The 111,236-nt window shown below is 66.5% G+C and carries 108 protein-coding genes, 1 tRNA gene, 1 pseudogene and 1 riboswitch (2 of these 111 only partly in view); of the genes and pseudogenes, 63 read left to right on the forward strand and 47 right to left on the reverse strand.

All coding sequences use genetic code 11. The features are described 5' to 3' along the window. Positions 1–171, forward strand: partial view of a universal stress protein gene (locus B9Y97_RS05650; protein WP_085525829.1) — the end only. 669 nt of this gene lie to the left of the window's left edge; 171 of the gene's 840 nt are visible here — the last part of the coding sequence; its start codon lies beyond the left edge, outside the window; it ends in the stop codon at positions 169–171. Positions 172–345: 174 nt separating this feature from the next. On the opposite strand, the gene B9Y97_RS05655 is transcribed toward B9Y97_RS05650, so the two are convergent. After that, entirely contained in the window at positions 346–2,103 is a 1,758-nt protein-coding gene (locus B9Y97_RS05655; protein ID WP_085525830.1) for a bifunctional molybdopterin-guanine dinucleotide biosynthesis adaptor protein MobB/molybdopterin molybdotransferase MoeA, read from the reverse strand. Then, positions 2,100–2,714, reverse strand: a complete 615-nt coding sequence (mobA, locus tag B9Y97_RS05660; protein ID WP_085525831.1) for a molybdenum cofactor guanylyltransferase MobA — start codon at positions 2,712–2,714, stop codon at positions 2,100–2,102. The genes B9Y97_RS05655 and mobA overlap by 4 nt, the downstream gene beginning before the upstream one ends. Before the next feature lie 48 nt (positions 2,715–2,762). Between mobA and B9Y97_RS05665 the strand changes: the two genes are divergently transcribed. Beyond that, positions 2,763–3,473, forward strand: coding sequence for an AzlC family ABC transporter permease (locus tag B9Y97_RS05665; protein WP_085525832.1), 711 nt, complete (start codon positions 2,763–2,765; stop codon positions 3,471–3,473). After that, positions 3,470–3,799: an AzlD domain-containing protein gene (locus tag B9Y97_RS05670; RefSeq protein ID WP_085525833.1), complete on the forward strand. Its 330-nt coding sequence runs from the start codon at positions 3,470–3,472 to the stop codon at positions 3,797–3,799. The genes B9Y97_RS05665 and B9Y97_RS05670 overlap by 4 nt, the downstream gene beginning before the upstream one ends. A gap of 2 nt (positions 3,800–3,801) precedes the next feature. On the opposite strand, the gene B9Y97_RS05675 is transcribed toward B9Y97_RS05670, so the two are convergent. From B9Y97_RS05675 to B9Y97_RS05690, 4 genes are all read right to left on the reverse strand, one after another. Continuing rightward, a complete protein-coding gene (locus tag B9Y97_RS05675; protein ID WP_085525834.1) occupies positions 3,802–5,052 on the reverse strand; it encodes a M24 family metallopeptidase in 1,251 nt (416 codons plus the stop codon). Between the two features lie 26 nt (positions 5,053–5,078). Then, positions 5,079–6,041: an acetyl-CoA carboxylase carboxyltransferase subunit alpha gene (locus B9Y97_RS05680; protein ID WP_085525835.1), complete on the reverse strand. Its 963-nt coding sequence runs from the start codon at positions 6,039–6,041 to the stop codon at positions 5,079–5,081. A 111-nt stretch (positions 6,042–6,152) separates the two neighbouring features. After that, the gene (locus B9Y97_RS05685) at positions 6,153–7,454 is read right to left on the reverse strand and encodes a glycosyltransferase (protein ID WP_085525836.1); all 1,302 of its coding nucleotides are present in this window, start codon (positions 7,452–7,454) and stop codon (positions 6,153–6,155) included. Positions 7,455–7,496: 42 nt separating this feature from the next. Next, a complete protein-coding gene (locus B9Y97_RS05690; RefSeq protein WP_085525837.1) occupies positions 7,497–8,456 on the reverse strand; it encodes an HpcH/HpaI aldolase/citrate lyase family protein in 960 nt (319 codons plus the stop codon). Between the two features lie 248 nt (positions 8,457–8,704). Between B9Y97_RS05690 and dgcN the strand changes: the two genes are divergently transcribed. The 6 genes from dgcN (at position 8,705) to B9Y97_RS05720 (ending at position 14,511) form a co-directional block, all read left to right on the forward strand. Beyond that, positions 8,705–9,709 (forward strand): N-acetyltransferase DgcN, encoded by a 1,005-nt coding sequence (gene dgcN / locus B9Y97_RS05695; protein WP_085528122.1) that lies wholly within the window; start codon positions 8,705–8,707, stop codon positions 9,707–9,709. 71 nt (positions 9,710–9,780) lie between these two features. Then, entirely contained in the window at positions 9,781–10,746 is a 966-nt protein-coding gene (gene dgcA / locus B9Y97_RS05700; RefSeq protein ID WP_085525838.1) for an N-acetyl-D-Glu racemase DgcA, read from the forward strand. 2 nt (positions 10,747–10,748) lie between these two features. Beyond that, positions 10,749–11,387: a glutathione S-transferase family protein gene (locus B9Y97_RS05705; RefSeq protein ID WP_085525839.1), complete on the forward strand. Its 639-nt coding sequence runs from the start codon at positions 10,749–10,751 to the stop codon at positions 11,385–11,387. 22 nt (positions 11,388–11,409) lie between these two features. After that, a complete protein-coding gene (locus B9Y97_RS05710; protein WP_085525840.1) occupies positions 11,410–12,273 on the forward strand; it encodes a D-amino-acid transaminase in 864 nt (287 codons plus the stop codon). A gap of 132 nt (positions 12,274–12,405) precedes the next feature. Further along, positions 12,406–13,845, forward strand: coding sequence for an OmpA family protein (locus tag B9Y97_RS05715; protein WP_085525841.1), 1,440 nt, complete (start codon positions 12,406–12,408; stop codon positions 13,843–13,845). A 27-nt stretch (positions 13,846–13,872) separates the two neighbouring features. After that, positions 13,873–14,511 carry a hypothetical protein gene (locus B9Y97_RS05720; protein WP_085525842.1) on the forward strand — a complete coding sequence of 213 codons (639 nt, stop codon included), beginning with the start codon at positions 13,873–13,875 and terminating at the stop codon, positions 14,509–14,511. Between the two features lie 30 nt (positions 14,512–14,541). Here the strand turns inward: B9Y97_RS05720 and B9Y97_RS05725 are convergent, their stop codons facing one another. The 3 genes from B9Y97_RS05725 to B9Y97_RS05735 all read right to left on the reverse strand — a co-directional run bounded on the left by B9Y97_RS05725 (position 14,542) and on the right by B9Y97_RS05735 (position 16,654). Continuing rightward, positions 14,542–15,336 carry a DODA-type extradiol aromatic ring-opening family dioxygenase gene (locus tag B9Y97_RS05725; protein ID WP_085525843.1) on the reverse strand — a complete coding sequence of 265 codons (795 nt, stop codon included), beginning with the start codon at positions 15,334–15,336 and terminating at the stop codon, positions 14,542–14,544. Positions 15,337–15,572: 236 nt separating this feature from the next. Next, the gene (locus tag B9Y97_RS05730; protein WP_085525844.1) at positions 15,573–15,896 is read right to left on the reverse strand and encodes a DUF1244 domain-containing protein; all 324 of its coding nucleotides are present in this window, start codon (positions 15,894–15,896) and stop codon (positions 15,573–15,575) included. 17 nt (positions 15,897–15,913) lie between these two features. After that, entirely contained in the window at positions 15,914–16,654 is a 741-nt protein-coding gene (locus B9Y97_RS05735; RefSeq protein ID WP_085525845.1) for an N-formylglutamate amidohydrolase, read from the reverse strand. Between the two features lie 185 nt (positions 16,655–16,839). Here B9Y97_RS05735 and pyk point away from each other — a divergent pair, with 185 nt between their 5' ends. Together pyk and B9Y97_RS05745 are read left to right on the forward strand one after the other, a co-directional pair. Next, a complete protein-coding gene (gene pyk, locus B9Y97_RS05740; RefSeq protein ID WP_085525846.1) occupies positions 16,840–18,288 on the forward strand; it encodes a pyruvate kinase in 1,449 nt (482 codons plus the stop codon). A gap of 28 nt (positions 18,289–18,316) precedes the next feature. Next, positions 18,317–18,541, forward strand: coding sequence for a hypothetical protein (locus tag B9Y97_RS05745; RefSeq protein ID WP_085525847.1), 225 nt, complete (start codon positions 18,317–18,319; stop codon positions 18,539–18,541). An 18-nt stretch (positions 18,542–18,559) separates the two neighbouring features. Here B9Y97_RS05745 and B9Y97_RS05750 read toward each other — a convergent pair whose 3' ends face one another. Together B9Y97_RS05750 and greA are read right to left on the reverse strand one after the other, a co-directional pair. Beyond that, a complete protein-coding gene (locus B9Y97_RS05750; RefSeq protein ID WP_139828237.1) occupies positions 18,560–19,594 on the reverse strand; it encodes a hypothetical protein in 1,035 nt (344 codons plus the stop codon). A gap of 22 nt (positions 19,595–19,616) precedes the next feature. Next, complete coding sequence (gene greA / locus B9Y97_RS05755; RefSeq protein ID WP_085525848.1) at positions 19,617–20,087, reverse strand: transcription elongation factor GreA; 471 nt, start codon at positions 20,085–20,087, stop codon at positions 19,617–19,619. A gap of 340 nt (positions 20,088–20,427) precedes the next feature. Here greA and B9Y97_RS05760 point away from each other — a divergent pair, with 340 nt between their 5' ends. The 3 genes from B9Y97_RS05760 (at position 20,428) to B9Y97_RS05770 (ending at position 24,726) form a co-directional block, all read left to right on the forward strand. Continuing rightward, complete coding sequence (locus B9Y97_RS05760; protein WP_085525849.1) at positions 20,428–22,080, forward strand: electron transfer flavoprotein-ubiquinone oxidoreductase; 1,653 nt, start codon at positions 20,428–20,430, stop codon at positions 22,078–22,080. 115 nt (positions 22,081–22,195) lie between these two features. After that, on the forward strand, positions 22,196–23,902 hold the full coding sequence (locus tag B9Y97_RS05765; protein ID WP_254900859.1) for a tetratricopeptide repeat protein: 1,707 nt from the start codon (positions 22,196–22,198) through the stop codon (positions 23,900–23,902). Continuing rightward, the gene (locus tag B9Y97_RS05770) at positions 23,899–24,726 is read left to right on the forward strand and encodes a 4-(cytidine 5'-diphospho)-2-C-methyl-D-erythritol kinase (RefSeq protein ID WP_085525850.1); all 828 of its coding nucleotides are present in this window, start codon (positions 23,899–23,901) and stop codon (positions 24,724–24,726) included. Before B9Y97_RS05765 ends, B9Y97_RS05770 begins: the two co-directional genes overlap by 4 nt. Before the next feature lie 442 nt (positions 24,727–25,168). Here B9Y97_RS05770 and B9Y97_RS05775 read toward each other — a convergent pair whose 3' ends face one another. From B9Y97_RS05775 to B9Y97_RS05785, 3 genes are read right to left on the reverse strand one after another with little or no spacing between them, the layout of a single operon-like run. Further along, a complete protein-coding gene (locus B9Y97_RS05775; protein WP_254900860.1) occupies positions 25,169–26,443 on the reverse strand; it encodes a bifunctional folylpolyglutamate synthase/dihydrofolate synthase in 1,275 nt (424 codons plus the stop codon). Next, positions 26,440–27,378: an acetyl-CoA carboxylase, carboxyltransferase subunit beta gene (gene accD, locus B9Y97_RS05780; RefSeq protein WP_085525851.1), complete on the reverse strand. Its 939-nt coding sequence runs from the start codon at positions 27,376–27,378 to the stop codon at positions 26,440–26,442. The genes B9Y97_RS05775 and accD overlap by 4 nt, the downstream gene beginning before the upstream one ends. Before the next feature lie 28 nt (positions 27,379–27,406). After that, positions 27,407–28,249: a CPBP family intramembrane glutamic endopeptidase gene (locus tag B9Y97_RS05785; protein WP_139828238.1), complete on the reverse strand. Its 843-nt coding sequence runs from the start codon at positions 28,247–28,249 to the stop codon at positions 27,407–27,409. Between B9Y97_RS05785 and B9Y97_RS05790 the strand changes: the two genes are divergently transcribed. The 5 genes from B9Y97_RS05790 (at position 28,218) to B9Y97_RS05810 (ending at position 33,478) form a co-directional block, all read left to right on the forward strand. Continuing rightward, positions 28,218–29,141: a hypothetical protein gene (locus B9Y97_RS05790; RefSeq protein ID WP_139828239.1), complete on the forward strand. Its 924-nt coding sequence runs from the start codon at positions 28,218–28,220 to the stop codon at positions 29,139–29,141. The genes B9Y97_RS05785 and B9Y97_RS05790 overlap by 32 nt on opposite strands. Before the next feature lie 57 nt (positions 29,142–29,198). After that, on the forward strand, positions 29,199–29,972 hold the full coding sequence (locus B9Y97_RS05795; RefSeq protein WP_085525854.1) for a DUF6478 family protein: 774 nt from the start codon (positions 29,199–29,201) through the stop codon (positions 29,970–29,972). A 9-nt stretch (positions 29,973–29,981) separates the two neighbouring features. Next, positions 29,982–30,365: a hypothetical protein gene (locus B9Y97_RS05800; protein WP_085525855.1), complete on the forward strand. Its 384-nt coding sequence runs from the start codon at positions 29,982–29,984 to the stop codon at positions 30,363–30,365. A gap of 62 nt (positions 30,366–30,427) precedes the next feature. Further along, the gene (locus B9Y97_RS05805; RefSeq protein WP_085525856.1) at positions 30,428–32,437 is read left to right on the forward strand and encodes an NADPH-dependent 2,4-dienoyl-CoA reductase; all 2,010 of its coding nucleotides are present in this window, start codon (positions 30,428–30,430) and stop codon (positions 32,435–32,437) included. Positions 32,438–32,572: 135 nt separating this feature from the next. After that, complete coding sequence (locus tag B9Y97_RS05810) at positions 32,573–33,478, forward strand: LysR family transcriptional regulator (protein WP_085525857.1); 906 nt, start codon at positions 32,573–32,575, stop codon at positions 33,476–33,478. A gap of 100 nt (positions 33,479–33,578) precedes the next feature. On the opposite strand, the gene B9Y97_RS05815 is transcribed toward B9Y97_RS05810, so the two are convergent. The 7 genes from B9Y97_RS05815 to B9Y97_RS05845 form a co-directional block, all read right to left on the reverse strand. Then, complete coding sequence (locus tag B9Y97_RS05815; RefSeq protein WP_176224311.1) at positions 33,579–35,105, reverse strand: bifunctional aminoglycoside phosphotransferase/ATP-binding protein; 1,527 nt, start codon at positions 35,103–35,105, stop codon at positions 33,579–33,581. A gap of 16 nt (positions 35,106–35,121) precedes the next feature. Next, on the reverse strand, positions 35,122–36,069 hold the full coding sequence (locus B9Y97_RS05820; protein WP_085525858.1) for an OmpA family protein: 948 nt from the start codon (positions 36,067–36,069) through the stop codon (positions 35,122–35,124). Between the two features lie 194 nt (positions 36,070–36,263). Continuing rightward, complete coding sequence (locus tag B9Y97_RS05825; RefSeq protein WP_085525859.1) at positions 36,264–37,007, reverse strand: GNAT family N-acetyltransferase; 744 nt, start codon at positions 37,005–37,007, stop codon at positions 36,264–36,266. After that, positions 37,004–37,735, reverse strand: a complete 732-nt coding sequence (locus tag B9Y97_RS05830; RefSeq protein WP_085525860.1) for a competence/damage-inducible protein A — start codon at positions 37,733–37,735, stop codon at positions 37,004–37,006. The genes B9Y97_RS05825 and B9Y97_RS05830 overlap by 4 nt, the downstream gene beginning before the upstream one ends. A gap of 81 nt (positions 37,736–37,816) precedes the next feature. Further along, a complete protein-coding gene (locus B9Y97_RS05835) occupies positions 37,817–39,133 on the reverse strand; it encodes an HlyD family type I secretion periplasmic adaptor subunit (RefSeq protein WP_085525861.1) in 1,317 nt (438 codons plus the stop codon). Then, positions 39,130–40,878 (reverse strand): type I secretion system permease/ATPase, encoded by a 1,749-nt coding sequence (locus B9Y97_RS05840; RefSeq protein WP_085525862.1) that lies wholly within the window; start codon positions 40,876–40,878, stop codon positions 39,130–39,132. Before B9Y97_RS05840 ends, B9Y97_RS05835 begins: the two co-directional genes overlap by 4 nt. Positions 40,879–40,959: 81 nt before the next feature. After that, positions 40,960–43,128, reverse strand: a complete 2,169-nt coding sequence (locus B9Y97_RS05845; RefSeq protein ID WP_176224312.1) for a transglycosylase domain-containing protein — start codon at positions 43,126–43,128, stop codon at positions 40,960–40,962. A 267-nt stretch (positions 43,129–43,395) separates the two neighbouring features. On the opposite strand from B9Y97_RS05845, the gene B9Y97_RS05850 reads away from it, so the two are divergent. Together B9Y97_RS05850 and B9Y97_RS05855 are read left to right on the forward strand one after the other, a co-directional pair. Next, positions 43,396–43,734: a P-II family nitrogen regulator gene (locus B9Y97_RS05850; RefSeq protein WP_085528127.1), complete on the forward strand. Its 339-nt coding sequence runs from the start codon at positions 43,396–43,398 to the stop codon at positions 43,732–43,734. A gap of 34 nt (positions 43,735–43,768) precedes the next feature. Further along, on the forward strand, positions 43,769–45,115 hold the full coding sequence (locus B9Y97_RS05855) for an ammonium transporter (protein WP_085525863.1): 1,347 nt from the start codon (positions 43,769–43,771) through the stop codon (positions 45,113–45,115). Between the two features lie 203 nt (positions 45,116–45,318). Here the strand turns inward: B9Y97_RS05855 and B9Y97_RS05860 are convergent, their stop codons facing one another. The 6 genes from B9Y97_RS05860 to B9Y97_RS05880 all read right to left on the reverse strand — a co-directional run bounded on the left by B9Y97_RS05860 (position 45,319) and on the right by B9Y97_RS05880 (position 50,347). After that, on the reverse strand, positions 45,319–46,503 hold the full coding sequence (locus B9Y97_RS05860) for an amino acid aminotransferase (RefSeq protein ID WP_085525864.1): 1,185 nt from the start codon (positions 46,501–46,503) through the stop codon (positions 45,319–45,321). 32 nt (positions 46,504–46,535) lie between these two features. After that, on the reverse strand, positions 46,536–47,390 hold the full coding sequence (sseA, locus tag B9Y97_RS05865) for a 3-mercaptopyruvate sulfurtransferase (protein ID WP_085525865.1): 855 nt from the start codon (positions 47,388–47,390) through the stop codon (positions 46,536–46,538). 61 nt (positions 47,391–47,451) lie between these two features. Next, entirely contained in the window at positions 47,452–48,672 is a 1,221-nt protein-coding gene (locus tag B9Y97_RS05870; RefSeq protein WP_085525866.1) for an MFS transporter, read from the reverse strand. Between the two features lie 72 nt (positions 48,673–48,744). Further along, positions 48,745–48,867 carry a hypothetical protein gene (locus B9Y97_RS18325; RefSeq protein ID WP_254900861.1) on the reverse strand — a complete coding sequence of 41 codons (123 nt, stop codon included), beginning with the start codon at positions 48,865–48,867 and terminating at the stop codon, positions 48,745–48,747. Between the two features lie 101 nt (positions 48,868–48,968). Further along, the gene (locus tag B9Y97_RS05875; RefSeq protein WP_085525867.1) at positions 48,969–49,424 is read right to left on the reverse strand and encodes a YaiI/YqxD family protein; all 456 of its coding nucleotides are present in this window, start codon (positions 49,422–49,424) and stop codon (positions 48,969–48,971) included. Then, positions 49,421–50,347 carry an AEC family transporter gene (locus B9Y97_RS05880; protein ID WP_085525868.1) on the reverse strand — a complete coding sequence of 309 codons (927 nt, stop codon included), beginning with the start codon at positions 50,345–50,347 and terminating at the stop codon, positions 49,421–49,423. Before B9Y97_RS05880 ends, B9Y97_RS05875 begins: the two co-directional genes overlap by 4 nt. 181 nt (positions 50,348–50,528) lie before the next feature. Here B9Y97_RS05880 and lysA point away from each other — a divergent pair, with 181 nt between their 5' ends. After that, positions 50,529–51,800 carry a diaminopimelate decarboxylase gene (lysA, locus tag B9Y97_RS05885; protein WP_085525869.1) on the forward strand — a complete coding sequence of 424 codons (1,272 nt, stop codon included), beginning with the start codon at positions 50,529–50,531 and terminating at the stop codon, positions 51,798–51,800. 103 nt (positions 51,801–51,903) lie between these two features. Further along, a complete protein-coding gene (locus B9Y97_RS05890; protein ID WP_085528129.1) occupies positions 51,904–54,438 on the forward strand; it encodes a TIGR02302 family protein in 2,535 nt (844 codons plus the stop codon). Between the two features lie 24 nt (positions 54,439–54,462). Here B9Y97_RS05890 and B9Y97_RS05895 read toward each other — a convergent pair whose 3' ends face one another. Beyond that, complete coding sequence (locus tag B9Y97_RS05895) at positions 54,463–55,395, reverse strand: zinc-ribbon domain-containing protein (RefSeq protein ID WP_085525870.1); 933 nt, start codon at positions 55,393–55,395, stop codon at positions 54,463–54,465. 163 nt (positions 55,396–55,558) lie between these two features. Here B9Y97_RS05895 and B9Y97_RS05900 point away from each other — a divergent pair, with 163 nt between their 5' ends. Genes B9Y97_RS05900 through B9Y97_RS05915 form a run of 4 tightly spaced genes read left to right on the forward strand, consistent with a single transcriptional unit; the run spans position 55,559 to position 58,473 of the window. After that, positions 55,559–56,230: a cell division ATP-binding protein FtsE gene (locus tag B9Y97_RS05900; protein ID WP_085525871.1), complete on the forward strand. Its 672-nt coding sequence runs from the start codon at positions 55,559–55,561 to the stop codon at positions 56,228–56,230. After that, positions 56,227–57,132, forward strand: a complete 906-nt coding sequence (locus tag B9Y97_RS05905) for a cell division protein FtsX (RefSeq protein WP_085525872.1) — start codon at positions 56,227–56,229, stop codon at positions 57,130–57,132. Before B9Y97_RS05900 ends, B9Y97_RS05905 begins: the two co-directional genes overlap by 4 nt. Next, entirely contained in the window at positions 57,132–57,881 is a 750-nt protein-coding gene (locus B9Y97_RS05910) for a lysophospholipid acyltransferase family protein (RefSeq protein WP_085525873.1), read from the forward strand. The genes B9Y97_RS05905 and B9Y97_RS05910 overlap by 1 nt, the downstream gene beginning before the upstream one ends. Then, on the forward strand, positions 57,868–58,473 hold the full coding sequence (locus B9Y97_RS05915) for a pyridoxamine 5'-phosphate oxidase family protein (protein WP_085525874.1): 606 nt from the start codon (positions 57,868–57,870) through the stop codon (positions 58,471–58,473). Before B9Y97_RS05910 ends, B9Y97_RS05915 begins: the two co-directional genes overlap by 14 nt. Positions 58,474–58,480: 7 nt before the next feature. Here the strand turns inward: B9Y97_RS05915 and B9Y97_RS05920 are convergent, their stop codons facing one another. Further along, positions 58,481–59,080, reverse strand: coding sequence for a hypothetical protein (locus B9Y97_RS05920; RefSeq protein WP_085528130.1), 600 nt, complete (start codon positions 59,078–59,080; stop codon positions 58,481–58,483). 72 nt (positions 59,081–59,152) lie between these two features. Then, the gene (locus tag B9Y97_RS05925) at positions 59,153–59,287 is read right to left on the reverse strand and encodes an aa3-type cytochrome c oxidase subunit IV (protein ID WP_085525875.1); all 135 of its coding nucleotides are present in this window, start codon (positions 59,285–59,287) and stop codon (positions 59,153–59,155) included. A 221-nt stretch (positions 59,288–59,508) separates the two neighbouring features. Here B9Y97_RS05925 and rpmI point away from each other — a divergent pair, with 221 nt between their 5' ends. The 10 genes from rpmI to B9Y97_RS05975 all read left to right on the forward strand — a co-directional run bounded on the left by rpmI (position 59,509) and on the right by B9Y97_RS05975 (position 67,048). Beyond that, positions 59,509–59,709: a 50S ribosomal protein L35 gene (rpmI, locus tag B9Y97_RS05930; protein WP_085525876.1), complete on the forward strand. Its 201-nt coding sequence runs from the start codon at positions 59,509–59,511 to the stop codon at positions 59,707–59,709. A 13-nt stretch (positions 59,710–59,722) separates the two neighbouring features. Continuing rightward, positions 59,723–60,085, forward strand: coding sequence for a 50S ribosomal protein L20 (rplT, locus tag B9Y97_RS05935; RefSeq protein ID WP_085525877.1), 363 nt, complete (start codon positions 59,723–59,725; stop codon positions 60,083–60,085). Between the two features lie 115 nt (positions 60,086–60,200). Continuing rightward, on the forward strand, positions 60,201–61,274 hold the full coding sequence (pheS, locus tag B9Y97_RS05940; protein ID WP_085525878.1) for a phenylalanine--tRNA ligase subunit alpha: 1,074 nt from the start codon (positions 60,201–60,203) through the stop codon (positions 61,272–61,274). An 11-nt stretch (positions 61,275–61,285) separates the two neighbouring features. Further along, positions 61,286–61,759, forward strand: coding sequence for a hypothetical protein (locus B9Y97_RS17900; protein WP_139828240.1), 474 nt, complete (start codon positions 61,286–61,288; stop codon positions 61,757–61,759). A 123-nt stretch (positions 61,760–61,882) separates the two neighbouring features. Continuing rightward, positions 61,883–62,305 carry an ASCH domain-containing protein gene (locus tag B9Y97_RS05950; protein ID WP_085525880.1) on the forward strand — a complete coding sequence of 141 codons (423 nt, stop codon included), beginning with the start codon at positions 61,883–61,885 and terminating at the stop codon, positions 62,303–62,305. Positions 62,306–62,328: 23 nt separating this feature from the next. After that, entirely contained in the window at positions 62,329–64,740 is a 2,412-nt protein-coding gene (pheT, locus tag B9Y97_RS05955; RefSeq protein WP_085525881.1) for a phenylalanine--tRNA ligase subunit beta, read from the forward strand. A 64-nt stretch (positions 64,741–64,804) separates the two neighbouring features. Next, positions 64,805–65,437 (forward strand): phosphoribosyltransferase, encoded by a 633-nt coding sequence (locus tag B9Y97_RS05960; RefSeq protein ID WP_085525882.1) that lies wholly within the window; start codon positions 64,805–64,807, stop codon positions 65,435–65,437. Between the two features lie 117 nt (positions 65,438–65,554). Continuing rightward, positions 65,555–65,986 (forward strand): large conductance mechanosensitive channel protein MscL, encoded by a 432-nt coding sequence (gene mscL / locus B9Y97_RS05965; protein ID WP_085525883.1) that lies wholly within the window; start codon positions 65,555–65,557, stop codon positions 65,984–65,986. 67 nt (positions 65,987–66,053) lie between these two features. Further along, on the forward strand, positions 66,054–66,881 hold the full coding sequence (locus tag B9Y97_RS05970; protein ID WP_085525884.1) for a mechanosensitive ion channel family protein: 828 nt from the start codon (positions 66,054–66,056) through the stop codon (positions 66,879–66,881). Between the two features lie 90 nt (positions 66,882–66,971). Next, positions 66,972–67,048 (forward strand) — tRNA-Met (locus B9Y97_RS05975). Positions 67,049–67,156: 108 nt separating this feature from the next. On the opposite strand, the gene ald is transcribed toward B9Y97_RS05975, so the two are convergent. After that, the gene (gene ald, locus B9Y97_RS05980) at positions 67,157–68,275 is read right to left on the reverse strand and encodes an alanine dehydrogenase (protein WP_085525885.1); all 1,119 of its coding nucleotides are present in this window, start codon (positions 68,273–68,275) and stop codon (positions 67,157–67,159) included. 136 nt (positions 68,276–68,411) lie between these two features. On the opposite strand from ald, the gene B9Y97_RS05985 reads away from it, so the two are divergent. Next, positions 68,412–68,870 (forward strand): Lrp/AsnC family transcriptional regulator, encoded by a 459-nt coding sequence (locus tag B9Y97_RS05985; RefSeq protein WP_085525886.1) that lies wholly within the window; start codon positions 68,412–68,414, stop codon positions 68,868–68,870. On the opposite strand, the gene B9Y97_RS05990 is transcribed toward B9Y97_RS05985, so the two are convergent. Beyond that, positions 68,867–70,111 carry an MFS transporter gene (locus B9Y97_RS05990; RefSeq protein WP_085525887.1) on the reverse strand — a complete coding sequence of 415 codons (1,245 nt, stop codon included), beginning with the start codon at positions 70,109–70,111 and terminating at the stop codon, positions 68,867–68,869. The two genes, B9Y97_RS05985 and B9Y97_RS05990, sit on opposite strands and share 4 nt — an antisense overlap. An 86-nt stretch (positions 70,112–70,197) precedes the next feature. On the opposite strand from B9Y97_RS05990, the gene zapE reads away from it, so the two are divergent. Then, positions 70,198–71,280, forward strand: a complete 1,083-nt coding sequence (zapE, locus tag B9Y97_RS05995) for a cell division protein ZapE (RefSeq protein WP_085525888.1) — start codon at positions 70,198–70,200, stop codon at positions 71,278–71,280. Positions 71,281–71,289: 9 nt separating this feature from the next. Here the strand turns inward: zapE and B9Y97_RS06000 are convergent, their stop codons facing one another. Next, a complete protein-coding gene (locus B9Y97_RS06000; protein ID WP_085525889.1) occupies positions 71,290–72,297 on the reverse strand; it encodes a glutathione S-transferase family protein in 1,008 nt (335 codons plus the stop codon). A 366-nt stretch (positions 72,298–72,663) separates the two neighbouring features. On the opposite strand from B9Y97_RS06000, the gene B9Y97_RS06005 reads away from it, so the two are divergent. From B9Y97_RS06005 to B9Y97_RS06035, 7 genes are all read left to right on the forward strand, one after another. Continuing rightward, positions 72,664–73,869, forward strand: coding sequence for a sirohydrochlorin chelatase (locus B9Y97_RS06005; RefSeq protein WP_085525890.1), 1,206 nt, complete (start codon positions 72,664–72,666; stop codon positions 73,867–73,869). After that, positions 73,866–74,528 (forward strand): precorrin-8X methylmutase, encoded by a 663-nt coding sequence (locus tag B9Y97_RS06010; RefSeq protein WP_085525891.1) that lies wholly within the window; start codon positions 73,866–73,868, stop codon positions 74,526–74,528. The genes B9Y97_RS06005 and B9Y97_RS06010 overlap by 4 nt, the downstream gene beginning before the upstream one ends. Continuing rightward, positions 74,525–75,721, forward strand: a complete 1,197-nt coding sequence (gene cbiE, locus B9Y97_RS06015; protein WP_254900862.1) for a precorrin-6y C5,15-methyltransferase (decarboxylating) subunit CbiE — start codon at positions 74,525–74,527, stop codon at positions 75,719–75,721. Before B9Y97_RS06010 ends, cbiE begins: the two co-directional genes overlap by 4 nt. Next, positions 75,718–76,434 carry a precorrin-2 C(20)-methyltransferase gene (cobI, locus tag B9Y97_RS06020; protein ID WP_085525892.1) on the forward strand — a complete coding sequence of 239 codons (717 nt, stop codon included), beginning with the start codon at positions 75,718–75,720 and terminating at the stop codon, positions 76,432–76,434. The genes cbiE and cobI overlap by 4 nt, the downstream gene beginning before the upstream one ends. Beyond that, the gene (gene cobJ, locus B9Y97_RS06025) at positions 76,413–78,212 is read left to right on the forward strand and encodes a precorrin-3B C(17)-methyltransferase (RefSeq protein ID WP_085525893.1); all 1,800 of its coding nucleotides are present in this window, start codon (positions 76,413–76,415) and stop codon (positions 78,210–78,212) included. The genes cobI and cobJ overlap by 22 nt, the downstream gene beginning before the upstream one ends. Continuing rightward, positions 78,209–79,000 (forward strand): precorrin-4 C(11)-methyltransferase, encoded by a 792-nt coding sequence (cobM, locus tag B9Y97_RS06030; protein WP_085525894.1) that lies wholly within the window; start codon positions 78,209–78,211, stop codon positions 78,998–79,000. The genes cobJ and cobM overlap by 4 nt, the downstream gene beginning before the upstream one ends. 82 nt (positions 79,001–79,082) lie before the next feature. After that, on the forward strand, positions 79,083–79,430 hold the full coding sequence (locus B9Y97_RS06035; protein ID WP_085525895.1) for a hypothetical protein: 348 nt from the start codon (positions 79,083–79,085) through the stop codon (positions 79,428–79,430). Positions 79,431–79,475: 45 nt separating this feature from the next. Here B9Y97_RS06035 and B9Y97_RS06040 read toward each other — a convergent pair whose 3' ends face one another. Next, on the reverse strand, positions 79,476–80,648 hold the full coding sequence (locus B9Y97_RS06040) for a MalY/PatB family protein (protein WP_085525896.1): 1,173 nt from the start codon (positions 80,646–80,648) through the stop codon (positions 79,476–79,478). A 224-nt stretch (positions 80,649–80,872) separates the two neighbouring features. On the opposite strand from B9Y97_RS06040, the gene def (B9Y97_RS06045) reads away from it, so the two are divergent. Both def (B9Y97_RS06045) and def (B9Y97_RS06050) read left to right on the forward strand, forming a co-directional pair. Continuing rightward, entirely contained in the window at positions 80,873–81,394 is a 522-nt protein-coding gene (def, locus tag B9Y97_RS06045; RefSeq protein WP_085525897.1) for a peptide deformylase, read from the forward strand. Continuing rightward, entirely contained in the window at positions 81,394–81,912 is a 519-nt protein-coding gene (gene def, locus B9Y97_RS06050; protein ID WP_085525898.1) for a peptide deformylase, read from the forward strand. Before def (B9Y97_RS06045) ends, def (B9Y97_RS06050) begins: the two co-directional genes overlap by 1 nt. Here def (B9Y97_RS06050) and B9Y97_RS06055 read toward each other — a convergent pair. After that, the gene (locus B9Y97_RS06055; protein ID WP_085525899.1) at positions 81,909–82,370 is read right to left on the reverse strand and encodes a DUF6428 family protein; all 462 of its coding nucleotides are present in this window, start codon (positions 82,368–82,370) and stop codon (positions 81,909–81,911) included. The two genes, def (B9Y97_RS06050) and B9Y97_RS06055, sit on opposite strands and share 4 nt — an antisense overlap. Positions 82,371–82,416: 46 nt before the next feature. Between B9Y97_RS06055 and B9Y97_RS06060 the strand changes: the two genes are divergently transcribed. Together B9Y97_RS06060 and fmt are read left to right on the forward strand one after the other, a co-directional pair. Then, entirely contained in the window at positions 82,417–82,773 is a 357-nt protein-coding gene (locus B9Y97_RS06060; RefSeq protein WP_085525900.1) for an ArsR/SmtB family transcription factor, read from the forward strand. Between the two features lies 1 nt (position 82,774). Beyond that, positions 82,775–83,674: a methionyl-tRNA formyltransferase gene (gene fmt, locus B9Y97_RS06065; protein ID WP_085525901.1), complete on the forward strand. Its 900-nt coding sequence runs from the start codon at positions 82,775–82,777 to the stop codon at positions 83,672–83,674. A gap of 319 nt (positions 83,675–83,993) precedes the next feature. On the opposite strand, the gene smpB is transcribed toward fmt, so the two are convergent. From smpB to dapA, 3 genes are read right to left on the reverse strand one after another with little or no spacing between them, the layout of a single operon-like run. Further along, positions 83,994–84,470, reverse strand: a complete 477-nt coding sequence (gene smpB, locus B9Y97_RS06070; RefSeq protein WP_085525902.1) for an SsrA-binding protein SmpB — start codon at positions 84,468–84,470, stop codon at positions 83,994–83,996. A gap of 15 nt (positions 84,471–84,485) precedes the next feature. Then, a complete protein-coding gene (gene tsaA, locus B9Y97_RS06075; protein WP_085525903.1) occupies positions 84,486–84,971 on the reverse strand; it encodes a tRNA (N6-threonylcarbamoyladenosine(37)-N6)-methyltransferase TrmO in 486 nt (161 codons plus the stop codon). A gap of 2 nt (positions 84,972–84,973) precedes the next feature. Next, positions 84,974–85,846: a 4-hydroxy-tetrahydrodipicolinate synthase gene (gene dapA / locus B9Y97_RS06080; protein WP_085525904.1), complete on the reverse strand. Its 873-nt coding sequence runs from the start codon at positions 85,844–85,846 to the stop codon at positions 84,974–84,976. Between the two features lie 126 nt (positions 85,847–85,972). On the opposite strand from dapA, the gene B9Y97_RS06085 reads away from it, so the two are divergent. Beyond that, positions 85,973–87,943, forward strand: a complete 1,971-nt coding sequence (locus B9Y97_RS06085; RefSeq protein ID WP_254900863.1) for a lytic transglycosylase domain-containing protein — start codon at positions 85,973–85,975, stop codon at positions 87,941–87,943. Here the strand turns inward: B9Y97_RS06085 and B9Y97_RS06090 are convergent. Both B9Y97_RS06090 and mnmD read right to left on the reverse strand, forming a co-directional pair. After that, the gene (locus B9Y97_RS06090; protein ID WP_085525905.1) at positions 87,922–88,803 is read right to left on the reverse strand and encodes a DMT family transporter; all 882 of its coding nucleotides are present in this window, start codon (positions 88,801–88,803) and stop codon (positions 87,922–87,924) included. The two genes, B9Y97_RS06085 and B9Y97_RS06090, sit on opposite strands and share 22 nt — an antisense overlap. Next, a pseudogene (gene mnmD, locus B9Y97_RS06095) lies at positions 88,800–89,485 on the reverse strand (tRNA (5-methylaminomethyl-2-thiouridine)(34)-methyltransferase MnmD). The gene B9Y97_RS06090 and the pseudogene mnmD overlap by 4 nt, the downstream one beginning before the upstream one ends. 166 nt (positions 89,486–89,651) lie before the next feature. Between mnmD and B9Y97_RS06100 the strand changes: the two are divergent. Next, complete coding sequence (locus tag B9Y97_RS06100; protein ID WP_085525906.1) at positions 89,652–90,680, forward strand: NAD(P)/FAD-dependent oxidoreductase; 1,029 nt, start codon at positions 89,652–89,654, stop codon at positions 90,678–90,680. Between the two features lie 3 nt (positions 90,681–90,683). Here B9Y97_RS06100 and B9Y97_RS06105 read toward each other — a convergent pair whose 3' ends face one another. Together B9Y97_RS06105 and B9Y97_RS06110 are read right to left on the reverse strand one after the other, a co-directional pair. Further along, positions 90,684–91,646: an alpha/beta fold hydrolase gene (locus tag B9Y97_RS06105; protein ID WP_085525907.1), complete on the reverse strand. Its 963-nt coding sequence runs from the start codon at positions 91,644–91,646 to the stop codon at positions 90,684–90,686. An 87-nt stretch (positions 91,647–91,733) separates the two neighbouring features. After that, complete coding sequence (locus B9Y97_RS06110; RefSeq protein WP_254900864.1) at positions 91,734–92,648, reverse strand: ornithine cyclodeaminase family protein; 915 nt, start codon at positions 92,646–92,648, stop codon at positions 91,734–91,736. Positions 92,649–92,854: 206 nt separating this feature from the next. On the opposite strand from B9Y97_RS06110, the gene B9Y97_RS06115 reads away from it, so the two are divergent. The 5 genes from B9Y97_RS06115 (at position 92,855) to B9Y97_RS06135 (ending at position 97,338) form a co-directional block, all read left to right on the forward strand. Next, entirely contained in the window at positions 92,855–93,232 is a 378-nt protein-coding gene (locus B9Y97_RS06115) for a DUF1636 family protein (RefSeq protein WP_085525909.1), read from the forward strand. Then, complete coding sequence (locus B9Y97_RS06120) at positions 93,229–94,200, forward strand: threonine-phosphate decarboxylase (RefSeq protein ID WP_085525910.1); 972 nt, start codon at positions 93,229–93,231, stop codon at positions 94,198–94,200. Before B9Y97_RS06115 ends, B9Y97_RS06120 begins: the two co-directional genes overlap by 4 nt. Next, entirely contained in the window at positions 94,197–95,108 is a 912-nt protein-coding gene (cbiB, locus tag B9Y97_RS06125) for an adenosylcobinamide-phosphate synthase CbiB (protein WP_085525911.1), read from the forward strand. The genes B9Y97_RS06120 and cbiB overlap by 4 nt, the downstream gene beginning before the upstream one ends. Positions 95,109–95,153: 45 nt before the next feature. Further along, positions 95,154–96,356, forward strand: a complete 1,203-nt coding sequence (locus B9Y97_RS06130; RefSeq protein WP_085525912.1) for a lytic murein transglycosylase — start codon at positions 95,154–95,156, stop codon at positions 96,354–96,356. A gap of 160 nt (positions 96,357–96,516) precedes the next feature. Next, positions 96,517–97,338 carry a hypothetical protein gene (locus B9Y97_RS06135; RefSeq protein WP_139828241.1) on the forward strand — a complete coding sequence of 274 codons (822 nt, stop codon included), beginning with the start codon at positions 96,517–96,519 and terminating at the stop codon, positions 97,336–97,338. On the opposite strand, the gene B9Y97_RS06140 is transcribed toward B9Y97_RS06135, so the two are convergent. Both B9Y97_RS06140 and smc read right to left on the reverse strand, forming a co-directional pair. Beyond that, a complete protein-coding gene (locus tag B9Y97_RS06140) occupies positions 97,339–97,812 on the reverse strand; it encodes a YbjN domain-containing protein (protein ID WP_085525914.1) in 474 nt (157 codons plus the stop codon). A 65-nt stretch (positions 97,813–97,877) separates the two neighbouring features. Then, the gene (smc, locus tag B9Y97_RS06145; protein WP_085525915.1) at positions 97,878–101,333 is read right to left on the reverse strand and encodes a chromosome segregation protein SMC; all 3,456 of its coding nucleotides are present in this window, start codon (positions 101,331–101,333) and stop codon (positions 97,878–97,880) included. Between the two features lie 191 nt (positions 101,334–101,524). Beyond that, positions 101,525–101,745, forward strand: a riboswitch (cobalamin riboswitch). A 33-nt stretch (positions 101,746–101,778) separates the two neighbouring features. On the opposite strand from smc, the gene B9Y97_RS06150 reads away from it, so the two are divergent. From B9Y97_RS06150 to B9Y97_RS06160, 3 genes are all read left to right on the forward strand, one after another. Beyond that, positions 101,779–102,450: an energy-coupling factor ABC transporter permease gene (locus B9Y97_RS06150; RefSeq protein ID WP_085525916.1), complete on the forward strand. Its 672-nt coding sequence runs from the start codon at positions 101,779–101,781 to the stop codon at positions 102,448–102,450. A 76-nt stretch (positions 102,451–102,526) separates the two neighbouring features. Then, positions 102,527–103,588 carry a cobalamin biosynthesis protein CobW gene (cobW, locus tag B9Y97_RS06155; protein ID WP_085525917.1) on the forward strand — a complete coding sequence of 354 codons (1,062 nt, stop codon included), beginning with the start codon at positions 102,527–102,529 and terminating at the stop codon, positions 103,586–103,588. Further along, complete coding sequence (locus B9Y97_RS06160; RefSeq protein ID WP_085525918.1) at positions 103,585–104,040, forward strand: GNAT family N-acetyltransferase; 456 nt, start codon at positions 103,585–103,587, stop codon at positions 104,038–104,040. The genes cobW and B9Y97_RS06160 overlap by 4 nt, the downstream gene beginning before the upstream one ends. Positions 104,041–104,111: 71 nt before the next feature. Here the strand turns inward: B9Y97_RS06160 and B9Y97_RS18330 are convergent, their stop codons facing one another. Continuing rightward, positions 104,112–104,246: a hypothetical protein gene (locus B9Y97_RS18330; RefSeq protein ID WP_254900986.1), complete on the reverse strand. Its 135-nt coding sequence runs from the start codon at positions 104,244–104,246 to the stop codon at positions 104,112–104,114. Between the two features lie 155 nt (positions 104,247–104,401). On the opposite strand from B9Y97_RS18330, the gene cobN reads away from it, so the two are divergent. Next, the gene (gene cobN / locus B9Y97_RS06165; RefSeq protein ID WP_085525919.1) at positions 104,402–108,094 is read left to right on the forward strand and encodes a cobaltochelatase subunit CobN; all 3,693 of its coding nucleotides are present in this window, start codon (positions 104,402–104,404) and stop codon (positions 108,092–108,094) included. Here cobN and B9Y97_RS06170 read toward each other — a convergent pair. Then, entirely contained in the window at positions 108,091–108,399 is a 309-nt protein-coding gene (locus B9Y97_RS06170; RefSeq protein ID WP_085525920.1) for a hypothetical protein, read from the reverse strand. The genes cobN and B9Y97_RS06170 overlap by 4 nt on opposite strands. A gap of 129 nt (positions 108,400–108,528) precedes the next feature. Here B9Y97_RS06170 and B9Y97_RS06175 point away from each other — a divergent pair, with 129 nt between their 5' ends. Further along, complete coding sequence (locus tag B9Y97_RS06175) at positions 108,529–109,737, forward strand: TsoY family (seleno)protein (RefSeq protein ID WP_085525921.1); 1,209 nt, start codon at positions 108,529–108,531, stop codon at positions 109,735–109,737. 109 nt (positions 109,738–109,846) lie between these two features. Beyond that, complete coding sequence (gene cobO, locus B9Y97_RS06180; protein ID WP_085525922.1) at positions 109,847–110,467, forward strand: cob(I)yrinic acid a,c-diamide adenosyltransferase; 621 nt, start codon at positions 109,847–109,849, stop codon at positions 110,465–110,467. Positions 110,468–110,744: 277 nt separating this feature from the next. Here the strand turns inward: cobO and B9Y97_RS06185 are convergent, their stop codons facing one another. Then, positions 110,745–111,236, reverse strand: the end of a protein-coding gene (locus tag B9Y97_RS06185) for a thiamine pyrophosphate-binding protein (protein ID WP_085528133.1). 1,146 nt of this gene lie beyond the right edge of the window; only the last 492 of its 1,638 coding nucleotides appear in the window; its start codon lies beyond the right edge, outside the window; the stop codon is at positions 110,745–110,747.

A 111,236-nucleotide genomic window follows, 5' to 3' on the forward strand; every position in this document is an offset into this window, starting at 1 on the left:
AAAACCATGCCGCGGGTCTGCGATGTCTTGCTACGCCACGCCAAGGACATCGACGCCGATGCCATCGTCATGGGGGCCTACGGGCATTCGCGGTTCCGCGAATCGATTCTCGGCGGCGCAACCCGCCACATGCTGGAACTGGCAGAGGTGCCGGTGCTCATGGCGCACTAGAAACCCGGGTTCCCTGACGGACTGGCCGGGGCCTCGTGCCCCGGTTTTTTTTCTGTCGACCCCGGTGCGCCGCGTTCTCGGCAGCGCGCATGAAAGCCCCACCTTGCCCGGCGGCCGCCCCTGCGGGCCGGAGGGCTCATCGGTTGCCCAACACCATTCACCCGGGGTTGGGATTTACAGGGAAAATGCCCCCAGCGGATAATACCGCACCAGGTCACCCGCCTTGATTTCCCGCGCGTCCTCGTCGATCTCCACAAGGCCTTTTGCCCAGGCCAGGCTGGAGATCATCCCCGAACTGTCGGACCGGAATAGCTCTGCCCGGCCTTCCGCCGTGAGCCGGGCGCGCAGAAACTCGCGTCGCCCTGCGCGCTTGGTCATCGCGAAAGCGGCCGGAACGCTGAACCCCTGCGCGTCGAGCCAGTCGCCGCCCGCAAGCACGGAAAGCGCCGGCCGGGCAAACAGCAGCGCGGTGACGAAGGCCGAAACCGGGTTCCCCGGCAGGCCGAACAGCGGCAGCCCGCGCCAGTCGCCCAGCAGGAGCGGCTTGCCCGGCTTCAGCGCCACGCGCCACTGCGCCACCCGCCCCTCGCTGCCCAGAAGCGCCGAAACGTGATCTTCCTCCCCCGCCGATGCCCCGCCCGAGGTTAGCAGAACGTCCACCGCCGCAGCCGCCTTGTCGAAGGTTGCACGCAGGGTATCGCGATCGTCGGGCACGTGGCCGAGATCGACGGCATCGTGGCCCCAACGCCCGACAAGCGCCAGGAGCATCGGGCGGTTGGCGTCGAAGGTTCGGGCCGGATCGAGGGTGCTGCCCGGCGCGGCGAGTTCGTCGCCGGTCGAAAGCACGCCGACGCGCAACCGCTTGCGCACCGAAACCTCGCCAATCCCGAGCGCCGCGAGCAACCCGATCTCGCCGGGGCCGAGTCGCGTGCCCGCCGCGAGTGCCACCGCGCCTTGCGCCACGTCCTCGCCCTTTGCCCTTGTATTGGCCGCAGGGGTAACGGCGCTGTCAAAGCGCAGAACCCCGCCTTCCGCCCGGGCGCGTTCCTGCATCACGACGGTATCGGCCCCGTCCGGCATCAGCGCGCCGGTGAGGATTTTCACCGCGTGTCCGGGCGGCACCTTCCCGGCATAAGGAGCCCCGGCAGCCGAGCGGCCCTCCACCAGCGCAAGCGTCGCCTCACCCGACTCCGGCAACGAGGCATGCGCAAAGGCGAACCCGTCCATTGCCGAGTTGGTCGCCGGCGGATTGGCCCGCTCGGCGACGGCATCCGCAGCGAGAATGCGCCCGGCAGCCTCGTTCAGAGCGAGGGTTTCGCGGCCCGTCACCGATGACAGCGCGCCCCGAAGCAGCGCCTGCGCCGCATCAACGCTGGCCATGCCCTTCAACGCGGGCGGCTCGAAACAGGCCGCACCGGCGCCTTCGGGGGCTCGCACCGCGAGCCCGGTTTCGGCAAGGATGAAATCGACGATGGCCTGCGTGTCGTTCAGATCGAGCAGCGGCACGGGCAGCCCTTCGAGTTCCTGATCGCAAGCCACGGCGTGCACCGTGGGATCGTCGGGCTGGATCAGGCTGCGGCCCTCGCCTTCGCGAAACACCTCCACTTTCGGATGGGAATCGCGCTTGTAGCCCTCGACCAGCACCAGATCGACCGGCGCGAGCTTGGCGAGAACCTCCGCCAGCGGCGGTTCGGCCGCGTCGCCCAACTCGTGCAGCAACGCCCAGCGCGTGTGCGAGGCAAGCAGAACCTCGCGGGCCCCCGCCGCGCGATGACGAAAGCTGTCCTTGCCCGGTTGATCGAGATCGAAACGGTGATGGGTGTGCTTGACGGTCGAGACGGTGAAGCCACGCGCCCGCACCTCGGCCACGAGCCGTTCCATCAGGCCGGTCTTGCCGGCGTTCTTCCAGCCGATCACGCCGTAGAGTCTCATGCGCCTTCTCCTGTCAGAAGCTGTTCCGCCCTCGCAAGATCGTCCGGGGTATTGATGTTGAAGAACGGATCAAAGGGCGTGTCGTCGAACTGCACCCGCCGCGCGCCCATGCTCTCGGCCCATGCCCCGACCCTGCGCACGCCCCCGGCGAGATCGCGCGCAAGTGCCCTGCGCAGCGAGACGGGCCATAGCCCGAAGGTCGGATGCATGCCCGTGGCGGTGGCGGCAAGCGCGATGGTATCATCGCCCGCCACGGCGGCACCGAGCCGGGCAACGAGGTCTTCGGGCAGGAACGGGGTATCCGCGGCTGCGGTCACGATCCGCGCGGCCCCCTGCTTCGCAGCCCATTCCAGCCCGGCAAGCACGCCCGCCAGCGGACCGGGATACTCCGGCACCGGATCGGCGATCACCGGCAAACCGAAATCCGCAAAGCGCGCCGGATCACCGTTGGCATTGAGCATGATCGCCGAAACCTGCGGCCGCAGACGCGCGATCACGCGGGCGAGCATCGGCCGCCCGCCCAGCGTCAGCAGGGCCTTGTCGCCACCGCCCATCCGGGTGGCCAGACCACCCGCGAGGATCACGCCCAATGTTGCCTTGGTCGATTGCATCCGGCGAATTATCCCCTTACCCATGCGGCCCACAACCTAGGACCAACGATGCCCCGCTCCAACCCGAAATCGCTCGTCTGGCTCGGCGCGCGCGACGGCGCGCCGTTCATGCTCGTGATCGTGCCCTTCGCGCTCCTGTTCGGCGTGGTGGCAACCGAGGCCGGGCTGAATATCGCCGAGGTCATGGGCATGTCGGTGCTGGTGATCGCGGGCGCGGCGCAGTTCGCGGCGCTGCAACAGATGGTAGGGGACGCGCCGGTGCTGATGGTGCTTGCCACTGCGCTGGCGGTCAACTTGCGGATGGCGATGTATTCCGCCTCCTTGACGCCCTACCTCGGTGCCGCGCCGCTCTGGAAACGCGCCTTCGCCTCCTACCTGATGGTTGATCAATCCTACATGCTCAGCATCGCGAAATACGAGACCGAACCGGCGATGACGCTCTCGGAGCGGCTGCGCTACTACTTTGGAACGATGATGCTGATCGGGCCGATGTGGTATGTGGCGAGCTTCGTCGGAGCGGTCGTCGGCAAGGCGATCCCGCCCGAGTTCGCGCTCGATTTCGCGGTGCCGATCACCTTCCTCGCGATGATCGCGCCGATGCTGCGCACACTGGCCCACGTCGCCGCGGCGGCCACCTCGGTGGTCGTCGCCCTCGTGCTGGCCGGGCTGCCCTACGGTGCCGGGCTTCTCGTCGCCGCCGCGCTGGCGATGGCGGTCGGTGCCGGTGTTGAGGTCGCGATGCAGAGGGCCCGGACATGAACCTGAGCACGGTTGAGATCTGGACGGTGATCGCCGGCCTCGCGATCGGCACCTTCCTGATCCGGTTCTCGTTTCTCGGCATCGTCGGCAACCGGCCGCTGCCGGCCTGGCTGTTGCGGCTGTTGCGCTACACGCCGGTGGCGGTGCTGCCCGGCCTCGTCGCACCGCTGGTGCTCTGGCCCGCGGCAACCGGCGGCGTGCCCGATGCCGCCCGCCTGCTCGCCGCCCTCGCCACTCTGGGGATCGGGCTGGCCGTGCGCAACACGCTCTTCGCCATCATCGGCGGCGCGGCCACGCTCTACACCATGCTGTGGCTGCTGGGCTGAGCTCAGGCCAGAAGGGCGGCTTCAAAGGGGAAGCGTGACAAGAGCTCCGTGCCTGTTTCGGTCACGACGAGCTGTTGTTCGAGCTTCACCCCTTCGCTGCCGTCCTGCGCGCCGATGTAGCTTTCCACGCAAAGCACCATGCCGGGCACGATCTCGCCATCATAGCCCGCGTTCGGAAAGTCGCCGTGGTGGTAGAGATAGGGGTATTCCCCGGTCATCCCGCAGCCGTGGGCAGACAGGTAATAGCGGTTGGCGTGGTATCTCTCGGGAATGTCCCAGGCCCGCTGCGCGTAGTCCCGAAACGACAGCCCGGGCCGGATGATGCCGATGTTGTGGTGCACCTGCTCGTGCGCCAGCTTGTAAAGCTCGCGTTGCGACGGCGTGGGCATCGCCGGCCCGGCGTGGAAGGTGCGCGAGAAATCCGCGTAGTAGCCATGAACCCCGACCACGTCGGTGTCGAGCGCGACCAGTTCGTTCGGACCGATCACCTTGTCACCGGCTTCCTGGAACCACGGGTTGGTCCGCTCGCCGGCACTGAGCAGGCGTGTTTCGACGTAATCGGCATTTTGCGCGATCACCGACTGGTGCAGCACCGACCAAAGCTCGGCCTCGGTAAGCCCCGGGCGGATCGCCTCGCGCAAGCGGCCCACGGCCACTTCGGTGGCGCGCAGTGAGGCCACGACGCATTTGAGTTCCTCGGTCGATTTCACCGACCGCGCCATCTCGACCGGCTCCTGCGCATCGACAAGCTGGATGCCCTCGGCGGCAAGCGCGAGCACCACGCCGGCATTGAGCCGCTCGATCCCGACCTTCGCCCCCGGCCCGCCGGTCAACTCCGCCAGCAACCCGGCCATCTCCCGCGCCCAGACCCGCTCGCGCCGGGCGATCTCCGGTCCTGCCGCGACGAAACTCGCGGTCGATGCCGGGCGCACCTCGTCGACCGTCTCGAAGCCCGCCGCGAGATGTTCGCAGCCGGTGAACTCGAACAGGATCGCGCGGTCCGCGGTCATCACGAGATAGCGCGAGGGTGTGTTGCGCGACGAGAAAACCTGCATGTTGCGGGTGCCGGTGGCGTACCGGATGTTGACCGGGTCGGACAGGATCACGGCGTCGATCCCCCGCGCGGCCATCTCGGCGCGCACCCGCCCCTGGCGCCAGGCCCGCACCGCCACATGGTCGATCCCGTCGCCCTCGGTGCTGCGATCAAACTGTGACAGGCCTGCACGCTCCGCGTGCCAGTCGAATTCGTTCATGCGTTGTCCCCGGTCGCGGTGACGCTTCAGGCGGCAAGGCCCTTCGATCCCATGTCGAGGTATTTCTTGCGCCGCTCCTTGCGCAGCGCCTCGGGCTTCTTGTCCGAAAGCGCCTTCAACTCCACCTCCAGCGCCTTGCCGACGGCGCGAATGGTATCGTCGCGGCCGCGTTGCGCGCCGCCGATCGGCTCGGCGATGATCCGGTCGATCACGCCGAGCGCCTTGAGATCCTGCGCCGTGAGCCGCAGCGCCTCCGCCGCCTCGCGCATCTTCTCGGCATCCTTCCACAGGATCGAGGCACAGCCTTCGGGGCTGATCACCGAATAGATCGAGTGTTCCAGCATCATCACCGTGTTGCCGGTGGCGAAGGCAACCGCACCACCAGAGCCACCCTCGCCGATGATCACCGAGACCAGCGGCACCCGAAGCGCGAGGCACTTCTCGGTCGAGCGCGCGATCGCTTCCGACTGGCCGCGCTCCTCGGCCCCTTTGCCCGGATAGGCACCGGGGGTGTCGACCAGCGAGATCACCGGCAGGCCGAAACGGTCGGCCATGTCCATCAGACGGATCGCCTTGCGGTATCCCTCGGGTCGCGCCATGCCGAAATTGCGCTCGATCCGGCTCTTGGTGTCGTGGCCCTTCTCGTGACCGATCACCATGACCGGGGTATCGCCCAACCGGGCGACACCGCCCATCACGGCGTGGTCATCGGCAAAGTTCCGATCACCCGCAAGCGGGGTGTACTCGGTGAACAGCGCCTCGATGTAGTCGCGGCAATGCGGCCGGTCGGGGTGGCGCGCGACCTGGCATTTACGCCAGGGTGTCAGATCCTTGTAGAGATCGCGCAGCATCGTCTCGGCCTTGCGGTCAAGCCCGGCGGCCTCCTTCTCGATGTCCATTTCCTCGTTCGCCCGCGCCATCGCGCGCAGCTCCTCGGCCTTGCCTTCGATCTCGGCCAGCGGCTTTTCGAACTCGAGGTAATTGGTCATCTTGGCCCCCTGCTGTGCTCGCTGCCGATATAAGGCTTGGGTTGGGCCGAATGCAACTCGTGATCGGGGAGGGCCCCGCACGCGGCGCAGGGTTCGGGCAGACCTACCGCCTCACCGGCCCGGATCATCCGCCCGCGCCGCCAGCGCCAGGCCGGTCAGCGCCTCTATATCCTCGATTGCCCGCGCGATGCCGTCCTCCGCCCGGATCGCGGTGCCCAGACGGTTGGCGGCGGCGGCAATCTCCTTGTCTGTGGTGGCTTGCCGCAACGCGGCGGCAAAACCCTGTGCGGTAAGCTTCTTCTGCGGGATCGGCGGCGGGCCGAGGCCGAGCCGATGCACCTTCGCGCCCCACCAGGGCTGATCGCCGAAGAAGGGCACCACCACCTGTGGCCGCCCGGCCCGGATCGCGGCGGCCGTGGTTCCGGCACCGCCGTGGTGAACCACGGCGGCCATCCTCGGAAACAGCCAGTCGTGCGGCGCGGTGTCGATCTGAATGATCGTGTCGGGCAGGTCGCCTGGTTCCAGGCCGCCCCAGCCGGTGGCAAGGATGCCCCTGACCCCGGCCTGTCCAAGCCCCTCCACCACGGTTCGCGCCAACCGCTCGGGCGAGCGCCCGGCCATCGAGCCGAAACCGACGTAGACCGGCGGCGGCCCGGCCGCGAGAAAGGCCGCCAGCTCCGGCGGCGGGGTCCTGTCTTCCTCGTCGAGAAACCAGTATCCGCTCATCCGCGCCCAGTCCGGCCAATCGGACGGCGCCGGCAGAACCCGCGGGCTGACCGCATGCAGAACCGGAATCGGCTGCCCGCTGGATGCGCGCATGAGATCGAAGCGGCGCTGGTCCGGCAATCCATGGGACGCCCGGGTGGCGCGGACGAAATTCCGCGCCGACCGCCCGAGAAGACCGCTTGCCATCCGGTAGGTCGCCCGGTTCCACCAACCGATCCGCAGATCGGGAAAGCTCATCATCGGGGCACTCGCGGTCGGCACGAGAAGCGGCAACAACAGCGCCAGAACGACGGGAACACCGCACTTCTCGGCGATGGCGGGCGCGGCGTAGGCCTTGGGATGGAACAGGATGAGATCGGGCTCGGCGCTCTCTGCGGCGGCCCAGCAATCCTCGATGATCTCGCGTTGCATGGGGCCCACTCGCCACAACATGCTGACCATCCGCACCAGCGATTGCAGGGCGTTCTCGCTGTTCTCGATCATTTTCCGGCCGCGCGGCGTATCGAGCACCGCGAGCAAGGCGTCCGACAAGGGTGCAAAACGCAGGCCATGGCCGGTGACGAACCCGGCAAAGCGGGCGGCGGTGGCGATCGTCACCACATGCCCGCGCGCTTTCAGACCGCGGCCGAGCGCCACATAGGGCTGAACATCACCGCGCGTGCCATAGCTCAGGATCAGGATATTCATCCGGTCTGAATAGCACGCGGAAAATCTCCTCGCCAGACAGTCTCAGCGCCCGGCGATCAACTCGGCCTGGCGCACGATCACCTCGGCCTGTTTCATGCTGGCGATGTCGATCAGCTTGCCTTTCCAGGTCGTCGCCCCAAGGCCGTTCTTCTTGGCTTCCTCCATCGCGGCGAGAATCTCGCGCGCCTCTGCAACGGCTTCCTCGGTGGGGGAAAAAACCTCGTTGGCGAGCTTCACCTGCTTGGGGTGGATCGCCCATTTGCCAACCATGCCGAGCGTCGCCACCCGGCGGGCATGGGCGATATAGGCGTCATCGTCAGAGAAATCGCCGAACGGCCCATCGACCGGCAGAACGCCGTGGGTGCGGCAGGCGGCGACGATGGCCGACACCGCGTAATGCCACGGATCGGGATAATCGGTCTTGCCCTCGTGAATCATGTAGTAATTGGCCTGCGTGCCGCCGATCCCGGTGGTCGCCATGCCCATCGAGGCGGCGAAATCGGCGTAGCCAAGGCTCATCGCCTGCATCCGGGGGCTGGCGGCGGCAATCTCCTCGACATGGGCAATACCCGCCGCCGTTTCGATGATCACCTCGAAGCTGATCGGCTTCATCCGCCCCTTGGCACGCTCCACCGCGGTCACCAGCGCATCGACGGCATAGATGTCCATCGCGTTGCCCACCATCGGGATCATGATCTGGTCGAGCCGGTCGGAGGCGTTTTCCAGAAGCTCCACCACGTCACGATACCAGTGCGGCGTGTCGAGCCCGTTGATCCGTACCGAGAGATACTTGTCGCCCCAGTCGATCTCGTGGGTGGCGGCGATGATGTTTGCGCGGGCCTTGTCCTTGTCATCGGGGGCCACACTGTCTTCGAGATCGAGGTTGATCACGTCGGCCGACGAAGCCGCCATTTTCTCGAACAACTCGGTGCGCGAACCGGGGCCGAACAACTGGCTGCGGTTGGGGCGGGCCGGGGGCGCGGGCTGCGGGCGGAACGACATGGGAGAAACCTCCGGGCAAGTTTGTTTCGATCTGACTGGCGCAAGGGATAGATAGTTGCGCGCATTCGGGCAAGTCGAATCTCGCAATCGCAGCGAGGATTGCGCCGCATTGCGGCGAGAACAGGGGCAAATCCCGAGAAATCGTGACTTGCTGCAATATTCTCCCTCATTGCATAATCCTTGCGCTTGATCTTGCGAAGACTTTGCCCGAACACCGCGCGATCCTGCGCCAAACGATGGAGTCTGTCATGATCGAAACACCCTATCTCCTGTTCCTCGGCGACGCGCCCGACCAGCTTGCCGCGAAGGTTGCCCAGGGCATCAAGGACTGGCGTCCGGAAAACGCCGTGGGCCAGTTCCGCATGGACGGCTGCAAGGCCGATCTCGGCCTGACCGACATGACGCTGCAGCAGGCCAAGGCCGCCGGCGCAAAAACTCTGGTAATCGGCGTCGCGAACCGCGGCGGCGTGATCAGCCAGGCGTGGAAAAAGGTTCTCGTGACGGCGTTGGAAGAGGGTTTCGATCTCGCCTCCGGCCTGCACAACCTGTTGCGCGACGAGCCCGACCTCGTGGCCGTGGCCGAGGCGACCGGGCGGGCGCTGCATGACGTGCGCGTGCCGGAAGTGAAATACCCCATCGCCAACGGGGTGAAGCGCTCGGGCAAGCGGTGCCTCGCGGTGGGCACGGATTGTTCGGTCGGCAAGATGTATACCGCGCTGGCGATGGACCGCGAGATGCAGGCGCGGGGCATGAAGGCCACCTTCCGACCCACCGGCCAGACCGGCATCCTGATCACCGGCGACGGCGTGCCGCTCGACGCGGTGGTGGCCGATTTCATGGCCGGGGCGGTGGAATGGCTCACCCCCGACAATGACCCCGACCACTGGGACCTGATCGAGGGGCAAGGCAGCCTGTTCCACGTCTCCTATTCCGGCGTGACCCTGGCGTTGATCCACGGCGGCCAGCCCGACGCGCTGATCCTCTCGCACGAGCCCACCCGCGCCCATATGCGCGGGCTGCCCGGCTACAGCCTGCCCGGGTTGGAAGACCTGCGCGACATGGCCCTTGCGCTTGCCCGGGTGGCCAACCCGGCCTGCGAGGTGGTGGCGATCTCGGTCAACACCCAGGCCATGACTGACGACGAGGCGACGACCTATCTCGCCGATCTCGAAGCCCGCATGGGCCTGCCCGCCACCGACCCTTACCGCTACGGCGCGGGCAAGCTGGTGGATGCCCTCGCGGCATTGGGCTAGCGTCACTGGCAAGGCCGGGGTGCGCGCCCCGGACCGCCGCGAGCAATTTCCAGACCGGGGAAGGACTGACCATGCGCCTGACGGTGAATCAAGAGCGGTTTGCGCTGGCGGAGGTGTTCACCATCTCGCGCGGATCGAAATCCGAGGCCGCGGTTCTGACCGTGCGCGCAGAAGATGCGGGCGCGGCGGGGTGGGGCGAATGCGTGCCCTATGCCCGTTACGACGAGACCCTTGAGAGCGTGCGCGCCGAGATCAAGGCCCTGCCCGAGCGGTTTTCACGCGCCGAGTTGCAGGGCCTGCTGCCCGCCGGAGCCGCGCGCAACGCGGTCGATTGCGCGTTGTGGGATCTCGAGGCCAAGCAGGCAGGCAAGCGCGCCTGGGAGCTTGCCGGGTTGCCCGCGCCGGGGCCGGAGATCACCGCCTTCACCCTCAGCCTCGGCACGGCGGAGGAGATGCGCGCCAAGGCAGCGGCGAACGCCCATCGCCCGCTGCTGAAAATCAAGCTCGGCACGCCCGACGACATGCCCCGGCTCGAAGCGGTGCGCGCAGGCGCGCCGAAATCCCGCATCATCGTCGATGCCAACGAGGGCTGGACGGCGGAGGCCTATGCCGATCTCGCGCCGCACCTGATCCGCCTCGGGGTGGAACTGGTGGAACAGCCCCTGCCCGCGGGGGCCGACGACATGCTCGCCGAGATCGCCCGCCCCCTGCCCGTCTGCGCCGACGAAAGCTGCCATGACCGGGCGAGCCTGCCCGCGCTCCGGGGCAAGTATGACGTGATCAACATCAAGCTCGACAAGACCGGCGGGCTGACCGAGGCGCTTGCCCTGCGCGATGCCGCCCGCGCCGAGGGCTTCCGGGTGATGGTCGGCTGCATGGTCGGCTCCTCGCTGGCGATGGCCCCCGCCGTGCTGGTGGCGCAGGGCGCGATGGTGACCGATCTTGACGGCCCGCTGCTGCTGGCCGAGGATCGCCCCCATGGCCTGCGCTACGACGCCGCCGGGGTGCACCCGCCGGAGGCCGCGCTTTGGGGGTGAGGATGAAGCTGATCATCGGCAACAAGAAGTATTCCTCATGGTCATTCCGGCCATGGATCGCCATGCGGGTGAAGGGCATCGCCTTTGACGAGGAGCTGATCCCGTTCGACGACGACGCGGGCAACCCGGCGATCAAGGCGGCAACGCCCGCGGGCAAGGTGCCGGTGCTGGTCGACGGCGAACTGGTGGTTTGGGAATCGCTCGCCATTCTCGAATACCTCGCTGACCGCTTCCCCGACGCCGGGTTCTGGCCCGAGGAGATCGCTGCCCGCGCCCGGGCACGGTCGATGGCGCACGAAATGCACGGCGGCTTCGGCGCTCTGCGCTCGGAATGCCCGATGAACATGGCCCGCGAGGTGCGCCCGATCGCGGTATCTGACGGCGTGCGCCGCGACGTGGCGCGGATCGAACAGCTCTGGAGCGAGGCGCTCGATGCCTCCGGCGGGCCGTTCCTCCTTGGCGACTTCAGCAATGCCGACGCGATGTTCGCCCCGGTGGTGAACCGGCTTGAAATCTACGCGCTCAGCACGCATGAAGCGGTGAGCCGATACAGCGCCGCGATGAAGGCGCTGCCTGCCTGGTCCGAATGGGACGCGGCGGGCCGCGCCGAGCCGTGGATCGTGGAACAGGACGAAGCCTGAGGGCCGCCAGAAGGAGCAAGCCGTGAGCCGGATTGTCTATGTGAACGGAGACTACCTGCCCGAGGAAGACGCGAAGATCTCGATCTTCGACCGTGGCTTCCTGATGGCCGACGGGGTGTACGAGGTCACCAGCGTGCTCGGTGGCAAGCTGATTGACTTCGACGGCCACGCCGCGCGCCTCGCCCGCTCGCTCGCCGAACTCGACATGGCCCAGCCGATCAGCCACGAAGACCTGCTCGCCGCGCACCGCGAACTGGTGGCGCGCAACGACATCGAGGAGGGTCTGGTCTATCTCCAGATCACCCGCGGCAATCCCGGCGACCGCGATTTTGCCTTTCCCGACCCCGAAACCACCCCCGGCACCGTGGTGATGTTCACCCAGTCCAAGCCCGGCCTCGCCGCCAGCCCGGCAGCGAAAACCGGCATCCGTGTGATCTCGATCCCCGATCAGCGCTGGGCGCGGCGCGACATCAAGACGGTGCAACTGCTCTATCCCTCGATGGGCAAGATGGCAGCACTTGCCGCCCGGGCCGACGATGCGTGGTTCATCGAAGACGGCATGGTGACCGAGGGCACATCGAACAACGCCTACATCGTGAAGGGCGGCAAGATCATCACCCGCGAACGCTCGTCCGACATTCTCCACGGCATCACCCGTGCCGCCGTGTTGCGCTACGCCGCCGAGGCGCAGATGGAGATCGAGGAGCGCAGCTTCACCCTCGCGGAGGCGCAAGCCGCCGACGAGGCCTTCGTCACCTCTGCCACCGCCTTCGTCATGCCGGTGGTCGAGATCGACGGCGCGAAGGTCGGAACCGGCACCCCCGGGCCGGTCGCCGCGCGGTTGCGCGAGATCTACCTCGAGGAAAGCCTGAAAACCGCAATCTGATCCGGGCACCGGCGCTGCGGCGCATTGCCCCGATTGCGCGGTTTGACGCGGGCGCCGGCAATTTCCCCCTTGCCTTGAAGGCTGCTCTCGGGCCTGTCTTGTCGTGCCGATGTTGCTGACAAGGGGAACAGCATGAGCAAGGGATTGGGCGCGCTCGTCTTTGTCGCCGGTGTGGCCGCACTGGGCTACTGGGGCGCGAAATCGCACGCCGTGACGATGGAACAGAAGATCGCCGACGCGGCCGGAGCCGTCATCGCGCAGGCGGTGCACCCGATGGAGGTTGCGGTCAGCGGGCGCGACATCACCCTGACCGGCACCGCCGACACCGAGGCCGAACTCGGCGCACTCGTCACCGGACTCGACGGCATTGGTGGGCGTCGGGTGGTGAACGCCGAAGGCGTCATGGTTCTGCCGTTGATCGAGCCCTACGAAACCGCGCTCGCCAAGGCCGCCGATGGCAGCATCGCGGCCACCGGCTACGCCCCCACCGCCGCCCTGCGCGACGCCCTCGCCGCCGACCTGCCCGCGATGGCAGACCTGCCGCTCGGGCATGGCGCGCCCGACGGCTGGGCCACGGCGCTCGGCGCCGGGACCGCCGCGCTGGCACCGCTCGAAGAAGGCAGCGCCGCGCTCACCGGCCCCACCTTCACCCTTGCAGGCGTTGCCGCCACCCCGTTTGAAGACAGGGATGCGCGGGCCGCACTGGATCGGCTCGACGGGTTCGACACCGTTGTCGCGATCGAGGTCCTCGACCCCGGCATCGTCGATTTCAACCTCGGCTACGACGCCGGCGAAGGGTTCCGGCTTGACGGCATCGTGCCGGGATCGCTCGGCAGCGACGGCATCGCCGCCGCGCTCGGAGGCGTCTCGCTCGAAGGTGACGTTGGCACCACATATGCCGACCTCGACGGGATCGAGCGCGTTCTGGGCGGCCTCGGCACCCGGCTTGGCCTGCTCGAAACCTTCGATCTCGCCGCCAGCAGCGACGGCATCAGCCTTTCTGCCGCAGCGATGGCCGGGCTCGACGCAGGCACCGTGAGCGCTGCCCTGGCCGAAAGTGTCGGCGAGGAAACCGCGCTGTCGGTCACAGCGGGAGACGCGCCCGCCGATGGTGCCGAGCGGGTGAACGCCGCCACCGGCCGGGCACAATTCGCACAAGGCGGCATCTGGATGAACGCGCCGGATTTCGAGCCCTCCAAGGCCGCCTGCACCCGCGCGGCCCGCGAGACCGTCGAAGCCGCGCCGATCCGCTTCGTGACCGGGTCGGCCGAGCTTGATCCGGTGTCGCTCGCCACGGTCAACGACGTCGCCGGGATCATCCACCTGTGCACCCGCGACGCGGGCATGCGGGTGGTGATCGGCGGCCATACCGATGCAGAGGGCGATGACGCAACCAATTATGCGCTCTCGCTGGCCCGGGCACGCGCGGTGCGCGACGCGCTGGCCGCGCGCGGCATCGCCGCCGGGCGGATGACAGCCATGGGCTACGGCGAAACCGAACCCGTCGCCGACAACGACACCGAGGAGGGCCGCGCGCAGAACCGCCGCACGACCTTCGAATGGCCCGGGTGATCCGGGGCCGAATCAAGGAGACATCGCATGTTCGAAGAATGGGGTTTTCTGATCGGGGAGATGGTGCTGCTCATCATCCTCGCCGCCCTTCTGGGCCTCCTCGTCGGCTGGATCATCTGGGGCCGTCGAGGCGCGGCGACCAGCGCCGAGACCGATCACTTGCGCGCCGAACTTGCCGCCTGTCGCCAGGAGGCGAGCGCCAAGGATACCCGGATCGCCGCGCTCGAGGGCGATCTGGCCGCCGCCCGTAACGAAGCGCAAGCCGCCGAGAAAGCCGCGATGGAGGCCGCCGCCGAAGCGGTTGCCGTGGCCGAGGCGGTCGAGGCCGATCACGGCGCGCACCCGGTCCATCCCGCTGGTGAAACCGAAGCGGTCGGGGTGAAACCCGCCGCCCTTGCCGCCCCCCGGGAAGGCGGGCCCGACGATCTGAAACAGATAAGGGGCGTCGGCCCGAAGCTCGAAAAGCTCTGCCACGCCCTCGGATTCTACCATTTCGACCAGATCGCGAACTGGACGGCGGAGGAAATCGCCTGGGTCGACGCCAACCTTGAGGGCTTCAAGGGCCGGGTAACCCGCGACGACTGGGTGCAGCAGGCCAAGGTTCTGGCGGAAGGCGGCTCCACCGCTTTCGCCGACAAGGTGAAAAAGGGCGACGTCTACGAATGACGCCACGCCGGCCCGGCAATCAAGCCCGGGTCAGTCGAAGCGCCAGCTCGATGCGGTGACGCCGCCGAAGATCCCCTGCTGGTGGTAGATGCGCGTGGCAACTGCGCGTTCCGCCGCTCCCAGTGCCACGAACAGCGGCACAAGGTGATCTTCGCGCGCATGACAGGCGCGGGCATGGGGCGCGGCCTCCCAATCGAGCAGCGCCTTGGTGCGGGCGTCGGACTCATCCGCAAGCGTGTCATCCAGCCAGGCGTCAAAGGCCTCGGAGGGCACCTGCGCGCCGGGTCCGAAAAGCCTCAGGTTGTGGTAGCTCAGGCCGGAACCGACAATCACCACGCCCTCGTCGCGCAAGGGCGCAAGCGCGCGGCCGAGGCGAAAGTGCTCGGCGGGGTCGTAGCTGTCCAGCAACGAAACCTGGAACATCGGCACATCCGCCTGCGGATACATCACGAAGGCCGGCACGAAGGCGCCATGGTCGAACCCGCGCGCCGCGTCGAGCGCAACCTCAACCCCCGCCGCCGCGATCAGGCCAGCCGCGCGCTCGGCGATCCGGGGGGCCCCCGGGGCGGGATAGCCGATCTCGTAGGTGTGGGCCGGAAACCCGCCGTAGTCGTAGACCATCGGCGGGTGCGCATTGTGCATGACCCGAACCTCGCTCGCCTCCCAATGACCCGACACCATCAGGATCGCCTCGGGCGATTGGGGCAATCCCGCGGGGATCGCCGCGAGCGACGCCTCCAGCGGCGCGAACTCGGCGTGCATCTCGTCGATCCACGGCCAAGGCCCACCGCCATGGGAGATGAAATAGCTCGGCATTCGTGTCATGGCAGCCTCCGTGCAAGGTGCAGCCATCCTGACATGTTCCGGCCCCGGTGTATTCCCCGCGCGCCGAACAGCCCGCGCGCGCCTGCGCACATGTTTTCACGGGTCCGAAAATACCTCCGCCGGAGGCAAAAAAATCATTCGGCGCGACCTCGCCGCCGCCGTTGTCGTCCGGGGCGCGCGCCCCGCCGCGCGCACGCGCGGCGCGGATCGGCCCGCCGCAGGCGGGGCGAAACCGTTCAGCGCTTTTCGCCGCGCACGTTTTCCCTGAACGCCACCTCGAATTCGGCCTGCTTCTCGGGGCTCGCCTCGGTCTGGTTCCGGGCTTTCCAGTCGTCGTACGGCATCCCGTAGAAGGCTTCGCGGCCCTCGTCCTTGGTCATCGCGATCCCGCGTTCGTTGGCGGCCTCCTGAAACCAACGGCTCAGGCAGTTGCGGCAGAAGCCGGCGAGATTCATCATGTCGATGTTCTGCACGTCGGGTCGGTCATCCATCAGGTGCCGGCGCAGCCTGCGAAAGGCCGCCGCCTCAAGCTCCACCCGGGTCTGGTCGTCGATATCCATGCGCTGTCCTCCCTGCTTCAAAGCTGGGCCGCGTCGAGCACTTCTTCAAGGATCGGCGCAAGCCGTTCGGCCCAGGCCCATTGTTGCGCGTCGGTTCGGATCAGGTCGTTCCTGAGTTCCACCAACACGTTCACGCGCCCCGGCCGGATCGCGTGGCGATCGACACTGTCACCGTCGAGGTGGCCGCCGTAAGGTTCGTTTTCACCGACGCAGAGATCAGGTTCGGCGTGCAGTCGGCGCAGCAAGGGCTGGGCGAAGCGGTCGTCCTTGCCGTAGAGCACGCCGATGTGCCACGGCCTCGGCTCGCGCCCGCGCAACTGCCGGGTGAAGGAATGGATCGCGACGTAAACCGTGTCGTCGCGTCGCGCCGCCATCCGCGCCACCGCGCCGTGGTAGGGCCGGTAATAGGCGTTGAGCCTGCGCTCCTTCTCGGCGTCGTCGACGTGCCGGTTGGCCGGGATGATCGTGCCGTCATAGAGCTTCATCAGCACCGTGGGATCGTCCTCGCCCCGGTTCGGGTCGATCACAAGGCGCGAGAAATCCGACATCACCACCGGTGCGCCAAGCAACTCACCCAGCCCGATGGACACGCCCGCCGCACCCGGGTCCCAGGCGATGTGGCGGGCCATGTCTTCGGCGGGCAACCCGAGGCTGCCGCCATTCACGTCGGGCGGGACGGTATTGGACGCATGGTCGCAGGTGATGAGCCAGCGGGAGTCGCGCTCCTCGCCAAGCACGTGAAAAGGCAGGTAGGTCATGAAACTTTCGTCTCTCTGGTTCAAAGCGTTCTAGAGCGCATTGCGGGCGGTGAAAACAGGTATTCCCCACAAGCCCTGGCAGCGTGGCCAAACCGAAAGCGCCAGTTGCGAGCGCCGCGGATTTCGGGCATAGAGCGCGCAACCCGCCGTTACCGCAAACACGGCGCAGAGACGAAGGAAAAGGCATGCAACGCCGACGCAAGATCAAGATCGTGGCCACCCTGGGCCCGTCGTCCAATGATTACGACACCATCCGGAAGCTGTTCGAGGCCGGTGCCGACGTGTTCCGGATCAACATGTCGCACGGCACCCATGAAGAGCATCGGGTCCGCCACGAGATGATCCGCCGGGTCGAGCGCGACCTCGGCCGGCCAATCGCGATTCTCGCCGACCTGCAAGGCCCCAAGCTGCGCTGCGGTGTCTTCGCCGCCGGAGCGGCCGAACTCGAGGAAGGCCAGACCTTCCGCTTCGATCTCGACAAGGCACCGGGCGACAGCCACCGCGTGCGCCTGCCGCACAAGGAAATCTTCGACGCGCTGGAGACGGGGTCCACCCTTCTGGTCAACGATGGCAAGATCCGCCTGCGGGTCGACGAAAACGGCGAAGACTATGCCAATTGCACCGTGATCGTCGGCGGCACGATTTCCGACCGCAAGGGCGTGAACGTGCCTGACGTGGTGCTGCCCGTGGCGGCGCTCTCGGAAAAAGACCGCGACGACCTCGAATTTGCCTGCGAACTGGGGGTCGACTGGATCGCGCTGAGTTTCGTGCAGCGCGCCGCCGACGTCGAGGAAGCCCGGCGGCTGGTCAATGGCCGCGCGGCGGTGCTCTCCAAGATCGAGAAGCCCGCAGCGGTCAAGGCCTTCGACGAGATCCTCGAGGTCTCGGACGGGATCATGATCGCGCGTGGCGATCTCGGGGTCGAACTGCCGGTGCAGAACGTGCCGCCGATCCAGAAACGCCTCACCCATGCCTGCCGCGCCGCCGCCAAGCCGGTGATCGTGGCCACCCAGATGCTCGAAAGCATGATCGAAAGCCCGGTGCCAACGCGCGCCGAGGTCTCGGACGTGGCGAACGCGATCTACGAGGGCGCCGACGCGGTGATGCTCTCGGCGGAATCGGCAGCGGGCAACTACCCGATCGAAGCGGTGATGACGATGGTCAACGTCGCCGTCGAGGTCGAGAGCGACCCGACCTATCGCCGGGTGATCGAGGCGAGCCGCACGGTCGAGCGGCGCACCGTGGCCGACGGGCTGGTGTCCGCGGCGCGCGAGATCGCCGAAGCCACCGACATCAAGGCGATCTGCTGCTTCACCCAGTCCGGCACCACCGCGCTGCTCACCGCGCGCGAGCGCCCGCGTGTGCCGATCCTTGCCCTCACGCCGCTGGAAGGCACTGCGCGCAGGCTCTGCCTGAGTTGGGGCATCTCCTGCCATATCACCTCCGACAACGTCGATCGGTTCAAGCTCGCGGTGGTTTCTGCGGCCCGCGCCGCGCGCGCATCGGGGATCGTCGGGGAGGAAGACCAGATCGTTGTGACCGCCGGCGTGCCGTTCAACGTGCCGGGCACCACCAACATCCTGCGTGTGGCCCCCTGCGCCGAAAGGTTGATTTTCGCCACCGACCCGGAATAATGGCAGGGCAGCCCGAGGGGAGCCCGCTTTGCAACATGATCTCCAGCTGGTGATCGGCCTGGTCATCCTGGGCTTCACCATCCCTGCCATCGTCGCCGCCTATTCCGAGGGTCAAACACCGCGGGTCGCCGCGCTCGTGTTTCTGATCGGCGGCGGGTTGGTCGCCTGGGCCGTGCTGCAAAAGCCTCAAGGCTATACCCTCGACGACATCCCGCAAGCCTTCGTGCGGGTCATAGGCCACTACATCTGGTAGGCAAGGGGCCGCGCAGCCTCAGTCGAACGTATGCGTGACACGGCCAAGCAGCATGAAGGCGCGCGCCGTGCGGGTGCTGCCGAAATGCGCGATTTCCTCGTCCGAAAGCCTGGGCGCGACGGTGGTCAACACTTCGTCGAATCGGCGCAGGAAATGATGGGCAGCGTCGCGAAAGATCGGATCCTGCCGCATCCGCCCGGAGGTCAGCGCGAGCGACGACCGGTCGCGCACGCCCCCCAATCCGGCCACGGCACGCCCGCGCTCGCCCTCGGCGAATCGCCGCCAGACATCGGGGCGGGCAAGATCGGGGCGCAGATCGTCCATGTAGATCCCGTCCTGGCTCAAGAGCGTGAGCACGTCCTGCGCAGCCTGGATCAGCGAAGCGATCTTGCGGTCTGCCAGCGCGCGGCGCAGCGCGGCGAAGCCTTCTTCGTCCTCGGCATTCTCGGGAAAGTTGATCGCACGGATCAGGTCGTTGGCCCCGACCGGCGGCGCGAGCGCCTCGGCGGGGGTGCCGAGCGCAAGGCTGGCCTGCCCGGTATCGGTGTCAACCTGCGGCACGGGCGCGGAGACGGCAACCGGGGCGGGCGCGAGGCGATTGTCCAACCTTGAGCGGGACGAAACGAAGGTCGCCAGCGCATCCTCGGTGCGACGCTGCTTCTCGGCGATCTCTTCGAGCTTGCGGGTGAGGTCTTGCGGGCGCGGGCCGATGATGTGGGCGTGTTGCGCCTCGACAAAACTTTGCCGCATGGCATTGAGCGCGTCCTGCAGGCGGCGGCCCTCCTCGCGCATCACCCGCGCCGAACGCGCGGCCGACGCCGCGAGCCAGATCACCACGACCGGCAAGGCGACGGCGACAAGGATCATCACGAAACGCAGGGCGTCCGGCGCATCCGGGGCGCTGCCACCAAGAACCACGAAGAACACGATACAGGCCAGAAGCCACATCACGGAAAGCGCCAGCGCGATGATTTCGGAGGCGCCAAGGCTCCGGCGCCCGGCGCGCTCGAACACACCGAGGTCGCCCCTTTCGCCCTGCCATTGCTTCGCCATCCGTCGCTCCCGCTTCCGCGCCTCAGATGTAATCGATCTCGAGAATCTCGTAACTCTTTTCACCACCGGGGGTTTTCACCTCGATGCTGTCGCCCTCGTCCTTGCCGATCAGCGCACGCGCCAGCGGCGACTTGATGTTGAGCTTGCCCTTTTCAAGATCGGCTTCGGGTTCGCCGACGATCTGGTAGATCCTTTCCTCGTCGCTGTCTTCGTCGACGAGCTTGACCGTGGCGCCAAACTTGATCGGCCCCGAAAGCCTTGCCGGATCAATCACTTCCGCCAGCGAGAGAATACCCTCCAGTTCCTTCACCCGGCCCTCGATGAAGCTCTGCTTCTCGCGCGCGGCGTGATACTCGGCGTTCTCCGACAGATCGCCATGCTCGCGCGCTTCCGCGATCGCGGCGATCACGGCCGGCCGCTCCACCGACTTGAGGTTCTTCAACTCGTCGTTCAGCGCGGTGTGTCCCGCGCGCGTCAGAAGGATCTTTTCCATGGTCGGTATCACTTGTTCGGCGCGGGCCGGGTTGGCGCGGTTCTGCTCCGCATCAGCCCTAGTGCGGTGGTAATGGTTGTGCAAGTCGCCCCGCAAGGGGGCGACACGTTTCCGCAAGGGAAAAGCAAATTCGCTTGCTTTGCAATGGTCTTGTTGCCTCGCGCGACCTCGTGACCGGGTCATTGCGCTGCCAGGCATCGCTGCCGGACCGCGTTAGCGCCGCAGGCTGCGGGGTGCAAACGGCGTGGCGTTGCCGCGCTGCGGCATTTTTCCGTTCCGTCATAATTGACCCACCCTCCCCCGACCGCTACCAAAAGCCATCAGTCCGAGGAGGAAACCGATGTCCGAGATTGAACGCGAGGCGATGGAAGTCGATGTGGTGATCGTGGGCGCGGGGCCTGCAGGTCTCTCGGCAGCGATCCGGCTCAAGCAGATCGACGAAGGTCTCAACGTCGTCGTTCTGGAAAAAGGCTCCGAGGTCGGTGCCCATATCCTCTCCGGCGCGGTGCTCGACCCGTCCGGGCTCGACCGGCTCATCCCCGACTGGAAAGACAAGGGCGCCCCGGTGCGGACCGCGGTCAGCCACGACGAGTTTCTCATGCTGTCCGAGAACGGCGGCTTTTCGATTCCCACATGGCCGATGCCGCCGCTGATGTCGAACCACGGCGCCTATATCGTCTCGATGGGCAACGTCGCGCGCTGGCTGGCCGAACAGGCCGAGGCGTTGGGGGTAGAAATCTATCCCGGCATGTCCTGCTCGGAGTTGATCTGCGATCCCGAATCCGGCGTGGTCAAGGGCGTGGTGGCGGGCGAGTTCGGCAAGAACCCCGATGGCACCCCCGGGCCGGCCTACGAGCCGGGCATGGAGCTGCTCGGCAAATACGTGTTCCTCGCCGAAGGCGTGCGCGGTTCGCTCGCAAAACAGGTGATGAGCAAGTTCGAGCTGTGCAAGGGCCGCGATTTTCCCAAGTACGGCATCGGCATGAAGGAAATCTGGGAGATCGACCCCGCCAAGCACAAGGAAGGCACCGTCACCCACACCATGGGCTGGCCGCTCGGCAAGAACGCCTCGGGCGGCGGCTTTGCCTACCATGCCGAGAACAATCAGCTTTTCCTCGGTCTCGTGGTGCACCTCAACTACGAGAACCCCCACCTCCACCCCTACATGGAATTCCAGCGGATGAAGCATCATCCGAAGATCGCCGCGCTGCTCGAAGGCGGCAAGCGCGTGGCGTATGGCGCGCGGGCGATCGCGGCGGGCGGCTACCAGTCGATGCCGAAGGCGGTCTTCCCCGGCGGCGCGCTGCTGGGCGACAACGTCGGGTTGGTGAATTATGCCCGGATCAAGGGCAACCACAACGCCATGCTCTCGGGTATCGCCGCGGCGGAGGCGGCGGCCGAAGCGATCAAGGCAGGCCGCTCGGGCGACGTGCTGGACGCCTACGAGGCCGAATTGCGTTCCGGCGACGTGGCGCGCGATCTCAAACCCGTGCGCAACGTCAAGCCGCTGATGACGCGGCTTGGCCTGCGGCTCGGGCTGATGGTGTCGGGCTTCGACATGTGGTTCCAGACGATCTTCAAATCCTCGCTGTTCGGCACCATGAAACACGGCAAGTCGGATGCCGCCGCCACCGGTCGGGCGAAGGATTTTCTCAAGATCGACTACCCCAAGCCCGACGGCACGATCAGCTTCGACAGGCTGACAAACCTGAGCTTCTCGGCCACCAATCACGAGGAAAGCCAGCCCTGCCACCTGCATCTGAAAGATCCCGATCTGCCGATCGCGCTCAACCTGCCGGAATACGACGAACCGGCCCAGCGCTACTGCCCGGCGGGGGTCTACGAGGTGGTGCAGACCGAAGCGGGGCCCAAGTTCCAGATCAATTTCCAGAACTGCGTGCACTGCAAGACCTGCGATATCAAGGACCCGCAGCAGAACATCACCTGGAAAGTGCCGCAAGGCGGCGACGGGCCGAATTATCCCAACATGTAAAGCCGCTTGCGCGCAGGGATTCACGCAAGCGTCAGGGTCGATCGGCACGCGGCGGATTGAACCGCCGCCCCGGCCCCATTAGGTTGCAGGCATTGTATACGTGACGGAGCTTCCCTTGCCGCATCCCCTCATCCTTCGCGCGCTCGGCCTGTCCGCGCTCATGCTCGGCGTCACCCTCGCACCGGCCCGGGCCGACGACGGGTTTGCCGGTGCCTATCTCGCGGCCCGCTCGGCCGATCAAAGCGCCGACTACACAGCCGTCGTGGAATACGGTGCCCGGGCATTGGCGGCCGACTCCGAAAACAGCGGCCTGATGGAAGGGCTCATCATCGCGCAGATCGGGCTTGGCCAGATCGAACAGGCGGTTCCGGTGGCCCGCAGGCTGATCGCTGAAGATGACGACAATCAGGTGGCCGGGCTGGTGCTCATGGCCGATGCCATGAAGCGTGAAGACTGGAACGCCGTGCTCGCGCAGCTGGACGAAGGCGTTTCGGTCGGCGGCTTTCTCGACCAGATGATCGAGGCGTGGTCGTTTATCGGCACCGGCCAGATGGGCCCCGCCGTTGCCCTGTTCGATGATCTGGCCGATGACTCCGGAACCCGGCAGGCGGCCCTGATCCAGAAGGCTTTGGCGCTGGCGCTGGTCGGCGATCACGAGGGGGCGGCGCGGATCTTTTCCGGCGAGGACGAGGTGCTGCAGCTGAACCGCGCCGGGATCATCGCCTATGCCCAGGTTCTCAGCCAGCTCGAGCGCAATGCCGATGCTGCCGCCATGCTGGCAACCACCTTCCCCGACACCGTCGATGCCGAGCTTGTCACCCTGCGCGAAGAATTGGAGGCCGGCAAACCGATTGCCTTCACCGCGATATCAGGCGCGCGCGAGGGGCTTTCGCGGCTGTTCTACGAAGTTGCCGACTCGCTCGCGGGCGAGACCGACCCGGGGCTGGTATTGATCTATGCACGGATAGCTGAATTTCTCGATCCTGCCACCGTCGGTGCCACACTGGTCACAGCAGCCGTTCTGGAAGAGGTCGAAAACTACGCGTTGGCAGCAGAATCCTATGCCCGGGTGCCGCAGGATCACCAGGCATTTCCACAGGCGCAGCTCGGCCGGGCACAGGCGCTGCGGCGCATGGACCGGGTCGAGGAAGCCATCGAGGTTCTGGAAACTCTCATCGCGGCCCGACCGGAGCTTGCACCGGCCCACGCCGCACTTGGTGACACCTACCGCTTCGAGCAACGCTTCGCCGAGGCAACGCCGCACTACGATGATGCCATCGCGCTGTATGACAGGGATCGCGCGGCCCAATGGTCGGTCTATTTCGCGCGCGGCATCGCGCTTGAGCGCGAAGGCCGCTGGCCCGAGGCGGAACGCGATTTCCGCAAGGCGCTGGAATTGTCGCCCGATCAGCCCTCGGTTCTGAACTACCTCGGTTATTCCTACGTCGAGAAGCGCGAAAACCTCGATGAGGCGCTCGACATGATCCAGCGCGCCGTCGAAGCGCGGCCCTTCGACGGCTACATCCGCGACAGCCTCGGATGGGTCTATTACCGGCTCGGGCGCTATGAAGATGCGGTCGGAGAAATGGAGCGCGCGGTGGAACTGATGCCGCTCGACCCGGTGTTGAACGATCACCTCGGCGATACCTATTGGGCCGTCGGACGGCTGCGCGAAGCCCGGTTCCAGTGGAGCCGCGCGCTCTCCTTCATCACCGATGAAACCAACCTCGAGGAACTCGATCCCGACCGGATTCGGCGCAAGCTGGACGTCGGGCTCGACGTGGTGCTTGAAGAAGAAGGCGGGGAGCCGATCACGCGATGATGACGAAAACCTTCGCTCCGGCCAAGATCAACCTCACCCTGCACGTCACCGGCCAGCGCGCCGACGGCTACCACCTGCTCGACAGTCTGGTGATGTTTGCCGACGTGGGCGACCGGGTCCGCCTCGTGCCCGCCGATGCGATGTCGCTCGAAGTGACCGGCCCGATGGCCGCAGGCGTGCCCGCAGACGCGAGCAACCTCGTCTGGAAGGCCGCAGCCCTGCACGATCTTCCGGTTGCGATCACCCTCGAAAAGCATCTGCCCACGGCGGGCGGCATCGGCGGCGGCTCGTCGGATGCGGCGGCGACGCTGTTCGCGATGGTCGATCTCACCGGAAACGCCACGATGCCGGAGGGCGCAACCGCCCTCGGTTCCGACGTGCGCGTCTGCCTCGCCCGGCAGGCGGCCCGGATGCGCGGGGTCGGTGACGAGGTGCAGCCGGTGCAAGGCGTGCCGGAATTGCACGTGGTGCTTGCCAACCCCGGCGTCGCGATGTCGACCCCGGAGGTGTTCGCGGCCCTCGAAAGCAAGCAAAACGAGCCGATGCCGAAGCGGATTCCGCGCTGGCGTGGCGCATGGTCCGCGATCGACTGGATCTCGAAGCAGCGCAACGATCTCGAAGCCCCGGCGCTGAAACTTGCGCCGGTCATCGGCGACGTGCTCGCGGCTCTGACGGCCCTGCCCGGCGCGCGCATGGCGCGGATGTCGGGTTCGGGTGCCACCTGTTTCGCCCTGTTCGAGGACCGGGCCGAGGCCGATGCCGCGGCGGACGATCTTGCCGATGCGCACCCCGACTGGTGGGTTACGGCGGCGAGTCTGCATTAGGCGAAAACGCCGTGAACCGCTTCGCCCGACGAAGCCGCGAGGGCTTGGCTCGCGTGATCAAGCCGTCCATTCGATGTTTCAGGTCATGGCATGAGGCGTGATCCGCACTTCTTGGCGAGTGCTTGAGAATTTGTGATCACAAAAAGGTCAGGGCACCCTGAAGCGGTTGAGCCTTCTGATCTTTCTTCATATCCCGTCCTGCTCGACAGGTTATTGCTGTATTTCGGATGAATCCCCTCATCCGACTTGTCAACATTTAGACAGAAGCACCTGAATTCGTCAATATAAAGGGTTGACGTTTTGCATTTCCGCGCCAAATGGCCAAAAAACGAGTCGCACCAATAGGTTGGCCTCATCTCGCCGGAAAAATCCGTCGCCGCGTCGTGATATTTTTTTGTGATCACAGATTGCCCTGCGCTGTTCACCGCCGACCGGAAGGCGCTCAGGCGTTATCCCGCAGCACTTGCCCGGCAAGATAGAGCGAGCCGCAAATCAGGATGCGCGCGGTGGGGTCTTCGACCACGATTGTCGAAACCGCGGCCAGAACGTCATCGGCCGTCCGAGTCTGATGTCCTGCGTTGGCGGCGAAACGGGCGGTATCCTCGGCCGAGAGGGTTGCCGCCTCGCCGGGGATCGACACCGCCGTGAGGCTCGCGGCCCGCCCGGCAAGTGGCCGCATGAACCCGGCCACGTCCTTGGTGTTGAGCATGCCGCAGACAAGATGCGTCGGGCGCGGCGGCAAGCCATCGAGCACCCGCGCGAGCATTTCGCCGGCCGCCGGGTTGTGTCCACCGTCGAGCCAAAGCTCGGCCGCCCCGGCCGTCTCGACCAGCGGCCCGGACTGCAATCGCTGCATCCGCGCCGGCCAAGAGGCATCGCGCATGGCCGCCTCGCAGGCAGGCTCGGCAAACCCAAGCGCCCGCAGCGCGGCGATCGCCACCCCGGCGTTCTGAACCTGGTGGTCACCGATCAAGGCCGGAAGCGGCAGGTCGACAAGCCCGGTTTCATCCTGGAACACCAGCCGCCCGCGTTCTTTCCAAACCTGCCAGTGCTGACCGTGGGCAATCACCGGCGCACCCATCCGCGCGGCCTGCCGTTCGATCACCGCGAGGGCTGCCTCCTCCTGCGGCCCGACCACAATCGGCACGCCCGGCTTGATGATCCCCGCCTTCTCGAAGGCGATCTTCTCGATCGTATCGCCGAGAAACTGGGTATGGTCGATCGAGACCGGGGTGATCACGGTCACAGCCGGTTTCTCGATCACGTTGGTCGCATCGAGCCTCCCGCCCAGCCCGACTTCGAGCAAGGTGTAGTCGGCTGGCGTTTCGGCGAAGGCGAGCAGCGCCGCCACGGTCGTGATTTCGAAATAGGTGATGCTTTCGCCGCCATTGGCAGCATAGCAGCGGTCGAGCACCTGCGTGAGGTGGTCTTCCGAGATCAACGCACCCGCAAGCCGGATCCGCTCATGAAAGCGGGCAAGATGCGGCGAGGTATAGGCATGCGCCGCAAGCCCCGCGCCCTCGATACCGGCGCGGATCATCGCCAGCGTCGAGCCCTTGCCGTTGGTGCCCGCGATATGCACCACAGGAGGCAGACGTCGTTCGGGGTGGCCAACGGCCGCGAGCAGCCGCCAGACCCGGTCGAGCGTCAGGTCGATCACTTTGGGATGGAGCGACATCATCCGGTCGAGGATGACATCGGAGCCGGGGTTGCTCACTCTTTGCGCGCCTCTTTGGCAGGCTGCTCTTCCACCAATTCAGGCGCCGGGGCTTCCGGCGCGGGCAGATCGCCGCGCACCGCGGGGGTTTGCCCGAGCAGAATACGCAGGATCGTGACGAGTTCATCCTTGAGGTTCTTGCGGTGCGTCACCCGGTCGAGCATGCCGTGATCGAGCAGGTATTCGGCGCGCTGGAAGCCTTCGGGCAGTTTTTCGCGGATCGTCTGCTCGATCACGCGGGGGCCAGCAAAGCAGATCAGCGCGTTCGGCTCGGCGATCTGCACGTCGCCCAGCATCGCATAGGAGGCGGTCACGCCGCCGGTGGTGGGATGGGTCAGCACCACGATATAGGGCAGGCCCGCTTCCTTCACCATGTCGACCGCGACGGTGGTGCGCGGCATCTGCATCAGGCTCAGGATGCCCTCCTGCATCCGCGCGCCCCCGGCGGCCGAAAACAGCACCAGCGGGCGCTTGAGCGCCACGGCACGTTCGGCGGCGGCAATGATCGCGTTGCCGACATACATCCCCATCGAGCCGCCCATGAACGAGAAATCCTGCGCCGCCGCGACGATCGGCGTGCGCCCGATCTCGCCTTCGGCCACCAGCATGGCCTCTTTCTCGGTGGTCGATTTCTGCGCGGCCTTGAGCCGGTCGGGGTAGCGCTTCTGGTCCTTGAAGTGCAAGGGATCGGCGACCGGCGCAGGCACATCGACATCGACGAAGATGCCGCCATCGAACAGCGCCTGGAAGCGGTCGCGCGGGCTGATCGCCATATGATGTTCGCAGGCGGTGCAGACGTGGAGGTTCTGCTCAAGCTCGCGGTGGAACAGCATCTGGCCGCACTCGGGGCACTTGATCCACAGGTTTTCAGGCACCTCGCGGCGCGAAAACAACGAGTTGATCCGGGGCCGGACGTAGTTGGAGATCCAGTTCATGTGACTTCCTCGGACTGACTGGCCCTACCTAAGACGAGGGGCCGGTATTTGCAATCGGCCGATGGCGGTTCATCCAGCGCCACCAGGCAAGAAAGATCAGCGTTGTCACCGCTGTCTGGGTCAGGATCGAGTAGGTCATGTAGCCCGAAGTCGGGGGAATCTCGGCGAGAAACAGCGAAAACCCTTCGAGCGATCCCGATATGCCGATTCCGGTCAGCGCGGCGTTGTTGCCGAAGTGCAGCCCCACAGCCGCGCCGAGGTTGCCGGTGCGCAGGGTGATGAAGGCGGCCAGCGTGCCCATGACCGTGGCGTTGAACACATAGGCCAGCGCGTTAGCCATACCATAAACACCGGGCTGGAAATGCAACAGCCCGAACACCAGCGAGGGCGCAACGCCCCAGACCAGGGCGGAGCGAAACCGAGCCCGTAATTGTTGCAGCAGGTAGCCGCGAAACAGCGCCTCTTCGGCGAAAACCTGCACGAAGATCAGCGCAAGGGCGGGGAGAAGCCCCGCGAGCCACGGCAGCATCGGAGCGGCCTGGCGCAGCCCCGGCGCGGCGTCCTGCGGCAGAACCAGGTGCTCAACCGCCATCAGCCCGTAAAGGCCGGCAGCAAGGCCAAGCATGACGGCCGCCCCAAGACCGACATGGCGCAGATTGAGGCGCCGGTCGGCCCCGAACAGGCTGCTGAAGCCACGGCGGTGCAGGGCCGGCAAGACAAGGGCGAGGCCGACATGGAATCCGATGAAGCTCGCAAAGAATACCGCCGCCGAGGCCCAGGTGTTGCCCTGCGCGACGATCGCGGTCGGCAGGCCGAGAAGCTGTGCGCCGATCAGCACCATGGCAAAGGAAACGCCAAGCCAGATCGCCATCGTCAACACGAAACCGAGCAATGTCCGCCAAAGTTGCGTCCGAGGCTTGGCCAATTCCCAGAATGCAGGTTGCGTCATCTCGAAATCTCCGGGTCTGTGCCTGCGCAGCTTGACGCCCCGGCTCGTGATCGTCCAGCAGGTTGCACCAATCGGGGGACTGACTTACTCCTTGGGCAACGCGCGACGGAGGGGGAGAGAAGGCGTGGCCAGCATGGGTTTGCGCGGTTTTCTGGTGTGCGGTTTGCTGTTGGCCGGCTGTTCGGGCGGCGGCAGTGGCTTGGTCTCAACAGCCGCCACCCGGGGAAGCCCAAGCATTCAGGTTCTATCGAAGGCATTCACCATCGAAGGGCCAAGGGGGTTCTGCGTCGATGAAGATGCCACCCGCGAAACAGACACGGGAACCTTCGTCATGCTCGGCGGATGCGCCGCGATCTCGGGCAACAGGCGCGACGCCAAACCGACCACCCCGGCGATGCTGACCGCTTCGGTCACGCCCGCCGAAGCCCCGCTCGACAACGCCGGTCTCGACCGGCTGGCGCGGTTCTTTTCAACGCCCGAAGGGCAAGACGCTCTTGCCCGCGGCGATGGCGCTTCGGATGTCGGGGTTCTCGACATATCGCGAAGCGAGGGTCTCGTGCTGGTCCATGCGCAAGACGGGACGCAACAGGGCGACACGACGGGCGACTACTGGCGCGGGGTCTTTTCGACCGCGGCCCACCTCGTCACCATCACCGTGTCCGGTTTTCGCGCAGCTCCGCTGGATGAAAAAACCGGCGCGGCGCTCGCGCGCGACTTCGTCAAGGCAATCCGCCGCGCCAACGCGACGGAACCGGCAGGTGCGCAGGGTGCAGGCAACACCGGATTGGCATCTTTTTTCAATCGTTTGCTCTGAAGAAACCTTTTGATTTAAGTATGGCAACAATCCTGATCCAGAGGCGATTCCCTTCCCATGGCAAACGGCACCTTCGGTATTCTCGGCGGCCTGCTGCACAAGCGCGCGATGCGTCGCTGGGAGCGGATCGCGGACCATGCCCCACAAATGCGGTTGAGCAATCTGCGGCTTGCGCGTCTGCGGGCGCTCCAGTTGCGCACCTTGCTGGATCGGGTGGTTCATATTGCCGATAGCCGTCTTACCTTGCCGCTGATCGGCAACAGCGCGATTCAAAAACCGCTCCACTCGGATTGGGCATGGCGGCCGCAGCTTTGGCGCGGGCCGATCTCGCCGCCGGGCGTGGCGGCGGCCGAAACCAAGACGAGTTTCGGCAAGGAGGTAACGCTGTTTCACGATTGCCGAATCTCCGAACTCACCGTGCGACAGGTGCGTAACAGCCGCGAGGCCGATCTGGCACCCTACGGCTTGAAGCTGGACGTGTTCAATTTCGACGGTTCTTTCCTTTCGCTGGTGGCCGAATTGCCCCCCGAGGCGGTGCAGGGCCTGAAACGCAAGCATCTCGTGCGCATGAATGCGGTGATCGAAACTGAAAACCGGCTGGAAATCTTCGCCCGCCTGAATGTCCGTCACGGGCCCAATACCGAACAGATCGTGCGGGAACTGCCCTTGCGAAACGAGCAGATCATGGTGGAATTCGATCTCGCCTATACCCAGCTCAACGAAAAACGCGTGGAAGCGGCCTGGGTCGATCTGATTTTCGAAGGCGCGCGGATGAACCAGATCCTGCTGCGCGACGTGACGTTCAGCCGCCGCCCGCGTGCCGAGCTCTAGGAGGCGACGATGCCCGAGATCCAACTGACCAAGACGCGCATTCAGGCCGGGGTCTGGGAAGGTGTGCTCACCGGGGCCGACAGCTTGCCGGAAATCGAGGTGACCCATCTTGCCAAACCGGTCGAGGGGGCGACATTGCGGGAAGACCCGGATGCCGCGGGCCAGTTTCTGGTCCGGGTCCCGATCCCGGCCGATCTGCTCACCGAAGGGGTGCAGACCTTCCTGATCACCGACAAGGCCACCGATGCGCGCCTGGCGTCCTTCACCATCGTTGTCGGCCAACCGCTCGACGAGGATTTCCGCGCCGAGATGGAGCTGTTGCGCGCCGAGCTCGACATGCTCAAGCGCGCCTTCCGCCGCCATTGCGTCGAGACCGCCCCGCGCCCGGGATGACGTGGCGTCGCGGGTGACGTGCGGCCGTATCGGTCGGTAACCTGCCGCAAAGGGAGACCGCCATGACCGACTATCCGCACCTGCTCGCCCCGCTCGATCTCGGGTTCACCACGCTGCCCAACCGGGTGTTGATGGGGTCGATGCACACCGGGCTGGAGGAGCGCGGCGATTGGAACCGGGTTGCGGAATACTACGCCGCACGCGCGCGGGGCGGTGCCGGGCTGATCGTCACCGGCGGCATCGCCCCGAACCCGGAAGGCGCGGTTTTTCCCGGCGCAGCAGCAATGATGACGGCGCAGGACGTGGCAAACCACCAGATCGTGACCGGGCGCGTCCATGCCGAGGGCGGCAAGATCGCCATGCAGATCCTCCACGCCGGGCGCTACGCCTATGGCAAGGATTGCGTCTCGGCCTCCGCGATCAAGTCGCCGATCTCGCCTTTCCCTCCGCGTGAACTGGACGAGGCGGGGATCGAGAAGCAGATCGCCGATTTCGCCGCCGCCGCCGCCCGGGCGCGCGAGGCGGGTTACGATGGCGTCGAGATCATGGGGAGCGAAGGCTATTTCCTCAACCAGTTCCTCGTCACCCGCACCAACCAGCGTTCGGATCGCTGGGGCGGATCATACGAAAACCGCATGCGCCTGCCCGTCGAGGTCGTGCGCCGGGTCCGCGAGACGGTGGGTGCGGATTTCATCCTGATCTACCGGCTGTCGATGATCGACCTTGTGCCCGAGGGCTCGACCTTCGACGAGGTGGAGCAACTGGCCCGCGCGGTGGAAGCCGCCGGGGCCACGGTCATCAACACCGGGATCGGTTGGCACGAGGCCCGCGTGCCGACGATCGCCACCAGCGTGCCGCGCGCGGCCTTTGCGTGGGTTACGAAAAAGCTCATGGGCAAGGTGGGCGTCCCGCTGATCACCTCGAACCGGATCAACACCCCCGAGGTCGCCGAAAGCCTGCTGGCAGGCGGCGCGGCCGACATGGTCTCGATGGCGCGCCCCTTCCTTGCCGACCCCGATTTCGTCGCCAAGGCGAAGGCCGGGCGGGCTTCGGAGATCGCCCCCTGCATCGCCTGCAACCAAGCCTGCCTCGATCACACCTTCGCGGGCAAGATCTCAAGCTGCCTCGTGAATCCGCGCGCCTGCCACGAAACCGAAATCGTGCTCACCCCGGCGGAAACAGCCAGACGCATCGCCGTGGTCGGTGCCGGGCCTGCCGGGCTTGCCGCCGCGATCACCGCCGCCGAGCGCGGCCACCATGTAACCTTGTTCGACAAGTCCGCCCGCGTGGGCGGGCAGTTGCACCTCGCCGCGACGATCCCCGGCAAGGAGGAATTCCGGGGCCTGATCGACTGGTTCGAAACCATGGTTGCGTTGCGCCAGGTCGAGACCTGTCTCGGCGTGGATGCGGGCGTCAACGATCTGACCGGGTTCGATGCGGTAATCGTCGCCACCGGCGTCACCCCGCGCGATCCGGGCATTCCGGTGGACGCGGGCGCACGGGTGCTGTCTTACGTTGACGTGCTCAAGGGCGCGCCGGTTGGCGACCGGATCGCCATTGTCGGTGCTGGCGGAATCGGCTTCGACGTGGCCGAGTTCCTGACCCATACCGGCGAAAGCCCGACCGAGAACCTCGATCACTGGAAGGCGGAATGGGGCGTCGGCGATCCGGCGCAAAGCCGCGGCGGCCTCGCCGCGCCGCACCCGGCCCCGAGCCCGCGCAAGGTTACCCTTCTGCAACGCAAGACCGGCGCGCCGGGCAAGGGCCTCGGCAAGACCACCGGCTGGATTCATCGCGCCAGCCTGCGCGCCAAGGGCGTCGAAACACTGGCAGGCGTGGCCTATGAGCGGATCGACCGCGAAGGGTTGCACGTGACCACCGCCGATGGCCCCCGCCTCGTCGAGGCCGACACCGTGGTGCTTTGCACCGGCCAGGAAAGCGCGCGCGACCTTGCCGACGCGCTCACACAGGCTGGCGTGGAGGTTCACGTCATCGGCGGGGCCGACGTGGCCGCCGAGCTTGACGCAAAGCGCGCCATCGACCAGGGCGTGAGGCTTGCGGCGACGCTCTGAAGCGCTGGCTCCCTGTTTCCGGTCACAAACCAATCCGCCGAATTACCGCGCAATCGTCGCCTTCGTTCCACAGTCTTGCCCGAATTGCCGCCGATACAATTGTTCGTAGGGGCGATGACTGTAGAAAGATTTGCGATGGACCGACTGACTGAAATGGAAGCCTTCGCCACCGTGGTAGACCAGGGCGGGTTCACCGACGCGGCGAAGAAGATGGGCATCTCCAAATCCGCCGTATCGAAACACGTGTCGTCGCTGGAGGCCCGCCTCGGGGCGCGGTTGCTCAACCGCACCACCCGCCGCGTGAGCCCCACCGAAATCGGGCTGGCCTATTACGACCGCGCCCGCCGCGTCTTGAACGATGCGGGCGAAGCCGACGCGCTGGTGACCTCGATGCAATCGGCACCCTCGGGGCTGTTGCGGATCTCGGTCGCCACCGATTTCGGCGTCAACCACCTCTCGCCGGTGCTCGGAGAATTCCTGCAGGAATTTCCCGACATCACGGTGAACATGGTGCTGAACAACCGTTACGTCGAGCTGATTTCCGAAGGCTTCGACATGGCCATTCGCGTGGGCGAACTGGAAGACAGCTCGCTGCGCGCCCGCAAGATCGCCGAAACCACGCGGCGTATGGTCGGCAGCCCGAACTACTTCCAGAAATTCGGCCGCCCGATGCGGATCGACGATCTGAACGACCACAAGCTCCTGCATTATTCGAGCCAGGCCTCGGGCAACGTATGGAAAATTCCGGCCGCCTCCGGCGAGGTCCGGCAGGTGCGCACAGCGGGCTGGCTCTCGGTCAACGACGGCCAATCGCTGCTCAACGCCGCGATGGCCGGGCTCGGCATCGCCTACCTGCCAAGCTTCCTCTATGCGGATGCGATGGAAAAGGGCCTCGTCGAAGACGCGATCCCCGATCTGCCGCTCGACACGCAGGGCATCTACGCGGTCTATCCACCGGGCCGGTTCACCCAACCCAAAGTGCGCGCCTTCATCGACTTCCTGGTGAACGCCTTCGCTGAAAAGGGCCCCGACATCTGGTGAGCGTTGCCAGACCCTTCGATTTCCCCGGCCTGACTCTCATTGGGCACATCTGGAGCGCCGGGCGGTGGCAGCCGCAACGGCGCTCCTTTTTTTTTGGTCCTCAGTCGAGCTTCAGAGCCCGCGCCGCCCTTGCGCCCACAACCTCCGGTGCCCCGTCCGCCGCGATCTCGGCCCAGTTTCCCGCCACGGGCGCGCGCGCGAGTTGCGCGTGAAGCACCGCCACGTCGGCATCCGAGGCATCGCCCTTGCGTGCCGCCACCCTTGCCTCCAGCGTTGCCGGATCGGCGCTGAGCCAGAGCCCGTCGAACCGAAGGCCACGCGCCCTGGCGAGCCCTTCAGCGGAGTCGCGCTCATCGAGGGCAAGGAAAGTGGCATCGAGGATCGCCGCGTGTCCGGATGCAAGGACTGCGTCGGCTTTGGCCAGCATCCGGGCATAAACCTCGCGGTTCACTTCCGGGCGGTATGCCTCCAAAGGTAGCGGCGTCGTCGGATCGGCCCCGAACATCGCCTTGCGTTCCAGATCGCTGCGCAGATGCACGGCGCCGGGGTTCGGGCCAAGACGCGGCGCAAGTTCTGCCGCAATCGTGGTTTTCCCGCTGCCCGAGACGCCACCGACCGCCAGCAGCCGGGCCGGGGGCGGTGCGAGAAAGGCCCTCGCCTGGTCGAGATAGGCGCGGGCATCGCCGGCCAGCCCATCGCTGGCGCGGTCCGGCATCGACTGGACCGCCACCATCGCGCGGATCGCCGCGCGCACGGCGAGAAACAGGGGCAGCGCCCCCAGGCCGCCAAAATCGCGCGTCACCGCAAGATAGCGGCCCAAGGCCGCGTTGGCCTGCCGCGGCAAGCCGCGGTGCAACAGGTCCATCACCAGGAAGGCGAGATCGTAAAACACGTCCGTGGTGCCCAGGCGCTCGTCGAATTCCAGCGCATCGAACAGGATCGGCCTGCCCCCGATCATGACGATGTTCTTGAGATGCAGGTCGCCATGGCAGCGGCGCACAAAACCGTTGCGGCTTCGGGTATCGAGCAACTCGGCCGTGGCCGCGAACCGCGCCTGCGCGATCTCGTTGAAAGCCGCGAGCCGGGCCGCGCCCAAGACCTCCGTCATCCCGTCGAAGGCGTCCGCCAGTTCGTCGAGGATTTCACCGATCAGGGCCGCGCCATCGGCATCCCGCCGCGCCGCGCTGGCATGAAGCTCGGCCACCGCCACGCCAAGGGCTTCGGCAATGCCGACCCCGAGCCCGCCGGTTTCGGCAATGCAATCAAGCTCGTCTTCCCGCGCAAACCGGTGCATCGCCAGTGCATATTCCACCGCCTCGCCGGGGCCGTCGAAGCCAAGTTGCCCCAAGCTGTCGCGCGTGATCGCCACCACCCGATCATAGATCATCGGCGCACCGGGCGCGTTCAGTTCGAGCTCGCGTTCGATGATCTTGCGCCGGGTCGCAAGCGCGGTGAAATCGAGGTAGTTGTATTTCACCGCGCGCTTGATCTTGTAGGCACGGCTGCCCGCCAGAAAGACATGGGCGGAATGGGTGGTGATCACCACGACCGCTTCGCTGAGGCCATGGCTCGCCGGGTCTTTCAGAAAGTCGATCACCGCCGCCTGTGCGTCTTCGTGTGACGTCACTTTGCCCTCGCCCTGACTATTGGGTGGAAACCAGGATTGCCTCCACCCGCCGATTGACGGTGCGTCCCTCGCCTGTCTGGTTTGATGCGATCGGCGCGAGATACCCCACACCTTCTGCCTCAAGTTGTCCGGCGTCCACACCGAAATCCTCGATCAACCGCGACATCACCGAAGCGGCGCGGCGCTTCGACAGCGAGAGGTTGCCCGCAAGCGAGCCTTCCGCGTCGGTATGACCGACAAGCGCAACCCGTTTGCCCGGGTTGGCCTCCAGGTATTCTGCAAGAATCTGCAGCGACGAAAAGCTCCCCGGCCCGAGATCGGCCGAACCGGTTTCAAACACCAGGTCGGCCAGAACGAAACGGCCGATCTCTTCCATTGCCGGACCGATTTCATCGGCGATCTGGCGGGGCAGTGCCGCGTCGGATTCGGCCTTGGTCGAGGTCATCGGCGCGGCAGGTCGGACGGCAAGCGCCCCGACATGCACGATCTGGACAAAGCCGGCCGAGGGCGAGCGACTGACGAGAAGACTCACGTGATCGGGCGTTTCGCCCGGGGCGGTTGCGGCGAGAAAGTGATAATCGCCAAGATCAACGTGCATCTCCGGCGCACCGATCACCTCGATGCCATAGCGAAAATCGAAACCGCCGCAGGACTCGGTGCTGCACTCGAACTCGACATCGTAGCCTTCGCGGACGATCTGGTCCCGCAGATCTAGCAGGATCTCATAGCTGGTCAGCCCGGTGCCGCCAATCCGCCAGGCTTGCCGGGTCACGCTTCCCGAAACGCTTTCCGTCTCCACCCCGTTCCCCTCGCGCCACGGACCGACCGGCAGAGCATAGCGCCCGGCGGGCTCCACATCTTCAACGCGCAGTGTCGCGCCCTCGGGCAACGACAGGTCCGCCGCCCCGGCCGCAACCGGCAGGGCCGCAACCAAAGCGGCAAGAAGGTGGGCTAAACGGATCATCGGGCCTGTTGGTGCAGGGCAATTTCTGGTTGCGGCAACGCAGCGGGGCCGAAAAGGCGATCCGGCACGGAACCTTCAGATATTGCGCATAACCGAATTTTCAAAACGGTAAAAGCCTGCATTGCGCCTTGGCCGCGCGCTCGGCATCGAACGGCTTGCCGACATCTTGCAGGGCGCGCGGCCTGTTGGCGCGGTCACGCACCACTGGGGTGAACCCGGTAGTGATAATGCCCCACGCGGGTCATTCCCATCGTGGCATAGAGCGGATTGGCCGCGTGGTTGCCCTTGGTCACGATCAGGCTCAGCACCTCCGCGCCCTGGCTCTCGGCCCATTTCGCGGCGGCGCGGATCAGGAGCCGACCGGCCCCCTTGCGTCTTTGGGTCGCAAGCACGTGGATCGCGTGCACCATCGCGATCCCGTCGTGCAAACCGGCATAGGCCGCACCGCCGGGGTAATCGCCGACACGGGCAAGAACCGCGGTCTTGGGGCAGGTCGCGCGCGCCATGGTCGCTTGGCGCGCGTCGCCGATCCCGCCGTCGGCCCAGATATCGCGGACCAGTTCGAGCGGCGGCCACATCGTGTAGGCGGCTGCGCGCGGGATCGGCTCCTGGGTCAGGTTGCCCACCGCCACCGCCCAGAGATTGACCGGGTCGCGCACAAGGTATCCGTGGTTTTCGAGCAGCGCGTCCAGCTTTTCCTCGCCCTCCCTGATCTGGAACAGCGGCACCTGGCCGAGCGCGCGCATCGCGGATTCGGCGGCGGGCAGATCGGCATCGGTCACCGGCCAGTCTTCGGTCGCGGCCGAAACGCGGTTGCCGCCGCCCCGTCCATCGCGAATCGTCCACGCGCCGAGGTGCTGACGGGCGGCGGCGGGCCACGTCACCTCGCAAACCTCGGAGAGCTTGGCGGCATCGGGAAGGGTGACCGGGCGGCTCATGTCGTCGCCTCGGGGAAGAGCCCGCCGAGTTCGATCATCGCCGCGCTCACCGCCGCGCCGTCATGCCCGCGCACAACGATATTCGCGCCGAAAACACCGCCCTGGCTGAACGGATAGGACCCGATTGAAAGCGTCGGATAGCGCGCCGCGAGGCCGGCCAGCGGCGTTGCGATGTCGCCCTCGGGGCGTTCAACCCGCAGGCTTTGCGACAGGAGCGGCTGGCCGTGCGAAATCGTTGCCAGAACGTTGGCCACCATCGCCTCGAAGATTTTCGGCACCCCGGCGCAGACATGGACGTTGCCCAGGGTGAAGCCCGGCGCGGCGGAGATCGGGTTGTCGATCAGGCGCGCGCCGTCGGGAATGCGGGCCATGCGCAGGCGGGCCGGCGTTGGCTCGGCCCCGCGCGCTTCCAGGAAAGCGAGGAGGATCTTCTTGGCGTCGTCGCGAATATCGATTCCCACCTCGAAGGCCTCCGCAACGGCATCGGCGGTGATGTCATCATGGGTCGGGCCGATTCCGCCGGAGGTGAAAACATGATCATGCGCCGACGACAGCGCCCGCAGCGCGGCGACAATGGCGGCAGCGTCGTCGGAAACGACGCGCGCTTCCTGCAGGTCAATGCCATGCGCGGTGAGCTGGCCAGCCAGGTAGTGCAGGTTCGAATCGCGGGTGCGGCCGGAGAGGATTTCGTCTCCGATCACGAGCATCGCGGCTGTCGGGTTTGGCATGGCGCGGTTTCTCCTGGGTCGGCCCCAGACTAGAGCGGATTGATCGGCGCGAAAACAACCGTTTTCACGATCCCCGATCAATCAGTGCTCGCGAAGCGCCTTTCGGAAATACGCGGTAACCGGACTGGTCAGGTAGGCCAGCGGGCTGCGCATACCGGTCTGAAGATAGGCATCGACCGGCATGCCGGGCCGCAGGCTTGCGTTGCCGGGCAATCTCGCAACTTCCGCTTCTGGGAGGATGATGCGCGCGCGGTAGAAATCACGCCCGGTGCGGTCATCCGTGAAGGCGTCTGGCGAGACTGCGACGACCTCGCCCGAAACCGCGCGACCATGGCGCGCGTCGAAGGCAGGAAACCGCAAGGACACCGGCTGACCGGCATGGACCTTGTCAACGTCGACAGGATCAACCCGGGCCGCTACCACGAGCAGCGCGTTCTCGGGCACGATCTGGAGCACCGGCTGCGCCGGTCGGATCACGGCACCGGGGCCGGTTATCTCAAGCGCATGCACCACACCCGCAAGCGGCGCGCGGATGTCGAGGCGGCCAAGTCGCGCGCGGATCGCCCGTCGCCGCTCCGTCAGTTCAAGTTCACGGCCCTCCTGTTCACTCACCTGCGCAAGAGCCTCCTCGCGCCGCTGCGCGCGGGCCGCGGCAATCTCATGTTCGATTTCCGCGGCCCGCTCTTCATTGTGGCCAATCGCGGCCTGGATTTCGCCCAGAACACCCTCCAGCCGCGCGGCCTCGCGTTCCATGGCGAGGACCGGGGCACGCCGGGCGAGGCCGCGGGTAGCCAGCGCCTGTTGAATCTCGATCTCCTCGGCAATCAGGGCAGCTTGCAGGACGGTCGCGCCCCGCTGCGCGCCAAGGCCCTCGATCTGGGTTCCGATCTGCGCCTTTCGCCGCCGGAGCCGCTCGATCGAAGCCAGATGGTTTTCTCGCCTTTGAGCAAAGTGGTCGAGATTGCTTGCCAGGAACTCGTCGATGCCTGGCTGGCGTATGGCCGCATCGAGCAGGTCTTCGGAAAACCTCAATTCCGCAAGGCCATCGCGTTCGGCTTCGAGTCGGGCGCGGCGGGCGCGCAATTCGAGGATCTGCAGTTCGATGATGGTCAAAGCGCTGAGAAGCTCATCCGGATCGAGGCGGGCAAGCACCTGGCCTGCTGCCACGGTGTCGCCTTCGCGAACGAGGATGTCCGCCACTGCACCACCGTCGGGGTGCTGAACAACCTGACGGCGCGCGTCAATCTCGACGGTGCCCGGGGCCACGACAGCCCCCTCGATGCGCGCGGTGACCGACCAGATCCCGAAACCTCCGATCAGGACAACGCAGGCCACGGCACCGAGGATCAGGGCGTCGCGCGCCGACCAGCGCCGCGAAGGTTCCGCCGCCGTCGTCATGCCACGCCCCCGAGGTTGCCCCCACGCAAGCCCGGTTGGATTTCGTGCAGGTTTTGCACCACCTTCCCAAGCACCTCGTCGCGCGGACCGAGCGCCCGGAGCCTGCCCCGGTCGAGCACCATGAGCATTTCGCATTCGCTGATCGCGGAAGGCCGGTGCGCCATGACGATCACCGCTCCGCCGCGCGCCTTGGTTTTCCGCATCGCGCGGTTGAGGGCGATGGTTCCCTCGTGGTCGAGGTTCGAGTTTGGCTCGTCGAGAACGAGGATCAACGGGTCGCCATACAGCGCGCGGGCAAGGGCGATGCGCTGCATCTGTCCACCGGAGAACACCGCTCCGCCGGTCGTGACACGGGTATCGTAGCCGTCCGGGAGGCCGACGATCATGTCATGCGCAGCCGCGCCACGGGCCGCCTCGATCACCGCCCCGGCGTCCGGGTCGACCGACAGCCCGGCGATGTTTTCGGCAATGGTTCCATCGAAGAGCCGCACCCGCTGCGGCAGGTACCCGATGTAGCGCGCCCGTGCCTCGGGCGTGTATTGATCGAGCGGCACCCCATCCAGCCGGATCGTCCCCCTGAGCGGGACCCAGGCGCCCGTGATGGCATGGGCAAGCGAGGATTTCCCCGACCCGGAAGGCCCGATCACCCCGAGCGCAAGACCCGGGCGCAGAACGAACGAGACCGCCTGCAGAACCGGCTCGGCCCGACCCGGGGGGGCCACGCCGAGGTTTCCCGCTGCAAGATGGGCGGCAGGTTCTGGCAGGGCAAGCCGCGGTGCCGGTTCCGGGGTAGCGGCCAGTTCATCGATCAGGGCTTGCCACCCCAGGCGGGCACGCTGGACCGCAGGCCAATGGCCGATTGCCATTTCCACCGGCGCAAGCGCCCGACCGAGCAGGATCGAGGCAGCGATCATCGCCCCCGCGCTTAGCTCGCCCCGCAGCACGAGCAACGCCCCGAGCCCGAGCATCGCCGATTGCAGGAACATGCGGAATGACTTCGAGATCGAGGCGAATTGCCCGGCCCGGTCAGACGCATGGATGATGTCGCGCAACGCGGCATCCTGCAGATGGTGCCACCGGGCGAACACGCCACCGGACATGCCGAGCGCGCGGACCATTTCGGCGTCGCCCCGCAGGTCTTGCGCGAGATGGTCTGCCCGCGCGGCACCCCGGTCGGCAGCGGCGGCGAGGCCCGAGGTGAGCCTCTGGTTGAGCATGGCGAGACCGATCAGCAGCCCGCCCCCGGCGAGGGCAAAGGCCCCAAGCCACGGGTGAAACACCGCGATCCCGGCGAGAAACACCGGGGTCCAGGGAATATCGAACAGCGCGGTGATGACGGGTGACGCGAACACTCGTTGCACCGCATCGAGATCCCGGAGCGCGTTGGCATTGTGCCCGGCGGAACCCGCACCGTGCGGCGCGCGCCGGAGCATGGCGGAGAAAACCCGGCGGTCAAGACAGGTCCGAAACCCGGCCCCAACCCGCGCGAGCACCCGCCCGCGCGCATAATCGAGAAGTCCCATCATCAGGAAAAGGAAGGTCATCAGCGCGAACAGCACGGCCAGCGTGGCCTCCGAGCGCGACCCCAGCACATGATCGTAGACCAAGAGCATGAACAGGGGGCCGGTCAGCATCAGCAGATTGACAAGCACGGAAAACAGGCCCACGGCCCAAAGCAATCCCCCTCGCGCACGCAGAACCGCCCGCAACTCCGCTTTTGCATGGCGCTTGTCCACGAATCCCATGTCGCCTTGCCCGTTCCGACGGCGCACCAAGGCGCCCGCCGGCACAGGGTGCGCGCAAATCCCCAAGATTTGGTTATGGCCTCAGCGATCGATCCCGAGAATCGAGCGCAACACGCCCATCAACGAGTCTTCGCCCGGCGGCGTTCGCGTTGTCCCGCCTTGTCCCCCCGGCTGTGGAACGCCGGTTTCCGCGGTCGGCGGCGCGTCCGGGCGGATCATCGGCAGCGGGTGTGGCGGCATATCCTGGTGCACCCGGACCATCGTTTCGCGCCAGATCTCTGCCGGTAGCCCGCCCCCGGTCACGCCGGTGAGAGGCGTATTGTCGTCGTAGCCCATCCAGACCCCGGCGACGTAGTCGGCCGTGAAGCCAAGAAACCACGCGTCTCGCGCGGCGCTGGTGGTGCCGGTCTTGCCCGCCACCTCGCGGTCATCGAGCCGCGCGCGCTGTCCCGAACCGCTCTCGACAGCCTGGTTCATCATGTAGGTGAGGGCCTGCGCCGCCTGCGGGGTGATGACCCGTTCGCCGATCCCGCCCGCCTGTTCCATCAGCGGCGCGTTGTCGCCGAGCAGGCGCAGGTCGACAAGGCCGTAAGGTGTGACCGAGGAGCCGCCGTTGAGGATGCCCGCATAGGCCCCCGACATTTCCAGCAAGGTCGATTCCGATGCCCCCAGCGCCAGCGCCGGGCCAAGGGCGAGATTGCTCTCGATGCCGAACATCGCGGCCACGGTGCGCACGTTCTCGCGGCCCACGGCTTCCGAGAGTTTCACGGCGGGAATGTTGAGCGAGTCGCGCAAGGCATCGGTGAGGGTCACCCAGCCTCGGGTCTTGCGGTCGAAGTTGGACGGACACCACTCACCCGACCCGACGATGTTCATGCAGAACGGCGCATCCTCGATCAGGCTGTCGTAGCGCCAGCCGAGATCGAGCGCGGCACCGTAGACGAAGGGCTTGAACGACGAGCCGGTTTGCCGCAGAGCCTGGGTCGCGCGGTTGAACGTGCCCGAGCTCTCGATCTTGCGCCCGCCCACCATCGCGCGCACCGCGCCGTCGGCGCTCATCACCACGATCGCCGCCTGCGCCTTGGAATCCGGGCTGACCTTGGTTTCGAAAACATGCGCCAGGGCCTCTTCCGCCGCCTTCTGGATCGCCTGATCGAACGTGGTGCGGATGATCACGTCCTCGGTCGTGTCGCGGGTAAGGAACGAGGGGCCCGAGGCCATCACCCAGTCGGCGAAGTTCCCACCCGCCCGCGCCTCGGCTGCGGCGGAAAGCTCCGCCGGGTTGGCCCGGGCATCAGCGGCCTCTTCCGCCGTGAGGTAGCCTTGCTCCTCCATCAACCGAAGCACGGTGAGCGCCCGGTCCCAACTGCGCTGCAGGTTGGCCGTGGGTGCCAGTGTGCTGGGTGCCGTCAGCAGCCCGGCCAGCACCGCCGCTTCGGAAGGATTGATCTGGCTCGCCGACTTGCCGAAATAGCGTTGGCTCGCCGCCTCGAAACCATAGGAACCGGCACCGAGGTAGGCGCGGTTGAGGTAGATCGTGAGGATTTCGTTCTTGGAGTACTTGGCCTCCAGCGCCAGTGCGAAAACCGCTTCCTTGATCTTGCGCCAGAGCGACGTTTCGCGGCAATCGGCCTCGTATTCGCGCTCGGTCATGCCCGAGGCCGGATCGTAGGGCACGCCGAGGCAGACAAGCTTGGCGCTTTGCTGGGTCAGGGTCGAGCCGCCATGGCCGGAGAGCGGCCCGCGTCCGGCCGCGAGGTTGATCCGCATTGCGCTGGCAATGCCGCGCGGGCTGATGCCGAAATGCTGGTAGAAGCGCCGGTCCTCGGTGGCGATCACGGCATTCCTGAGATGCGGCGACAGCGTCTCGGCGGTGACCAGCCCGCCATATTGATCCCCGCGCCACGCGAAAACCTCGCCATGACGGTCGAGCAGGGTCACCGAACCCTGCGCCCGCCCGTCGACGAGCTGGCCAAGCGGCGGCATCGTGGAGGCGAAATAGAACACCCCGGCCCCGATCATGATCCCGACCACAAGCGTGGCAACCACTGCCAGCCGCAATCCAAGACGGAAGATCCAGCGCAGCAACGCCAGCGGCCAAGCAATGAAGAACGGCCGCCGCCGCCGCGGCCGCCGGGGCTTGTGCGGCGGCTTCGCGGGCGGTTTTTTCGCCGACTTCTTGCCCCGCGACGCGCCGGAATAGCGCTTGTCCGCCACCAGCGGCGGTCGCCGCGAACCTTTCTGTGCCATTGATACGGTCCGACCTGCTCTGTTTTCCGACCAACATAACGACTCGCCCCGGCGAAGACGAGAGCGAAGACGACGCCGGGCGTCACTGCCCATTTTTTAGCCGCCTAAATTTTAAGCAATGCCCGGTCAAAGTGCAAAAAATCCGGCACACTGCCTGTTTTCGCGCCCTTTCCCCCTTCCGGTTTGTTGTCGCTCATCACCTTCGCGCGCTTGGCTCGGGTCGTGAATGCGCGGGGGGGACCTCGCTTCTGGCAAAAGGGGAACAACGTGAAACTGATCATAGCAGCGATCAAGCCGTTCAAGCTGGAGGAGGTGCGCGAGGCGCTCACCACCATCGGCGTGCGCGGCATGATGGTGACGGAAATCAAGGGCTTCGGCACCCAGTCGGGCCACACCGAAATCTACCGCGGCGCGGAATACGCCGTGAACTTCGTGCCCAAGGTCAAGCTCGAGATCGTCGTGGCCGACACCCTGGCCGAACAGGTCGTCGAGACCATCGCCAAGACGGCCCAGACCGGCAAGATCGGCGACGGCAAGATCTTCACCCTGGATGTCGACAGCGCGCTGCGGGTGCGCACCGGCGAAACCGACGGCGACGCGCTCTGAGACGGGCCGGACCGAGACAAAAAGGACCAATCCAATGAATATCAAGACATTCCTTCCCCTCGCGGCCGCCGCGGCACTTGTGCCGGCGCTCGGGTTTGCGCAGGAAGCCGAGGAAGCGGCGATGGCCACGGGCGAAGCCGCGGAACACACCCAGTTCATTCTCAACACGCTGCTGTTTCTTGTCGGCGGCTTCCTCGTGTTCTGGATGGCCGCGGGCTTCTCGATGCTCGAAGCGGGCCTCGTGCGCTCCAAGAACGTGACGATGCAGCTCACCAAGAACGTCGGCCTGTTTTCCATTGCCGCGATCATGTACTGGCTGATCGGCTTCAACCTGATGTATCCGGGCGATGGCTGGCTGATCCCGGGCTGGCTGGGGCCAATCTTCTCGCCCACCGTACTCGAAGCCGTGGGCGTTGGTGCCGATGGCGTCGGTGACATCACCTATGCTTCAGTCGGGTCGGATTTCTTCTTCCAGCTGATGTTCGCGGCCACCACCGCCTCGATCGTCTCCGGCACGCTGGCCGAGCGCGTCAAGCTGTGGCCCTTCCTGCTCTTCGTCGTCGTGCTGACCGGCTTGATCTACCCGATCGAAGCTTCCTGGCAGTGGGGTGGCGGCTGGCTGTCCGAGGCCGGGTTCTCCGATTTTGCCGGCTCCACGCTGGTGCACGCCGCAGGTGGCTTCGCCGCGCTCGCCGGTGCCATCGTGCTCGGCGCGCGGAAAGGTAAGTACGGCAAGGATGGCAAGGTCAACGCCATGCCCGGCTCGAACCTCGCACTGGCCACGCTCGGCACCTTCATCCTGTGGCTCGGCTGGTTCGGCTTCAACGGCGGCTCGCAACTTGCCATGGGCACGATCGGTGACGTGGCCGACGTGAGCCGGATCTTCGCCAACACCAACATGGCCGCCGCAGCCGGTGCCGTGGCCGCGCTGATCCTGACCCAGGTGATCTACAAGAAGGTCGACCTCACGATGGTGCTCAACGGCGCGCTCGCAGGCCTGGTCTCGATCACCGCCGAACCGCTCGCACCCTCGCTGTTCCAGGCGCTGATCATCGGCGGTATCGGCGGCGTGATCGTGGTCTTCGCCGTGCCGATGCTCGACAAGCTGAAGATCGACGACGTGGTCGGCGCCATCCCGGTGCACCTGATCGCGGGCTTCTGGGGCACCTTCATCGTGGCCTGGACCAACAGCGGTGCTTCCTTCGGCACGCAGATCATCGGCTTTGCCGCCATCGGTGCCTTCGTCTTCGTCACCAGCCTCGTGGTCTTCTACCTGATCAAGATGGTCATCGGCCTGCGGGTTTCCGAGGAAGCCGAGGTCATGGGGCTCGACAAGGCCGAGCTTGGCATGGAGGCCTACCCCGAGTTTACCCCCGGCTAAGCATTCCTCCCATTAGCCGCGAAAACCGGCCCGGGCGTTCGCGCCCGGGCTTCTTGTTGAAAAAATGGGCGGCTGCGCCGCGCAGTCCATTTCGATGAGGGGCGCTGCCCCTCAAACTCCCCGAGGTATTTCCGGACCCAAGAAGCCGAAACGCCGGGCCCTGAAGCCCGGCGTTGTGCGTTTTCTCGCGTCTGGCGGGTGGCTCAGACGCCCGCGTCGACGATCGCGTCTGCGAGGATGTCGATGGTACGCTCGTTCAGCCCGGCGATGTTCATCCGGCTGTCACCGACCATGTAGATCGCGTGCTTGTCGCGCATGTAGGCCACCTGCTCCGGGGTGGCCCCGAGCCGGGAGAACATGCCGCGATGCTCGGCGATGAAACCGAAACGGTCGGACCCGGTGCGCGCGCGCAGGGCCTCGGCAAGACGCTTGCGCAAGGCGAGCATGCCGGTGCGCACCGCTTCCAGTTCCGCCGCCCAGTCGGCCCGCAAGCTGGAATCGTCGAGGATCATCTGCACCAGCCTTGCGCCGTGGTCGGGCGGGAAGGAAAAGTTCTGACGGTTGAGATGGGCAAGGCTCGCCTGCGTCAGCGCCTTCGATTTCGCGGTGGGCGCGACCGCCATCAGAAGCCCGGTGCGCTCGCGGTAAAGGCCGAAGTTCTTCGAGCAGCTCGCCGCGATCATGGTTTCGGGCAGGCGCGCGGCAACAAGCCGGGTGCCCGCCGCGTCTTCCTCGAGCCCGTCGCCGAAGCCCTGGTAGGCGATGTCGATCAGGGGCACCGCGCCCTTGGCCTCAAGCAGCGTGGCGACCTCGTCCCATTGCGGCAGGGTGAGGTTGGCGCCGGTGGGGTTGTGGCAGGCACCGTGCAGGAGCACCACGTCGCCGGATTTCACCGCGCCGAGGTCTTCCATCATCCCGGCGAAATCCACCGCGCGGGACTCGTTGTCGAAGTAGCGATACTCGGTCATCTTCATGCCGAGGTGCCGGATGATCGAGGGATGGTTCGGCCAGGTCGGTGCCGAGAGCCAGACGGTGGCCTCCGGCGTGGCCATCTGGATCAGTTCGAGCGCCTGGTGGATCGCGCCGGTGCCGCCGGGCTGCGCCGCGAAGGCAAGGCGGTCGTCCTCGATCGTATCGCCCAGCACAAGTCCCGAAAGCGCACGACCGAAGGCCGGGTCGCCGGCGAGCGCGGTATAGGTCTTGGTGGTTTCCGCCTCCCAGAGCTGCTTCTCGGCGGCCTTTACCGCGCGCATCACCGGCGTGTTGCCCGAGGCGTCCTTGTAGACACCGACGCCGAGGTCGATCTTGGTGTCGCGCGGATCGTCACGATACTCGGCCATGAGCGCGATGATCTTGTCGGCGGGAAGTTCCTTGAGGTGTTCGAACATGGAGAGGGTCCTGTCTGGCATAGGCGGGGCGATCAGGCCCCGGTTGCGATCCTGAGGTCGTTGTACATGCCCCATTCGGCCCATGCGCCATCGTAGACGGCATGGCGGGGATGGCCGATGCGGGTGAGCGCGAGATCGAGGATGCAGGCATTGATCCCCGAGCCGCAGGTGGAAATCACTGGCTTGTCGAGGTCGATACCCGCCGCCGTGAACACCGCCGCGAGGTCTGCCGGGGATTTCATCGTCTGGTCGGCGTTGAGAAGTTCGCCCCAGGGCACGTTCTTGGAGCCCGGGATATGGCCCATGCGCAGGCCCGGCCGCGGTTCCGGCGCTTCGCCGCGAAACCGGTCGGCGGCGCGGGCATCGACGATCTGCCAGTCGCCCAGCTTCGAGGCGGCGGCAACCTGGGTGACATCCTTCACCATGTCGTTCTGACGCGTCACGGTCATGTGCCGGTCGCGCACCAGCGGGCGGGTATTGGTGACCGGGCGGCCCTCGGCCAGCCACTTCGGCAGGCCGCCATCGAGCACGGCGATATCGGACTTGCCCATCAGGCGGAACAGCCACCAGACGCGCGGCGCGGAGAAGATCCCGGCGCTGTCGTAGACCACCACCTGGTGCCCGTCGCCCACGCCCATCGCGCGCATCCGGCTCATGAATTTCTCCACCGGCGGCACCATGTGCGGCAACTCCGAGCGCAGATCGGCGATATCGTCGATATCGAAGAACCGCGCACCGCGGATGTGAGCCTCGGTGTAGTCCGCCTTCGGATCACGGTCGACATTCGGCAGATACCAGGAGGCATCGAGCAGCCGCAGGTCGGGGTCGTCGAGGTGTTGGGCCAGCCAGTCGGTCGAGACCAGTGTTTTCGGGTCGCTCTGAGGCATATCGGTTCCCCCGTTTTTCCAAAACCTTGCCTACAAAGCGGGGCGGAGCGAAGCAAGGGAATTAGGCGCGGTCGGCCCGCATGGCGAGAACCGCGCCGAGAAGCGCCACCGCGCCCCCCGCGACGAAGGCGTGGCCCAGTGTCGTGGCCCCGGCGATGGCCGCCCCGATGAAGGGCGCGCTGAGGATGGCGAGGGTGTTGATCGCCTCGCCGAGAGCCGCCATGCGCGCCATGTGACTCGGCGGCGTTTCGTTCTGGATCACGGTCCGGATCGGCACCAGCGCGGCCGCCGATGTGAACCCGACGAAGGCGGACCCGGCGAAAAACACCGGGTAGGGCGGCGCGACGGCAAGCGCGGCGGAAAGCCCAACGGCCGCGACGAGGGCCCCGGACGCCGCCATCGCGAAGGCAATCTGGCGAAACGGCCGGGCGCGCCCTGCGCCGCCCGAGAACAACGCGCCCGCCACGCCGCCCGCCCCGACCGCCGAGAGAATGAAGCCGAGCTGGATCTCGCTGAACCCGAAATCACGGGTCAGCGGGGCAAAGAAACTGTCGTAGAGAAAGACGCCGAAAAACCCCAGCGCCATGAGCCCGAGCGCATTCGACAGGGCCGGGCGGTCGCGGGCAATGTGCAGGCCCTCCGCCAGTTGCGCCAGCATCCCGCCCGCCGCCGCCCCGGTTTCGGCACGCGAGATCGGGGCGAGCCGCAGAAGCAGAAGCGCCGCAAGCGCCGACACCCCGGCATTCAGCAGAAAAACTTCGGCAGGTGCGAGCGCGACCAGCAGCATGCCGCCAAGGCCGGGCGCAACGATCTTTGCCGCCTGGTTCAACCCGAGGCTGAGGCCGTTCATCGCGGCGCGCTCGCCGGGTGCGGTCAATGCCTGGATCGACGCCTGCCGCGCCGGGGTGAAAAACGAGTCGAATGCCCCGCGCAGAAAGACCAGCGCAAGCAGCACCGGCCAGTCCTGTGCCAGCGCAAAGAGCGCCGTGGCACCGGCCTTGGCGACGTTGGACCAGATCATCACGCCGCGCAGCGGGAGCCGATCGGCAATCACCCCTGCCACCGGCCCGACAAGCAGGTAGGGCAGGCCCATGGCCACGGCGAGCAGCGCGAAGACCAACGGATCGACCTTCCAGCCATAGGCGAGAAGTGCTGCGAGCGCGGTGAAATCGAGCCAGTCGGCCAGATCGGCGGGTGCCTGCGCGACCAGCAGGCGCCGAAGCTGGGCGTTGCCACGGATCGCACCAAGGCCGCTTGTGTCGTTGTCCCAGGAGGCGGTCATCCGCGAAACCTAGCCAGCGCGGTGATCCTGGGCAAGTCGCAGGAAGCCCGGGTTGGCCCCGGTCCGCGCCGGTCACGTCACGATCATCGACCTGATCACGCCGACCAGCGCCGTGATGACGCCATCGCCGACGCCACCCGAGGCGACCTTGCCGCCGCCCGCGCCCGCGATGAGGCTGGGGATGAGGTATTCCATGTTTCCCTCCGGCGGGCTTGATTCCCGCATGTTGTGGGCACTCGCATCCGGCCCGCCGGCAAAGGCCAGCCGGGCGGCGACAATCGACCGAAGCGGAAGGATCAGCCTTTGTTACCCGTGGACGCGGCCCGCAGCAGGCGGTCTAGCGTGTCGCGGAAGCGGGCACGGTCGGCGCGTGAGAAGGCCCGTCCGCCGCCCTGGCGAAACGGATCGGCGGCGCGCAGATCGGTCATCAGGTCGCGGGTGGCGAGCACGGTGCCGATATTGGCCGCGGTGAAAGCCTCGCCATTGGGCTTGAGAGCGGCCGCACCGGCCTCGATCGCCCGCGCCGCGAGCGGGATGTCGCCGGTCACCACCACGTCGCCCGGCCCGGCCCGGTCGGCAATCCAGATGTCCGCGGCGTCTGGGTCGGCGGGCACGTAGACCATCTCGACGAAAGGGTTGGGCGAGGGCCGCAGCCCGCCGTTCGAGACGAAGACCGCAGGCACCTTGTGACGGGTGGCGATCTCCTCCACCTCGGCCTTGACCGGGCATGCGTCGGCATCGACGTAGATCATGAGGTCACCCAGGCGATCACCGCCGACACGGTCAGTACCGAGGCGGCGGTGGAAATCAGGATCGAGGCCGAGACCCGGTGCGGCGCAACTCCGTAATGCTGCGCGAGGATGAAGACATTGCCCGCCACCGGCAGCGCGGCGGCGGCGATCATCACCCCGGCGGCGAAGGGCTCCACCGGCAGCACGACAAGCGCCATCACCGCCACCGCGGCCGGGTGCAGCACCAGCTTGGCAAAGGAAAGCCAACCCGCCACCGCGAGTCGCTCGGCCGACTTGGTGGCCAGCGAGGCCCCGATCGCGAACAGCGCGCCCGGGGTGGCGGCGGCCCCGAGAATGTCGAGCGTGGCGGTCACCGGCCCGGGCAGCGGCCAGCCGGTGGCCGACCACGCAAGCCCCACCACGATCGACACGATCATCGGGTTGCGCAAGAGCCCGAGGCCCACCGACCCCAGCACCGCCGGGCTCACCCGCCCGTCACGCCGCGCGGTGATCACGATCACGATCAGGCTGCCAAACACGATCAGGTCGACCACGAGCACCATCATCACCGGCCCGATCGCGGCTTCGCCCAGCAGCATCACCAGCATCGGGATGCCGAGAAAGCCGACATTGCCGATCACCGCGCATTGCGCCTCGACGGCGGCCTCTTCCATACCGCGCGCCCGAAACAACGCGATCGCGGTCGCCAGCAGGTAAACCGCGAGCGTCCCGACCAGGTAGGCGAGGAGAAAATCGCGGTCGAACAGGGCGCGAAGGTCGAGCCGGGCGGAAAACTTCAAAAGCATGGCCGAGAGCGCGAAATAGAACACGAATTTCGTCAGCGCCGCGGTCGCCTCGGCACTGAAGAACCCACGCCGACCGGCCCCGTACCCGAGGCCGATCAGGGCGAAGAATGGCAAGGTCTGGATCAATACCGCGAGCATGAGTGGCACCTAGCATGGCAATTCTTGCAAGACCATGCCGCCAAAGCCTTTTCCCTCACGCTGAGACTTTGTTCCAATACCGCCCAAGGTGTGAAACTGTGGAACGCACCATGTTGCACCTGACTTGTTGCACGCGCACAGGGCTATGATATGACGCGCCGCTCCCAGTTGCGAGGCCCAGATGGACCACTTTGACTACCGCGCCGGCATTCTCCACGCCGAAGACGTCGCCATCCCGGAGATCGCGGCCGCCATCGGCACGCCGTTCTACGTCTATTCCGCCGCCACCCTGCGGCGGCATTTCCGGGTCTTCGACGAAGCCCTGGCGGGGATGGATCACCTCGTCTGCTACGCGGTCAAGGCCAATTCCAACGTCGCTGTGCTCAAGCTCCTTGGCGACATGGGCGCGGGCATGGACGTGGTGTCGGGCGGCGAATACCTGCGCGCGAAAGCGGCCGGCGTACCGGGCGAACGGATCGTGTTTTCCGGCGTCGGCAAGACCCGCGAGGAGATGCGCCTCGCGCTCGAAGGCGGCATCCGCCAGTTCAACCTCGAAAGCGAACCCGAGATGCTGGCGCTGTCCGAGGTGGCCACCAGCATCGGCGTGACAGTGCCGGTGACAATCCGCGTCAATCCCGATGTCGACGCCAAGACCCATGCGAAGATCTCCACCGGCAAGAGCGAGAACAAGTTCGGCATCCCGCTCGCCCGCGCCCGTGAGGCCTATGCCGAAACCGCCGCGCAACCCGGGCTGAAAGTGGTCGGGATCGACGTGCATATCGGCTCGCAACTCACCGACCTCGCGCCCTATCGTGCGGCCTATGAGAAGGTCGCGGAACTGACGAGGATCCTGCGCGCCGATGGCCACGAGATCACCCGGCTCGATCTCGGCGGCGGCCTCGGCATCCCCTACGAGCGCTCCAACGCCGCCCCGCCGCTGCCGGTGGATTACGGTCAGGTCGTGCGCGAAACCGTGGGCGACCTCGGCTGCGAGATCGAGATCGAACCCGGCCGCCTGATCGCCGGCAACGCCGGTCTGATGGTCACAAGGGTGATCTTCATCAAGCAGGGCGCGGGCCGGAAATTCCTGATCCTCGACGCGGCGATGAACGACCTCGTGCGCCCGTCGATGTACGAGGCGCATCACGATATCGTCCCGGTCATCGAGCCCGCGCCGGATGCCAGCCATGACAGCTACGACATCGTCGGCCCGGTCTGCGAAACCGGCGACACCTTCGCGCGTCAGCGCAGCCTGCCGGTCTTCGCGCCCGACGATCTCGTGGCCTTCCGCTCGGCGGGGGCTTACGGCGCAGTGATGGCCTCGGAATACAACACCCGGCCGATGATCCCCGAAGTGCTCGTCGACGGCGACCGCTTCGCGCTGATCCGGGCGCGGCCGAGCTACGACGAGATCCTCTCGCGCGATATCCTGCCCGACTGGCTCGCCGACTGATCACATTGCCGCCAATCGCCGGGCCCCGGCCTATGAAGCGGGGCCCGGCGCGGTTATGCTGGAGCCGGACGCCCCGACAAACCGGGGCGCAAAGGGCCCCCGGATGACGCGCACCAACCTGCCCGACGATATCGCAAGGCGGCTTGCCCGCCCGCTTCGGCGCACCCTCGCCGGGCTCTGGGCGGAGCGCACCGCGCGGGCGTTCTGGCCGCTGGCCACGGTGGTCATGGCGCTCGGGGCGCTGATGCTCTCGGGGATGCTCGCGATCTGGCCCGGCCGTCTGGGGCAGACGCTCCTCGCCCTGCTCGCGCTGCTCGGTCTTGCCGCCCTCGGGCAGGGCATCCGCACCTTCCGCGTGCCCAACCGTCGCGAGGCACTCGCCCGGCTCGATGCCACGCTGCCCGGTGCCCCGATCACCACGTTGACCGATACCCAGGCCATCGGTGCCAAAGATCCCGCCAGCGCAGCCGTCTGGGCCGCGCACCGCGCCCGCGAAGCGGCCCGCCTCGACGGGCTGCGCGCTCCCGCGCCCAATCCCGGCCTGCCCCGGCGCGATCCTTTCGCATTGCGCCTTATCGCAGCCACCGCGCTGGCCGTGGCGCTGGTCTTCGGCGCAGGCACCGAACGCGGCGATCTGGCCGCTCTCATGCCCGGCAGCGCCGAGGCCGCGCTGTCGCAGTCGAGTTGGGAAGGCTGGATCGAGCCGCCGTCCTACACCGGCAAGCCCACGCTCTATCTTGCCGACCAACCGCCCGGGCAACTCGAAGTGCCGAGCGGTGCCCGGGTCACGTTGAGGCTCTACGGCAAACTCGGCGAGATCGACATTGCCGAGACCTATTCGGACGATCGCACCGAAGAAGCCGCGGCCTCCCACCTGTTCAAGATCGACGGCGACGGCCAACTCAGGATCGGCAAGGATACCTGGGATATCGTGGCGATCCCCGATGCGCCGCCGCGGATCCAGACTTCCGGCGATCTCACCCGCACGCTCGACGGCGAAATGCGCCTGCCGTTCGCCGCCAGCGACGATTACGGCGTGTCTGCCGGGCGGGCCCGGATCGCGCTCGACCTGCCCCGGGTCGAGCGCCGCCACGGCCTTGCCCCCTCGCCCGAACCGCGCACCCCGATCACCGTCGATCTGCCGATGCCCTACCGCGGCGACCGCAGCGAGATCGAGGAAATGCTGATCGACAACCTCGCCGAGCACCCTTGGGCGGAGCTTGCCGTGACGGTCACGCTCAGTGCCACCGATGCCGCCGGGCAAACCGGCGAGAGCGCCCCGGTGGAGATCGTGCTGCCCGGGCGGCGCTTCCTGAACCCGCTGGCCCGCGCCATCGTTGAGCAACGCCGCGATATCCTGTGGACGATCGAGAACGCACCGCGGGTCGCGCGGGTGCTCCGGGCAATCTCGAACCGTCCCGAAGAGCTTTTTGCCGACGACAACCAGTATCTCCAGTTGCGCACCGCGGTCCGCGAACTGGAATCCGACGACCTGACCGCCGAAACCCGGGACGAGACCGCCGACGCATTGTGGCAGATCGCCGTCGAGATCGAGGACGGCAGCCTCACCGACGCACTGGAACGGTTGCGGCAGGCCCGCGAACGGCTTTCCGAGGCGATGCGGCAGGGCGCGACGCCCGAGGAACTCGCCGAGTTGATGCAGGAATACCGCGACGCGATGCGCGACTACATGGAGGAACTGGCCCGGCGCGAGCCCGAGAATCGCACCGACGAACCCGACCAGGGCGAAGGCATGGAAATGAGCCAGCAAGACCTGCAGGAGTTGATGGACCGGATCGAGGAACTGATGCAGGAGGGCCGCATGGACGAGGCCCAGCAGTTGCTCGATATGCTCCAGCAGATGATGGAAAACATGCAGATGACCGAGGGCGCGTCCGGTCAGCAGGGCCAATCCCCCGGCGAACAGTCGATGGAAGGGCTGGCCGAAACTCTGCGCGATCAGCGCGGCCTTTCCGATGAAGCCTTCCGCGATCTGCAGGAACAGATGAACCCGGGCGCGCAGCCCGGCGAGTCGGGTGAGAACACCGGGCGCGACGGCGGCGAGGGCCGTGGCCGCGACCATGGCGGCGAGGGCGGCGAACCGGCCGAGCCCGGCGGCGAACCGGGCGGTGGCTCGGCACAAAGCCTGTCCGACCGCCAGCGCGCACTGGAAGACGAACTGTCGCGGCAGCGCGACAACCTGCCCGGCGCGGGCACCCCCGAAGGCGACGCCGCCCGCGAGTCGCTCGACCGCGCCGGCCGCGCGATGGACGAAGCCGCCGATGCGCTGGAACAGGACGATATCCCCGGCGCGCTCGATCGGCAGGCCGAAGCGATGGAGGCCCTGCGCGAGGGCATGCGCAACCTCGAAGACTCGATGCGCCGCGAAGCCCAGTCCGGTCAGGATGGTCAGCAAGGCCGACTCGCCGGCGACCCCTCGGGCACCGAGCGGTCGGACCCGCTCGGCCGCAGGCCCGGCGGCGCGGGTGCCTCGGCAACCGACGGACCGCTGGAAGACCGCGAAGACGTCTACCGCCGCGCGCAGGAACTGATGGAAGAATTGCGCCGCCGCGCCGGCGAGGCAGAACGCCCCGACATCGAACGCGACTATCTGAGGCGGTTGCTCGACCTGTTCTGAAACGGCAGCGGCAGCAGGCCGCGATCAGGCGTCTCCGACCAGCGCCTCGATCTGCGCGATGAGCCCCTGCATCGTCGTGTCGAGCCATGCCCGCCCGGCGTTCACCGCCTCGACATAGGCCACCAGCGCGGGTTCGATCGCCGGAATCGTCTCCGACAGGTTCGGTGCCAGCATGTAGACCGCCAGCAGCAAGGCCGCGAGGAAGATCACCAGGAAGAAGCCACGCGCAAATCCGCCGCTGCGCGCACCTTCAACGAAGGTCACATCCGCGTCGCGGTCCATGCCGCGCCCGTCCAGGGTGGAATTGATTTCCTCGATATCGGGAAAAAGCTCGCGCCGCGGTGGTCGCGCGCGCGCATCCTCGGGTTCGGCCTCCGGTGGGGTTTCGGGCTCGGCCACGTCCTCTTCGATCGCCTCGTCTTCATCGAGGCCACGCATCCGCGCCATCCGTTCGCGCGCGATCCTGCGGCGTTCTTCTTCAGGCGACGGGCTGCTGTCGAGCCCGAGATCGGGCTGGGTTTCAACCTGTTCGGCCGCCCGGCGCGACAATTCGTGCTCGGCCTCCTCGCGCAGGATCGAACGGACCTCCTCGCCCATCGTGGGCCGACCTGCCGCTTCGGGTTCCGAAACCTCGTCAGCCCCCTCGCCAGCCTGCGCAGCGACCTCCGGCTCGGCATCGTCGGCCGCGCGTTCTTCCGGGGTGAATTCGTCGGGGGCGGCGCTCTCGTCTTCGCCTTGAGCTTCGGCGGCCAGACCTTCCGCTTCACCTTCATCCTCGGGCAGGAGGGTGTCGTCGTGGTCGGGCAGCGCCGCGCCGTCATCGGCCTCGGGGTAGCCCAGCGGCATCTGGTACCAGGCATGGCCACAGGCCGAACATTGCACGTCGCGGCCCGAGTCCGGGATAACGCGATCGTCAACCTCGTATTGTGCGCCGCAATTGGGGCAAACCAAACGCATTCTGCCCACGCCCTCTTTCCTTCTTCCCGACCGCAACGTCGGGCCCCGTTCCTGCCCCAGTATGCGGAGGGAAACACCGGAAATCAAACCTTTGCAATCCCGTGATTGAAACAAATCGCCCGGTGGGGCAAAACAGTCGCCAACGAGGGAAGGGTTTCCGGGCGTGATCGAATTCGAGGAAGTCACCTATGGCTACGGCGGCACACCGCTGCTTGCAGAGGTATCGCTGAAGCTCGCACCGGGTTCGTTCCACTTCCTCACCGGCCCTTCCGGCGCGGGCAAGACCACGCTGCTCAAACTGTGTTACGGCGATCTGATCGCCCAGCAGGGGCGGGTGGCGCTGTTCGGACAGGACGCCCGCCTGCTCAGCCGCGATGACGTGGCGCTCACCCGGCGGCGCATCGGCGTCGTGCACCAGGACCAGAAGTTTCTCGATCACCTCTCGGTGGCCGAAAACGTCGCCCTGCCCCTCACCGTGTCTGGCCGCAGCGCAACCGACGACGATATCCGCGAGTTGATCGGCTGGGTCGGGCTGGAGAACCAGCAATTCGCCAAACCGCCCGAATTGTCCGGCGGCGAACGCCAGCGTGCGGCGCTGGCCCGGGCGATCATCATGAGCCCGGAAGTGATCCTTGCCGACGAACCCACCGGCAACGTCGATTGGGACATGTCGCTGCGGCTCCTGAAGCTGATGGTCGAACTGAACCGGATGGGCAAGACGATCATGATCGCCACCCACGATCTCAACCTGATCCGCGCCGCCAAGCAGCAGGTTCAGGCCAGGGTGCTGCGGATTGCAAATCACCGGCTGCAACTCGCGGGGTCCAACCTGTGATCCCGCGCCCCTCTGCCCTCCTGCACCTGCTCGCGGGCGATGCCCAGGCCGACCGCGTGGTGCCGCCCACCGGGATCACCGCCCGGCTCACCACCTTCGCCGCCGCCGCGATGGCCTTCCTCACCGTCTTCGCCCTTGCCCTTTCGCTCGCCACCGGGCGGCTGGCCGATCGCTGGGGCACGGCCCTCGCACAAAGCTCGACCATCCGGATTTCCGCCCCCGAGGAGCAGATGGACGCGCAGGTGCTCGCGGTGATGGACGTGCTCGCGACCACGCCCGGCATCCGCGATGCCCGCGTGCTCACCGACGACGAGCAGCGCGCCCTGCTGGAGCCGTGGTTCGGCCCCGACCTGCCGCTCGACACGCTGCCGGTGCCCCGGCTGATCGAGGTTCTGGAAACCGAGGAGGGCTACGATTCCGCCGGGTTGCGCGCCCGACTCGCCGGAGAGGCTCCCGGCGCGGTGCTCGACGATCATACCCGCTGGCGCGAACCGCTGGTGCGTGCCGCCGACCGGCTGCGGGCGCTGGGGCTGATCTCGATCGGGCTGATCGCAACCACCACCGCCGTGATCATCACGCTCGCCGCCTCCGCCGCCCTTGCCGCCAACGAACAGGTGATCCGGGTGCTGCGCCTCGTCGGTGCCCGCGATGCCTACATCGCCCGTGCCTTCGTGCGCCGCTTCACCCTGCGCGCGCTCGCCGGCGCGGCGCTCGGCGCGGCGTTCGGCATGGCCGCGATCTGGCTCCTGCCCGACGCCGACCCCACCGGCGGCTTTCTCACCGGGCTGGGCTTTCAGGGTGGCGAATGGCTGCTGCCGCTGCTGATCCCGCCGCTTGCCGCGCTCGTCGCCTTCGCCGCCACGCGGCGGGCCGCGCTGGCCACGCTCAAGGAACGCAGTTGATGAAAACCGCCCTGCAACTCCTCCGCTCGCTTGTCTTCATCACCGTGATGTATCTCGGGATGGCGGTGATTGCCCTTGCCTATTTCCCCCTCACGCTGATCGACCGTGCATGGGCCTTCCGCACCATCCACATCTACACCCACTTCGTGCGATGGGCGGCGCGCGTGATCGTCGGCTTGCGCTCCGAGATCCGTGGAACGCCGCCCGAGGGCGAGGTGATCATCGCCTCCAAGCACCAGAGTTTCTTCGATATCATCCTGATCGTCTCCGCCGTGCCCCGGCCGAAGTTCATCATGAAGAAGGAACTCATCCACACCCCCTTCGTCGGCTACTACGCCAGGGCCATCGGCTGCATCCCGGTCGACCGTGGGAAACGGGGCGCGGCGGTCAAGCAGATGGTGGCGGACGTGAAAGCGGGTCAGGCCAATCCCGGGCAGCTCATCATCTTCCCGCAAGGCACCCGCGTCGCTGCCGGCGCCCACAAACCCTACAAGATCGGCACCGGCGCGCTCTACAGGGAAACCGGGCAGACGGTGATCCCGGCCGCGACCAACGTCGGCGTGTTCTGGAAACGCCACGGGCTGATGCGCTGGCCCGGTCTTGCGGTGGTGGAATTTCTGCCCGCCGTCGAAGGCGGGCTCCCGGTCGATGCGTTCATGGCCCGGCTGGAAGACAGTATCGAAACCGCCTCGAACCGGCTGATGGCCGAGGCAGGCTTCCGGATCGAGGCCGACCTTGGCGACGATTGAAACCATCGAAGCACTTGAGGCGCTCTATGGTGCGCCCGGCCAACCCGCCGTTGCCAAGGTCACAAGCAGGCTCACCCCGAGCCAGCGGGCATGGATCGAACGCAGCCGGTTTTGCGTGCTCTCCACCGTCGGTCCGGAAGGCACCGATGGCAGCCCGCGCGGTGACGACGGGCCGGTGGTGCGGGTGGCGGACGACCGCACCCTTCTCCTGCCCGACTGGCGCGGCAACAACCGGATCGACAGCTTGCGCAACATTGTCCGCGACGGGCGCGTCTCGCTGATTTTCCTGATCCCCGGCTCCAACACCGCGATGCGGGTGAATGGCAGCGCCAATCTGCGGACAGACCCCGATCTCCTCGCCGGTTTCGAGAAGGCGGGAAAGTTGCCGCGGTGCGTCATCGCGGTGCGGATCGCCGAGGTCTACCCGCAATGCGCCCGGGCCCTGATGCGCGCGGAGCTGTGGACCGCGGGGGATCAGGCGCAGGGCCTGCCCGGCATCGGCGACATGCTGCGCGAAGCCTCGGGTGGCGGCATCGACGGCGCAGCCTACGATGCGGCCTGGCCCGCGCGGGCAAAAACCTCGATGTGGTGAGCGCGGCTCAGATCCCGCGCGCGAGAATATAGCCGTTACTGTCGGGGTCTTCGTCGTGATACTCGCGCGTGACCACGCCGGGCATCTTGGCGAATTCGGCTTGCAGGTTCTCGGGGAACATCGTCGTGCGGATCGACTCGAAGCCGGGCAACTCGCGCAAGATGCTCGCGATCGAGTTCGCGCAATAGGCGTGCGGCACCGGGCCATTGGCCTTGACCAGCGCGAGCGCGGTTTCGGCCACCTCCGCCGAGACGACGAGATCCTGCCGCACCACCCGCCAACTCGCGCGCGAATGGTAATCGATGTAGAAATCCACCGCCGCGTTTGTCATCCCGTGGATCACGTCATGTCGCTCCGGCAGGCGCGGATGGTTGAAACTTCCGGCCGGATCGAACAGCACCCGCTCGGAGGGGGCCGACACCAGCAGCGACGAATGCCCGCCATTGCCCGACTTGACGTTGATGACCGAGAAAAGCGTCAGCGACGACGGCCCCGAGGCGGAGAAACGCGCACGCTCCACGGCCTCATCCGGTGCCCAGACCGGATCGGGCATGGCACAGGCGGAAAGGCCAAGAAGCGCAAAAAGAAGAATCGCGAACCTACGCATGGCGAACATGTACCTCGTGAATCAAACAAAAGAATGACACCCGGGCACAAGATCGCGCCCGGGTCGAAATGTTCAGGCGTTGAAAAGCGCCATCAGGACGACCAGCACGAGAATCACCATCACCGAGCGAACCGTGACCTTGATGAAACCCTCGAAGGTTTTTTCCTGCACGCGGGTGTCCATCGTGCCGTGTTTGTGTTCAGCCATGTTATCCCTCACCGTCTGAAGCCAATTCTGTTTCCAACGAGGATTAGACGATTTGTCGCGGCCTGTCACGACCCGCGTGCGCGCGCGAACACGCTTGTGACCAGGGCGTTTTGCCCTTGCCACGCAGGGAGAACCCGCCTATACGGCCCCCTCAATCCGCGCGGCCGGCCGAAGAGGCATGCCGAGTCGCGTGTCACGGGGTTAACTCGAAGGAGACCGAAATGCCCAAGATGAAGACGAAGTCGAGCTGCAAGAAGCGGTTCAAGGTGACGGCCACCGGCCGCATCGTGCGGGCCCAGGCCGGCAAGCGCCATGGCATGATCAAGCGCACCAACAAGTTCCTGCGCAACGCGCGCGGAACCACGCTGTTGTCGAAGGCTGATGAGCAGATCATCAAGCCGATGATGCCCTATTCGCGCTAAGGAGGCCTGAACCATGCCCCGCACCAAAGGTGGAACCACCACCCACGCCCGCCACAAGAAGGTGATCAAGGCCGCCAAAGGCTATTACGGTCGCCGTTCCAACGTTTTCAAGACCGCGACCCAGGCTGTCGACAAGGCCAACCAGTATGCCACCCGCGACCGCAAGCAGCGCAAGCGCAATTTCCGCGCCCTGTGGATCCAGCGCATCAACGCCGCCGTGCGCGCGCATGACGAGGCGCTGACCTATTCGCGCTTCATCAACGGTCTGTCGCTGGCCGGCATCGAGGTTGACCGCAAGGTGCTTGCCGATCTCGCCGTGAACGAGCCCGACGCCTTTACCGCCATCGTCGACAAGGCGAAGGCCGCGCTCGCATAAGCTCCCGTTCGGGAACATGCATTTCAGAAGCCGCGGACCTGCAAGGGTCTCGCGGCTTCTTGTCTTTCAGGCCCCGCATGGTATCGACGGGCCAACCGCAAAAGAGGGCTCGGAAATGGACGATCTGAGGCAAAAGTATCTCGAAGCCATCGCAGGCGCAGGCAGCGAGGCCGCACTGGAAGAGATCCGCGTTGCCGCCGTGGGCAAGAAGGGCGAAGTCGCGCTCCAGATGCGCGAACTGGGCAAGATGACGCCTGAAGAGCGGCAGGTGATGGGGCCGAAGCTCAACGCGCTGAAGGACGAGATCAATTCGGCCCTTGCCGCCAAGAAAGAGGCGCTGGGCGATGCCGCGCTCGATGAGCGGCTGAAAACCGAGTGGCTCGACGTGACCCTGCCCGCGCGGCCCCGCCCGGCGGGCACGATCCACCCGGTGAGCCAGGTCACCGAGGAAGTCACCACGATCTTCGCCGACATGGGCTTTTCCGTTGCCGAAGGCCCGCAGATCGAGACCGACTGGCACAATTTCGACGCTTTGAACATCCCGCCGCACCACCCCGCGCGGCAGGAGTTCGATACCTTCTACATGCACCGCGCCGAGGGCGACAACCGCCCGCCGCACGTGCTGCGCACCCACACCAGCCCGGTGCAGATCCGCGCGATGCTGGCCCAAGGCGCGCCGATCCGGGTGATCGCGCCGGGCCGGGTCTATCGCTCCGACTACGACCAGACCCACACGCCGATGTTCCACCAGATCGAGGGGCTGGCGATCGACCGCGATATCTCCATGGCCAACCTCAAGTGGGTGCTGGAAGAATTCTGCCGCGCCTTCTTCGAGGTCGACGAGGTGGAACTCCGCTTCCGCGCCTCGCACTTCCCCTTCACCGAACCGAGCGCCGAGGTCGACCTGCGGTGCTCGTGGGAAGACGGGCGGCTCAAGGTGGGCGAGGGCGACGACTGGATGGAGATCCTCGGCTCCGGCATGGTACACCCGAAGGTGCTGGAAGCCTCCGGCGTGGATCCGACCGAATGGCAGGGCTTCGCGTTTGGGATCGGGATCGACCGTCTGGCGATGCTGAAATACGGCATTCCGGATTTGCGGGCGTTCTTTGACAGCGATCTGCGCTGGCTGAGGCACTACGGGTTTTCCGCGCTGGATATGCCGACGATGCGGGGGGGATTGTCGCGGTGATCTGTTGGCCCGTGATCGGTACGCTTATTGCGTCAGGAACTGCTTTGTTAATCGCCTTTGTGGCTTATCCTTGGCAGAAAGAGAAAGACCGGAGGTTGCAGCTCGATGCCGAGAAGCGTCAAGCATATAGAGAGTTTTTTGCAACCCTCCAGCATCTTCTTCGCATATCCAGCACATCCGAAAGACCGGGCGTCTCTGAAGCAATGATCGAAACCCGAAAGGCTTTCAACGCGCTGGTGTTCTACGCACCGATTGAAGTCATTGAGGCGTGCCGAGGAATCATCGACAAGCTTATCGAGTACAATCGCGCACGAGACTCGAGCCCCGACCGGAACCACAACTTACTGTTCAACGAAGCTCTTCGGCTAGACCAAGAGGCTATGAGCATGGCGAGAGCTGATGTTGGATTCTTCAAAGGTGAGGATCAAGAAGCGGCAGCCAAGTTTCTTTATGGGAAATCGTACGAACCGGGCGACGGCATTTGATAGAGCAAATTGAAACTCTTCTCACTCCCTCCGAAGGCCCAGCCAAACCTGTAGGGTGGGGTTCCACCCCACCTCTGGGAATGGCGGGGTGAAACCCCGCCCTACATCGCAATAGGCATGCAAATGACCGACGACATGGAAGACCTGCAAGTCACCTATCCCGGCGCGGGGACGTTCAAGTTCGGCGACAGCGCCGCGCTCTGTGCCGAACTCATCGCCCTCGTGCGCTCCGGCAAGAAGCGCGCCACCTGTGCGGCGCTCTCGGAGTTCGAGGCGGAGCCGGAGGCGATGCCCGAGGTCGGCCGCTGCGATATCGCCGCGAACTGGGATGGCACCCCGGCGCTGGTGATCCGCACCACGCGCCTGCACAAGATCCGCTTTTGCGACGTGCCCGAGGAACTGGCGCTGGCCGAGGGCGAGGACGAGACGCTGGAGGGCTGGCGCAAGGGGCATGAGGCCTATTTCACCCGCAACGGCGGGTTTGACCCCGAAATGATGCTGCTGTTCGAGGAATTCGAGCTTGTCGAGGATCTGGCAGACCGCTGAGCGGTGCCGAAAGAGGAAAAGACATGAAATTCACACTCTCCTGGCTGAAAGACCACCTCGACACCACGGCGTCGGTGGACGAGATCGCGGAAACCCTCACCGACCTTGGCCTTGAGGTCGAGGGCATCGAGAACCCGCTGGCCACGCTCAAGGGCTTCACACTCGGCAAGGTGAAACACGCCGAACAGCACCCCGACGCCGACCGGCTGCGCGTTTGCATCGTCGAGACCGACGAGGGCGACAAGCAGATCGTCTGCGGCGCGCCCAATGCCCGCGAGGGGATCACCGTGGTGATCGCCAAGCCCGGCGATTACGTGCCGGGGATCGACCTCACGCTTTCCGTGGGCAAGATCCGGGGCGTGGAATCGCACGGCATGATGGCCTCGGAGCGCGAGTTGGAACTCAGCGACGAGCACACCGGCATCATCGAGCTGCCCTCGGGCGAGGTGGGCGAGAGCTTCGCCGACTGGATGGCGAAGAACCGGCCCGAGAAGGTCGACCCGGTGATCGAGATCGCGATCACCCCCAACCGCCCCGACGCGCTCGGCGTGCGCGGCATCGCCCGCGATCTGGCCGCGCGCGGCCTTGGCACGCTGAAACCGATGAAAACCGCCAAGGTCGAGGGCAAGTTCCCCTGCCCGATCACCGTCACCATCGACGACGACACCCGCGAGCACGGCTGCGAAGTTTTCATGGGCCGGCTCATCCGGGGTGTGAAGAACGGCCCCTCGCCCGCGTGGCTGCAACAGCGCCTGCGCGCCATCGGGCTTCGGCCGATCTCGGCGCTGGTGGATGTGACCAACTTCTTCACCTACGACATGAATCGCCCGCTCCATGTCTTCGACGCCGACAAGGTGCGTGGCAATCTCCGGGTGCACCGCACCACGGGCGGCGAAACCCTGATCGGCCTCGACGAGAAGGAATACAGCTTCCCCGCGGGGTCCGTGGTGATCTCGGACGCCGAGGAGATCGAGAGCATCGCCGGGATCATGGGTGGCCTGCGCACCGGCTGCACCGAGGAAACGGAGAACGTCTTCCTCGAAGCCGCCGTCTGGGACACGATCCAGATCGCCAAGACCGGCCGGGCCACGAAGATCAACTCCGACGCCCGCTATCGCAACGAGCGCGGCATCGACCCGGCGTTCAACGCCCCCGCCATCGAACTGGCGACGCAGATGATCATCGAGTTCTGCGGCGGCGAGCCTTCCGACGTGGTGACGGCGGGCGAGGTGCCCGACGTCAGCCGCGCCTACAAGCTCGACACCGACCGGGTGCAATCGCTGGTGGGGATGGACATCCCCGCCGAAGAACAGCGCCGCACGCTCGAAGCGCTCGGCTTCCGGCTGGAAGGCGACATGGCCCATGTGCCCTCGTGGCGGCCCGACGTGATGGGCGAAGCCGATCTCGTGGAGGAAGTCGCCCGCATCGCGTCGCTGACCAAGCTCGTCGGCAAGCCGATGAGCCGGGCGCATGTCGGCGTGCCCAAGGCCGTGCTGACCCCGATCCAGAAGCGCGAGAACATCGCCCGGCGCACCATGGCCGCGCTCGGTTACAACGAGGCGGTGACCTATTCCTTCATCGACAAGGACAGCGCAGAGCTTTTCGGCGGCGGGGCGGATGCCACGATGCTGGAAAACCCGATCTCGTCGGAAATGAGCCACATGCGGCCCGATCTCCTGCCCGGGCTGTTGCAGGCCGCCGCCCGCAACCAGGCCCGCGGCTTCATGGATCTCGCGCTGTTCGAGGTCGGCCCCGCCTTCGACGGTGGCGAGCCGGAGGAAAGTCATTTGCAGGTTGCCGGCCTTCTCGTCGGTGGCTCGGCCCCGCGCGACCCCTGGGGGTCGCGCCGCCCGGTCGATGTCTACGATGCCAAGGCCGATGCCGAGGCGGTGCTGTCCGCCATCGGCGCCCCGGCCAAACAGATGATCCTGCGAGGCACATCGGCGTGGTGGCATCCGGGCCGGTCCGGCCAGATCAGCCTCGGGCCGAAGAACATCCTCGCCACTTTCGGCGAGGTGCACCCCAAGGTGCTCGACCGCATGGGCGTGAAGGGCCCCGCGGTCGCCTTCACGCTCTGGCCCGAGCGCGTGCCCTTCCCCAAGTCCAGCGGCGCGACCCGGCCCGCCCTTGCGGCTTCTGATCTGCAACCGGTCGAACGCGATTTCGCTTTCGTCGTCGATGCCGGCGTCGAGGCGCTCACGCTGGTGAACGCCGCGCAGGGTGCCGACAAGACGCTGATCGCGAACGTGTCGGTGTTCGACGAGTTCCACGGGCCGAAGGCCGAGGCACAGATGGGCGCGGGCAAGAAGTCGCTCGCGATCACCGTCCGGTTGCAACCGCGCGACAAGACCCTCACCGACGCCGAGATCGAGGCGGTGGGCCAGAAGATCATCGAGAAGGTCGCCAAGGCCACCGGCGGGGCGCTGCGCGGCTGACCCGCGCGGCCGCCGCAACCATCGGAGGCTGGCACAATCCCGGCGTCGGTGGCATCATGGGGCCATGTTCTCGACCCGCGAAGATGCCGGCGAAAAGCTGGCCGAGGCGCTTGACGGCCTTGATCTGACCGACCCGGTGGTGCTCGCGTTGCCCCGGGGCGGCGTGCCAGTGGCGATCAAGGTGGCCGAGAGCCTCAAGGCCCCGCTCGATCTTCTCCTCGTGCGCAAGCTCGGCGCTCCCGGCAACCCGGAACTGGCGGCGGGCGCGGTGGTCGACGGCCCGGCGCACCAGGTGGTTTTCAACCCCGAGATTCTGGCCGCTCACCGGCTCACCGAGGCGGATTTCGCCTCTGCGATCCGCGAAAAACTCGCCGAGATCGCCGCGCGCCGCGAGGTCTGGCTGGCCCATCGTGCGCCGGTGCCGATCTCCGGGCGCAGCGTGCTCGTGGTTGATGACGGGATCGCCACCGGGGCCACCGTGCGGGCGGCGCTCAAAGGTCTTGCTGGCCGGGGCGCGCGCGAGATCATCCTCGCCGTGCCGGTTGCGCCCGCCGATGTGCAGGCCGCGCTCGCGCCGCTTTGTGACCGGCTGATCTGCCTTGAGACGCCACGCCCGTTCTACGCCGTCGGCGCGCATTTCGCAGCCTTTCCGCAGGTGTCCGACGACGAAGTCACGGCCTTGCTCGCAGCGCACTGACCGGGGAAGGACTGGTGCCGTTTCCCCCGATCTTTCGCGAGAATCCGGCCAAACCTTGTGCTACCATCCCGCCAAGGCCGCACATCCAGAGAGCGGCCGGTTTTCAAGGGGAACAGCATGCTCAAAGAGTTCAAGAATTTCATCGCCAAGGGCAACGTGATGGATATGGCCGTCGGGATCATCATCGGCGCGGCTTTCACCGCCATCGTCGGATCGCTGGTTTCCGACCTGATCAACCCGATCATCGGGCTGATTGTCGGCGGGCTGGACTTCACCAATATGTACGCGGTGCTTTCGGGAGAGGTCGGCCCCGGGGCCAGCCTTGAAGCAGCGCGCGAGTCCGGCGCGGTGGTATTCGCCTATGGGGCCTTCCTGACCGCCGTGATCAATTTCCTGATCATCGCCTTCGTGGTGTTCATGCTGGTGCGCTACGTCAACAAGGTGAAAGATGCGGCGACCACGAAGACGGTCGAGGAGCCCGCCGCCCCGGCAGGGCCGACGGAACTCGATCTCCTGACCGAGATCCGCGACGCGCTCGCCACCAGGTAAGCCTTGCCCGCCAGATCGAGGGGCGCGCCGAAAGCGCGCCCCGTTTCATTTTCACGACACAGGAGACATGACCGTGGAAAACCTCACCAACAACCTTTCCGACCTCACCGTCAGCTACCTGCCGGTCATGATCAACGCCGCCAAGGCCTTCGTTGTGCTCGTGATCGGCTGGGTCCTGGCCGGGACCGCCAGCCGGATCGCACGCCAGCGCCTCGCCGCCCAACCCCGGATCGACCCGACGATCGCGGGGTTCACTTCTTCAATCCTTCGGTGGCTGATCCTGCTGATCACGCTGATCGCCGTTCTCGGTGTCTTCGGCATCCAGGCCACGTCGCTCGTGGCCATGCTCGGTGCCGCAACGCTGGCGATCGGCATGGCGCTTCAGGGCACGCTGGCCGACCTCGCCGCCGGTTTCATGATCGTGATGTTCCGCCCCTATCGCGTTGGGCAATACGTCGATATCGCCGGCACCGCGGGCACCGTGAAGGATATCAACCTTTTCGTAACCGAACTCGCCACGCCGGACAACGTCCAGATCATCGTGCCCAACGGGAAGGCATGGGGCATGATCATCACCAACTATTCGCACCATGCCACCCGCCGGGTCGATCTCGTGTTCGGGATCGGCTACGACGACGACGCCGAGCGCGCCATGGCGGTTGTTGCCCGGCTTGCCGGGGAAGACACCCGGGTGCTGGCCGATCCCGAACCATGGCTGCGCGTCACCGCGCTGGGCGACAGCGCGGTTGAGATCACCGCGCGGCTCTGGGTTGCCGCAGACGATTACTGGGATGTGAAATTCGCCCTCACCCGCGCCGTGAAGGAGGCCTTCGACGCCGAGGGGATCACCATCCCCTATCCGCATCGCGTCATGGTTCAGGCGGCGGCGGAATGAACCCGCGGGGCCGCCCGCCACAGGGGCAAAAAACCCGTTTTCCGCGTTGACAGCCGCGCGCGGCGCGGCTATCTGCCCCTTCGTGTGAATGGCGTGGTAGCTCAGCTGGTTAGAGCACAGCACTCATAATGCTGGGGTCGGCGGTTCAAGTCCGCCCCACGCTACCACACGCAGCTCCCCGGATCGCGAACCAGCGCCGCAGCGGCCTTGTCGTGAGGGCGTCCTCCGCCGCGCAACACGTTGGGACAGCGGGGGCAGAGCCCCCGCCAACCCGCCTATTTTCCAAGCGCCAGCTTCGGTGAAAGCACGTCGATCGCAAGCGCCTCACCCACCGCGTATTGCGTCAGGTGGCCGGCGTGCACGTTGAGCCCGTCGAGCAGGTGCGGATCGTCTTCGCAGGCCTGCCGCCAGCCCTTGTCGGCCAGCGCGAGCAGGAACGGCAGCGTGGCATTGCCGAGCGCCAGCGTCGAGGTGCGCGCCACCGCGCCGGGCATGTTGGCAACGCAGTAATGCATGATCCCGTCCACCTCGTAGATCGGGTCTTCGTGGGTGGTGGGCCGCGAGGTCTCGAAACAGCCGCCCTGGTCGATCGCCACATCGACGAGCGCTGCCCCCGGCTTCATCGTCGACAGCATGTCCCGACGCACGATCTTGGGCGCCGCCGCCCCCGGCACCAGCACCGCGCCGATCACCATGTCGGCCCCGGCCACCAGTTCGGCGGTCAGCCCGGCACTGGCAAAGCCGGTGCGAAACTCGGTGCGGAACGCGTCGTCAAGCTGGCGCAGACGCGGCAGCGACATGTCGAGCACGGTCACATCCGCGCCCATGCCCGCGGCCACCCGCGCAGCCTGGGTGCCGACCACGCCGCCGCCGATCACCACCACGGTGGCGGGGCGAACCCCGGGCACGCCGCCCATCAGCACGCCGCGCCCGCCGTTGGCCTTCTGCAGCGTCCACGCGCCAACCTGCGGGGCCAGCTTGCCCGCCACCTCCGACATCGGCGCAAGCAAGGGCAACCGCCCGTCGCGGTCGGTCACCGTCTCGTAGGCAATCGCCGTCACCCCGCTGGCGAGCAGGTCGTTTGTCTGGGCCGGATCGGGCGCAAGGTGCAGGTAGGTGAACAGGATCTGGCCGTCCCGCAGCATCTTGCGTTCGACCGCTTGCGGCTCCTTCACCTTGACGATCAGATCGGCCCTGGCAAACACCTCTGCCGCGGTCGCCACGATCTCTACGCCCGCGGCGGCATAATCGTCATCGGGAAACCCCGATCCGGCACCGGCGCCGGTTTCGACAACCACCGAATGGCCATGGGCAATGGCTTCTGCAGCGGCGCGCGGCGTCAAGCCCACCCGGTATTCCTGCGGCTTGATTTCTCTCGGGCACCCGATCAGCATGACGTCCTCCTGTTGAATTTTCCGAAGCTTGGCGCATTCCCGGCGCAATTGCTTTGAAATCCACGATGCCACTGGCTATGGTCTCGGACGAACTCTTCGAAGTATCGCCGTTTTCTTGCAAGGATATTCGCCCAGAATGGATCTTGACAGCATGGACCGCCGGATTCTGACCGTTCTCCAGAAGAGCGGCCGGATCTCAAACGCCGAGCTTTCCGAACAGGTCAACCTCTCGCCGTCCGCCTGCCACCGCCGCGTGCAGCGGCTCGAGAAGGACGGCTATATCCGCAACTACGTGGCGATGGTCGATCCCCGCATGATCGAGCTGCCCACCATGGTCTTCGTCGAGATCACCCTGTCTGGCCAGGCCGACGAATTGCTCGAAGCCTTCGAGCGCGAGGTGGCGCGGGTGCCCGAAGTGCTCGAATGTCACCTGATGGCGGGCTCGGCCGATTACATCCTCAAGGTCGTCGCCCGCGACACCGACGATTTCGCCCGCATCCACCGCCAGAAGCTCGCCCGGCTGCCTGGGGTTCAGGGCATGCAATCGAGCTTCGCCCTGCGCACGGTGTTCAAGACCACGGCCTTGCCGGTTTAGGCGGCGGCAGCCCGAACCGGGGCCAGCGGCCTTTCGCGGATCGGCAGATGGATCAGCGCCGAGAAGGCACCCACACCCACGCCGATCCACCACACGAAGGTGTAGTCGCCGGTGATGTCATACATCCGCCCGCCCAGCCAGACACCGAGGAAGCTGCCAAGCTGGTGCGAGAAGAACACGATACCATAGAGCGTGCCCATGTAGCGCAACCCGTAGATATGCGCGACGAGCCCCGAGGTCAGCGGCACCGTCGCCAGCCAGAGGCTGCCCATTGCAATGGAAAACAGGATCACCGAGGTGGGCGTGATCGGCATCATGATGAACAGCGCGGCAATCACCGTGCGCCCGGCGTAGATCGCGGCCAGAAGGTATTTTTTCTGAAAATGGTTGCCGAGCGCCCCGGCCAGCAGCGTGCCGCCGATATTGGCCAGCCCGATCAGCGATATCGAGATCGCACCAAGCGCCGACGTGGTGGCAACCCCGAGCGAGGCCAGCGTTCCCGAGGGGTCGATCGCGCCGCACATCTCGGTGACGAAGGCCGGGAAATGGGCGGTGACAAACGCAAGTTGGTAACCGCAGGAGAAAAAGCCCAGGAAGATCATCGTGTAAGACGGGTCGCGGAAGGCTTGCTTCAGAACATGGCCGAGGCTCTCCTCCAGTTGGGCGCGATTCGCCACCGTTGGCGTGCGCATCAGGGGCAACATCACCAGCGAACCGAGGATCACCGCCGCAAAGACGAGAAACACGCTTTGCCACGGCATCAGCGTAAGCAGCCATTCCGCCACCGGCGCACCAAATACCTGCCCCGCCGAGCCCGCCGCCGTGGCGATCGCCAGCGTCATCGAGCGGTGCCGATCCGAGGCTGCGCGCCCCACCACCGCAAGGATCACGCCAAACCCGGTGCCCGCCACGCCGAAGCCGACCGCCACCTCAAGAAGCTGGTGTTCCAGCGGCGTTGTGGCGAAGGCCGAGGCGACCAGACCGGCGGCGTAGAGCAGCGCGCCGAGCACGATCGCCCGCCTGTCACCGAGCTTTTCCGCGATCGCCCCGAAAATCGGCTGGCCGATACCCCAGGCGAGGTTCTGGATCGCGATCGCGAGCGAGAAATCGGCCCGCAGCCAGCCAAACTCCTCCGCAATCGGGATCTGGAACACGCCGAAACTCGCGCGAACCGCGAAGCTGAGCATCAGGATCGTGGCCCCGGCAATCAGAACCGGGGTAATCAGTCGCGCGCTGGTCATTCGTCTCTCCGTCGCGCGAAATTGTGTCAAGGCGCGCGGGCCGTCAATCGCTTTCCTTCATCCCGCGCGCCCGATATGGCTTGAGCATGAGCGAGACGATTGCCGAGATCTACGCCGCCCGCGTGGCCAGCGGCACCCTGCACCCCGACCCGGCGCAGGAAGCCGTGTTGTCGATGTTCGAGGATATCCGCCATCACCTTGAAACCACCAGGCTCAAGCGGCGGGGCATCCTCGGCGGGCTGTTCCACAAACCCGAGGAGGTGCCGCAGGGGCTCTATCTCTGGGGTGGCGTCGGGCGCGGCAAGTCGATGCTGATGGACCTGTTCGTGGGCCATCTCGACATCGCCGAAAAGCGCCGGGTGCATTTCCACGCCTTCATGCAGGAGGTTCACAATGGCATGCACGCCGCCCGCCAGCAGGGCCTTGCCGACGCGCTTGCCCCGGTAGCCGATGCCTTGGTGAAAGACCTGCGCCTGCTCGCGCTCGACGAGATGCAGATCACCGACATCACCGACGCGATGATCGTGGGGCGCTTGTTCGAGAAACTCTTCGCCGCCGGCGTGGTGGTCATCACCACCTCCAACCGTCCGCCCGAAGGCCTCTACGAGCACGGCCTCAACCGCCAGCTTTTCCTGCCGTTCATCGACATGATCCGCGACCGGCTCGTGGTGCATGAGCTTGCCAGCCCTTCGGACTACCGGCAGAACCGCCTTGCCGGGGCCCCCACCTACTTCACCCCCCTCGGCCCCGAGGCCCGGGCGGGGATCGAAGCGATCTGGAGCGGCTTTACCGAACATGGCCAACCGCGCCCGCTGGTTCTGGCGGTCAAGGGACGCGAGGTGGAGTTGCCTGCGGTCTGCTCCGGGGTCGCCCGCGCCAGCTTCTACGAACTCTGCGCAAAGCCCCACGGACCGGCGGATTATCTCGCCATCGCCGAGGCGGTGCGGATGATCATCATCGAGAATATCCCCCGGCTCGGCCGCGCCAACTTCAACGAGGCGCGCCGCTTCGTCACCCTGATCGACGCGCTCTATGAAGCCCATGTGCGGCTCGTGGCGAGCGCGGCCGCCGAACCCGAATACCTCTATGTCGAAGGCGAGGGCAGTTTCGAGTTCGAGCGCACCGCGTCGCGCCTGCGCGAGATGCAGTCGGCCGACTGGGGGCAGTAGCGCCGCGCCCTATTCGGCCGCCTGCGCCGACGTTTTGCCGACGTTTTGCCGACCATGTGCCGCCGCCCAGTCCAGCTCCGGACCAACGGGCACGATCCGGTGCGGGTTAATCGTTTCGTGAGAGTAATGGTAGTGCCGGATCCAGTGGTCCGGGTGGCAGGTGTCCGCCACGCCCGGCCATTGGTGAAGCTCGCGCGCATAGGCCCAGAGGTTCGGGTAATCCACCAGCCGCTTGCGGTTGCACTTGAAGTGGCCGTGATACACCTGGTCGAACCGCACCAGCGTGGTGAACAGCCGCCAGTCGGCCTCGGTGATGGTGTCGCCCACGAGGTAGCGGCGGGTCGATAGCCGTTCTTCCAGCCAGTCGAGGCTGTCGAACAGCGCCGTCACGGCTTCATCATAGGCGGTTTGCGTCGTCGCGAAGCCGGCCTTGTAGACGCCGTTGTTGACCGTGTCGTACACCCGCGCATTCACCGCCTCGATCTCGTCGCGCAGCGGCTCGGGCCAGTAATCATTGGTGTTTCCAGTGATCCCGTCGAAGGCCGAATTGAACATCCGGATGATCTCGGCGCTCTCGTTGGAGACGATGGTTTCACGCATCCGGTCCCACAGAACCGGCACCGTCACCCGGCCCGACATCCCGGGCTCGGCCTTGAGATAGACCTCGCGCAGATAGTCGAAGCCAAACAGCGTATCGCCGGTCGCACCGTCGAACAAGTGGTCGAAGCTCCAGCCATCCGACAGCATGTCGGGATGCACCACCGACACGCCGATATGCGGCTCCAGCCCTTTCAGCGCGCGGAAAACCAAGGTGCGGTGTGCCCATGGGCAGGCATAGGAGACGTAGAGATGATACCGCCCGCTCTCGGCTTTGAAGCCGCCCTCACCCGAAGGGCCGGGCGCGCCGTCCGGCGTCACCCAGTTGCGAAACTTCTGCGTCGAGCGCACGAACCGCCCGCCCGATTTCTTCGTGTCATACCATGTGTCTTGCCAGACACCGTTCACCAGTTGGCCCATGCCAAACCCCCTTTTTCCTGATCTACAGGTAGTCCCTGGCTCGATCCGGAAAAACGTCACCTCGCGCGCAAGCCTCGTGCGCTGGTGCACAACCGCGTCGCCGCATCGCGCCCGATTGCCGTTTCCTGCGTTGAGGCGCAGGGCAGCTTGGCCTATACGGGGCAACGACGATGCCCGAAGGGGCCGGAGTGGTGTGCCGTGGCAAGATCGACCCATGCAGGGGATCGCGCCGCGCAATCGTCGAGAAAGGCACGCTCTCCGCGCCAATGCGGCTGCTGAAAAAGGATGTGCCATGCGAGCTTTCACCCGTGATATCCCTTTGCGCCTGAGCGCCGGCCCGAAGCCTGAAGCCAGAGGAGCCTGCCAATGACGAAAATCGGCGTGATGATCTGCGGCCACGGCTCGCGCAGCCAAGCGGCGGTGGACGAGTTCAAGGTGCTGGCCGAGAAGCTGCCCGCCTACCTGCCGGACGACTGGATCACCGATTACGGCTATCTCGAATTTGCCAACCCGGTGATCCGCGCCGGGCTCGACAACCTGCGCAACGCCGGGGCCGAGAAGATCCTTGCCGTTCCCGGGATGCTCTTTGCCGCGATGCACACAAAAAACGACATTCCCACCGTGCTCAACACCTACGCCGCCGAGCACGGCATCGAGGTGCGCTACGGGCGCGATCTCGGGATCGACCCGAAGATGATCGCCGCTGCGGGCGACCGGGTGCGCGCCGCGATCGGCGCGGCCAACGCCAAGCACGGAACGGTGCCACTGGAGGAAACCTGCCTCGTGGTGATCGGCCGTGGTGCCTCCGACCCCGATGCCAACGCCAATATCGCCAAGGTTGCCCGGCTGTTGCAGGAAGGGCTTGGGCTGGGATGGCTTGAAGTGGGGTATTCCGGCGTGACCTTTCCGCTTGTCGAACCCGTGCTGCGCCACGCCGCCAGGCTCGGCTACCGGCGGATCGTGGTGTTCCCCTACTTTCTGTTCTCCGGGATCCTGATCGACCGCATCTATGGCTTCACCGACAAGGTCGCCGCCGATCATCCGGACATTCAATTCGTGAAGGCGGGCTACCTCGGCGATCACCCCAAGGTTTTGGAAACCTTCGCAGAACGGGTGCGCGAGCAACTGGGCGACGTGCCGCCGCCGAACTGCGGCACCTGCCCCTATCGCACGCAGGTTCTGTCGCTGCAGAACGGCAAGTCCGTGCAGATCGACCCGGACGAGCGCGCCGGGCACCCGGCGTTCGGCGATGTGCCGCCGCCGGTCTGCGTGATGTGCAAGTATCGCACCGAGGTGCTTGGCTTCGAGGCCGAGGTCGGCGCGGTGCAGGAAAGCCATCATCACCACGTCGAAGGCCAGGGCGCTTCTGCGCCGGGCTCGAACGTCGCCGATTGCCCGCTGTGCGATACCTTCTGCACCGGCGAGTGCCGCCTCGACATGCACCACCATCACCACCACCATCATGATCACGGCCATGATCACCATCACCACCATGGCCACGATCACCATCACCACCCGGCCTATCCCCATGCCAAACACCCGCATGGCCCCGAATCGGCGCGCCGAAAATGACCGAGGCACCGCCCAGACCGCCGCTGCGCTACGAGCGCGATCCGGCGGCAATTTACGCCCGGAGCTTTGCCACGGTGCAAGCCGAGGCTCGGCTTGAGCGTTTTTCGCCCGGCATGGCACGGCTCGCCACGCGGCTGATCCATGCCTGCGGCATGGTCGAGGTGGCCGACCGGCTGGCATTCTCGCCCGGCGCTTTCGAGGCCGGGCAAGCCGCGCTGGCCTCGGGTGCGCCGGTGCTGGCGGATTGTGAGATGGTTGCGGCGGGCATCATCCGGCGCTACTTGCCTGCGGGTAACGAGGTCATCGTCACCCTGAACGCCGGGGAAGTACCCGCGCGCGCGGCACGGATCGGCAACACCCGCTCCGCCGCCGCCGTCGAGCTTTGGGCCGACCGGCTGGAAGGCGCTGTCGTCGCCATCGGCAACGCGCCCACGGCGCTGTTTCGCCTGCTCGAACTGATCGACGAGGGCGCGCCGCGCCCGGCGGTGATCCTCGGCTTTCCGGTCGGCTTCGTGGGGGCCGCCGAATCCAAGGCCGAGCTTGCCCGCGATCCGCGGGGCTGCGATTTCGTCGCGCTGCGCGGGCGGCGCGGCGGCTCTGCGATGGCCTCTGCCGCGGTCAACGCGCTTGCCGCCGGGTTGCCGGAAATCGGCGCGTGACACCCTGGCTCCATATCATCGGCATCGGCGCGGATGGGATGGGCAGCCTCGCGCCTGCCGCCCGCGCGGCGCTGGCGACCGCCGAGGTTATCGTCGGAGGTGAACGCCACCATACGCTAACGGATGGTGTAGCCGGTGAACGCATCGCCTGGCCCTCGCCTTTCGACGCGCTGATCGACCGTTTGCGGGGCCTGAGCGGGCGTCGCGTCGCCGTGCTCGCCACCGGCGATCCGCTCTGGTTTTCGGTCGGCGCAAAGATCGCCAACGCCTTCACACCCGGTGAGTTCGTCGTGCATCCGCAGCTTTCGGCCTTCCAACTCGCCGCCGCCCGCATGGGCTGGTCGCTTGCCGATTGCGAGACCCTCACCGCGCACGGTCGCCCGCCCGAACAGGTGATTCCCTACATCACGCCCGGTGCCCGCCTCCTGATCCTGACCACCGGCAGCGCGACGCCGGGGCAGATCGCCGGGTTTCTTGCCGCGCGCGGCTACGGCCCCTCGCGCCTCACCGTGCTCGCCAACATGGGCGCCGCAGACGAGCTGCGCATTGAGGGGGACGCGGAGAATTGGACCGAAAACGTGCCGGATTTCAACACGCTGGCCGTCGAAGTCCGGCCTGGACACGCGCCCGTGCTCCATGCCCGAACACCCGGCCTGCCCGACAGCGCCTTCGCCTCCGATGGCACCATGACCAAGCGCGAGGTGCGCGCGGTGAGCCTTGCCCGGTTGATGCCGATGCGCGGCGCGCTGTTGTGGGATATCGGCTGCGGCGCCGGGTCGGTCGCGATAGAATGGATGCGCGCTGCGCGCGACGCCCGCGCCATTGGCATCGAACCGCGCGCCGACCGCAGGGCCTTTGCCGCCGCCAATGCCGCCACCCTTGGCACGCCGGGGCTGACACTGGTTGAGGGCAGCGCGCCGGATGCTCTCGCGGGCCTGCCCGACCCCGACGCGGTGTTTCTCGGAGGCGGCATCACGGCAGAAACATTCGAAACCGTATGGAATGCTTTGAAGCCACAGGGTCGCCTCGTCGCCAACAGCGTCACCTTGGAGAGCGAAGCGGTATTGCTCGACCTCCACGCCCGTCATGGCGGCGAGTTGGCGCGGATCTCGGTGTCGCGGGCCGAGCCTGTCGGCCCGCGGATGGGGTGGCGTCCGATGATGGCGGTCACACAATGGAGCCTCGTGAAATGAGCAAAGGCATGTTCATCGGCGTCGGTCTCGGGCCGGGCGATCCCGATCTGGTGACGATCCGGGCCGCCCGGTTGATTGCGGAGACCGGGATCATCGCCTATCCGTCGCTGCCCGGAACGGAGAGTTTCGCGCGCCAGATCGCAGCACCCTATATCGCTGACGACACACACGAAATCGTTGTGGAAGTCCCGATGACCCTGGACCGAGGCCCGGCACAGGCGGCCTACGATCTCGGGGCCGCGCGCATTGCCGAAGCGCTCGACCTCGGCCATGACGTGGTGATGCTTTGTGAAGGCGATCCGTTCTTCTACGGCTCCTTCATGTATCTGCACGCCCGCCTGTCCGGCCGGTATGCAACCGATGTCGTGCCCGGCGTCACGTCCGTTTCGGCCGCTTCCGCGCGGGCGCAACTGCCCCTGGTGGCGCGCAACGACGCATTCAGCACGATCCCCGCGCCGCTTTCGGACGACGCCATTCGTAACCGTATTGCGCAGGCCGACAGTGTCGCCATTCTGAAGGTGGGCCGCCATCTCGGACGGGTGCGCGCCTTGCTCGCCGCGCTCGGTCTTCTTGATCGGGCGCAGTACATCGAGCGGGCGACGCTTGACAACGAACGCATCCTGCCGCTCTCCGAAGCCCCCGACCCAGCTCCCTATTTCTCTCTCATCCTTGTGACGAAAGGTGCCGACCCTTGGCTCAAGACCCCGTCGTGATCGCCCTCAACCGTGCCGGCGAAGCCGCCGCGCATCGGATCGCCGCCCATCTCGGCGCGCCGGTTCACGGCCGCGCCGGACGTGTCGACCGCGCCGACGCGTTCTTTCCCAATGCGCTCAGCCATGTGCGCGACCTCTTCGCGGCGGGTGTGCCGGTGGTCGGCGTCTGCGCCTCGGGCATCCTCATTCGCGCCGTGGCCCCACTGCTCGCCGACAAGACGACCGAACCACCGGTTTTGTCGGTATCCGACGATGGCAACGTGGTCATCCCCTTGCTCGGCGGCCACCGGGGCGCGAACCGGCTGGCGCGCGACATCGCCGAGGCCCTCGGGGCAACCGCCGCCGTCACCACGGCAGGCGACGTGGCGATCGGCGTGGCGCTGGACGAGCCGCCCGTGGGCTACCGGCTGCAAAATCCCGTCGACGCCAAGGCGGTGATGGCAAGGCTGCTCTCGGGCGCTGCCCCGCGCATTCTTGGTGAGAACATCTTCGGACTGGAGGGCGACGAGGAAGGCCCGGCGGAACTGGTCGTCACCACCGCGCCACTCCCCGGAGACGCCGCGCGCCTCGTATACCATCCGCAGGCGTATGTTCTCGGTGCAGGCTGCGCGCGCAATGCCGATCCCGCCGAGCTCGACGCGCTGGTATCAGACACCCTCGCCACCCACGAGATCGCCCCCGGCGCGATTGCCGCCGTTGCAACGATCGACCTCAAGGCCGATGAACCGGCGGTGAATGCCCTCGCGCGCAAACTCGGCGTGCCGCTGCACCTGTTCACGGCGGCGGAACTGGAAGCCCAGACGCCCAATCTCGCCAACCCCTCGGAGATCGTCTTCGCCGAAGTCGGCTGCCATGGTGTATCGGAGGCCGCCGCCCTCGCCGCCGCCCCGGGCAGCGCGCTCGCGGTTGAAAAACACAAGTCGGCCAATGCCACCTGTGCGCTCTCGCTCAGCCCGGCACCCATCACGGCACCCGGGGGCCGCGCGCGCGGGCGGCTTGCCATCGTCGGCATCGGCCCCGGCCAGTCTTCCTGGCGCACGCCCGAAGCCTCCCGGCTGATCGCGGAGGCTGACGAGCTTGTCGGCTACGGACTTTATATCGACCTGCTCGGGCCGCTCGTCGCCGGCAAGCCTCGCCGCGATTTCCCGCTTGGGGCGGAAGAGGATCGCTGCCGCTACGCGCTGGAGGAGGCCGCCAAGGGGCGCAACATAGCGCTGATCTCGTCAGGTGATGCGGGGATCTACGCCATGGGCGCGCTGGTGTTCGAGTTGATGGACCGGGGACCGGAGGCGATGGGTGTATCGGACGCGGCCAGACGTGTCGAGGTGATCTCGACCCCCGGCGTCTCGGCGCTGCAAGCCGCCGCCGCGCGTGCCGGCGCGCCGCTCGGCCACGACTTCTGCGCGATCTCGCTGTCGGACCTGCTCACACCCACCGATACCATACGCCTGCGTATTCAAGCGGCCGCCGAAGGCGATTTCGTCATCGCCTTCTATAATCCGGTCTCCAAACGGCGGCGCACGCTTCTTGCCGAGGCCCGCGAGATCCTGCTGGCCCACCGCCCCGACGACACGCCGGTTCTGCTCGCCACGAACCTTGGACGGCCAGAGGAAACGCTGCGCTACCGCAGGCTCGCCGATCTCGACGTTGATGAGGTCGACATGCTGACGGTGGTGCTCGTCGGTTCGTCCAACTCGCGGCTGGCCGAGCTTGGCGAGGGCCCGCGCATGTATACCCCCCGGGGCTACGCCCGGAAAATCGACGGAGATCTGGCATGAAGGTTTTTTTCATCGGCGCGGGGCCGGGCGACCCGGAACTGCTCACCTTGAAGGCGCAGCGGATCATCGGGCAATGCCCGGTCTGTCTCTACGCCGGAAGCCTCGTGCCGCCAGAGGTTGTCGCCGGTGCGCCCGAGGGCGCGCTGGTGCGCGATACCGCCGCGATGACACTCGACGAAACCCACGGCGAAATCCTTGCCGCCCAGGCGCGCGGACAAGACGTGGCCCGCGTTCATTCCGGCGACCCGAGCCTCTACGGCGCGATTGCCGAACAGATCCGCCGGTTGCGCGCCGACGGGATCGCCTACGAGATCGTGCCCGGCGTGCCCGCCTACGCCGCCGCCGCTGCCGCTCTGGGGCAGGAACTGACGATCCCGGAGATCGCGCAAAGCATCGTGCTCACCCGGATGAGTATGCAATCCACCTCCATGCCCGAGGGCGAAACCCTCGAGAATTTTGCCCGCACCGGGGCAACGCTGGCAATCCACCTCGCCGTGCGCAACATGCGCGAGATCGAGCGCGTGCTCACGCCGCATTACGGTGCCGATTGCCCGGTGGTGGTGGCTTACCGCGTCGGCTGGCCCGACCAGATGCTCATTCGCGGCCGGCTCGACGATATCCGTCTGAAAGTCCGCGCCGAGAAGATCACCCGCACCGCGCTTATCCTTGTTGGACCCGCTCTTGGCGAAACCCGCGATTTCCGCGATTCGGCGCTCTACGATCCCGCCAAGCCGCACGTGCTGCGCCCGGTGGTGGGCGTGGACCTGGTGGAAGATCACAACACCTGACAAGGTTCCGACCGGTCACCAAACGATAACTTGACCGAATCGAACCACCCTGCATGCTTGGTGCAGGTGCGGAGGAACCGGAATGACGACCTATTTGCCGAAAGAGGTCCAGGAAGGCCTGGAACAGGCGCGCAAACGCGACCTGCGCAGGAAATCCCGCTTGCGGGTATCGGCGGGCGACGATGTTTTCCCGGTCCTCGAATTCCGCGAAGGCGGCTTCGCCCTCGATCTCGACAATGCCCCCAAGCTGCGTGGGCTGGTCGATCTCTACGACGGCAGCCGCCACCTCTACCAATGCCTGATCGTCGCCTCGGAAGAAGATGGCGCGCTGATGCGCTACGAGTTCAAACGCTCGACGGCGGCAGTGGACAAGGCCCCGCTCGATTTCGCCCGCGACGAGAACGCCCCGATCGCCCTGCTGAGCAAGTAGTCGGCCGGTTCTGGCGGCAAGCCATCGGCCCGCGCCGCCTGCCCTTCATTGCAGATCGGCAAACGCGTCCACGAGACGCTCGACCGCAGCCTCGACGCGCGCGCGCTGGGTCCCGAGATTGAACCGCAGCCCACCTTCCCCGCCACTTCCGAAAGCCGGACCGGGGCTTGGGACAAGCCGGGCGATCTCGGTCACCCGACGCCACAACTCGTCATCCGTCATTCCGAGCCGCGAAAAATCCACCCAGGCCAGATAAGTTCCTTCGAGCTTGTGGATCGACACGCCCGGAATCTCCAGCAAGCCTTTGCGGAAAACCTCGTAGTTGCCGGCAAGATAGCCCGTGAGTTCATCGACCCAGACCGCCCCGGCGGGAGAGAAAGCTGCACGGGAGAGGACGACTCCGAAAAGGTTGGGCGCGAGATCGGCCCGCCTGACCGTGTTGGCGAATTGGCTGCGCAGCGCTTCGTCTTCGATGATGACGGCGCCGAGCCTCGCACCCGCAATCGAAAATGTCTTCGACGCCGAAATCATCGTCACCAGCCGTGGCGTCGCCTCGGGGGCGGCCAGGGCGGTGGGCACATGCCGGTAGCCGGGCATGATGATATCGTTGTGGATTTCATCTGAGACCAGAACCAGATCGTGGCGCGAAGCGAAATCCGCGATCGCCTGCAGTTCCTCGGCGGACCAGACCCGCCCGCCGGGGTTGTGCGGTGAACACAGGATCAGGATCTTCTCGCGCCCGGTCATCCGCCCCTCGTAGCTTTCAAAATCGAGCGTGAATCGATCATTCCGCACGACGAGCGGCAACTCGGTGACAACGCGGTCGTTCCTGAGGATCTTGCGCGCGAACTCGTGGTAGACCGGCGTGAAGATCGCAACGGAGTCGCCGGGCTCCGACCAGGTCTGGATCGCGAAGGCAACCGCATTGCCGATGCTCGCGGTATTGATGATCCAGTCCGGCACGATGCTCCAGCCGTGCCGAGATTGCGACCACCAGCACACGGCATCGAGGTAGGACCCGATATTGGCGAAATATCCGAAATCGCCGGCATCTGCAGCGGCATGAACCGCGTCGCTCAGGAATGCAGGCGCCTTGAAATCCATGTCGGCGATCCACATCGGGATGACATCATCCCCTTTGATCCCGAATTCACCCTCCAGCAACGTCCATTTGCTGGAGCCGGTCGCAACACGGTCATGGAGTTCGTCGAAGTTCATGGAGCCTCCTGCATCAGGTCGGGCGAGGGTAACGCGGTCAAGGTCGGGCGCAACATATATTTCCTCGCGCCAGCTACCGTGGTCTTGGTGCCGCGCTACGGTGTTGCACTGGCCTACTGGATATTCGTTGGATCGGAGGCTCGTCGCGTGATTGGGTATTCTCAAGGGTTGAGGAAAACCGCTCCCCCATTGCGCCCCGCCTGCCCTTCGCCTAAATCCCGCGCATGACCATACGCTCGATCCTGATCCACCCCGACCCGCGCCTGAAAAAGGTGGCCGACGCCGTGCCGGACCTGTCCGATCCGCTGCGCCAGCTTGCCGACGACATGCTGGAAACGATGTATGACGCGCCGGGCGTCGGCCTTGCCGCACCGCAGGTGGGCGTGCTGCAGCGGGTGATCGTGGCCGACCCGGTCAAGGATCCGAACGAGACGCCGCAGCCCATCGTCATGTTCAACCCCGAGGTCTTGCTGTCGTCGGACGAAACCTCCGTCTACGAGGAAGGCTGCCTCTCGATCCCGGATCAATACGCCGAGGTCACACGCCCGGCCGAGGTGCGCCTGCGCTGGCTCGATCTGCACGGCAACGAGCAGGAGCGCGATTTCGCCGGCTTCTGGGCCACCGTGCTCCAGCACGAGATCGACCACCTGAACGGCAAGCTCTTCATCGACTATCTCAGCCCGATGCGGCGCCAGATGATGACCCGCAAGAGCCAGAAGATCAAACGCGAGCGGACGCGCGACTGATGCCACCGGGCCAGACCGCGCCATCCGCGCACCGCCGCTTCGTGATCTGGCCCGACAAGCGGCTGCGCACTCCCGCCGCCCCGGTCACCGAAATCACCGACGAAACCGCCGCGATCTGGACCGAGATGATCGCCGCGATGGAGGCCATGCCCGGCGTCGGCCTCGCCGCGGTTCAGCTTGGCATCATGCAGGCGCTCGCCGTGGTCGACGCCTCCGAGGCCCGCGGCGAAGCGGTGCGGATGGCGAACCCGCAAGTGCTTCACGCATCGGTTCAACTGCGCGAGCATGACGAGGCCAGCCCCAACCTGCCGGGCGTCTGGGCCACGATCTCGCGCCCCCGCGCGGTGACGGTCCGGTTCCTGAACGCGGGCGGCGAATGGGAAGAGCGCGATTTCGTCGGCCTCTGGGCCACCAGCGTGCAGCACCAGATCGACCACCTGAACGGCAAGATGTATTTCGACCACCTGTCGCGGCTCAAGCGTGACCGTCTGCTCAAGCGCGCCGCGAAACTGCGCTAGCCACAACAGCCCGTAGCAACCGCGCAACAGCCGGTATCGACGGCGGGTTTGCATTGTGCCGCATCGCCTACGAGCGCAACCACCGCATGCCCGCCCCGGTCCAGCGGCTGCACCGGCGTGTAGCGGCCAAGCCCCCGGTTTCCGTGGGCAAATTCAACCGATAGGGGCACCACGGCAAGATCGGGCAAGGCGGCGATGCAGCGCTTGAGGATCGCGGCCATCTTGCCCGCGCTCATCCAGCCTTCGCCGCTTCCATCGAGCAGTTGAAGCGCTGCCTCGCGCCAGCGGCTTTCGCGGCCGCCGCAATCGATCGAGCGGATCTCGGCGAGCTTGAGCTCGGTGATGTGATAGTCGCCGCCGATCACGCCGGCATCCGTCGCAAAGCCCACTGGCATGTCAGGCGCCAGCCTGTCGAGCGCCGAAACCATGTCGCCGGCCGTTGCCATGGTCTGCATCATGTTCTACCGTCCCTTCATTACTCAACATCTCAAAAGGTATTGAGATATGATCCAGCCCCCTGACGAAAGTCAAGCCCTCGCGGCACTTTCGGCCCTGTCTGAAAGCACCCGCCTGCGCATCCTGCGCTTTCTCGTCGCGCGCGGCCCGCAAGGCGCGCCCGCAGGAGAGATCGGCGAAGCCATCGGGTTTTCCTCCTCGCGCGGGTCGTTTCACCTCGGCGTGCTCGCGCGCGCGGGGCTGGTGACCGCGACGAAATCATCGCGCCAGGTGATCTACCGCGCCGACACCGTGGCCATAGGCGCGTTGATGGGCTACCTCATCAATGATTGCTGTGGTGCGGATCCGCAGATCGTGGCGTGCTGTTCGCCTGCCGCTGCCTGCCGCCCGCAAGGAGAAAGCTGAGATGAGACTGGTCTTCATGGGCAGCCCGGATTTCTCCGTGCCCGCACTCGATGCACTGGTCGCGGCCGGTCACGAGATCGCCGCGGTCTATTGTCAGCCGCCGCGCCCGGCCGGGCGCGGCAAGAAAGACCGGCCCACCCCGGTGCACATCCGCGCGCTCGAACTCGGTCTTGAAGTCCGCCACCCGAAGTCGCTGCGCACCGGCGAAGCACAAGCCGAATTCGCCGCGCTTGACGCCGAGATCGGCGTGGTGGTGGCCTATGGGCTGATCCTGCCGCAACCGATCCTCGACGCCCCCACCCACGGCTGCCTCAACATCCACGCCTCGCTCCTGCCGCGCTGGCGCGGGGCCGCGCCGATTCATCGCGCAATCATGGCTGGCGACGCGGAAACCGGCGTCTGCATCATGCAGATGGACGCGGGCCTCGATACCGGCCCGGTGCTCTTGCGCCGCGCGATCCTGATCGGCGCGGAAGAAACCACCGGCGACCTTCACGACCGCCTTTCGCACCTCGGCGCGACCGCGATTGTCGAGACGCTCGACCAGCTTGACCGGCTCACCCCCGAACCCCAGCCGGACGACGGCGCAACCTATGCCGCCAAGATCGACAAATCCGAGGCGCGGGTGGATTGGTCGCGGCCCGCATCCGAAGTCGCCCGGCACATTCGCGGCCTCTCCCCGCATCCCGGTGCATGGTGCGAGATCGGCGACGAACGGGTCAAACTGCTTGGCGCGTGCGCAACAAACGGCGCGGGCCTGCCGGGCGAGGTGATCGGCCCGCTCACCATCGCCTGCGGCATCGGCGCGGTGCAGATCACCCGCGCCCAACGTCCCGGCAAACGTCCGATGGGAACGGGAGAATTCCTGCGCGGCTTCGAGATGCCTGCCAAGGTCGGCTGATCGGCTTTGGACCGCGCGCGACAAGCCCGCCACAGCGCATGGCGCATCTGATCCGGCCGCGCATCACCCGATCAGAACTTGCGCCCGCCGACCCGCAAAGGGGTCGCACAGCCACTCCGACCGCGTGAACCCCGCCACGCGTTAACCCTGACAGGTATCAAGATTAACGCCGCCCCAGAGCGCGCATTCCCTCTCCGCTGCGGGCCGAACCGCAGCGGATGCGCCCGTCTCTCCAGCAGATCAGGCTTCTTGGGTCCAAAAATACCTTCGGGGGGTGAGCCCGGCACGGGCGAGGGGGGCAGACAGCCCCCCTTTCCCTTCAGCCCTTCTCGCGCAACAGCCGCTGCTTTTGCCGGTTCCAGTCGGCCTTGGCCTCGTCGGCGCGCTTGTCGTGCACCTTCTTGCCCTTGGCGATGCCGATCTTCAGCTTCACCAGCCCCTTGTCGTTGAAATAGAGCACCAGCGGCACCAGCGTCATCCCCTTGCGTTGGGTGGCATTCCACAGACGCGCCAGTTCCTTGCGCGACACCAGCAGCTTGCGGCGGCGGCGCTCCTCGTGGCCCCATGTCTTGGCCTGTGCGTAGGGCGCGATATAGCCGTTCACCAGCCAAAGCTCGCCGTTCTCGACGGCGGCATAGCTTTCGGCGATATTGGCGCTTCCGCCGCGCAGGCTCTTCACCTCGGAACCCATCAGCATGACGCCGCATTCGAGATCTTCCTCGATCGCATAATCGTGCCGCGCGCGCCGGTTCTCGGCGATCACCTTGTAGTTCGGGTTTTTGTCTTTCTTCGCCATGGGAGGCACATAGGCTTAGGCGGGCGGGATGTCGACCGTTTCGAGCCACGGCTTGATGTCCACCACGGGGGTTCCGTCAAGGCAGTCGATGGCATCGATCCCGATCCGTCCGGCGTTGATGTCGAGCGTCGTGATCCGCACCGTCGACAGCGCAACCGGGTTCGGCCGGTTCGGCGAGCGCAGCGAAAACGTGCCGCGCGGAGCCTCGACGTGGCGGGGGTTTTGCAACAGCAGATCGCGCCGGGCGCGGTTCATCCAGTACATCAGGATGATCGGCTGGCCGACGGCAAGCCCGCCGAGCGCAGGGGCGAACGCCGGCTTGAGCTCGATCCAGGCGTCGCCGCCCGCTTCGCGCGCCTTGCCGATATTCTTCGGGCAATCCTTGCGCTGTTTCCATGGCGACCGGATCTGCCCGATGAAGACGACGCCTGCGTCCGGCGCGTCGGACGGGTCGCGCTCCAGCGCAACCTCGCCCTCGCGGATGTCCCAGGTCTCGCCCATGATCAGTTCAACAGCCCGGCATGGCGCATCGCGGCGTCGATAACCGTCTTGGTGGCATCGGTCGCCTCGGTCAGCGGCGAGCGCACATCCGGCGCGCAAAGCCCAAGCTGCGACATCGCGTATTTCACCCCGACAACGCCCGGCTCAAGGAAGATCGCAAGGTGCAACGGCATCAGCCGGTCTGACAGGACGAGCGCCTTGGCATAATCGCCCGCAAGCGTGGCCTCCTGCACCTCGGCGCAGAGCTTGGGCGCGACGTTGGCGGTCACCGAGATGCAGCCACGCCCGCCCATCGCGTTGAAGCCCACTGCCGTGGCGTCTTCGCCCGAGATCTGGATGAAATCCTCGCCGCAGGTCAGCCGCTGCTTGGCCACCCGGGCAAGATCGCCGGTGGCGTCCTTCACGCCCACGATGTTGGGGTGCTTGGCGAGTTCGCCCATGGTGTCGGGCAACATGTCCACCGCGGAGCGGCCGGGGATGTTGTAGATCACGATCGGCAGGCCCACCTCGGCAAGCTCGCTGTAATGCGCGATCAACCCACGCTGGGTGGGCTTGTTGTAATAGGGCGTGACCACGAGCGCGCCATCGGCCCCCACCACCTTGGCGTGCTCCATGAAACCGATCGCCTCGATGGTGTTGTTGGAGCCCGCCCCGGCGATCACCGGGATGCGACCGGCGGCGGCTTTCACCACCTCTTCAACGACAATCTCGTGCTCGGAATGGCTGAGCGTGGGGCTTTCACCGGTAGTACCAACCGGCACCAGCCCATGCGATCCCTGCTCGATATGCCACTCGACCAGATGTTTCAGCGTATCGACATCCAGCGCACCGTTCTTGAACGGCGTGACCAGGGCAGGAATGCTTCCTTTGAACATGACACGCTCCTTGTTGTTATGTAGCCCCGAGTCGGGGCAATAGCGGCGCGGCGGAAACTAGCCGGGCGCGGAAGAAATGCCAAGATTGTGTGTTGCCGCGCCCCCACGCCACGATAGGAATACGCCATGGTTGAAAAAATGAAACTCCTGCTTCGCTTTGTCCTTGTTCCCGCGTTCCTGGCCTTGGGCATTTCCGCGCCGGTTTCGGCTCAGGATGCCGCCGAGGTGGCCAGCCTCGAACGCGGGCTCGACCTCATGCGATCGGGTGACTGGGATGGCGCGCTCGACGCCGCCGGCCCGCCGGGATCGGTGGCGCGCGACATCGTGCAATGGAACCGGCTGCGCGCCTCGCGCGGCGACTTTGCCGAAAGCCTCGACTTCCTGCGGCGCAACCCCGGCTGGCCGGGTCTTGCCCTGCTGCGGGAACGCTCGGAAAAGACCATTCCGCAAGACGCGAGCGCGGCAGAGGTGCTCGATTTCTTCACCGCCCAGAAGCCCGAAACCGGCACCGGCAGCCTGCGTTTCGCCCGCGCGCTCTGGGATACCGGCGCCAAGCAGGAGGCGATGGCCGAAGCGATCCGCGGCTGGACCTCGTTCGCCCTGTCGCAGGAAGAGGAAGACCAATTCATGGTCGATTGGCCGCAAACCCTGGCCCGCCACCACTGGGCGCGGATGGACATGCTGCTATGGCGCGGGTTGAGCGCACAGGCCGAGCGCCACATGCCCCGGATCGACGATGGCCACAAGGCGCTCGCCCATGCTCGCATCGACCTGCGCGAAGACCGGCCCGGGGTGGATGACCGGATCGCCCGCGTGCCCGCGGCGATGGCCGACGATCCCGGCCTTGCCTACGAGCGTTTCCTCTGGCGCGCGCGCAAGGGGCGCAACGCCGACGCGGTGGAGCTTCTGCTCGAACGCTCCGGCTCGGCCGAGTCACTGGGTCGGCCCGAGGCCTGGGCAAGCTGGCGCGCAGTTCTGGCGCGCTGGGCGATGCGCGAGGTCGACGGGAGCACCGCCTACCGCATCGCCGCCAATCACCAGATCGCCGACGACAGCGAGATCCGCAGCGAGCTGGAATGGCTCGCGGGCTACATTGCCCTGCGCAAGCTCGACGACGGCGAGACCGCGCTGGCGCATTTTCGCGATTTCAGGGGCGGGGTGGAAAGCCCGATAAGCCTCGGCCGGGCAGGCTACTGGGAGGGCCGTGCGCTGGACGCGCTTGGCCGCACCGACGAGGCGCAGGCCGCCTACGCGCGCGCCGGGCAACACCAGAGCGCCTTCTATGGCCTGCTCGCCGCCGAGAAGGCCGGTGTCGCGATGGACGAGGCTCTTACCGGGGACGAAACCTTTCCCGGTTACCGCGACGCTCCGTTCTGGAATACCAGCGTGATGCAGGCTGCCCGGCTCTTGTTGGCGGCAGAGGAGCGCTATCTTGCCGAGCGTATGGTGATCCAGCTTTCCGAAAGCCTCGACCGCACCGGCCTTGGCCAGTTGATGCAATGGGCGGAGGACGAAAACGCCCCCCACCTGCAACTCATGCTCGCCAAGTATGCCCTGCGCTTCCACGGCATCCTGTTTCAGCGGCCCTATTTCCCCACGCCCGAGATCGGGCCGGGCAACCGGACCGTCACCCGCGCAATGGAGATGGCAATCGCCCGGCGCGAGAGCGAGTTCGATCCGGGCGCGCGGTCTGGCGTGGGGGCGCTCGGGCTGATGCAGTTGATGCCCGGCACCGCAGAGGACATGGCCCGGCGGCTCGATATCGACCTCGCGCAGGCGCGGCTGACCTCGGAGATGCCCTACAACACCCGGCTCGGCTCGGAATACCTCGCCTACCTGATCGAACAGTTCGGGCGAAACCCGGTGCTGATCGCGGTGGCCTACAATGCCGGGCCGGGGCGGGCGCGCTCGTGGAGCGAGCAAATGGGCGATCCGCGCGATCCCTCGGTCGACGTGATCGACTGGATCGAGCACATCCCCTTCACCGAAACCCGCAACTACGTGATGCGGGTGACCGAGAGCCTGCCGAACTACCGCGCACGGCTCACCGGCCAGACCGAGCCGATCGCCTTCACTCAGGAACTCCAGCGCCGCTGAGCGATCCGCTCGCGGTAGATCGTGAACAGACCCGCCGCCACGACAATGGCCGCGCCGATCGCCACGTTCGGCGCGATGCGCTCGTCGAACACGACGAGGGCCAGAGTCGAAGCGAAGACGAGCTGGAAGTAGGCGAAAGGCTGCACCGCTGACGCCTCGGCCACCTCGTAGCACTTGATCAACAGCCAGTGCCCGAGCGCGCCGGTGACGCAGAGCAGCGCCATCCAGCCCCAGTCGGGCCCCGTCATCGGCTCCCAGAACCAGACCCCCACCAGCGTGATCGCCACCGCGCCCACCGTGCCGGTCCAGAAAAACGAGGTCGCCGTGCTGTCACGCCGTGCGGCGTAGCGGGTGAGCAACCCGTAAAGCGCGAAGAGCAGAGCGGCGGTGAGCGGGATCAGCGCGGCGGGCGAAAACACCGCGACGCCGGGCTGCAGGATGATCAGGATGCCGGTGAACCCGACGGCAATCGCGACCCAGCGCCAAGGCCCCACCCGTTCTCCCAGGATCGGGCCGGACAGCGCGGCGATGATCAGCGGGTAAGAGGCGAAGATCGCGTGGCTCTCGATCAGCCCGAGCACCACGAAACCCAGGATCATCACGCAGATCTCGACGATCAGCACAAGCCCGCGCACGAACTGGAGCACCGGCTGGCTGGTGGCCGCCGCCGCACGCAGACCGCCGGCCTTGCGTGTGGCCACGGCAATCACGAAGGCCGCGAAAAACCAGTAGCGGATCATCACCACCATGAGCACGTTGTATTCCCCTGCGAGGTGGCGCGAGATGCCATCCTGCATGGCAAAGACGAAGGTCGCCCCGAGCATCAGCAGGACGCCGAAGCGGGTATCTGTCCGGGTCATCGCGTCGTCTCCAATCGTGCCACCGTCATGTGGCGTTTGCGCCTGAACCCGGGGCGACGCTCCACCGTGAACCCCGCGGCTTCGAGCCCGCGCCGCACGAAACCGGCGGCGGTGTAAGTCGCGGCGGTGCCCCCGGCCCGGTATGGCGGCGGGCGACCTCGGCGAGCAGGCGTTCGCCCCAGAGTTCGGGGTTTTTCGCAGGGTTGAACCCGTCGAGAAACCACGCATCCGCGCGGCCCGGCCAGCGCGGCAGGGTTTCGCGCGCATCGCCCTCGATCACCTCGACGATAAAGCCGCCAAGATCGACCCGCCGTGCGCCCCGATCCCAGGCAGCAAGAAAATCGCCCGCCACCGCCTCGGCCTCGGGGAAGGCCGCGAGCGCCCGCGCCATGTCGGCGGTTGCCATCGGGAAGGCCTCGAAACTGGTGAAGCGCACAGGCCCCGGTGCCCCCGCCGCGCAGAAGGCAATCAGCGTGGCCAGCATGTTGAGCCCGGTGCCGAACCCGAGTTCCGCCACTTGAAAACCGGGGCGGAAGCGCGCTGGCAGATCGTTGCCGGCAAGAAAGGTGTGGCGGGTTTCGGCCAGCCCGTCATCGAGGCTGAAATAGGGGTCGTCAAAACGGAGCGACACCGGCGTGCCCTGCGCGTTCCATCCGACTTCGGCGTGCTGGTCCTCGACCATGACTTCCCCCGGTAACGTTTCGCTGTCGCCCTCGGCTTCGGGCAACAGCGAAACGCGTGCAATGTTCATGCGTTCTGCGCATTCCGCAAAATCGGTGATTCAGCTTCTCCGCGAAACGCTTTAGAAAACACCGGCGCGACAATGCGCAAGGCCGGAGGGCTTGGCAATGGTGGACGTGACGGTGCGCGGCGCGGGCGCTTTCGGGCTCGCGGTGGCCTATGCTTGCGCCGCAAAAGGCGCGCGGGTGCGGGTGGTCGACCCGAACGGGCCGGGCGGTGGATCGTCGGGCGGGCTTGTCGGCGCGCTTGCGCCGCATGTTCCCGAACAATGGAACGAAAAGAAGGCGTTCCAGTTCGAGGCGCTGGCCATGGGCGAGGATTTCTGGAGCGAGGTCGTGCGCCTCGGCGGGCGCGATCCGGGCTATGCCCGCACCGGGCGGCTGCAACCCATCGACACCGCGCAAGCGCTGGCGCTTGCCGAGGCGCGGGCCGAAACGGCGCGGGAGCTCTGGCAGGGGCGCTTTCGCTGGGAGATCGTCGAGGCGCGTGCCGATTGGGGGCCGGTCAGCGCGACCGGGTTCGTGATCCTCGACACGCTCACCGCCCGCATGGCACCGCGCCGCGCGGTCGCAGCGCTCGCCGCCGCCGTGACCGCGCTGGGCGGCGAGATCGTGACGGAAGCGCCCGACCAAGGCCGCGTGGTCTGGGCCACCGGCGCGGCGGGGCTGATCGAGCTTTCCGCCCATTTCGGCAAGAGTGTCGGGGTGCCGGTCAAGGGCCAGTCGGCAAGCCTGAGATTTGACGCGCGCACGCTGCCGCAAGTCTTCGCCGATGGCGTGCATATCGTCCCCCACGGCGACGGCACCGTCGCCATCGGCTCGACCACCGAGCGCGAGTTTGAAAACCCAAGCACCTGCGACGCCCAGATCGACGCGGTGATCGCCAAAGCACGCACCGCCTGCCCGGCGCTGGCGGAGGCACCTGTGATCGAACGCTGGGCCGGGCTCAGGCCGAGGGCGAAGACCCGCGCGCCGATGCTCGGCGGCTGGCCCGGGCGGCCCGGGCATTTCATCGCCAACGGCGGCTTCAAGATCGGTTTCGGCATCGCGCCGATGGTCGGAAGGGTCATGGCCGATCTGGTGCTCGATGGCGACAACCGGATCCCCGCCGCCTTCCGTGTCGAGGCGAACCTCTGACCGCTACTCCGGAACCTCGCGCAGGAACTCCCGGATCGCCGCCAACACCGGCTTGGGGTGTGTATGCGGCAGGGCATGGTCCGCGCCCTCGATGACCTCCTGTCGCGCCTGCCGGTTCCACGCCGCGAATTCTCCGAGCGACGACACCGGGATCACCGCATCCTTTTCGGCCCAGATCGCCAGCGTGGGAATATACATCGCGCCAATCTCCCGGTGCACCGCCTTGTGCGAGCGGTCAAGCGCGTGGCGCTCGGAGGAGAGGATCGCGGCAAGGTATCCCCGCCGCCGGATCTCGCGGCGAAGACGCCGCGGCAGATCCTCGATGACGGTCGGCTTCGCGGCATCGGCCCTTGCCGCCCGCATCAGCTGCCACCCGCCAAGAAGCCCCCAGAGCCAGTTGCCAAGCCGCCCCCAGTCCCGGGCCGTGGCCAGCAAGCGGCCGGGCGTGTAGCTCACCCCGGCGGGCGCGAGCAGGATCAGCCGGTCGACCCGGTCCGGCTCTTCGGCAGCGAAGGCCGAAGCGATCGCCCCCCCCATCGAGTAGCCCATCAGCGTCACCGGCACCTGTACACCCACCGCATCGAGCAGTTCGCCCAGCTGGCGGGCATGAAACTCCAGCGTCTGGTTGTCGCGCGGCCGGTCGGAAAAGCCACGCCCGTAGAGATCGTAGCTCAGCACCCGGTAGCGCATCGCCAACAGGCCACGGATCAGACCGTCAAACACCCATGACGGCGAAGACAGCCCGTGCACCAGCACGAGAATCCGCGTCGAACGTGGCCCGTGCCATTGGTAATGCGTATTGCCGGCCGAGAGCTGCGCGAAAGCGCCGGGCGCATCGCCGCGCGCGCGCTCGTTCATCGGCCGACGCAGCGCTTCCATGATCCAGGGCAAGGCCACGACAAGCGCGGCAAGCGTGATGAAAACGGTGAGAGGTGTGGCAAGGGCCGACATGAATTTGCGTTCCATCAGGGTTTCGCAGCGCCGCAACACTACCCCGGCGCACCTCGTCACACCACGTTCAACGTCGCGACAATCCGTTTCCCGGCTTCCGCCTCAGCGGTTGCGCCATTTTTCGAGGATGTAGCGGCTCGTCATCAGATCGAGATGCGCGCCGCCGCCGTTCTTGAACAGTGTTATGTCATCGGCCGACCGCCGGAACGCCCCCGCTTCGATATCATAGAAATCGCCCTGAACGTCCGCGCGCGTCACCACACCCTCGTCGAGCGGGATTTTCAACTCGCCGATATGGTCCAGCACCGTGGCGCGGCTGTCCATGAAGATGCGCGCCCGGCGCAGCGCCTCGTCGTCGGCCTCGCGCATGTCGGCGCGATAGGCACCGATCAGGTCGAGGTGTTGTCCGGGCTGGAGCCACGCGCCCTCGATGATCGGCGCACGGGTCATCGTTGCGCAGGTGATGATATCGGCCCCTCGCACCGCGCTTTCCAGATCGGTCGCCACCAGGGTATCGGGGAAATGCGCCGCCATGTCTTCGGCACCCGCAGGCGACCGGTTCCAAACCTGGAACCGCGCGTTGGGAAAGGCCGCGCCATAGGCTTGCCGGAGCGACCGCGCCACCGTTCCGGCCCCCACGATCAGGATGCAATCGCTCTCGGGACGGGCCAGCAGCAAGGCGCCAAGCAGCGAATCGGCCGCCGTTTTCCACTTGGTCGCGAGATGGAAATCGACAATCGCCTCCAGCGTGCCGTGATCGTCGCTGTAGAGGTTTACGGCACCGTTCACCATCGGCACGTGATCGGCCGGGTTCTCGGGAAAGATCGTCGCCGATTTCACCGCGATCCCCATCCCGTCGATCCACGCGGCCCGCGAGAGAAGCGTATCGGGTTCGCGGTAGAGAAAGGTATCGCTCACCTCCGCCCTCGGCAGGAGGTGACCGGCCTTGAAGGCTTCCGTCAACTCGATCCAGTCGAGCAGCGCCTCGGCTTCAAAGGGAATCATCTCGATGCTCACGCGGCGTCCTCCGCACTTGTCGCCTTGAATAACGCGAACAACCGTAGCGCCCATGGGCAGGAATGGGAATGCCATTCACCCGGTTGCCATGCGACGCCCGCCGTTACCGTGCGCGGCGCGGTTCACCCCAAGGCACCGGGATACCGGCAGTTGCCAAGGCCAACGATTTCCGTTTCAAACGACGCTGAAACAACGGGAGCAACACCGTGACGACAACCTGGATCACGATCTGCGACACCTGCAAGCGCGACGACTGGGCCGCGCGCGGGCTAGACGAGACCGACGGCGAGCGCCTCGCGTCTCTCGTCGAGGCCGAGGCCGAGGGCAAGGCGGTCCGGGTTCGGCGCACCTCTTGCCTGATGGGTTGCGATCACTCCTGCAACATCGCCATCCAGGCGGCGGGCAAGCTTTCCTATACCCTGGGTCGGTTCGAGCCGAGCACGGAAGCGGCGCAAGGCATCGTCGCCTATGCCGAGGGCCATGCCGCAAGCGAGTCCGGCAAGGTGCCCTATCGTGAATGGCCGCAGGCGGTGAAAGGCCATTTCGTCACCCGCCACCCGCCCCTGCCGGACGAAAGCGCATGACCGCCCCCGGCGGTGCGCGCGACCACGGCGGCGGGCTCGATGCTGCCATCGCCTTGCACGGCGGCACCCGGGAGAACTGGATCGACCTCTCGACCGGGATCAACCCGAGGCCCTACCCGGTGCCCGAAATCCCGCCGACCGCCTTCACTGCCCTGCCGGATCGCGTCGCCGCCGAGCGGCTTGACGCCGCCGCGCGCGCCTTCTGGATGGTGCCCGAAGGTGCCGCCGTGCTCGCCGCGCCGGGGGCCTCGTCGCTGATCGCCAATATCCCGCGGCTCGCCCCGGCGGGGCGCGTGCGCATCGTCGAGCGCACCTATAACGAGCACGAAGCGGCGTTTCGCGCGGCGGGCTGGGAGATTGTCCGCGCCGAACCCGAGCACGCGCACGCCGAGGCGCGCGTTGTGGTGCACCCCAACAATCCCACCGGCAACATGTGGTCGGGCGACGGCGAACCCGAAACCCGCGCCCTGACCGTGATCGACGAAAGCTTCTGCGACGTGATCCTTGGCGACACCCGGGTGCGCGAATGGAGCCTCAGGCCCGGCGTCGTGATCCTCAAGTCGCTCGGCAAGTTCTGGGGGCTTGCGGGGGTGCGGCTTGGCTTCGCCATCGGCGACCCGGCCCTGATCGCCCGGCTTGGCGACATGCTCGGGCCATGGCCTGTTTCGGGCGTGGCCCTGCACGTCGGGCGGGTGGCGCTGGAAGACATGGACTGGGCCAACCGCGCCCGCCAGATCCTCAACGTCGAGGTCGCCCGGATGGATGCGCTCGTTCAGGCGCGCGGCGCAGAGGTGATCGGTGGCACCACCCTGTTCCGGCTCTACGAAGTTGACGACGCGGCCCGTTGGCAGGACCGGCTCGCGCGTGGCAAGGTCTGGTCGCGCGTCTTCCCCTACGCCCCCAACTGGCTGCGCCTCGGCCTGCCGCCGCAAGGCCGCTGGGACCAACTCGAGGCGGCGCTGAGATGAGCCTCGCGGCGATCCTCGCGCTGGCCATGGTGATCGACGCGCTGATCGGCGAGCCCGAGCCTCTCTGGTCTCGCCTGCCGCACCCGGCGGTGCTGATGGGCAAGGCCGTGGGCTGGGCCGATGGCCGGATGAACCACGGCAAGGGCCGCCTCGTCAGCGGCGCTCTGGTGCTGGTTGCGCTCGTCGCGCTGGCATGGATTGCGGGCGAGCTGATTTCGCAGCTCGGCTGGCTTGCGGAGGCCATCGCGGCGGCGATCCTGCTGGCCCAACGCTCGCTCGTGGACCATGTCCGCGCGGTCGCCGATGCGCTGCACCTCTCGCTGGAAGACGGGCGCCGCGCGGTGGCGAAGATCGTCGGGCGCGACACCGGCGAGATGACCGACCCCGAAGTGGCGCGCGCGGCCATCGAATCCGCGGCCGAAAACCTCTCCGACGGGGTGATCGCGCCGGCCTTCTGGTTCCTGCTTCTCGGTCTGCCGGGCCTCGCTGCCTACAAGATGGTCAACACCGCCGACAGCATGATCGGCTACCGCACCCCCCGGCACGAGCAATTCGGCAAATCCGCCGCCCGGCTTGACGACGTGCTGAACTGGCTGCCCGCGCGGATCACCGCCCTCCTGCTCTTTCTTACCCGCCACCGCCCCGGCGGCTGGGCCATCGTCCGGCGCGACGCGGGCAAGCACCGCTCGCCGAACGCCGGCTGGCCCGAGGCGGCCATGGCCGTGGGCCTCGGTGTGGCGCTCTCCGGTCCGCGCCGCTATCACGGCGCGCAGGTGGATTATCCTTTCGTCAACGAAACCGGCGCGCATGAGATCGGTCCTTCGGAAATCGACGCCGCTGCCGCCTCGCTCTGGCGGGCCTGGGGCGCGGCGCTCGGGCTTGTGATCCTGATCGTCGTTGTTTCGTGAAATTCTCCTGCTAGTCTCACCCCCGGACCAGTCACAGGGGACCCCATGCGCAATTTTCTTTCAGCCATTGTCTTGAGCCTTTCCACCACCGGTGCCTTCGCGGCGGGCGCGGGCGAGATCCCGGCACCGATCATCCAGTGCGGCGGCTCGTTTTCTTCCTTCGTTGACCGGATGAAAGATCTCGCCGTCAGCCGGGGCACCGACCGTGCCACCGTCGATCGTTTCTTCGCCTCGGTGCAGCAGGACCAACGCACGCTCGGGGCCGATCGGGCGCAGGGCATCTTCAACACCGGGTTCATCGACTTCTCGCGCAAGCTGATCTCGCAGAACCGGATCGACAACGGGCGCGCGCGGCTCAACCAGTACAAATCCATCTTCGACAGCATCGAGCGCCAGTTCGGCGTCAGCCGCGGCGTGCTCACCGCCTTCTGGGCCTTCGAGACCGATTTCGGTGCCTTCCAGGGCGATTTCAACACGCTGAATTCGCTGATGACCCTGAGCCATGATTGCCGCCGGCCGGGGCTGTTCCAGCCACAGGTGCTCGCCGCACTTGAACTCTACAAGAACGACGATTTCTCGCCCACCAACACCACCGGTGCCTGGGCGGGCGAGATCGGCATGGTGCAGATGCTGCCCGGCGACATCCTCGAAAGCGGCATCGACGGCGACGGCGACGGACATGTGACGCTGAAAACCTCCGCCCCCGATGCGCTGATGTCGGGGGCCAACATGCTGCGCAAGCTCGGCTGGCGCGCGGGCGAGCCCTGGCTTCAGGAGGTGGTGCTGCCGCAGGGCTTCGACTTCTCGAAATCCGGCACCCAGACCAAGCTGCCTGTCAGCCAATGGGCCGAGATGGGGGTTGCCCCGCGCAACGGATCCTTCGCATCGAGCGGGGCGCGGGCCTCGATCCTCGTCCCGCAGGGCCATGGCGGCCCAGCCTTCATCGCCTACCCGAACTTCGACGTGTTCTTCGAGTGGAACCAGAGCTTCACCTACGTGCTCACTGCGGCCTATTTCGCCACCCGTCTGGAAGGCGCACCGGTCTACGACGCAGGCAATCCCGGCGCGGTGCTGTCGGGCAGCCAGATGAAGGCACTGCAGCAGAAATTGCAGGCGCGCGGCCATGACGTGGGCGGGATCGACGGCATTCTCGGGGCAGGAACCCGGGCGGCGGTGCAGGCAGAACAGGCCCGCCTCGGGCTTGTGCCCGACGCCTGGCCCACCGCCGAGTTGCTTAACCGGCTGTGAGACGCCAAAGGCCGTGAATGCAGCCGCAAGTATTGTCGTCGCGCGCCTTCCCTTGGCATCATCCGAAAGGGTGTCTCGTCCGAAAACGCGGGACGAACTTGAAAAACACCCTTAAGAAGAAGGGAACACCGACGAAAGCGAGGCAGGTTTGGACGGCGAAGTGGCACAAGTGGCGGCACTGGTGATCTCGGCAAATTACCGGCTCACGCACCCCGACGACCCGATGCGCTGGTTCGCCACCCAGCGGGCCTTCGCACGCTGCGGGTCGATCAGCTTCGATCTTGCAGCCAAACGTCGGCGCCAGAAACCCACCCTCGTGCCGATGGCCGAAACCCCGCCTGCCTGGCTCGATCAACTCGCCCGCTCCGGCACCGCCCGGGTGCTGCTGGGCTTCGAGCGGCAGGACGAAGAAGTGATCCCCGGCGAAACCATTCCCGACCGGATCGCGGCCGGGTTTGCCGGTGGCGGCAGCCTCTGGACGATGACCACCGAAACCGACGATGGCCGCGCCCTCGGCTGGCGCGCGGCGTGGAAAGCCGCCTATCCTTCGGCCCGCGACGGTCGGATCTGGGCGGTGCGCTACACCGCAACCGCCGCCACGCCGCAGCCGCCGGGACGCGACGTGGAGTCGGCAACCACCGAGTTGCGCCACGCGCTCGCCGAGATGAGCGAGTTTGCATGGTCGCATGACGTGAAAGAAGCCAACATGCGCTTCACTTCAGCGCTTGCCCTTCTCGAAGGCGCACCCGATCCGATGCCGATTGCACACCCCGAGGGGCCCGCCAACACGCTTTCGGAACCCGCCCGCCGCCTGCTCGACGCCGCCCAGCGCGGCTGGATGTTCGACAACATGGAGCTTTGGGGCCGCCTCAAGCTGGACGAGCCACAATGGCGCGACCACGCCCGCCGCGCGGAAGCGCTTTACGACGCGGTGACCGCGGCTGTTGTGGCGGCGGTCAATTCTTCCGCGCCACCGCGCTGATCACCCGGAGATGAAAGCCCCGAACTCGGCCTGTCGGTCGAGCCAGAGATTGAACAGGTCGCGAAAGTCGCGGGCCGAAATGCCATCGAGAATCGTGGCGATGTCCATCTCGATCCGGGCGACATCGTCTTCCATACGGTAGGCGCGGGTGAACCGGCGCTCGCCGGAATTCCAGTCGTTGAGCTTTTCGAGTGAAACCGGCCCATCGAGTTTGAACCCGGCAAAGAACTGCACCGCAAGGCAATCCCTGTTTTCGACGCAATCATAGAAGAACAATAGCTTTTTCTCGCCCTCGTGGAGGAACTCGATCAGCGGATCACCCGCCACATCGACGGTCAATTGCGCAGAAACGCCCTCGGCCACGAAAAAGTCCATGAAGGTTTGCGGGTTGGACGCCAGCAGCGGGTCGGCCCGTGCCGCGCTGCCGAGCACGGCCACCGATACGGCGGCGGCGATCACGAGTTTCCTGACCATCGGGTTCCCCCCTCCTGAAAACGCTCAAAGGATAGGCCGATCAGGACCGCCGTCGCTGATCTGAATCATGCCACCAGCGTTTCGGCCTTCTTGAGATCGACGCTGACGAGCTGGCTCACGCCCTGCTCGCCCATGGTCACCCCGAACAACCGGTCCATCCGCGCCATCGTCACCGCGTGGTGCGTGATGATCAGGAAGCGGGTGTCGGTGCGGCGGGTCATTTCGTCGAGCAGGTCGCAAAACCGGGTCACGTTGGCATCGTCGAGCGGGGCATCGACCTCGTCGAGCACGCAGATCGGGGCGGGGTTGGCGAGGAACACCGCGAAGATCAGCGCCAGCGCCGTGAGGGTCTGCTCACCGCCCGAAAGCAGGCTCAGCGTCGAGAGCTTCTTGCCCGGCGGCTGGCACATGATTTCCAGCCCTGCCTCCAGCGGGTCATCGCTTTCCACCAGCACGAGGTTCGCCTCGCCGCCGCCGAAAAGGTGGGTGAACAGGAGACCAAAACTGGCGTTGACCTGCTCGAAGGCGGTGAGCAGGCGTTCGCGCCCTTCCCGGTTGAGCGAGGCGATCCCCGCCCGCAGCTTCTTGATCGCTTCTTCGAGATCGTTCTTTTCGTGCACGAGATTGTCGTGCTCTTCCTGAACCTCGCGGGCATCTTCCTCGGCGCGCAGGTTGACCGCGCCGAGTGCATCGCGCTGGCGCTTGAGGCGGTTCACGTCATGCTCGATCTGGTCCGAAGAAGGCATCTTGTCGGGGTCTTCGCCAAGGCTTTCGAGCAGGCCCTCGGGCGTGGTTTCCTGATCCTCCGAGATCCGCTCGGCAGCATAGGCCACGGTTTCGCGCGCGGCATCGGCGCGCGCCTCGGCCCTCGCGCGGGCTTCGCGCGCCTCGCCGGCCCGGCGCTCGGCATCGCGTTCTTCTCCCATCGCGGCGCGCAACGCGCCTTCCGCGCCGGTCAGCATGTCGAGCGCCTTGGCGCGGCGCGCTTCGGCATTGGCGATCTCGCGGGCCAGTTCCTCCCGCTTGGCGGCCAATTCGGCGGGGGCCGCGGTGGCCTCCTTCAACTCGGCCTCCGACCCGGTCTTGCGCTCGGCCAGTTCCGCGATCCGCCTGCCCGCGGTCTCCAGCCGGTGACGCCAGCCGGAGATTTCCTTGGTCACCTCCTGCGCCCGCTTCACCCGCGCCTCGCCTTCGCGGCGGATCTCGTCATGCGCCGAGCGCCGGGCGAGCATCGTCATCCGCGACGCCTCGACGGTGAGCTTCACGTCCTCGACCTCGACGCGCGCGGCATCGAGATCGCCAAGCCCGGCCAGCGCCGCCTCGGCTTCCTTGAGCCGGGCGCGCGCGGCCAGCGCCTCTTCCTCGTTGCGGGTCACGGCAAGGCGCAGGTTTTCGAGCTTGCCCGCCGCGAGGTTGCTGTCGGCCTCGGCGCGGCTCAGCGCGCGGGCGCCTTCGGCCATCGCGCGGTCGGCCTCGCGGCGCGCCTCGCGCGCGGCGCGGTCGGCCTCGGTGGCGCGGGCAAGGTCGTCGCGCAGCGTCTCGTGGGCGCGCATCGCGCCATCGGCCCGGGCGCTAGCACGTTCCAGTTCCTGCTTGAGCCCTTCAAGGCGGTTGAGCTGTTCGAGCCTGAGCGCTGCCGTCGAGGGCGCATCCTCGGCACCGGCGCGGAATCCGTCCCAGCGCCACAGGTCGCCCTCGCGCGAAACCAGCCGCTGCCCCGGCTTCAGCGCCGCTTGCAGCCGCGCCCCGTCTTCCGGCGCGACCAGACCGACCTGCGCCATCCGCCGGGCAAGCACCTCGGGCACCGTGACGTGATTGCTGAGCGCCGTGACGCCGTCGGGCAGGGTCTGCGGCTGTGAGTAGCCGGGCATCAGCGCCCAGCCGGACGCGGCATCCTCCGCCACCGCCGGCGCGCGCAGATCGTCGGCCAGTGCCGCGCCCAGAGCCTTCTCGTAGCCCGGCGCGACCCGCAGCATGTCGATCACCTGCCCACCCTCTCGGGTGTCGCGCTCCAAGAGCTTGGCCAGCGCCATCACCTCGGCGCGCAGGGCATTCGCTTCGCCCTCGGCCTCCGACCGCTCGGCGCGAGCATCGGCCTCGCGCGCCTGCGCCGTGCCGCGCGCTTCGTCCGCTGCCACCAACGCCGCCTCGGCTGCCTCGGCCCGTGCCGCCGCCTCGGCCTGCGCGGCCTCTGCGGTGGCAAATTGCGCCCGGGCCGTCGCCAGCGCCGTCGCCGCCTCGTTCATCGCCACGCGGGCCCGCTCGGCTTCGGCCTCGCTCTTCTCCAGCGTCTTGCGGTTGTCATCCAGCAGCCGCTGCGCCGATTGATGGCGCGCGGCGAGGCGGGCGACATCCTCCGTCAACTGAGACAGCGCATCCTCGCGCTCGGCGAGGACGCGCTTGGCCTCGCGCGCCGCTTCCGACGCCGCCTCGAGCCGCGCCTCGTGCCCCTCGCCCGCCTTGGCAAGTTCGCGGGCTTCCCAGTCCAGCCGCTCGATCGTTTCGCCCGCATCGCGGTTGAGCGCCTCTTCGCGGTCCATGTCGCGTTCAAGCTGGGCGATCCTCGCCTTCAGCGTGTCGATGCGGCCCTGCGCCTGCGCCTCCTGGTCGGCCAACTGGTCACGCCCAACCTGAAGACGCTGGAGCACCGCCGCCGCGATCGCCTCTTCTTCGCGCAGCGGCGGCAAACGATCTTCCGCCGCCTGCCGGGTCTTTGCCGCACTGCGCGACGCGGTCTCGGCTTCCGCCGCCTCCTTCGCGCGCTCGGTCAGCGCCTGGTCCGCCGCCAGCCGCGCCTCGTCGGCCTCGCGCCAGCGCCGGTAGAGCAACAGCCCCTCCGCCTTGCGCAATTCTGCCCCGATCGCGCGATAGCGCTGCGCCTGCCTCGCCTGCCGGGCAAGTTGGGCCAACTGGCCTGCAAGCTGTTCGATCACGTCATCGACCCGAGTGAGGTTCGCCTCGGTGCCCCTGAGCTTCAGCTCGGCCTCGTGACGGCGCTGGTAGAGCCCCGAGATGCCCGCCGCTTCCTCGAGAATGCGGCGCCGGTTCTTCGGCTTGGCATTGATCAACTCGGCGATCTGGCCCTGCCGCACCAGCGCCGGGCTGTGCGCGCCGGTCGAGGCATCGGCAAACAGCATCTGCACGTCGCGCGCCCGCACATCCTTGGCGTTGACCTTGTAGGCGCTGCCGGCATCGCGGGTGATCCGGCGGACGATCTCCAGCCCGTCGGCATCGTTGAATCCGGCCGGCGCGAGGCGCTCGGAATTGTCGATGGTGAGCGCCACCTCGGCGAAGTTGCGCGCGGGCCGGGTGGCGGCACCGGCGAAGATCACGTCTTCCATGCCGCCGCCGCGCATCGCGCTGGCGCGGTTCTCCCCCATCACCCAGCGCATCGCTTCAAGCAGGTTGGACTTGCCGCAGCCATTCGGTCCGACAACGCCGGTCAGCCCGTCGGCGATCACCAGATCGGTCGGATCGACAAAGCTCTTGAAGCCATTGAGCCTGAGTTTGGAGAAGCGCAACCGGCTCGCCCCTTGTTGATTCCATTGACCAGACAGTTTCTCGGTGCACCAGGTCAGAGTCAACGCGCACGCCCCACGATATGGGAGAAGGTGGCAGGTTATCCACAACATCTTGCAAAGCTCTGCGCGGGTCCTGTCGCTCCTCCGCGCTTGCCCGTCGCAATCGCGCTTGACGCGGACGCCCGGCGCGCGCCACAAGGGAGGGGCATGGTTCCCACAGGGCGCAAAGCGCCTTGGGAGAATAGGGAATGCGGAACGGGCGACCCAAGCAGGGGCCCATAGCCGCAGCCGCCCCCGCGACTGTATGCGGTGAGCGACCGCCACACGCCACTGATGCCCGCCCGGGCGTCGGGAAGGCGGCGGAAGCCTCGACCCGCAAGCCAGGAGACCTGCCATGCCTACATCAACCCACCCGTCGGGGAGACGGGCAAAGGAGTGAACGAACATGCATATCGAACCCGGCCTTGTTGCGCCTGCAAAGATGATTGTCGCCTATGCCACCGCCGGTGGCGCGGGGCTCTGGACCGCCAAGCTCGCCTGGGAGGCGCTGAAGGAACGCGGCCTCACCTCGCTTGCCGCGCGCACCGCCGCCACCACGGCGCTGGTGTTTTCCTTCTTCGAAATCCTGCCGCACTACCCGGTCGGCGTTTCGGAGGTGCACTTCATCCTCGGCTCCACGCTGCTCCTGATCTTCGGCGCGGCCCCGGCGGCGATCGGCCTGGCGCTCGGCCTGCTCGCACAGGGCTTGCTCTTCGCGCCCTTCGACCTGCCGCAATACGCCGCCAACATCACCACGCTGCTGGTGCCGCTGTTCGCGATCAAGGCGCTGGCCGACCGGATCATCGCGCCCGAAACGCCTTACGTCGATCTCAAGTATCGTCAGGCCCTCGCGCTTTCGACCACCTACCAGGGCGGAATCGTCGCCTGGGTGGCGTTCTGGGCGCTCTACGGTCAGGGCTTCGGTGCCGACAACATGGCCTCGGTGGTGACCTTCGGTGGCGCCTACATGCTGGTGGTGCTGCTCGAACCGCTGATCGACCTCGCGGTGCTCGCAGGTGCCAAAACGGTGCGCGGGCTGGAAAAAACCGGCCTCGTGACCCCGCGCCTCTTCGCCTGAGCGACCATTTCCGAGGCTATCCGCCGGGGCTTGCCCAAGCCCCGGCCCTTTTCCGTTTTCGCGCCCGGAGCCTGACATGAAAAAGATTCCCACAACCGTCGTCACCGGCTTTCTCGGTGCCGGCAAGACTACCCTGATCCGCCACCTGCTCGACAACGCCGATGGCCGCCGGATCGCCCTCATCATCAACGAGTTCGGCGATCTTGGCGTCGATGGCGACCTGCTGAAGGGCTGTGGCGACGAAACCTGCTCGGACGACGATATCTTCGAGCTGTCGAACGGCTGCATCTGCTGCACCGTGGCGGAGGATTTCATCCCCACCATGGAAGCCCTGCTCGCCCGGCCCGATGCGCCCGACCATATCGTGATCGAAACCTCCGGACTGGCGCTGCCGCAACCGCTGGTGCGGGCCTTCCAGTGGCCGCAGATCGCCACCCGCGTCACCGTCGATGGCGTGGTCACGGTGGTTGACGGCAAGGCCGTGGCCGAGGGGCGCTTCGCCGCCAACCTCGCCGCCGTCGAAGCCCAGCGCAAGGCCGACGATAACCTCGACCACGAAACCCCGCTCTCGGAGCTGTTCGAAGACCAGATCGCCGCGGCCGACATGATCGTGGTCAACAAGACCGACCTTCTGGGCGAGACCGAGGCCGACGACCTGGTCGCGAAGCTCATCGCCGAGGCGCGGCCCGGCGTGCACGTCGTGCGCACCAGCATGGGCCGGTTGCCGGGCGAGGTTCTGCTCGGGATCGAGGCACAGGCCGAGGACAACATGGACGGCCGCGACGAGGGCCACCATCATCATCACCATGATGACGACGATGACCACGATCACGATCATCACCACGACCACGGCCACGATGAGTTTGAAACCTTCGTGGTGGAGCGCGCGGAGGTGGCCGATCCGGTGGCGTTCTCCTCGCAGGTGGCCGAGGTGATCCGGGCGCATGACATCTTGCGCCTCAAGGGTTTCGTCGCGGTTTCCGGCAAGCCGATGCGGCTCACGCTTCAGGCCGTCGGCCCGCGGGTCGACAGCTATTTCGACCAGCCCTTCGGCGATGCCCCGCGCAGCACCCGTCTCGTCGTGATCGGTCAGGCCGGACTTGACCGGAAAGCGATCGCGGAGGCGCTGTCGGCATGACCTTCACGGTGGAACCGGGTAATCCGCGTGATCCGGCGGCCTCGGCGCTCTTGCGGGCCAGCCACGCGCTGATGCAAAGCCTGTTTCCACCGGAAGACAATTTTTTCCTCGACATCGACGCGCTCGGCGCGCCGCACATCGCCTTTTTCGTGGCGCGACGCGAGCGCGAAACCCTCGGCACCGGCGCACTTGCCGACAAGGGTGACTACGGCGAGGTCAAATCCATGTTCGTGGCCGAAGCCGCGCGTGGCCTCGGCGTGGGTGCGGTCCTGCTCGCCCGGCTCGAAGACGAAGCCCGCGCGCGCGGCCTGCCCGCGCTGATGCTCGAAACCGGCAACCTGCTGCATGCCGCGCACCGGCTCTATGCCCGCGCCGGGTTCACCCCGCGCGGGCCGTTCGGGGACTACCCCGATGCGGCGTCATCGCTGTTCATGGAAAAGCGGCTGGCGTGATGCGGAATGCGAGGCTCCGCAGCATGCGCGAAACCGGGCCGCGCGGCATCGAAACCGAACCGCGCGCGCGCCTACTTGTCCTTGCGCGCCTCGGCAGCGGCCTTCAACCGGGCGAGGAGCTCGGCCTTCGTCTCGGACTTGCTGTAGGGGTTCTTCGCGGTGCCACGCGCATTATGCTCGACGTGGCGGGGGGCTTTCCTGGCCATCTTCGGCGCTCCTGCTGCCTTGTAATCCATCGCTCGCGTCTTTCCTCGATGCGGTGTGCTGCCAAGGCTCATGCCCCAACCCGGCGCGGTGCGCAAGCCTCGCCGGCGTTTTCGCGAGGAACCGCCAGAACCCGCCAATCCGGGGGCCATGCCTGATGCACCTGCTCGCCGCCACACCCGGACAGATCGACGACGGGCGTGAACCCGTCGATCTCGGCCAGTCGCCCGCCGACGTGGTCTTCCTCTCCGCCGCCGATACCGAGCTTGCCGCCCTCGCCGAGGCGCGCGCCGAGATGGCCGAGCCGCCGACGCTCAGGCTTGCCAACATCACCCACCTCGCTCACCCGATGTCAGTCGATCTGCACATCGACGCCTGCGCGCTGAAATCGCGGCTGGTGATCGCGCGGGTGCTCGGTGGCCTCGGCTACTGGCGCTACGGCGTCGAACAATACGCGGCCCACCTGCACGCCGCCGGTGTGCCGCTCGCCCTCCTGCCCGGCGACGACAAGCCCGATCCGGAACTGCGCCGCCTCTCCACGGTCGGCGATGCCGATTACGATGCGCTCTGGTCCTGCCTCGTCGAAGGCGGGCCGCAGAACGCGGTGACGTTTCTTGCCCACGCAAAGGCCATGCTCGACGGCCGCGAACGCCCGGCGCCAGCCCGCCCGCTGCTGCGCGCGGGCGTGTTCTGGCCCGGGGCCGGGGTGGCCGATCTCGGCGCGGCGCGCGCGCACTGGACCGAGGGTGCGCCGGTTGTGCCGATCGTGTTCTACCGCGCACTCGTGCAGGGCGGCGGGCTCGATCCGATCACCCGGCTGGCCGAGGCACTGGCCGCGCGTGGGCTGAACCCGCTCCCCGTTTTCGTCGCCTCGCTGAAAGATCCGCTCTCCACCGCCACGCTACAGGCGCTCTTTGCCGAAGCTCCGCCCAGCGTGATCCTGAACGCCACCTCCTTTGCCGTGGGCTCGCCACACGAAGGCGACGATGGCCCCGAAAACCCGCTCACCATGCCCGAGGCGCAGGCCGCCCCGGTTTTTCAGGTCGTGCTGTCGGGCGGATCGGAGGCCGCCTGGGCAGACGGGCTCACCGGGCTGTCGGCCCGCGATATCGCGATGAACGTGGCCCTGCCCGAGGTCGATGGCCGCGTGCTCACCCGGGCGATCAGCTTCAAGGGCGAAGCCTGGTTCGACGAGGCCACGCAATGCCCGATCGCCACCTACCGGGCGCGCGCCGACCGGGTCGATTTCGTCGCCGACCTCGCCGCGGGCTGGGCGCGGCTGCGCCATACCGCGCCGGAAGATCGCAAGATCGCGCTGGTGCTGGCCAACTACCCCAACAAGGACGGTCGGCTCGCCAACGGCGTCGGCCTCGACACCCCTGCCGCCACCGTGCATGCCCTCGGCCTGCTCGACGGCGCGGGTTACCGCGTCACCGATCCGCCTGCCGACAGCGACGCACTGATGCAGGCGATCATGGCCGGGCCGACCAACTGGCTCACCGACCGGGTGCAGCGCAAAGGCGGCGTCGAACTTTCGATGGCCGATTACCAGATCGCCTGGGGCCAGCTTCCCGACGCCTTCCGCAAGGCGGTGACCGATCGCTGGGGTCCGCCGGAAGCCGATCCGTTCCATGAGCCGGGCGCGGTGGATTGCGGCCGCTTCAAGCTCTCGGTGCTCTGGTTCGGCAACGTCGTCGTCGGCCTCCAGCCCGCCCGCGGCTACAACATCGACCCGACCGACACCTACCACTCCCCCGATCTGCCCCCGCCGCACAATTACATCGCCTTCTACATCTGGCTGCGCCACGTCTTCGGGGCGGATGCGGTGGTGCACATGGGCAAGCATGGCAATCTCGAATGGCTGCCCGGGAAGGCGCTGGCGCTGTCGGAGGCCTGCGCGCCCGAGGCGGTGCTGGGGCCGGTGCCGCATGTCTACCCCTTCATCGTCAACGATCCGGGTGAGGGCACCCAGGCCAAGCGCCGGGCGCAGGCGGTGATTGTCGACCACCTCACCCCGCCGCTGACGAGGGCCGAAACCTACGGACCCTTGCGCGATCTGGAGGCGCTGGTGGACGAGTATTACGAGGCCGCCGGGGTCGATCCGCGCCGCATTGAATACCTGCGCCGCGAGATCCTCACGCTCACCTCTGCCACCGGCCTCGATGCCGACGCCGGGATGAAGGGCGAGGACGAAGACGGCGATCTCGCGAGGCTCGACGCCTATCTCTGCGATCTCAAGGAAGCCCAGATCCGTGACGGGCTGCATGTGTTCGGCCAATCGCCCGAAGGGCGGCTCGCGCGCGATCTGGTGCAGGCGCTGGTGCGGGTGCCGCGCGGCGATGGCAAGGGCGGCAATGCCTCGCTGATCCGCGCGCTGGCGGCCGATTTCGCGCTGGCCTTCGATCCGCTGGATTGCGACATGGCCGCGCCGTGGGAAGGCCCCCGGCCCCAGGCGCTGACCGCCCCCGGTGCCTGGCGCTCGCAGGGCGACACGGTGGAGCGGCTGGAGCTTTTTGCCGCCCGGTTGATCGACGGCGAGCTGGCTGCGCCGGGGCCGGCGAGCCGCGCGGTGATGGATGAGGTCACCTCGCGCGTCCGACCTGCCGTCGTCACCTCCGGCCCCGCCGAGGGCGCAGGGCTTCTCACCGCGCTCGAGGGCCGCTTCCTTGCGCCCGGACCCTCCGGCGCGCCTACCCGCGGGCGGCTCGACGTTCTGCCCACGGGCCGCAACTTCTACTCGGTCGATACCCGCGCCGTGCCCACACCCACGGCCTGGGCGCTGGGGTGGAAATCGGCGAACCTGCTGATCGAGAAACACCTGCAATCCGAGGGCGACTGGCCGCGCGCCATGCTCATCACCGCATGGGGCACCGCCAACATGCGCACCGGCGGCGACGACATCGCCCAGGCCCTCGCGCTGATGGGGGTGAAACCGACATGGGACAGCGCCAACCGCCGCGTCACCGGCTTCGAGATCATCCCGCACACCGCGTTGGGGCGACCGCGCGTGGATGTCACGCTGCGGGTGTCGGGCTTTTTCCGCGATGCCTTCCCCGGCCTGATCGCGCTGGTCGATTCAGCGGCCCGCGCGGTGATGGCGCTGGACGAACCGGAGGAAGCGAATCCCGCCGCCGCACGTGCACGCGTCGAAGGCCGTCAGACGCGGGTCTATGGCTCCAAGCCCGGGGCCTATGGGGCGGGGCTACAGGCACTGATCGACGAGCGGATCTGGAGCGACAAGGCCGATCTCGCCGAGGCCTACCTTGAATGGGGCGGCTATGCCTATGGCGCGGGCGTGGAAGGCGAACGCGACCGCGCCGGCTTCGAGGCGCGGCTGGGCGAGGCCGAGGCCATCGTGCAGAATCAGGACAACCGCGAGCATGATCTGCTCGATTCGGACGATTACTACCAGTTCGAAGGCGGCGCAGCGGCGGCCGTGGCCACGCTTCAGGGCCGTGACCGCCCGATCTATCACAACGACCACTCCCGCCCCGAACGCCCGGTGATCCGCACCCTCGACGAAGAGATCGGCCGGGTGGTGCGCTCGCGCGTGGTGAACCCGAAGTGGATCGAAGGGGTGAAGCGCCACGGCTACAAGGGCGCGTTCGAGATCGCCGCGACGGTGGATTACCTCTTCGCCTTCGCTGCCACCACCGGCGCGGTGAAGCACCACCATTTCGACCTTGTCCACGCCGCCTTTCTCGAAGACGAGGCGACGCGAGATTTCATCGCAGAGCACAACGCGCCCGCGCTGCGGGAAATCGCCCAGCGGCTTTCAGAGGCAATCGAGCGCGGCTTGTGGCTGCCGCGATCCAATTCCGCACGCAGCTTGCTCAAGGCGCTGAGCTAGCTGCAATCGAGCGCCGCGATCATCAGCGCGGCGTCGCCCTTGAACGAGCCGGAATCAATACCGCAGCCGGTGGTCTGGCGCACGGCAGCTTCGGCCTTGGCGAACACCTCGCTCATCCGGGGCAGAACCTCGGGCGAGGTGCGGTAGATTTCCACCGCCTCGCCCAGCCGCCAGATCGTGAAACGACTGCCTTCCACCTCTGCCTCGAACCGTTCGCCGCGCATGAACTGCGGGCTCGGCGAATCACAGCCCGCAAGCAGGGTGACGAGAAAGAGAATCGGGGCAAGGTGCGATATTCGGATCATAGTGCCAGTTTCCCAGAACACAGTTAATAAAGGGTAAATCCCCCTGCGTCCGCGTGCCGCACTTACGGATGCCGCCATGCGTGTTAGCTATATTCCAAATCCTGAATATGACAATTATGGAGCTGTCACATGCAACTCACCCGCGCAGCGGACAAGTATTCTCCGCTCTACTTCCTCGCCTCGGTCGGTGCCGGTGGCCTCACCGTCACCTTCTTCATGTATCTGATGTTCTGGGTGCCGCACCCCGGCCGCCCGGTGCCGATCTTTGAAGACATCGTGGCCGCATGGGCCACGGGTGGTCTTGGCCTCAAGGCCGCCATCGCCGTCGCCATGGCCGGGATGGCCGTCATGGTGGTGATGAACATCCAGAAACTTGTCTGGAACATCAATGCCTTCAACGTCTGGAAGAAAACCGACGCCTACGAGAAGGTGCGCAACTCGAACGCCGAAACCACGCTGCTGGCCTACCCGCTGGCGCTGGCGATGTCGGTGAACGCGCTGTTCGCCGCCGGCCTCGTCTTCGTGCCGGGCCTGTGGAACATCGTCGAATACCTGTTCCCCGTGGCCATCGCCGCCTTCCTCGCCATCGGCCTCTTCGCGCTGTCGATCATCGGCGATTTCCTCGGCCGGGTGCTGACCAAAGGCGGCGTGTTCGACGTGACCGCGCACAACTCCTTCGCCCAGCTTCTGCCGACCTTCGCACTGGCCACCGTGGCCGTCGGCCTCGCCGCCCCCGCCGCGATGTCGACCAACGAGTTCGTGGCCTCGGCCAGCGTGATGACCTCGACCTTCTTCGGCACCGCCGCGTTCGTCTACGGCCTGCTCGGGCTGATCACCGCCTTCAACTCGATGCTGCACTACGGCACCTCGAAGGAAACCGCCCCGACGCTGATGATCGTGATTCCGATCATGACCCTGCTCGGCATCATGATGCTGCGCCAGAGCCACGGCCTGCACGCCACTTTCGACGTGCACACCAACGCCGGTGAAACCATGGTCTTCCTCTCGCGCGTCCTGTCGATCCAGTTCCTGTTCCTGCTGCTCGGCCTGACCGTCCTGCTGCGCCATGGCTACTTCAAGGATTTCGTCTTCGGCTCGAAAACCTCGCCCGGCTCCTACGCCCTCGTCTGCCCCGGCGTCGCGCTTTCGGTGATGATCCACTTCTTCGTCAACGTGGGCCTCGTTCAGGCCGGGGTCATCGAGAAGTTCGGCACGATCTACTGGATTGAATCAGCCGTTGCCGTCGCCTTCCAGTTCTCGATGGTCTGGCTGCTGTTCCGCCTCAACAAGCAGCACTTCGCCAAGATCGCCGAAGCCGAGGCCGTGCCCGCCGAGTAAGGCGCACCGATCAACGCACCAAGGGGCGGTCCACCGGGCCGCCCCTTTTGCTTGCGCCCGACCGACCTCGCGTTACCATTGCCGGACCGCTCACAAATCGGAGGCCGAGATGACCGACGAAACGCAGAACGACCCCAACCGGCACGCCCAGAAGATGGCCAAGAAAAAGGCCGCGCGCGACAAGATCATGGCCACCAAGACCGAGGAAAAGGGCCTTATCATCGTCCATACCGGCAAGGGCAAGGGAAAGTCCTCCGCCGCTTTCGGGATGATCTTCCGCGCCATCGCCCACGGCATGCCTGCCGCCGTAGTGCAATTCATCAAGGGCGGAATGAAAACCGGCGAGCGCGACCTGATCGAGACCCGGTTTGCCGATCTGTGCGAGTTCCACACCATGGGCGAAGGGTTCACCTGGGAAACCCAGGACAAGACCCGCGATATCGAGAAGGCTCGCGCGGCATGGGAAAAGTCGAAGGAGCTGATCCGCAACCCGGGGATCCGCATGGTCCTGCTCGACGAGATCAACATCGCCTTGCGTTATGACTATCTCGACGTGGCCGAGGTGGTCGCCTTCCTGAAATCGGAAAAACCGGAAATGACCCACGTCATCCTCACCGGGCGCAACGCCAAGGACGAGTTGATCGACATCGCCGACCTGGTCACCGAGATGGAACTGATCAAGCACCCGTTCCGGGCTGGGGTGAAGGCGCAGGCAGGCGTGGAATTCTAGAGTTTCGCGCCGCTCGCGCGGCCCGCCCCGCCGGGGGTTTCACACCCCCGGACCCCCGTGGGATATTTTTGGAAAGATGAATGGAAAGTGCGGATACCACTTTCATCTTTCTGAAAATATCCTCGCCGAAGGCAAGAAAGTCCTGTTGCACCGGCACAGTTAACGGAACGTCAACCGTGGAGGGCGTAACCTTGGACCACGGTACAGGCGGGGACGCCGATGACCGTGAAAGGTGAAGGGCTTCGGCCGCCCCGCCCGGTCAAACGGGCGGGGTTCCTTACTGGCCCCGCACCTCGCTCAAGGTTTGCGTGGTGGTGAGCGCCTCCGGATCGAGCCGCAGCTCGATCACCGCAAGCCCGCCCGATGCCACCGAGCGCTCGAAGGCCGGCGCGAACTCCACATCCCGTTCCACCGTCTCGCCGTGTCCGCCATAGGCACGCGCCAGAGCGGCAAAATCGGGGTTGGTGAGATCGGTGCCCGAAACACGCCCCGGGTAACTGCGCTCCTGGTGCATCCGGATGGTGCCGTAACGACCATTGTTGGCGACGATGACAATCACCCGCGCGCCATGCTGCACCGCCGTCGACATCTCGTTCAGTGTCATCTGGAAGCAGCCGTCGCCTTCCCAGGCCACCGCGAGGCCGCCGGTCTCAAGGCTCGCGGCAATGGCGGCGGGAAAACCGTAGCCCATGCTGCCCGAGGTGGCACCAAGGTAGGATTTTGGTCGGGTGAACTGGTGATAGCGGTGCAACCACATGTTGTAGTTTCC

It is taken from the genome of Maritimibacter sp. HL-12 (genome assembly GCF_900177545.1).
In the GTDB taxonomy this organism is placed as follows: domain Bacteria; phylum Pseudomonadota; class Alphaproteobacteria; order Rhodobacterales; family Rhodobacteraceae; genus Sinisalibacter.

Excerpts from the sequence above, each read along its gene's own strand:
- B9Y97_RS05705 (WP_085525839.1), top strand. The coding sequence starts at position 10,749 with ATGAAGCTGATCATCGGCAACAAGAAGTATTCCTCATGGTCATTCCGG.
- B9Y97_RS05880 (WP_085525868.1), bottom strand. The coding sequence starts at position 50,347 with ATGCTCGCGGTATTGATCCAGACCTTGCCATTCTTCGCCCTGATCGGC.
- lysA (WP_085525869.1), top strand. The coding sequence starts at position 50,529 with ATGGACCACTTTGACTACCGCGCCGGCATTCTCCACGCCGAAGACGTC.
- B9Y97_RS06000 (WP_085525889.1), bottom strand. The coding sequence starts at position 72,297 with ATGGGCCAACTGGTGAACGGTGTCTGGCAAGACACATGGTATGACACG.
- B9Y97_RS05910 (WP_085525873.1), top strand. The coding sequence starts at position 57,132 with ATGAAAACCGCCCTGCAACTCCTCCGCTCGCTTGTCTTCATCACCGTG.
- cobN (WP_085525919.1), top strand. The coding sequence starts at position 104,402 with ATGCACCTGCTCGCCGCCACACCCGGACAGATCGACGACGGGCGTGAA.
- B9Y97_RS05805 (WP_085525856.1), top strand. The coding sequence starts at position 30,428 with ATGACCGACTATCCGCACCTGCTCGCCCCGCTCGATCTCGGGTTCACC.
- B9Y97_RS05925 (WP_085525875.1), bottom strand. The coding sequence starts at position 59,287 with ATGGCTGAACACAAACACGGCACGATGGACACCCGCGTGCAGGAAAAA.
- B9Y97_RS06105 (WP_085525907.1), bottom strand. The coding sequence starts at position 91,646 with ATGGAACGCAAATTCATGTCGGCCCTTGCCACACCTCTCACCGTTTTC.
- B9Y97_RS06130 (WP_085525912.1), top strand. The coding sequence starts at position 95,154 with ATGCGCAATTTTCTTTCAGCCATTGTCTTGAGCCTTTCCACCACCGGT.
- dapA (WP_085525904.1), bottom strand. The coding sequence starts at position 85,846 with ATGTTCAAAGGAAGCATTCCTGCCCTGGTCACGCCGTTCAAGAACGGT.
- B9Y97_RS05990 (WP_085525887.1), bottom strand. The coding sequence starts at position 70,111 with ATGACCAGCGCGCGACTGATTACCCCGGTTCTGATTGCCGGGGCCACG.
- B9Y97_RS05685 (WP_085525836.1), bottom strand. The coding sequence starts at position 7,454 with ATGAATATCCTGATCCTGAGCTATGGCACGCGCGGTGATGTTCAGCCC.
- rpmI (WP_085525876.1), top strand. The coding sequence starts at position 59,509 with ATGCCCAAGATGAAGACGAAGTCGAGCTGCAAGAAGCGGTTCAAGGTG.
- B9Y97_RS05855 (WP_085525863.1), top strand. The coding sequence starts at position 43,769 with ATGAATATCAAGACATTCCTTCCCCTCGCGGCCGCCGCGGCACTTGTG.
- B9Y97_RS05985 (WP_085525886.1), top strand. The coding sequence starts at position 68,412 with ATGGATCTTGACAGCATGGACCGCCGGATTCTGACCGTTCTCCAGAAG.
- B9Y97_RS05720 (WP_085525842.1), top strand. The coding sequence starts at position 13,873 with ATGTTCGAAGAATGGGGTTTTCTGATCGGGGAGATGGTGCTGCTCATC.
- B9Y97_RS05675 (WP_085525834.1), bottom strand. The coding sequence starts at position 5,052 with ATGAACGAATTCGACTGGCACGCGGAGCGTGCAGGCCTGTCACAGTTT.
- B9Y97_RS05820 (WP_085525858.1), bottom strand. The coding sequence starts at position 36,069 with ATGATCCGTTTAGCCCACCTTCTTGCCGCTTTGGTTGCGGCCCTGCCG.
- B9Y97_RS05970 (WP_085525884.1), top strand. The coding sequence starts at position 66,054 with ATGACCGTGGAAAACCTCACCAACAACCTTTCCGACCTCACCGTCAGC.
- B9Y97_RS05750 (WP_139828237.1), bottom strand. The coding sequence starts at position 19,594 with ATGGCGAAGCAATGGCAGGGCGAAAGGGGCGACCTCGGTGTGTTCGAG.
- B9Y97_RS18325 (WP_254900861.1), bottom strand. The coding sequence starts at position 48,867 with ATGGAATACCTCATCCCCAGCCTCATCGCGGGCGCGGGCGGCGGCAAG.
- fmt (WP_085525901.1), top strand. The coding sequence starts at position 82,775 with ATGAGACTGGTCTTCATGGGCAGCCCGGATTTCTCCGTGCCCGCACTC.
- B9Y97_RS05730 (WP_085525844.1), bottom strand. The coding sequence starts at position 15,896 with ATGGATATCGACGACCAGACCCGGGTGGAGCTTGAGGCGGCGGCCTTT.
- B9Y97_RS05860 (WP_085525864.1), bottom strand. The coding sequence starts at position 46,503 with ATGTTCGAACACCTCAAGGAACTTCCCGCCGACAAGATCATCGCGCTC.
- B9Y97_RS05810 (WP_085525857.1), top strand. The coding sequence starts at position 32,573 with ATGGACCGACTGACTGAAATGGAAGCCTTCGCCACCGTGGTAGACCAG.
- tsaA (WP_085525903.1), bottom strand. The coding sequence starts at position 84,971 with ATGGGCGAGACCTGGGACATCCGCGAGGGCGAGGTTGCGCTGGAGCGC.
- def (WP_085525897.1), top strand. The coding sequence starts at position 80,873 with ATGACCATACGCTCGATCCTGATCCACCCCGACCCGCGCCTGAAAAAG.
- B9Y97_RS05870 (WP_085525866.1), bottom strand. The coding sequence starts at position 48,672 with ATGACCGCCTCCTGGGACAACGACACAAGCGGCCTTGGTGCGATCCGT.
- B9Y97_RS06140 (WP_085525914.1), bottom strand. The coding sequence starts at position 97,812 with ATGGTCAGGAAACTCGTGATCGCCGCCGCCGTATCGGTGGCCGTGCTC.
- B9Y97_RS06175 (WP_085525921.1), top strand. The coding sequence starts at position 108,529 with ATGCAACTCACCCGCGCAGCGGACAAGTATTCTCCGCTCTACTTCCTC.
- B9Y97_RS06040 (WP_085525896.1), bottom strand. The coding sequence starts at position 80,648 with ATGAACTTCGACGAACTCCATGACCGTGTTGCGACCGGCTCCAGCAAA.
- pheT (WP_085525881.1), top strand. The coding sequence starts at position 62,329 with ATGAAATTCACACTCTCCTGGCTGAAAGACCACCTCGACACCACGGCG.
- B9Y97_RS05715 (WP_085525841.1), top strand. The coding sequence starts at position 12,406 with ATGAGCAAGGGATTGGGCGCGCTCGTCTTTGTCGCCGGTGTGGCCGCA.
- B9Y97_RS05690 (WP_085525837.1), bottom strand. The coding sequence starts at position 8,456 with ATGTCGTTCCGCCCGCAGCCCGCGCCCCCGGCCCGCCCCAACCGCAGC.
- B9Y97_RS05950 (WP_085525880.1), top strand. The coding sequence starts at position 61,883 with ATGACCGACGACATGGAAGACCTGCAAGTCACCTATCCCGGCGCGGGG.
- B9Y97_RS06090 (WP_085525905.1), bottom strand. The coding sequence starts at position 88,803 with ATGACCCGGACAGATACCCGCTTCGGCGTCCTGCTGATGCTCGGGGCG.
- B9Y97_RS06005 (WP_085525890.1), top strand. The coding sequence starts at position 72,664 with ATGACGAAAATCGGCGTGATGATCTGCGGCCACGGCTCGCGCAGCCAA.
- B9Y97_RS05895 (WP_085525870.1), bottom strand. The coding sequence starts at position 55,395 with ATGCGTTTGGTTTGCCCCAATTGCGGCGCACAATACGAGGTTGACGAT.
- sseA (WP_085525865.1), bottom strand. The coding sequence starts at position 47,390 with ATGCCTCAGAGCGACCCGAAAACACTGGTCTCGACCGACTGGCTGGCC.
- B9Y97_RS05785 (WP_139828238.1), bottom strand. The coding sequence starts at position 28,249 with ATGGCGATCTGGCTTGGCGTTTCCTTTGCCATGGTGCTGATCGGCGCA.
- B9Y97_RS05840 (WP_085525862.1), bottom strand. The coding sequence starts at position 40,878 with ATGGGATTCGTGGACAAGCGCCATGCAAAAGCGGAGTTGCGGGCGGTT.
- B9Y97_RS05725 (WP_085525843.1), bottom strand. The coding sequence starts at position 15,336 with ATGACACGAATGCCGAGCTATTTCATCTCCCATGGCGGTGGGCCTTGG.
- greA (WP_085525848.1), bottom strand. The coding sequence starts at position 20,087 with ATGGAAAAGATCCTTCTGACGCGCGCGGGACACACCGCGCTGAACGAC.
- B9Y97_RS05875 (WP_085525867.1), bottom strand. The coding sequence starts at position 49,424 with ATGATCTACGTCGATGCCGACGCATGCCCGGTCAAGGCCGAGGTGGAG.
- B9Y97_RS06010 (WP_085525891.1), top strand. The coding sequence starts at position 73,866 with ATGACCGAGGCACCGCCCAGACCGCCGCTGCGCTACGAGCGCGATCCG.
- B9Y97_RS05665 (WP_085525832.1), top strand. The coding sequence starts at position 2,763 with ATGCCCCGCTCCAACCCGAAATCGCTCGTCTGGCTCGGCGCGCGCGAC.
- cobM (WP_085525894.1), top strand. The coding sequence starts at position 78,209 with ATGAAGGTTTTTTTCATCGGCGCGGGGCCGGGCGACCCGGAACTGCTC.
- dgcN (WP_085528122.1), top strand. The coding sequence starts at position 8,705 with ATGATCGAAACACCCTATCTCCTGTTCCTCGGCGACGCGCCCGACCAG.
- dgcA (WP_085525838.1), top strand. The coding sequence starts at position 9,781 with ATGCGCCTGACGGTGAATCAAGAGCGGTTTGCGCTGGCGGAGGTGTTC.
- B9Y97_RS06035 (WP_085525895.1), top strand. The coding sequence starts at position 79,083 with ATGACGACCTATTTGCCGAAAGAGGTCCAGGAAGGCCTGGAACAGGCG.
- pyk (WP_085525846.1), top strand. The coding sequence starts at position 16,840 with ATGCAACGCCGACGCAAGATCAAGATCGTGGCCACCCTGGGCCCGTCG.
- B9Y97_RS05890 (WP_085528129.1), top strand. The coding sequence starts at position 51,904 with ATGACGCGCACCAACCTGCCCGACGATATCGCAAGGCGGCTTGCCCGC.
- accD (WP_085525851.1), bottom strand. The coding sequence starts at position 27,378 with ATGAACTGGATCTCCAACTACGTCCGGCCCCGGATCAACTCGTTGTTT.
- mobA (WP_085525831.1), bottom strand. The coding sequence starts at position 2,714 with ATGCAATCGACCAAGGCAACATTGGGCGTGATCCTCGCGGGTGGTCTG.
- B9Y97_RS05960 (WP_085525882.1), top strand. The coding sequence starts at position 64,805 with ATGTTCTCGACCCGCGAAGATGCCGGCGAAAAGCTGGCCGAGGCGCTT.
- B9Y97_RS05735 (WP_085525845.1), bottom strand. The coding sequence starts at position 16,654 with ATGACCTACCTGCCTTTTCACGTGCTTGGCGAGGAGCGCGACTCCCGC.
- B9Y97_RS06150 (WP_085525916.1), top strand. The coding sequence starts at position 101,779 with ATGCATATCGAACCCGGCCTTGTTGCGCCTGCAAAGATGATTGTCGCC.
- B9Y97_RS05800 (WP_085525855.1), top strand. The coding sequence starts at position 29,982 with ATGCCCGAGATCCAACTGACCAAGACGCGCATTCAGGCCGGGGTCTGG.
- B9Y97_RS05830 (WP_085525860.1), bottom strand. The coding sequence starts at position 37,735 with ATGCCAAACCCGACAGCCGCGATGCTCGTGATCGGAGACGAAATCCTC.
- cbiB (WP_085525911.1), top strand. The coding sequence starts at position 94,197 with ATGAGCCTCGCGGCGATCCTCGCGCTGGCCATGGTGATCGACGCGCTG.
- B9Y97_RS05670 (WP_085525833.1), top strand. The coding sequence starts at position 3,470 with ATGAACCTGAGCACGGTTGAGATCTGGACGGTGATCGCCGGCCTCGCG.
- B9Y97_RS06060 (WP_085525900.1), top strand. The coding sequence starts at position 82,417 with ATGATCCAGCCCCCTGACGAAAGTCAAGCCCTCGCGGCACTTTCGGCC.
- pheS (WP_085525878.1), top strand. The coding sequence starts at position 60,201 with ATGGACGATCTGAGGCAAAAGTATCTCGAAGCCATCGCAGGCGCAGGC.
- B9Y97_RS05920 (WP_085528130.1), bottom strand. The coding sequence starts at position 59,080 with ATGCGTAGGTTCGCGATTCTTCTTTTTGCGCTTCTTGGCCTTTCCGCC.
- cobW (WP_085525917.1), top strand. The coding sequence starts at position 102,527 with ATGAAAAAGATTCCCACAACCGTCGTCACCGGCTTTCTCGGTGCCGGC.
- B9Y97_RS06085 (WP_254900863.1), top strand. The coding sequence starts at position 85,973 with ATGGTTGAAAAAATGAAACTCCTGCTTCGCTTTGTCCTTGTTCCCGCG.
- smpB (WP_085525902.1), bottom strand. The coding sequence starts at position 84,470 with ATGGCGAAGAAAGACAAAAACCCGAACTACAAGGTGATCGCCGAGAAC.
- B9Y97_RS05760 (WP_085525849.1), top strand. The coding sequence starts at position 20,428 with ATGTCCGAGATTGAACGCGAGGCGATGGAAGTCGATGTGGTGATCGTG.
- B9Y97_RS06100 (WP_085525906.1), top strand. The coding sequence starts at position 89,652 with ATGGTGGACGTGACGGTGCGCGGCGCGGGCGCTTTCGGGCTCGCGGTG.
- mscL (WP_085525883.1), top strand. The coding sequence starts at position 65,555 with ATGCTCAAAGAGTTCAAGAATTTCATCGCCAAGGGCAACGTGATGGAT.
- B9Y97_RS05835 (WP_085525861.1), bottom strand. The coding sequence starts at position 39,133 with ATGACGACGGCGGCGGAACCTTCGCGGCGCTGGTCGGCGCGCGACGCC.
- B9Y97_RS05825 (WP_085525859.1), bottom strand. The coding sequence starts at position 37,007 with ATGAGCCGCCCGGTCACCCTTCCCGATGCCGCCAAGCTCTCCGAGGTT.
- cobI (WP_085525892.1), top strand. The coding sequence starts at position 75,718 with ATGAGCAAAGGCATGTTCATCGGCGTCGGTCTCGGGCCGGGCGATCCC.
- B9Y97_RS06055 (WP_085525899.1), bottom strand. The coding sequence starts at position 82,370 with ATGATGCAGACCATGGCAACGGCCGGCGACATGGTTTCGGCGCTCGAC.
- B9Y97_RS05790 (WP_139828239.1), top strand. The coding sequence starts at position 28,218 with ATGGCAAAGGAAACGCCAAGCCAGATCGCCATCGTCAACACGAAACCG.
- B9Y97_RS06160 (WP_085525918.1), top strand. The coding sequence starts at position 103,585 with ATGACCTTCACGGTGGAACCGGGTAATCCGCGTGATCCGGCGGCCTCG.
- B9Y97_RS06170 (WP_085525920.1), bottom strand. The coding sequence starts at position 108,399 with ATGATCCGAATATCGCACCTTGCCCCGATTCTCTTTCTCGTCACCCTG.
- B9Y97_RS05655 (WP_085525830.1), bottom strand. The coding sequence starts at position 2,103 with ATGAGACTCTACGGCGTGATCGGCTGGAAGAACGCCGGCAAGACCGGC.
- zapE (WP_085525888.1), top strand. The coding sequence starts at position 70,198 with ATGAGCGAGACGATTGCCGAGATCTACGCCGCCCGCGTGGCCAGCGGC.
- B9Y97_RS05770 (WP_085525850.1), top strand. The coding sequence starts at position 23,899 with ATGATGACGAAAACCTTCGCTCCGGCCAAGATCAACCTCACCCTGCAC.
- def (WP_085525898.1), top strand. The coding sequence starts at position 81,394 with ATGCCACCGGGCCAGACCGCGCCATCCGCGCACCGCCGCTTCGTGATC.
- B9Y97_RS05680 (WP_085525835.1), bottom strand. The coding sequence starts at position 6,041 with ATGACCAATTACCTCGAGTTCGAAAAGCCGCTGGCCGAGATCGAAGGC.
- B9Y97_RS18330 (WP_254900986.1), bottom strand. The coding sequence starts at position 104,246 with ATGGCCAGGAAAGCCCCCCGCCACGTCGAGCATAATGCGCGTGGCACC.
- cobO (WP_085525922.1), top strand. The coding sequence starts at position 109,847 with ATGACCGACGAAACGCAGAACGACCCCAACCGGCACGCCCAGAAGATG.
- B9Y97_RS05795 (WP_085525854.1), top strand. The coding sequence starts at position 29,199 with ATGGCAAACGGCACCTTCGGTATTCTCGGCGGCCTGCTGCACAAGCGC.
- B9Y97_RS05845 (WP_176224312.1), bottom strand. The coding sequence starts at position 43,128 with ATGGCACAGAAAGGTTCGCGGCGACCGCCGCTGGTGGCGGACAAGCGC.
- ald (WP_085525885.1), bottom strand. The coding sequence starts at position 68,275 with ATGCTGATCGGGTGCCCGAGAGAAATCAAGCCGCAGGAATACCGGGTG.
- B9Y97_RS06120 (WP_085525910.1), top strand. The coding sequence starts at position 93,229 with ATGACCGCCCCCGGCGGTGCGCGCGACCACGGCGGCGGGCTCGATGCT.
- rplT (WP_085525877.1), top strand. The coding sequence starts at position 59,723 with ATGCCCCGCACCAAAGGTGGAACCACCACCCACGCCCGCCACAAGAAG.